We start from the raw sequence: 115343 nt of genomic DNA, 5'->3' as shown, positions 1-115343 counted from the left end.
ACTTGCACAAATGGCAACCAGTCCGCCGACCCATGTCACATTCAGCAAATTTCCCTGATGATAGACGACGCCGCCGAGTGCGGAGCCGAAGGCGATGCCGACATTGCTTGCGACTGGCATCAGTGAAGCCGCCAGCCCCGTAGCCTTTGGCTGATAAATGCCGGCAAGATCTATCAAATAAAGCTGGGTGGAGGTGGTCAAAAGGATGGCCATCAGTGACATCAACCCAATGTTAATCAAGCCAAAGGTAAAGCTATTCGTTGTCCAATATAAACCGATCAGAACGATTGCCTGCAAAAGGAACACGAACCGAAGGCGTCCAATCGCATTATGGCTGGCAATTTTCCCTGCAAGTATGTTGCTGAAAATCGAAATGAATCCGTAGCCGAACAAAATCAAACTGATCGAACTGCTTGGTGCGTCCATCCCTTTCAGGATCGGAACAAGATACGTATAAACGGCATATGTCGCGCCAAAGCCAAGAGATGGAATGAAAAAGGCCATCAAGATTCGCGGGTGCGTCAGCAAGGAAAATTGATCACGCATCGAGCTGCGAACGGAACTGGGCATGACAGGCAGCACGAAGAAGGATGCCAAAAACGCAATGGCTCCGAGAAAAGTCGTTAACAGGAAGGATGCATTCCAGTTATACCACTCGGCGATGACCGTGCCTATCGGTACACCAATCACGTTTGCCAGTGTAAAGCCGCCGAAAACGAATGATATCGCAAGTCCGCGTTTGGCGATTGGCATGGTTTCACTTGCCACGACCATCGCAAGTGAAATCAACACGCCTGTTACAATCGCCGTCAGCATCCGTAGTGTAAGAAGCATGATGTAGCTCGACGAAAGCACGCACAGCGCATTCAGGACGATGAACGAACCAATTAGAAACAACATCCATTTACGCTTCGGCAAATGGCTCGTTGCTGACATCACGAGCGGTGTGGCAACGGCAAACGTAAGCGCAAACGCAGAAACGAGTGTGCCAGCTTTAGCATTGGTGATATGAAGACTCGAGGAAATATCGGTTAAAATCCCGACGATGACAAATTCGCTTGTCCCGAGAACGAAGGTTAATAAAGTAAGTGTTAAGATGAGCAACCAATGTCGCTTCGTTAATTCTGTGGTGTGCATAAAAACCTCTTTTCTTAGCTGAATATAAATGTGTGTCACAGAGCAGATAAACAATTTACCTATCATACCACAAAACATTTTCACGAGGGAAAAACTTGCTTGATTTCCGTTGGTTATTTCTGGATGCGGTTGACCTATTAGGGTAAAAACCTTTTTGAAATCCCCTTCATTTCTTGAATAAATGAAGAAACTCTTCTAAACTATAGATAATCCACAATTTAACAAAAGATGTAAGTCATACATACGAACGAAAGCAAGGTAGTAGAAAAGCAGTTGAAAGGACTTTCCATTATGTCGCTGATATACGAATCTCAAACACTTGTATCTGCCATGCAGAAGCGTGCCGGACAATATAAGGACATGAAAGAACAGCTCACGGAATTGAAAAAAGAATTTGCTGGTATCGTCCATTTGGATGATGAGCTGCAGGGGCAGGGCGCGGAGGCCATCAAAGGCTTTTACCAAGCGCAAATCGATGTCGTCGATGCCTGGCTGCGCCTGATCGAGCGGCAAATTGCCTTCTTTAACGGCATTCAAGGCGATGCAATCGAAGCGAACCTGAATGAAACCTTGGTCACCGTCCCTTTTTTAGAAGGAGAGCTCGAAAACGCCAATCGTAATGCCAAGGAAATGGTCACAGCCCAGAAAAACGACTTGAAAAAAATCTTTGCCGAAATTGATGATATCATTCAGCTGCAGCCCTTCTCCGATGACACGTTCTTTGACAACATCGAAAAAGCCGAAACGACACGGACCGAAACGATCCACAAAGTAAACGAAATCGACCATAAGTGGACAGCTGAATACGCCACATCCGAACAAGAACAAGCAGCATTAACGGGACTTATGGAACAACTGGAAGCATCCAGCACAAGGGGAGGACAAGTATCTCCACTTTATTTTAATGCAGCAGCCTACAAAAATAGCGAAGCCTATAAAAACCTGGACGTAAGGAAAAAAGACACCGCCCAATATCTCAAGGTGAAGCAAGCGGAGGCCGAGAAGCGCCGGATCAAAAACCTCAAGGCCCAACTCGATCGTGTCACAGATCCAGACGAATTCCTCCAAATCGCCAAGCAAATCGGCTACGAAAACCTAGCGCCCACCCAGCAACAGCTGGTCATGCAGCTAGAAAACACCAAGCAAACCACAGACATCGCCAAAGGAATTGGCGTTGGCCTGTTCGACGTCGGAAAAGACTTCGTCACAGGAATTTGGGACCTCGTCACTGACCCAGGGGAAGCGGTCGAAGGCGTAGCAAACTCGATCCTGCACCCGATTCAAACCTATACATACATCTCCAAAGCCATCTCGGATTCATACGAACGAGACATGGTAAACGGCGACGCCTACTCCCGCTCCCACTGGGTCACCTACGCCCTCGGAACCGTCGTCACGACAGTGGTGGGGACAAAAGGCGCAGGAGCCATAACGAAGACAGGGGTAGCGACTACAAAAGCGGCTGCAGTTAAAGGTGCAGCGAAAGTAAAAGAACTAGCCTCGATTCCTAATTTGTTGCCTTATAATCCGAAGAACCAGCTGTCGATGGCAGGTGGAGTACCTTATAATGTGGTTGATGGGGTTGGGTTGAAGGATCGGTTGGTTTCGATGGCGAAAGTGGAGTCGGAGGTTGGTGGTAGGAGTACGGGTAATGCTGTGAAAAATAAATTGAAAGTTAATTATAGTGATGATATTAGAGCTTACCGTGATATTGAAATTGAAAAAATACCAATAGAATACAGGGCTGACCATAGACTCGTCACCGAAATGAATTATAAGGGAAAGAAAAAAAGCGGAACTAACGCAGCAGGATGGGAAAGAAGTGCTTCGAAACACTTTAATGAATTACTAGATAATCATCCTGAATTTTTCAGCGAAGCAAACGTTGAAAGAATTGAGAATGGACTAGTCCCTATAGTAGATGATGATTTTATTAAACATTTTCCTCAGTATAATAATACTAAGGGTGATAAACTAATACATCACCATATCGGTGGCGGAGGTCAAGCAGCTGCAGTTCCACAATCATTGCATAAAGGCTTTGGAGGAATACACAATTTTGAGAAAGAACACAATATTCGGGGGAACGACCCGTTGACTGAAATTGGAGAAGTATTTACTTCAGAAAAGAAACCATAACATTATTACAAACAATCAACTGAAATAAATTATTTATAAATAGTGGAGGTATAAAATATGATTTCGCCACAGGAGTTTTTGAACAAATGGAATAGTGACACTTATGGATTGGTTAATTATGATGAATCTAATATTAATTCATTTTCCTTAACTAATGAAACCAAAAATTTTTTAATTAAAGCAGGATTACCTGAGTCTGCTCCACCTTTTCTAACTTTCGAATCTTCAACCAATGGTGGGGGGATTAGACTAACTGAAAAAAATAATAGTTTAGGAAAAATGTATGATAGGTTTATATATTTAGGGTATACTGGTAGCGGAAATCCAGTATGTATTAATGAATCTAACTCTGAGGTCGTATATATTGATTATGATAATGAAGATAATAGTGTATTAATAAATTCTACAATAGCAAAGTTTGCAGAGTCTTTGCTTTTCTATGTAGAATTTATAAAAAAGGTAAAAGCTGTTAATGGAAGAAGAGCATATCTTGAAAAAAATGCAACTAAAGAATTGTTAGACTGGATTTCCAAGAGCCTTCATCAAATTGACGCTGTTTCTTTAATTCAAGGTGGGTTCTGGGAAGAAGAACTTGTCAGCTTTAGTGAATAAAATATATAAGATGAAATAGTATTACATTTAATATTATAGATACAGAAGAATATTTTCAGATGTACGAAAACCTTGATTGGCTAAACGCTATTCAAGGTTTTTGGTTTAATGTAAAAGTAAAGTTAATGGCGGGAGGGTGAAAAGTTGAACGTTGTTGGCAGGGGGAATACTGAATGAATAAAGAGGAATTAACAAATTTTATTAATGAACATAAGGAATCAGATGACTTTACAGGTGGAGTAGATGAAAGTCAAATTAATATTGTCCAAAATGAGCTAGGAGTGGAATTACCAGAAGGTTATAAGTGGTTTTTAACTACCTATGGTTCTGGTGGATCATTTGGTGTCGATGTTTTAGGAGTAGCTAAGTCAAATAGGGCTCCTGTTGTTGTTAACACGAAGAGTTATAGAGATTTAGGATTGGAAAAGGATTTAGTAGTTATTGAAAATGCTGGAGAATATGTATATTGTTTATATACAAGCATAATGGAGAATAATGAGTGCCCAGTAATAGCATGGAATAGATAAAGGGGACTTGATGACTACAATACAGCAAAGAACTTTTATGAGTTTTTATCACAAAGATTATTGGATGCAAAAGATGCATGGGAAGAAGATTTTTAAAATAAATCACTAGATACAATTTATAGATGGGACTAACGAAAATCAATTAATCATGATGTTGTAGCATCAAGGATTTGTATTACGATAATAAATTTTACGTACCTCGATTGATAAAGTCAGTCGAGGATTTTTTATAACTTATATAGAGTTGTAAAGTTGCCCGAAAGGAATGAAAGAAACAGTATAAATATCATCATCTCAAGGATTTCAAAGTATTAGAGGTGGAGAGCCTTGCAATACAATATCTAAGATTAGAAGGGTGATTTGGTTGAATTATTCTAAGTTACAAGAATTTATAAAGGAATATGGTCAAGGTGATGATTTTACTGGTGGAGTAAGTGAAGACAAAGTAAAAGAAACTGAACTAAAATTACAAGTCTCATTACCGGATAGTTATAAGTGGTTTTTAAGAAATTATGGTTACGGTGGACTTTTTGGAGTGAGAATAATTGGATATGGTTTTACGGGTCAGTAGTAACTGCTACCAAAGATCATCAAAGGTATTATGGTTTAATCGATGGAATTGTGGTAATAGAAGATATTGATGAATTTGCCTATTGCCTCGATACTAATAAAATGAAAAATGGAGAATGTCCAGTTATAATGTGGGATAATCAAGAAGGCTATGGTCGAAAGCTTGCTGATAATTTTTTAGACTATTTTATTGACCGCCTTGAGGAGGCTAAAGATAATTGGGATGAAGATGAGGAAGATTGGTAAAAGCTGAGGTATCATGTTTTGTTATAAAGTAAGAAATATTTTCATATAAAGAAGAAGTGGATATAGCCTTTCGAAAATCAAAGGGCCTATCCATTTTTTTATTCATTTAGACTTATTTGGGCGCCCAATGCCGTAATAGGACAACATAACCTTGTTTGTTTAGAGAACGTAGTGAATTGGTTAAGGACTGTTGAAGCTCTTGAACATTGGGAGACCTAGTTCAAAATAGTAGAAATATAGGAGGTAATGTTATGGATGTAAAAAGTCTAAATAAAACTATAAGAAATGCTATTAAGCTCGGTGATATTAATGAAGTAAAGCGTTTAATAGCCGATAATCCAGATTCTTTACATACAATGACACCATTTGGTACGTGGTTACATGTTGCAGCAAAGAAAGGACATTTTGGAATAGTAGAATATCTGACCCATAAAGGAATCAATATTAATAAAAAAGGTGATATCTTTGATGCTTCTCCTCTAAGATTGGCTGCAGGAGCGGGGCATTTGGAGATAGTACAGTATTTAATAGAGGCAGGCGCAGAATTAGATGAGAGCTTAGCGAAAAGAAACCCATTATTTGGAGCAATTTATGGCGGCCATAAAGAAGTAGTTGAGCTCTTAGTTGAAAACGGTATAGATATTTCAATTAAATACATTGGAGAAAATATTAAGAATATGAATGCTTATGAATATGCTAGAGAATTTGGCCAAACAGAAATTGCTGAATATTTAAAGCAAAAGATGGATGAAAAAGAATAAAGAGATCATACTGTTACTATAAAACTTACAAATTTAATGTTATCTAATAACGGATGAATTTAGATTTATAGAAATGTAGATATAACAACAGGTTTAAAAATTCATAAAGCATCAGGCAGGCATTCATGGTAAAGGATCTCCATCAGATAAATTGTTTTCAAGGAGGTAATTGATATTGGCTAAATTTGATTATATTAAAAATAGTAATCATAAGTTTATTCCATTAAAAGAAAAAGACCTTATTAAAGCGGAGGAAAGACTCAAATTTAAATTTCCCCCTGAATTAAGGGAGTTTTACTTAGAAGTTGGTTATGGTTTTTTAAAAGGCAATAATGAGAATTCAATAAGTAGATTAATGGATCCTGATACTATTACAGATATAACACTAAGGGAAGGTATCTTTGAGTATGACCCTGCCCTAGAGAGGATATATGAAGAAGCAGACAAACTTGTTTTTTATGAAGTAAACGAGGGTGTATATTTAACCCTTGATTTAAATGATACTCAAAGGAACTCTGTACACTTCTTTGACAATAAAATAGCTGATTCATTAGAGAGTTTTATAAAAAAAGTTGATAAAGAAAATGAATACTTTTTTGATATGATGGAGTAATAAAAACTTATCCATGATTGGCAAATTGCCTTTCAAGGTTCCCGTTTTTGTAGTGCTTCCCAGTGAACCGTTTAATATTTTAACTCTACTCCTGAGTATCAATTTCTAACACTTAGGTGGATTGAAACCCTTTCATCCGGTTCTTGATAGAATAACTTATAAAGTCATTGTAAGCATTTAACCCGCAAGTGTTTGCCTGTCGGGACCTTGCTATTTCTTTCTTGGAAGGGGCATTTGCTTGAAAATGCGTTGGCTTTCTTGATTTTAAATTTACTTGTGAATATTTGGATTCTGAGCCAAACCAAAAGTTGGCCAAGGCTATGACAAGCCCAGAGATACGCAAATTTTTAGAAGAGAAATATAGTGAAACGGCCATACAGGCCTTTTAATTTTGATACAAAGAATGGGTAGTCATTCAACAGGAATAGCCCTTTTTTACGTGTTTTTAACTTTGCCAATTTTGTGGCTCCTGGACATCATATCTTTGTTCGATATTACAAAGCTTAAGGAAATACTCTATTATCCTCCTACCTTCTTTATATTAATAAATCCGTTTAGTAAAAAGTACCCTCAATTCTTGAATAAATATAGAAACTCTTCTAAAATATAATCAGTCCATAATTTTACAGTAAATAAAGTTAATACATAAAAAGGAAATCTGGTAACCTCTAAGATTTTATTAGAAAAGCAGTTGAAAGGACTTTCCATTATGTCATTGATTTACGAATCTCAAACACTTTTATCTGCCATGCAAACGCGTGTCGAACAATACAAGCACTTAGAAGAACAGCTCACCGAATTGAAAAAAGGATTTGCGGGTATCGTCCATTTGGATGATGAGCTGCAGGGTCAGGGCGCCGAGGCCATCAAAGGCTTTTACACGGCGCAGATCGATGTCGTCGATGCCTGGCTGCGCCTGATTGAGCGGCATATTGCCTTCTTTAACGTCATTCAAGGCGATGCAATCGAAGCGAACCTGAATGAAACCGTGGTCACGGTCCCTTTTTTAGAAGGAGAGCTCGAAAACGCCAATCGTAATGCCAAGGAAATGGTCACAGCCCAGAAAAACGACTTGAAAAAAATCTTTGCCGAAATTGATGATATCATTCAGCTGCAGCCCTTCTCCGATGACACGTTCTTTGACAACATCGAAAAAGCCGAAAATAAACGGACCGAAACGATCCACAAAGTAAACGAAATCGACCATAAGTGGACCTCTGAATACGCCACATCCGAACAAGACCAAGCCGCATTAACGGCACTCATGGAGCAACTGAAAGCATCCAGCACAAGGGGAGGACAAGTATCCCCGCTCTATTTTAACGCAACAGCCTACAAAAATAGCGAAGCCTATAAAAACCTGGAGGTAAGGAAAAAAGACACCGCCCAATATCTCCAGGTGAAGCAAGCGGAAGCCGAGAAGCGCCGGATCAAAGAACTCAAGGCCCAGCTTGACCAGGTCACAGATCCTGATGAATTCCTCCAAATCGCCAAGCAAATCGGCTACGAAAACCTAGCGCCCGCCCAGCAGCAATATGTGATGCAGCTAGAAAACGCCAGACAAACCGCAGACATCGCCAAAGGAATCGGCGTTGGCCTGTTCGACGTCGGAAAAGACTTCGTCACAGGCATTTATGACCTCGTCACAGATCCAATGCAAGCGGTCGAAGGCGTAGCAAACTCGATCCTGCACCCAATTCAAACCTATACATACATCTCCAAAGCCATCTCGGATTCATACGAACGAGACATGATAAATGGCGACGCCTACTCCCGCTCTCACTGGGTCACATACGCCCTCGGAACCGTCGTCACGACAGTGGTGGGGACAAAAGGAGCGGGTGCTGTAGCGAAGACTGGTGTTGCTACAACAAAGGCAGCTGCAATAAACGGCGTTACGAAGGCAAAAGAACTCTCTATCCCTAACCTCTTGCCCTACAACCCGAAGAACCAGCTGTCGATGGCAGGTGGGGTCCCTTATAATGTGGTTGATGGGGTTGGGTTGAAGGAACGGTTGGTTTCGATGGCTAGGGTGGAGTCGGAGATTAATGATAATGTTAGAAGTAATCCTGACCATAAAATTAGAACTTATCGTAATGCAGATTTAAAAAGATTAGAGAAAAAGTATACCGCAGACCCTAGACTTACCATTGAAATGCCTTATGTTGGAAAGGGGCAAAGAAGTACAAATTCGGAAGGGTGGTTACGAGATAAAGATTACTATTGGAAAGAAGTAATGAATAAAAACCCTGAATATTTAAGCAAAATGAATATCCAAAAAATAGAATTGGGATTTTCTCCAGTTAATGATAAAAAATTTAGAGAACACTTCCCACAATATGATATAAAGGAATTGTACAATGACACACTTATTCACCATCATATTGGTGGAGGAGGTCAAGCTGTAGCAGTACCAGCAAAATTACATCCGGGATCAGGTGGAATTCATAATGCTGAAAAGGCAGCGGAAGTTTGGGGAAGTGATTCTACTTATGCTGAATTGCTTGAAAAATTTTTAAATAAGTAAACGAAAAGGAGGATTTTATGTCTATAAAGAAATCAATTGGTCAATACTTTAAATTGAGACAAGAGCTTGCGGATGAAGGAATGGACTTCTTATTTAAGACTCCAGTGACTGAAGATGTTAATTCAATAATTTATGAAGGTGAAGTTGACGAAGAAGATTATATTACATGGAAACCTGTAGAAAAAACTACTTCACATGACTTAAAACAGTTAGAAGAGAACTTAGAAGTGGTTTTCCATAAATCAATTATTGAATATTTTAATTCATATTGGTTCGCTGATTTAGACGGGTTTATAAATGATTTCTATATCAAATTAGAGGCGGTATTGCCAAACTTTGAATTTGATTCATTCCGGGGGACCTTAGAGGGATATAAAAGCAATCATAATAATAGACTAGAAAATATACCTTTAGGTACTGAAGGTAATGGTTTGTTAGTGGTAATTGATAACGAGAACGGTAAAGTAAAGTTAGAGGATTTCGAAAGGAATTCATTTGAGGTTATTTCAGAAAGTATTGAAGCATTGGTTTCTAAACTAAGGTTAAAAAGATAATCTTATATAGACAGTAGAAGTTGATAAAACCGAGGTAAGTGGTTCTATCAACTTTTTAATTTGAAGAATATATTATATCTTAATGTACGCCCATATTCCCTCCTAAAGGCCGAAAGAAAGGAACAGAGGCAGGTGCTGACTTGGAAAGATTTACTTGAGAAAGAACCAGAAATGTTAACATGGGTAACACCCTTTGGTACATGGTTACATATAGCAGCAGCTCATGGGCATTTAGAAATGATAAAATATCTTATTAATGCCGGGATAGATGCTAATGCACAGGGCGGAACTTTTTCTACAAATGCCCTTGAAAGAGCAGCTACAAAAGGCCATTTAGATATTGTCGAATATCTCATTAACCAGAATGTTGAGATTGATACTAGTGAACCAGATAGGAATCCTCTGTTTGCTGCAATATATGGTGGTCATTTTGAAATTGTTAAATTGCTAGTTAATTATAATATAGATATATCTATAAAATACTCTGGTGACAACATGAGAGATATGGATGCTTATGCATTTGCCATTGAAAGAGGACAAACGGAAATTGCTGATTATTTAAAGGAGAAAACGGATGAAAAAGAATAAAAAAGTGTTACAGGAAATAAGCCTAAAAAATTACGAAATTAACAGGCTCGTTAGTTTAAAGATGTGATTAGTAATAGACTACTTTAAATAGCTAACCATAAAGCACTTGATTGCTTTTTAGGCAACATGTGTTTTTTTCTTTTATGAGATATCTATACTTTTTACTACATGACTGTTTTGGTCTTTCTTTAACTCATTCTGCAAGGTTCGGAAATATAGATGATCGGATTATAGAAGAAAACATAGCTGAATTAAATGAGTAGATAACTTACACTTTTAGTAACCATGTTTTTCAAAAGTTGTATAATTTATGATGAACGAGAGGAAAGGTTGACATATGAAAAAATTACCTGAAGATCTTTATAAAAGTGATTTGAAAATGTATACCCATTTAAAGAAAATAAGAGATAAATTATGGAGTAACGATTCAAAAAGTAGAGTATCGGTTATGGTTGGTGCAGGATTCAGCAGAAATGCATCAAAGATAGAACCGTCATTTGAGGGTATGGCTTTGTGGCGAGATTTAAAAGCTCAACTGATTAAAGATTTGTCACATCATCATAAAATCGAAAAGAAGGACGTGCTAGATATAGCACAAATTTATTCGGATGAATACGGAAGATCTGCACTAGATGAGTTGTTAAAAGCTGCAATTCCAGATGACAATTTTGAACCAGGTTCACTACATACTGATTTATTAAGGTTGCCTTGGACAGATGTTTTTACAACTAATTATGATAGTTTACTTGAAAGAGCCAAAAGAAATGTTTATGAAATCAGCTATCAAGTAGTATACGAGATTAATGATATACCAAGCTCTGTTCAACCACGGATAGTGAAACTTCATGGTAGTTTTCCAGCAAACAGACCGTTTATTTTCACGAAAAATGACTATGATAATTATCCAGCGAAGTTTAGTCCCTTCGTAAATATGGTTCAACAATCAATAATGGAAACAACATTCGTTTTAATAGGTTTCTCTGGCGATGACCCTAATTTTACAAAGTGGACATCTTGGGTTAGAAGTAATCTAAAAGACCAGATGCCCAAAATATACATGATAGGATATAATGAAGAATCACAAAAAGATGAACTACAAGAAAAAGGAATTACATTAATTGATTTTAAAGAGTTATATAAAGGAGATTCCAATCCATACAAATCGATGTTCGAAGATTTATTTGATTTTTTATCGTACAAAAAAAGAATCGAAAAAATTAAATGGCCACATAAACCAGGTGCCAGAATTCTTAGCGACGAGTACGGTTATAATCGGGAAACATATCCTGGATGGGTTGTTATGCCAGATGAAATTAGGAAGAAAAACTCCTTACGATTTGTAAGAAGCTCATCGGATTTTTTAATGAAAATTGATGTAAATAAAGTCGGAAAAGTAGATATAAATAAAATTAACGACTTAATTTGGTATTACGATAAGTTTCTTATTCCTCTAGAAGCTGTTTTATATAAAAGACTCAATGATATAGTGGAAAATTATAAAAATGGAAAAACTGATTTAATTCCAATAGCTCTGAGACTACTAAAAGAGGCTAGATTAAAATATGATTTAGAAATTTTCCGGAAGTATGAAAAAATTCTTAGTAAACTAAACTTAAGTGACGAAGATTCTCATAAGTTAACTTACGAAAAAATTCTTTTCTACTTAGATGTAAATAGCATCAAAGAGGTAATTGATACACTTGAACTATGGGACGTTGGCATACAGGAATTGGATTGGGTAATAAGAAAAGCCTGTATATACACACGGATAAATCAACCAGATAAAGCAGAAGTTTTATTTGAAGAATACCTCCAGACAGTAAGACGCCTATTGGCAATAAAAATGGATGATTATCGTCTACTTTCTTTGGAAAGCATTATACTCCATAAATTAAGTCAGATTAAGGTCGAATTTTATGATGATCGATTACGGGTTCTTAGTATGAAGTACTGTGATTCAGGAAAAGAATTTACAAGTCTATTAAGGTCAATTAAAGAATTAAATTATAGTTATGGTACAAAAAAATCACTTCTTTTTGATCCGGGTAAAGAAATGATTTCTACCAAATTTATAGGTGGCACTTCATTCAACCCGATTTTTAATGAATCTTTTGCTTTAATACAAATTATAGAAGAATTTAATTTATACGTAATTGATGGAGAACAGCACGAAATGGCTTTGAAGAATATTCAAGTACTTTACCCAGAATATTCACTTATAAAGAGAATACAAAAAGCAAACCAAAAAGGTATTAAAAATCTTTTTACCCGAGAATATGTATACAGTATGGGCAATAATGAAAAAGCCGTTTTGATTAAAATTCTTAAGAATTCTTTATTAAACGGAACAAATTCTGCAATACCAAACTCAATAGCATTAGAGATTTATTCAAGAATATACATGATTCTTGATGCCGAAACCAAATTGGAAATTGACGATAAAATTATAAATTATATAGAGGCCATTAAATATTGGGACATACCAACATTAAAGGTTTTAAAAGATACTATTTATCGGATATTCTATGCGAAGAATTCAGATGAAGCGAAAGAATTTGTAGAAAAAGTTATCGCATTAAATTTAAGAAGTCAAAATTATAGAAGTAATGATTTATACGAGCATTCTTTTTTTGAACCAATTTTGGTGATTTACAATTACACCGAAAAAGTTAAAGGAATGAAAGTCTCTGTAGCCCAGTTAGAAAGGTTGTTAGATGTTCTTGAAAATGATAATGATTATTCAATTGTAGAAGCTGCATTTATAAGACTGTCTTTTTTATCTTTAGCCGAGAGTTTAGACGATTCTTATCGCGAAAGATTTAGAGAAATACTAAAAAAAATGGACAAAGATAAACGGGTGGGAATTAGTGATTTTATTATAGTGAAAGATATCGATAACTTTATAGATGGAACTGATGTAATGCCTAATACTGAATTGGATGTGTTTATAAAAGACGAGATTCCGATATTTTATAGAGATAAGTCTATGTCCGATGGTTATGGGGTAATTCAGTATTTTAGATCGATTCAATATCTTTTCAAAGGTCTTACTGAATTAGATGATACAAAGAAACCAGATAAGTCATATTATATTCAGTGGCTTGAAAAATTTTACCTATGGTGGGAAAGCCAAAAAGAGGCCTTATTAAGAGATGTAGAATATGTTCATCCTATGATACCAATTGACGAAATTTTACTAAATCTCATAATCGCTATGAAGAACAATATATGGGGATCAATACCTTTGGATTATTTAAGAGAAGAAGATAAGAGTAGAGCGCTTACCATATTAACTGAAATCTTTGCGAAAGAGCCTGAGAAAGCAATGCTTTTAATTCCTGTATTAGAGAGAATGGGTATCGAGCATCAATACAATCTTAATTACACTATTGAGAGTTTGTCAGATAGAAATATAGAGAAAAGTAAATATTCGGTAATGTCTCTATATGACTATTCAATCTTTATTAATAAAAAAGAAATAGATGGAGATTTCAATCTAATAAAAGAGGAACTTCTTCATATTTTGAAGTATGGATATGGTGAAAATTTAAATGAGGCAATTCAAGTTTTAATAGAAATAGTGGTAATTGATTCAAAACTAATTGACGACGAATTAGTACCGGTGTTAATAAGCAATTTAAATAGATATTTATATACCTTGAAAAATGATGAGTCACTTATTGTCACTCAGCAAGATTTTAAGTTATTAGGTAGTTATGCAAAATTGGTAGCCGTATTGGTGAAATATAAACCAGAGGAGATAGGAGGGTCTTTTGAGGAATGGAGAAGTTTTATCCAAACCCACAAGCTTCCAGAAGTTAGGTCAGCTTCAATGCATTTCGAACAATAACTGAGATAGTTAATGTATAAGAGCTTTGAAGTTTGATAGAGAGTGAGTTGAAGAAAATAAAGCCGGTCGAAACTAATATGGTTTCGACGGCTTTATTTAGACTGTTTATTTAATAGATGCTTTCTAAAATAAGATAAAACTTATTGAACCAAAGCAGCTGAAGTATTGAAAGATACTTTTCGTGTAAAAGATAATATGCTTTGATAAGGATGGGACCGCTAGTAGAAACTAGCGGTTTTTTTGAATTGTAGAATGATATAATTTAAGTAAAGAATTTACTTTTTGGAGGTAAACTATGAATGATTTTGGTAATTCTCAAAAAGAAAAATATAAAGTTTGGGTCACTGAAAATCTTGGCGAAAAAACCGGAATTTGGTATTCTCCCTATCTTGAACAACTTGGTTATCTACTAGATAAGTTTGAACTTGGTACTGGATATAAGAAAAATTTCTTTGATTACCAGTTGTATTCAGAATTTAAAAATGTCTATCAACAGATGACAAAACAAAGTGATGAAGATATAGAAAAATTAGTGACTGGTAAGGGAATACCTCGATATCCAGAAGAGTTTGGAACTAGAAGAATACAATTCAGACAGAAATATGCCGAAGATGAATTTAATCGTGGCAAAAGAAGTAAGCCAGACAATTTAGGGGGGATACCCGACTGGGGTGTTTTACTTAGATCCTATCTAATATTTCTATACTACCATGAAAATCCTTCTTTAATTTATCCTAAAAAGGAAAAGAAAATTGCGAATCAAGAAGGTGAAATTGATAATAGCATCAACTATTGGGTTATTTCGGCGGGGGAACATTCAAGATTATGGGATAATTTTCATTCAGAAAGTGTGATTGGGCTTGGTTGGGATTATCTAGGTGATTTAAATAACTACGATTCTAAGGAAGCCATTGAACGAGAAATATCAGAGCAGAGAGCTGATGGAAAGCGTCCCATCAACGATACAAAAGCCGTGTGGGATTTTTATAGTGAAATTCAGATAGGCGACGTTGTTTATGCTAAAGAAGGAATTAAGAAAATCATCGCTCGTGGAGTCGTTACTGGAGATTATTACTTCGATAGTGAAAAAACTGAGTACAAACATAGAAGAAAAGTGGAGTGGCTGCAAGTTGGTAAGTGGGAACTGCGTCAGACTTTTGCGCAAAAGACTATGACATATCTGAGTCCTTACCCAGATCTGATTCAAGAAATTGAGCAGGTGATAAATGACGACATCATTGATCCAACAATTGCGGAAGTAAATGAATTTCGTACTTGGTTATCAAATCAAGTCACAGACAATGGAACCAGTTTGAACGATAAAACGGTTACTCAAAAGGTGAACGCATTAAAGGATATAGAGAGCTACTTTAATACTTCAATATTTGGAGAAACAGATACTGAGCAATTGAAGCAATTGAAAGATGTAGTTGTATCAGATGAATCCTACAGAAAATATATAGGAGTATCTGGGAGTGCGATTGATTATTACATTCGTTTTATTGAATCTAAACCTACTGTTCAAGAAAATGAACCTTTTACTACTGATGACTTTCTTTGCGATGTTTTTATCGAAAAAAAGGAGCTGACCCGACTAATTTCTGTACTTGAAAATAAGAAGAATCTCATCATGAAGGGTGCCCCCGGAGTAGGAAAAACGTATATTGTAAAACGTCTGGCTTATGTGATGATGGAAGAAAAGGATGAGACTCGTGTCCAAATGGTTCAGTTCCACCAAAGTTACAGTTATGAAGATTTTATTGAAGGTTACCGTCCGAAAGCTGAGGGTGATGGTTTTGAACTTAAACAAGGTCCATTTGTGAAGTTTGCAAGAAAAGCAGCACGTGATCCTGAGCGTGATTATTTCTTCATTATTGATGAAATTAATCGAGGAAATATGAGTAAAATATTTGGAGAATTGATGATGCTTATTGAAACAGATAAGCGAGGGGAACAAATCAATCTCCTATACTCTAACGATAAATTTTCAGTTCCATCCAACTTATATATCATAGGTATGATGAATACAGCCGACAGAAGTTTAGCGCTGTTAGACTATGCACTTAGAAGAAGGTTTTCATTCGTCGAAATTAAACCGGCATTTGAAAATGATACCTTTAAGTCGTATGTTGATAAATTAAATAATCCAGAAGTTTTGATTCGTGTAATAGATGAAATCAAGAGTTTAAATAATCAAATTGTTGAAGAGCTTGGTACGGGATTTCAAATTGGTCATAGTTATTTTGTAGGGAGTGCTTATAAAGTTGATTCTGTAAATCGGGTAGAAGAAGTTGTTGAATATGAAATTATTCCTCAGCTATTCGAGTATTGGTTTGACGATGAACAGAAGGCTAAGGATTGGGCAGAACGACTAAGGGGTTGTTGCGATGGAGAGAAATAGCAATATTCCAATTCGTAATATCTATTATATGCTTTCATATGCATATCAAACCTTGAATCTTTCAGAATATAAACATATTGGAACAGAAAAGTTTGAAAACGTCAAAGACCTTTATGCAGAAATTTTATCTATTGGAATACCTGTATTAATTCGTGGTGGATTAATTAAGGATTACATATGTGTTGAGGAGAGTTCCAGTGTTATCAAGGGGAAAATTGATATTAATTCTTCAATAAAGAAAAATGCGTTGGTAGATAAGAAGCTCGTGGTGATATACGATGAGTTTTCTGAAGATATATTGTTGAATCAAATTATTAAAGCTACTCTTGTTTTCTTATCTCATTCAGCAAAAATAAAACAAAAAACTCGTAGATTATTTTATGGTTTTCTCCCTTATTTTGCTGAGGTATCAGACATAGAGATGAACCTGCAGCTTTGGAATAATGTCCAGTATAATCGGCAAAACATTCGCTATCAATTTATCATTGATGTATGCAGATATCTTTTTGAAGAGCTATTACTTGATGAAAATTCGACATATCAATTTATGAAGCAAATACAGGATGAACAAAGGCTTTCGGCTTTATACGAAAAATTCATCTATTCATTTTTTAAACGTGAAACGGATTATCTTGTATCACGTCCTCAAATTCAGTGGAACGTTGATGATGGATTTATCGAAGCATTGCCAATCATGCAAACTGATATTGTGCTTCAAAAAGGTAATAAAACACTGATTGTGGATACGAAGTTCTATTCAGAGAATATGGTCGCAAGATTTGAGGGAGGGGCGTCAAAACAAAAATCAGGTAATCTCTATCAAATTTTTACTTACGTAAATAATTGGAACAAGAAATCTACTGAAATAGTAGGTGGCATGTTACTTTATGGTAGAACAACAGCATTAAACCAACCAAACCATATGTACAACATTAAGGGAAATGAAATTTTCGTATTATCTCTCGATTTGAATCAAGATTTTAATGGTATTAAAGCAGATTTGTTTGCATACACTATTCAATTCTTCAAATAATTATATAAGAAGTTATGTATATTATATGCATTCAGCGCAAGTTGGATATTTTACTTTTACATAATAAGTAAATGTGAAGTAAATAAAAAAGTGTTGAAATGCAATGCCAATTATTAATGATTTCTGTTAACTAACATTGCAGTCCTTGTCGGTAAACACTGCTACATCAATTTAAGCTAAAGTTTCCGCGACCTATTCACAACACATGTGGAGTGTGTGGCGTTGATAGAGTTGAAATAGCTTTGTGGCAATAGGTTTAAATATGAAGTGTGTTTAAATGTTCTCTCGGACTATGGTTCGGGGGATTTTTGACCTTGTAAACCTCATTTAGATTAGTTAAGGTGAACCGTATCGTAAATGACATTAATTTTATTACTAGTAACATAAGACATTATATGAAATAAATGAAGATTATGCAGCTGCCCCCTCTGGTTAGCTGTTTTTTTATGGTAAATTCCATGCTATCATTATCTAGGTATTAAGGTTCAGGTATTAAACTATGTATTTTTATGTTTGAAGCACTCTCTCATACAACCACAGTCAGGAGCCAACCCCCATGATCATCGAGAAAAAGCTAATTGTCAATTCGGACAAGGGTAATTTATTAAATGAATTAATTTCTTCTATAAATGAGTGTGAAAGGTTTTATTTCAGTGTGGCCTTTATTAATTACAGTGGTCTTCAGCTGTTGTTGGATACTTTCAAGAACGCGGAGAAAAGGGGAGTAATGGGGAAGATTATTACTTCTACTTATCTGAATTTTACTGAAGCGAAGGCTTTAAAGAAGGTAAATGAGTTTAGTAATATTCATTTGAAGATTTTTGAAACGGATAAGGCGATTGGTTTTCATACGAAGGCGTATATTTTTGAATTTAAGGATCGTTACAAGGTGATTATTGGTTCATCAAATATTACGCAAAGTGCTCTTAAGAGTAATATTGAGTGGAATGTCGAGATTATTGCTAAAGAGGATGCTCAATTTTTGAAAGATGTACTAAAGGAATATGATGGCTTGTGGAATAGTAGTGTCGTAGCGGATGACAATTTCATAAGTAAGTATGAAGAGTTTTTGAGTAAATTAAAGGGCTATACGAATACGCAGCAATTTATTTATGAAAGCTCTGAATATATTGTTCCTAATAACATGCAAAAACGTGCGGTTGAAAACCTTGAAAGAATTAGATCGTTTGGGGAAAAGAAGGCCCTAGTTATCGCAGCAACAGGTACGGGTAAAACGTATATGTCTGCTTTTGACGTAAAGGGATTTAAGCCTAAAAGGTTATTGTTCATTGTACATAGAGAAGAAATATTAAAGAAGGCAAAAGATACCTTTGAAAAGCTCCTACCAAATGAAAAACGGACGTTTGGATTACTGACTGGAAATCAAAAGCAAAAACATGCTGATTATATTTTCTCCACCATTCAAACCTTGTCTAAATGCTACGAGGAATTTAAACGAGACGAATTTGATTATATTATTTTTGACGAGGCTCACCATGCGACAAGCCCTAGCTATCAAGCCGTGCTAGAATATGTCATCCCTCAGTTCACATTAGGGATGACAGCTACGCCAGAGAGAAGCGATCAACAAAATGTTTTTAACCTATTTGATAATAATGTTGCCCTGGAGGTTCGTTTACATGAGGCTTTAGAGGATGAACTGGTAATTCCCTTTCATTATTTTGGTATTACTGACATTGAGGGAATTGATTTAAGTGATGTAGATATTGACGATGTAGCGGAGATCACGAAGCGATTAAAGGTTAACGAGAGAGTCGATTTTATTATTAAGAATATGAACTTCTATGGTCATGACGGGGACAAAAGAAAAGGTCTAGGGTTTTGCGTAACCGTTGAACACGCACAATATATGGCACAGGAATTTAATAATAGAGGGATACAAAGTATCTGTTTATCTGGAAATGACTCAGTTGAGCTGAGAGCACATTATATAAGTAGATTAGAAGATGACCATGATGATTTAGAATTTATTTTCACCGTTGATATTTTTAATGAAGGTGTTGATATTCCTTCTGTTAATACTGTTTTAATGCTTAGACCTACTAATTCTCCGATCGTGTTTATTCAACAGCTAGGACGAGGACTTCGTAAGCATAAAGACAAGACTTTCCTAACAGTCCTTGATTTCATTGGGAACCATAGTAAAACGTTCTTAATTGCCATCGCATTAAATGGAAGCCGTTATTATGATAAAGAAAGTTTGAAGGTTGCAATTGCGACTGGCTTTGCCAATATTCCAGGCTGTACACATATCCAAATGGATAAAATCTCGGAAGAACGGATATTAGCTCAAATTGATAAGGAAAACTTTAATTCTTTGAAGTATTTGAAGGAAGAGTACTTTGAATTTAAGAAAATGAATCAAGGTAAAATGCCTTTATTATTAATGGATTATATGAAATTTGATGGTGCTCCGGATCCTATTAAGTTTATTAATCGCGAAAAAACGTATTTGCAATTTGTAGCTAAGGTAGAAAAAAACGATTCCTTGAAAAGGCTATTACTAGACGAAGCTTTTGAAGGTGTATTAAGGGAGTTATCAAGTAAGCTACCTATAAAGCGAGTATATGAGTTTGCGATTGCTAAATATCTATTGGATCATGCTGAGATTTCTTTAGAAACCGCAAAACATGAGATATTGAAGTTAGTTAAAGAGGTAGATGAAGATAGCGTATTGCATGCCTTTCAATGTCTAAATCAGGATTTTTATGATCCTGGTCAGAAAAAGAGGAACTTAAAGTTATTTGCTTTTGAAAATGGTCATTTTTCTAAAACAGCAACTTATGAGAAGGTTCTAGAGAATGATGAATATAGAGCATATATCGAGGATCTGATTTTTTATGGAATCTTTAGATATGAAAAGGAATTCAAAGAAGATTACTATGGTGTGCCACATTTAAAGCTGTATGAACAATACCAAATGGCTGATGCTGCATTATTATCAAATTATCGCAAAAGTCATAGTGCCTTTAGGGGTTCAGGTTTACTTTCGAATGGAAATGACTATTTCTTGTTTATTGATTTACACAAGGAAGAGGATATAAAAGAAAGCATTAATTACCACGATGAATTTATAAACGAGCGGATGTTTCAATGGCAGACTCCGAATAGTACTGCCCCAAGTTCTGAGAGAGGAAAGAATATTGTATTCAACCAGGATAGAGGGATCCATTTACATTTATTTATTAGAAAGTATAAAGAAATAGATGGAAAGACAGAACCTTATATTTATATCGGGAAGGGTAACACCGTAGAATATGAAGGAGAAAAGCCAATTACCGTTAAGATGGAATTAGAGAATGAAATCCCAGCTGGTTTATATACGGAGTTCACGAAAAGAGTATAGTCTTCTCATTTGAGAAGACTATTTTTTTCATTTATTAATTGCTCCACAGCTGGAATATCAGCAGGAGCCCATTTTAGGGAGCTTAAATTTTCTCGCTTTAACCATATCAGTTTAGAATGCTCATTGGCTGTTGGGGTACCTCCAATGATTCTACATTTTATTGACAGTAGGTTAATGATAAAGCCTTCATATTCATGTGTAGTATCATTAAAGACTGAAGTTTCTGTTTCAACCTTGCATTGTAATTCCTCATCTATCTCTCTTTTTAGAGCAGTAAAGAGATCCTCGCCTTTTTCTACTTTCCCACCTGGGAATTCCCACATGTTCGGGATGCTCATATCGGGAGAACGTAACGCACATAGTATTTCTTCTTTTTCATTTTCAATGATGGCTGCAACTACCTTAACTTGCTTTTTCATGTTATCCTCCTATAGGTTTGCTATGATTAGATCATATCATGATTAAGTGATGTTTGTGATAAATACAAAATCTGGGTACGTGATATAATTGTATGAAAACCTTTAAGGAGGCATATGTATGCCAGTCCATAATAAATTAGTTCGTGATCGGATTCCTGAAGTAATTGAAGCTACAGGAAAGAAGTTTACAACACGTGTGTTAGATGATAAAGAATACATAAAAGAATTGAAAAAGAAGAGCTTTGAAGAGCTGCAGGAATATGTAGAGACTGAAAGTAAAGAGGATGCGATTGAAGAGCTGGCCGATGTGTTAGAAATTCTTCATGCGCTTGCTGAATATCATGGGGCTTCTATCGAGGAAGTGGAGGAAGTACGAAAAAGTAAAGCGGATAAACGCGGGGGATTTAAGGAGAAGATCTATCTAATTGAGGTTGAAGATGAGTAAGGTCCAATTAATTACCAGTCAATTAGGATCACATCTATTGAAGCAGATTGATTCTGCTTCTTCTATTTGTATTTTAACCTCTTTTGTAATGAAATCTGGTGTTCAATATTTGAAGGAAGCATTAAAAGCAGCTGCGCAGCGTGGAGCGGAAATTAAAGTGTGTACGGGCGATTATTTGTTTGTGACCCAGCCAGAAGCATTAAGGCTGCTGCTAGAGATTGATGCAAGAATTGAGGTCAGGTTATGGAGGAGTAATGGGGTCTCCTTTCATCCTAAAGCTTATTTATTTCAAAAAGAAAATCAAGATAGCCTGTTCGTTGGATCATCTAATCTTTCGCGTTCAGCCTTAAGTAATGGAGTGGAATGGAGTCTTTCCGTTAGTGAGGATGAAGTGGTCTTTTCGCAAGGGCTGCATCTATTTTTAGAAACGTTTTATAGTGACCAAACGATTCCTTTAAATCAAGAAACGTTGAAAAATTATAAAGAAAGCTATGACAAGTTTCACATCACTAATCCAAATCTGCCAAAAAAATGGACAGAAACAGAGGAAGTGGATTTGATGCTTCCGAGTGAGGGTGATGAGTCTATTCCAACAACGGAGATCATTCATGAACCAACTGTGCCATACGGGAAGATATCTCCTCGATTTGCGCAAATAGAAGCATTAGAGGAATTAAATAAAACGATGGAAGAAGATTATGATAAGGCATTAGTCGTAATGGCGACAGGGTTAGGAAAGACATATTTAGCCGGATTCTTTGCGCGCAGTTTTAAACGAGTGCTGTTTATCGCTCATCTTGAAGAGATTTTATATCAGGCGAAGAAGTCTTTCCAAACGGTTATGCCCGAGGAGCGCTTTTCAATTTATAATGGCAAGGTGAAGGAAAGTGACGGACATACCATCTTTGCTTCGATTTACACGTTAAGCATGCAGCGGCATTTGCAAGTTTTTGATCCTGAAGAATTTGACTTGATTATCGTCGATGAGTTTCATCATGCAGCGGCTGAATCTTATCAACGGGTACTCGATTACTTCAAACCGAAATTTTTGCTTGGAATTACGGCCACACCAGATCGAAATGATAACAAGGACGTATACGCTATCTGTGGTGGAAATGTTGCATTCCGAATCGATTTTCTTGAGGCTATTCAACGGAACTGGTTAGCACCATTTAAGTATTTTGGTGTGTATGATCATACAGATTATAGTCAGATTACTTGGCTAGGAAATCGATATGATGAGCAGGAGTTGTTACAGCTTCAACTAAGAGATGAGATGGCTGAAAAGGTATTGAATGCGTGGAAGGACAAAAGAAAGACTCGTACAATTGGTTTTTGTTCATCCATTAAGCAAGCAGACTTTCTTTCTACCTTTTTTAATCAAAACGGATTTAGCGCAATTAGTCTGCATTCAAAGCAAAAAGACATCAATCGAGATGAAGCAATCAATCAGCTCGCAGATGGAGTTCTTGATGTTATTTTTACGGTCAATTTATTCAATGAGGGAGTCGATATTCCGGCGGTTGATACGCTGTTATTTGTTAGGCCAACAGAATCTTTAACGGTCTTTACCCAGCAGATTGGCAGAGGGCTACGGCTACATGACTCCAAGAATCATTGCGTTATTATTGATTTAATCGGTAATTATCGAAATGCAGATGTTAAATTAAGCTTGTTTGATACAGATCCGAATAGGAAGGCTAAAGCCATTGAACCGGTTGTTCCGGAGTTATGCGAGATACAATTAGATATCCAAGTTATTAATCTCTTAAAGGAAATGGCAAAAAAGAAGCAGCCTAGACGAGATACATTAGTAAATGATTATTTCCTATTAAAGCAGGAGTTAGGAAGAAGGCCATCTTATTTAGAATTACATTTAAAAGGTGCCTCTGAATCTCCGCAGTATCGGCAGGAATTTTCTTCATACTATGGTTTCCTGGAGTATGCTAAAGAGCATTCAGAGCAAGAATCAGACATCTTTCACCGCTATAAGCAATGGCTAGTGGAGGTAGAGAAAACAGGTATGGCGAAGAGCTATAAGATGGTTGTTTTGTTAGCAATGCTAGAGCGAGGAGAGGATAGCTGGTTCAAGCCCATCACTTCTAAGGAAGCAGCACCATTGTTTCATAGCTACTTAACAGAAGTAGAGTATCGAAAACAAATCGACTTTAGTGACAAATCCTCTAAAAAGCTATGGGATTACGATGAAGCAGGAGTTAGTAAGCTAATTTCAACAATGCCTATGTCTAAATGGAGTGGAAGCTCTAAAGGGCTAATTTCTTACGAGGATGATAGTTTTAAACTAAACTTTGATGTCAGATCAGAGGATCAGCGGGTTCTGTATAATATGACTAAGGATATATGTGAGTATCGGCTTCAGTATCACTTTGAGCGGAAGGCGAAGTAAAAAAATCAATACTAAAAAAGAGACATCACCAGATGGGAATGTCTCTTTCCCTCTACACGTTCCTTTTGTTGGGAGAATAGCCGGGTAATTACTTAACAGTTGTCAATGCAATCAACCCCTAGCATACCTAACCAATCACCCCTCCCCAGCAACCCCCACCTTCTTCCCTACACCTGCACCCTTCCCAAAAATAACGGAAAACACCACAATCACAGCGATTACAATTGTAAAATAGGTGATCGATTCTTTTAGGAATAGGGTGGCGAATAGGATCATCAAAAAGGGCTGGAGGTATTGGATTTGGCTGACTTTGGCTATTCCGCCCATGGCCATGCCGCTGTACCAGGCGACGTAGGCGAGGAATTGGCTGACGATGGCGAGATAGATGAAGCTGATCCAGGCTTGGATGGGGGCGTGGAGCATTTCGGTTGTCACGCTTAGGGCGACCGGAATGATGAAGAAGGGGGCGCCGATGATGATTGCCCAGGCGATCACCTGCCAGCTGCCTAGTTCCTTCGCTAATTTTCCTCCTTCCGCGTAGCTAAGGCCGAGGATGATCACGGCTGTCAGCAGGGCTAGGTCGGCATATTGCAGGGAACCGAATCCAAGGTGGAGGGCATAGACGATGACGGCCAAGGAGCCGATGGCGCTTGAGATCCAGAATTTGAGCGAGGGGATTTCGCCGGCCCGAAGCATGGCAAATCCGGCTGTCGCTAATGGCAATAGCGCCACTTCCACTGCGCCATGGGAAACGGGCAGGTCTTCCATGGCCCACGAGGTGAGGAGCGGAAAGCCTAAAACGGCGCCGAGCGCAACGATCAGGAGGCTTTTGAATTGTTTGAGTGAAGGCCGCTTTTCCTTGCGTATGACCAATACGACCGCGACTAACATGGCCGCAACGACCGTTCTGCCTAAGCCGACGACCGTCGTGCCGAAATGCTCGACGGCAATCCTCGTGGCAGGGAGCGTCAGACTAAAGCAAATCACCCCGATCAATCCCACTAATAAACCCATTTTTTCTCTATTTTCTCCTTGCATCCTATCCAGCTCCCATTCTGATAGTTGTTTCAAATCTGTACCATTGATAAAAAATGTTCTGCTATAATTACTATAATATGAGTACACATAAGATAAATAAACCAGTGTTTTATCAATCTGTCCTGGTACAGATCAGGGGGAGGACGATTTGATGAGCTCGAAATATGAAAAAATCATGGCGGACATGAAGCGCCGGCTGGAGGAGGGTTCGCTTACGGCAGGGAGTAAGCTTCCTTCTGTTCGGCAGGTGTCCGAGGATTATCGCTGCAGCAAGAACACGGTCATGAAAGCTTATGATGAGCTTGAAAAAGAGCATGTCATTTATTCGGTCCCGAAAAGCGGATATTATGTGGTCAATGACTTTCAACAAGCGAGGGAGGAGCGGGAGGTAATTGATTTTTTGTCTGCCGGTCCGGATAAAAATATCATGCCTTACGTCGAGTTTCAGCATTGTTTGAATCAAGCGATTGACCAATATAAAGAAGAGCTTTTTGCCTATTCCGATCCACAAGGGCTGTACTCGCTGCGCGTGCAATTGGTGAACTATCTGCAAAATCTGCAGGTGTTCACCGAGCCGGAAAGCTTGGTCGTTGTATCTGGCTCGCAGCAAGCCCTTCATTTATTGGTATCTTTGCCGTTTCCGAATGGGAAAAACAATATTTTGATCGAACAGCCTACGTATTTCGGCTTCATCGAGTCCCTCCATCTGCAGCAGGCGACCGTGTTTGGAATAGAATTAACGATGGAAGGAATTGATCTTGAGCGGCTGGAATATATGTTCCGGAATAATGATATTAAATTCTTCTATATCGTCCCGAGGTTTCACAATCCGCTTGGTCATGGTTATACGAATCGTGAAAAGAAAAAAATCGTCGAGCTGGCGGAAAAATACGATGTCTATATCGTCGAGGATGATATATTAGGAGACCTTGATCCGGATACGAAAGCAGATCCGCTATTTTCCTTTGATCCTTCGGGGCGGGTGATTTATATTAAAAGCCTTTCGAAAATTTTTCTCCCGGGGTTAAGGATCGGTACGGTCGTTCTGCCAGCAATCATGATGCGCGCTTTTTTGCAGGCTAAATTCTGTATGGATTTTACGAGCTCGGCCCTTTCCCAAGGTGCGCTGGAGATCTATTTGAAAAGCGGAATGTTCAATAGTCACCTAAAAAAAGTAAAAGAGGTGTACCGGACCAAGATGCGCATCGTGCAAGAAGCCTGTGAAGCATGGCTGCCGGCTAGCACCAGTTTTTCGAAACCAGCTTCAGGGTTTTATCTTTCGATCAGCTTGCCTGGGAATGTGAAGGCGAAGCAGGTCGTCCAGCGGCTGCACGAGCAGCATGTCTATGTGGATGATGCCTCGAGGATGTTTTTACCTCCATATAAAAAAGAAAACCTGATCCGATTGAGTATCTCCCAGGTGAATGAGAGCCAAATTCTCCCGGGGATCAAGCTGCTGGCTGAGTGCATTGCAATCCTTGACAGCAGGAAACATCATGGAACGCCGACCAACTTTTTGCCAATCTAGGGTAAGTGCGGATAAAAGTAGAAGCCCGCCAAAATGTGAACTTCACCTCCGATTGTTAGCCGTGTCTAACAATGGGGGGCTGTTTACATTGGCAGGTTTTTTTTGTTGTAGCTCCGATCAGTGGGCTGCCATGGAGCCGGGATTATTTTTATTGCGGCTAAAGGTTTTTATCTTAATAAAGAGAGCTGGGGTTCCGATATATAGGATGATTGAATGTTGAACATATATTGCATTTTAGGAGATGTAACGAGTTGAAAATTAAAACGAGATTGATCACTACAGTATCCATTCTTATTGGGACCATTCTAATATTGGGTAGCTTTGCTGTTTCTGTAATAAAGGCATCCTCTGAAAGGAATTCCGTCCTTCAGGATAAGTTGGAAATTCAGAAGAGTGTGATTGGAATTCAATATCGCCTTGCGGGTTTATCAAATGATGAACGGGCATTTATCATAACGGGGGATAAACAATTCACCGAAGGGATGGAAGAAAAAGCAAATGATGTATTTAAGAAAATCGAAACAATTAAGGCGCTTAATAAGGAAAAGGAACACGGGGAGAATATAAATGAGCTGGAAGAGAAGTTTAATGACTTTTGGGAAATGAACCAGCAGGTGATTAGCCTGTATAAAGAAGATCATGAAGGAGCCAAAAACCTGCACTTTGGGGAAGAAAGAACGCTTAGGAAAGAAGAGCTGGATCCTTCAGTGGATGAATTGGTGGAAACTCTTAATACGGATGTTAGCAATATCCAAGCTTTAAATGACCGTTATTCTCAGTTGAGTAGAGATGCCTTTCTCTTCCTCGCTATTGCTTCATCAATAGTTGGAATGACGTTATGTATTTTGCTGTTAAGGTCCATCCTGCAACCACTTGGAAGGTTAAATCGTCAATTAGAAGAAATAGCTACAGGTGATGCTGATTTAACCAAGCATATGGAGGTTACAGGCACTAACGAATTTGGTCAACTTGCTAAATCGTTTAATAGTTTCGTGGACTCGCTTAGACAAATGATTTCTCAAATTGGCATGTCATCTGAACAAGTGGCAGCTGCTTCTGAAGAGCTCTCGGCCAGTACCGAGCAGTCCATCGTAACATCGGATCACATTACGGAAACGATGCAAGAGATAACGGAGAAAAATCGCGAACAAAGCCAGTTGACAGGTAAAAGCTTAAAGTCGGTGAATGATTCACTTAACAGCATCGTTTCGGTTGCTTCGAATACATCAAAGGTAGCGGAAGTATCATCAACTATGAGAGAGCAAGCTGAGAGTGGTTCAAGCTCAGTAAAAGAAATGCTCGAGCAAATGAAAACGATCAATCTGTCAGTTGACATGGCCGATAAGGGAGTCACCTCATTGGTATTCAGCGCGACAAAAATCAAAGAAATCTCCACGCTGATTACCGATATTTCAGGTCAGACGAATCTACTTGCATTAAATGCTGCAATTGAGGCTGCTAGAGCCGGGGAGCATGGAAAAGGATTCGCCGTTGTTGCAGAAGAGGTTAGAAAATTAGCCGATCAAACGAACCAATCTGCTAATGACATCCATCAGCTCGTTTCAACGATCCAAAATGAATCAAACGACACTGTTACCAATATTCAAATTGTAAGAGATAACGTAGACTCTGGAATCAAGCATTCTGAAGAAACGGTAACAAACTTTGAGGAAATATTAATTTTTATTGAGCAGGTGACATCTCAAATTCAAGAAGTGGCAGCTTCTACCCAGTTTATAAAAAATGGCTTTGAAGAACTGCAGCTAACGATAGAAATCATTGCTGAAGGGTCACAGGAAACACTCTCCGGTACTGAAACAGCAGCAGCTGCCAGTGAACAGCAATTGGCCTCAATTGAGGAGGTTTCAAATGCGACCGTTTCGTTGAACAAATTGGCAGAGGAATTACAGGAGATGATTTCTCGCTTCAAGGCGTAACGAAAAATAGATAAAAAAGCCTTCTTAAATAGAGCTGCCCCTCCCATTGTTTGCCACAGCTAACAATGGGAGGGGCAGTTTTAATATGGCTATCGGTGTGTGCAATCGGGGTTTTCACATGAAGCATAAAACGATGCTTCGGTTATTGAATTAAGATGGGAGTAAAGTGTCTGTAGCGTATGAAGAGTGACCTTAAAAGGCATGAGCCCGGTTGGTTTCCGGATTCATGCCCCTTTTGGGTTCACTTCATCATTTATGGCAGTACATTGCCTGCCGCGCGATAGATGCTATACCATTCTTCGCGTGTTAGCTTGATTTCGGTTGCCTGGCAGCAATCCTTTAAGCGGCCTACATTCATCGTTCCGATAACCGGCTGCATATGCGCGGGATGGCGCAGGATCCATGCGATGGCAATCGTCGTGTTGCTGACGTCATATTTGCGAGCGACTTCATCAATCTGTTTGTTCAATTCAGGGAACTTGTCGTTTCCGAGGAAAACGCCTTCAAAGAATCCGTATTGGAAGGGTGACCAAGGCTGAATCGTGATATCGTTCAGTCTGCAAAAATCAAGCACACTGCCGTCGCGGTTCACGGCTTGTTCATTTTCCATATTCACATTGAAGCCATTGGAAATCATGTTGGCGTTGGTGATGCTTAATTGCAGCTGGTTGGCGACGATCGGCTGCTTCACCGATTTTTTCAGCAGCTGGATTTGCATCGGATTTTGGTTGGAAACGCCGAAGTGGCGCACTTTTCCCGAGGTTTCCAGAATATCGAAGGCTTCTGCCACTTCTTCCGGCTCCATTAACGTATCCGGGCGGTGAAGAAGAAACGTATCCAGATAGTCCGTTTTTAAGCGCTTCAGGCTTGCGTCCACCGATTCGAGGATATGTTCTTTGGAAAAGTCGAACATCCCCTTGCGGATGCCGCACTTCGATTGCACGATGATCTTTTCCCGAATGCTTGCGTTCATCCCGATCGCGTCGGCGAATATTTCCTCACACTCGCCGCTGCCATAAATATCGGCATGGTCGAAGAAGTTTGCGCCCAATTCCAGCGCCGTTTGCACAAACTGCTCCGCCTCGGTCTTGTCCAGCGAATTGATGCGCATGCAGCCGACGGAAACGACCGGCACCTCTAATGTACTGCTTCCAAGCTTCATTGTCCTCATGAATGAAATCCCCCTTATTTGTCATGAAGTACAGAGTCACCATGACTCTCTTCACGTCACACGTAAATCTGCGTCTCTCTTTTTGATTGTGACATACACTGCTGGAAGTTTTCAAGATTTAGCATAGGCTTAAGGGAAATTCATGGAATGCTATTTTATATTTCACAAGGATGGGAACTTGCTATTCCTATCATGTTTGTGTGTTTCAGCTTTAATCTCTTTAGCTGAAAATGTTATTTAAGAATGTAAGTATATAAAATATACCTGTAGATAAAACACTCTCTTTCAAGTGTCCTAACTACAGGTACCAGGTTAATTAATCAGCATTTCTTATCTTTTTTTCTAATTGCTCAATTCGTTCCTTTAATTCTGTATCTCTTTCTTTCGATTTATAATTAACGTACCGCAGAAGACTTAATAATCCGCAGAAGCTTGCTAAAATACTCCAAGTACCAGCATCCATGTTTAATTACTCCTTTAGTAAGGTTGTGAGGAATAAAAGTAAGTAGTATAGCTTTTAACAAATCCTGAGCTATAGTTATTATATTGATAATAATTTCTTCTTTCTTTAACATAAGTAGAATCACCTATTTTATTTGATTGCCAGAATTTAATATAGAATGTTTTATAAACTTTATCTCCTATAAAACCAACAATTCCAGTTATTCCACTTATTGTTCCGAGTACAGGATGTTTTAATTTGAAAGAAGCTGCAGCTGTTCCAGCAGAAACAACTGTTAATATTTCAACTAGTGCTTTGTTCGTTTTTTTAAACGGACCTCTTTCTTTACCATAAGCTGCTCTTGCCATTGGTGATTGGGTAATATCCTCGGAATAGGGATTAAAATCTACATATTCTGTAATCAACAAAGGTAATATTTGACCACTTTCTGAATACAAGTTAACATTTTCACCTTCTTCTAGTTTAATTTTAAATGGTATTCCATCTATTATAAAAATTACATCACCAGTTTCTTGATTAGCTTCAATGAATGTATATATATCTTGATTTATATCATGTTGTATAACGCTAATTGATTCTTCTGACTCTTCTTGGTATATTATATCATTATTATCTACATCAACTAGATTTAGTACAGAGAAATCTCCTTTTAAATTATCATTTTGTGTAATAGATAAGCTTCTAGGTTTAATTTTTAATTTACTCTCATTAACTAAATCTTGATATTCAAGAAGTGCATTTTTATCTTTGATTTCATCTAGATAATTAGCAAATTCTATATTTGTATCAAGAACTCTTTCTTGTGCATTTGCTGATTTCACTGGTAAAAGTATGGAAAGGATTAATATTAGCGCTAGAATTAAGTAGGTAATTCTTTTCATTTTTTTCTCTCCTTTTATTTATTTTATAGTTCAATGTTCTCATGTTCTCACTTTTAATAATAGGACTTACTTTTTGAGAAAATATGTGTATAATTGTAATGTTATATAATATTTACTATAGATGGATAATTTTACCAAACTAGTATCCGTGTCAAAGACACTAATAATAAAAGAGGTTAAGCTGCTTGAAGATGATTCCTATATTGAATAGGGTCATCTTTTTTAGATTCCACTGATGACGGTAATTGTTATAGTAAGTAAGAATTGATTTCTCACTGACTTCTTTTTAAGTGCTTTTATCTCCTTAGTTGAAAATGTTATTTTACTCATGATGTCTTCTAGTCCCCGGATTGTGAACACTCTTCTTCAAGTGTCTCAACGAGTTGACCTACTTTTTTAAAACACCCAAATATGTATCATTTCCTATCTCACCAAAGCAAAAAATCCTATCCTATCGGAATCGTGCTGTTCATGAACAGAGAGAAGGTTATGGAATGAATAAAGTACATAATCATCCGTTTCATCCCATATATAAAATGGAGGAATCTATATTTTTAAAAGGAGGTATATCCGATGTTTGTTGAGGTAGAAAAAGATGTAGATATTTATGTGCATGATATTGACCCTGGCCCTGGTAGTAAGCCCGTTTTTTTCGTTCATGGTTGGCCTTTAAATCATAAAATGTTTGAATATCAATTTAACATATTACCAGAATACGGTTTCCGCTGCATCAGTATGGATATTCGAGGAAATGGACATTCTGATAAGCCATGGGGAGGGTATACATATAATCGCTTAGCGGATGATATTGCTAAAGTGTTAGGTGCTCTTCAAATAGAGAATGCGACATTACTTGGTTTTTCTGTAGGCGGCGCTATATCAATTCGGTATATGACCCGATATGGTGGCCGCCATTTTTCAAAATTAGTATTGGTAGATGCTGTTTCACCATCTTTTGTAAAAAACACGCAGTCTCCCTATGGAGTTTCTAAGGAACAAGCGGATGCGCTTACTCATTCAATGTATATAAATAGACCTAAGTTCCTGCAAGATGTGTCGTTAATGTTTTTCAACCGAAACTTAGGACCTGATATGTTGGATTGGTTTGTTGGTCTTGGACTTGAATCCGCTTCATACGCTCTCATTAAAATATTACAAGCAGCAGCAAATGAAGATGTCACAAAAGATTTAGCCCAAATTAATGTTCCAACGGCCATTTTTCATGGCGTTCATGATCAACTAATCCCGTTCCAAAGCGGTCAACTGACCCAAAAACAAATTAAGGGGTCTCAACTATACCCTCTCAATAATAGTGGACACGGAGCCATGATTGAACAAGCAGAAGATTTTAACAAAGCGCTTATCCAGTTTTTACAATCTTAACTTCTTCGGAGCTCTTTGAAGCATTTCATCATACTCCCCTTAGCAGTACACAAATTTTTTCACCATCTTCCAGAATATTGGATGAGGAATCCAAAGAATAAAAAAAGTGTCCAGTTTCCCTGAACACTTACGGATGAATCGTCACCAATGTCCCGATCGGTACGATTTTTGATAATTCCTCGACATCGTGGTTGTGCATGCGGATGCAGCCCTTGGATACGGCTCGCCCGATCGAGCTTGGATCATTCGTTCCATGAATCCCGTAGTGTTCCTTGGATAAACTCATCCACATCGTTCCGAATGGACCGCCGGGGTTGGGGTCTTTATTGACGATGATGAATTGGCCTGTCGGGGTCCCGTACAGTATCCTGCCAACGGCGATCGGGTATTGCTTTTGCACGGCGCCATCCTTCAGCAGCCGCAGTGTGCGGTTGTTGATCGAGACGTCGATTTGATAGGGAAGGGAGTCTGGGGGAGGAAAGCCGGGAATCACGATTGCCTGGCCAGGGTAAATGACGTTCGGGTTCAGGTTCGGGTTGGCTAGGATGATCGCTGCCAGCGGCGTCCGGTAGTCTTTGGAAATCTGCCCCAGCGTTTCCCCCTGCTTGACTGTATGGATCATCTAATCACCTCCATCGGGTATCGTATTCACCCTATATTGTATGTGAAGGCGGTAAAGTGTTTCGTGACGATCACGCAGGCAGGCTGTTATCTGTTTTTAATAAAACGTAGTGTTCCAGTAAATAAGCCGAAAAGAAACCGACATGATTGTTTGATACAATCCATTTTTTATCGAGTCGGATTTTAACGTGAAAGAGGAGGAATGCAGGTGGAGGAGCATGTGAAAAAGGCTTTGGTTGAATGGAATGAGGAAATCAGCGACGTGCTGAACGGGATTGAAAAGGAATATGAGGACGTGAAACGTGAGCTTCAGGTTTATTCCTACAAATTCAATATCACCAAGCAGGTTGTCCAATCGACAATCAATGATGAAATTATCCGCAACATCCGTGAGCTGTATCATAAGCCCTTTGAACAGAAGCTGAACGAGTTGAAGGGATCGATCAAGGAGCTGGAGGAAAAGAGAAAGGTTTTCCACATGTTCGCGGATAAGATTGCGAAGGTCAGTGAAAAAGAGGAAGGAAAGCCGCAGGCCTCTCTTATCTAAGTGGGCGCCCTTATCCCCGCGGCGCTGCTTTGTCTTGTCCTTGTTTACATACGGCATCAACCTGGGTATCATGCTAAAAAAGAGGAAATGAGGGTATATGATGTGGAATGCGGTCTTTTGGGGAGGAGTTTCGGGTTCTGCCGTCCTGCTTGGCGCACTTGCGGCCATTTTCATCCCGATCAAGAAAAACATCATTGGCTATATCATGGCATTCGGTACGGGGGTATTGATCGGGGCAGCTGCCTATGAGCTGCTTGCCGATTCGGTGGAAGATGGCGGACTCTGGTCAACGGCGATCGGATTCATAGCCGGGGCCATCGTGTTTACGGTCCTGGATTTCCTTGTTTCCAAAAAAGGTGCCGATCAACGGAAACGCTCCAATAATAGCTCGTCGAAGGAGGCGGGTCTGGCGATTTTCATCGGAACGGTGATGGATGCCATCCCGGAGTCGATCATGATTGGCGCGAGTCTCTTAAGCGGCGGCTCGGTCAGCTGGCTGTTGGTCATCGCCATCTTCATCAGTAACATTCCAGAAGGGCTCTCAAGTACGACGGGCTTGCTCAATAGTAACTATTCCAAAAAGAAAATCATGCTGCTGTGGTTTTCCGTACTGGTCATTTCATCTCTATCCTCGATGGGCGGTTATCTATTCCTCGACCATGCCCCGGATTATGCGATGGCAGCGATGGCAGCCTTTGCAGGAGGCGGGATCATCGCCATGATTGCGTCCACGATGATGCCGGAAGCCTTTGAGGACGGAGGACCGATCACCGGGATATTCACCGCTGCCGGCCTGCTCATCTCCTTGATTCTTGATTCGATGTGAAGCATGGAAAGTTCCCCTTGGTAAGCTGGGGGCTTTTTTTATGTACCGGATCACCCTAATAAATCTATCAGCGCCGCGAAAAATTGCTGGTGTTAAAATACCATTTCAAAACATATATTCAACTAATGCGATATATTAGATTTTAGACATTGGGGAGATGGAGAGATGAACTTCGAGATGCAAATCGCGAATATGCTGGCAGATCAACTCAAGGGCTTTATTGAATTCGTCCAAAAACACCATCGAGATAAAAACAATATCTTTTGTTTACATAGAGATAAATTGCTTCAATTGAAGCTGCTTGTCGAGGAGTTCAGATTTCAGGTGCTGGCAGATGAGCTGAAACGGATCAATCGATTCACCTGGGATGAAAACTACACTCTTTTATTGATTGATAGATTCAGGAAAGGGTATATCATCATTGATGAATACGTAGGAAACCACTACGAGGATTTATTCATTTTCACCGCCAGGCTGCACACATTGAACAGCCTGAGCTTGTTATTTTGCAAGGAGGAATGAGGCCTTGCAAGGGAAAGAGGCGCATGTGACATCCTGCGCCTCTTTTAGATATAGCTTATTTGCTCGATACCGTGGAGATATATTGCTTGACCACTTCATACACATATCCTTGATTGGCGGCTGCTGTATTCGGGTCATATTTTCCGCCATTCACTTTATTGTTCGACAACACCCGTATTCCCAAGAAGGGAACATCATACGCTTTGGCAATCTGGGCTGCGGCGGCGCCTTCCATCTCTTCTACAGATGAACCGTATTTCGTATGGAACCATTTAATCCGATCGACTTCATTATTCCAAACATCCGCCGAACCGATCGTCCCATCGACAATCTTGCCTTTCGTGTACGTTTCCTTAACGGCATGCGCGGCGGCAAGCAAATCCTTATCACCTTCGTAGAAGCGCGGCTTTTCCGCATTAGGATCTTCCCCTGCACTGCCTTCGGACGCCATCAGGTCCATCGGCTTCCAGCTGGTTGGATCGATGCCTTCGTTTTCAGCTTTATCTGCCGTTTTCAATGACCCTAGGTTTACCGTTTTTTTGCCCAAAACAATATCAAAAACGTTTAAGCTTGGGTCATGTCCGCCGGATGTTCCTTGATTGATGATCGCAATCGGGTTATATCGTTCAATCGCCACGGCTGTTGCGGCAGCGGTATTTTCCATCCCTTTACCCGTTTTGGCGACGATGACCGGGTAATCATCTAACGTTCCGATGTAAAAAACGAAATCCCCTGATTTTTCTTCTTTCACATCCTCCAATTTTTCGGCAAAATGCTCCGCTTCGATTGGCATCGGACCTTGAACCATGATCGGCCTTTGTGCCTTTGTTTCTGTCGCTTCATCGTTGGGAGCCGAACTGCAAGCGGAAGCCATCGTGACGAGCAGTAATATAAGGATTCCTAGTATCGAGTATTTTTTCAACAAGTTGTTTTTCATTTCGATCTCCCCCTCTTGATGCACTCGCAGGTTTATCTGAAAGAAAAAAGCCCCAGAACGGCAGACTGATTCTGCCTCCTGGAGCTGCGAAAGTCAAAGCATTGCGAAGTTCCTGCCCAAATATGTGGTGCAGGAACATACTTTAACTCGTAGTCCAGTTCTTTCAGACGGGAACCAGGTAGAAACGCTCGGACCATATTTCCAAGCTTATACGAGTAATGATATGTACTATTATTCTTTTGCTAATATATCAAAGGATGGAGGGGAAATCAATAAAAAAGTGAACATTTTTTTATTTTGGTTTTATAATGTTCGTGTTTTGTGTATTTTTTTCTAGAGTTTTTTTAAGGATGAGAGAAAAGGAAGGGAAATGATGAGGAATAGAGGAGCAATGATCTTAATGGAAAAAAATGAAGTAGCCTTGATCCGAAGATATAGAGACGGGAATTTCTACTATGTCTTCCCGGGCGGCGGCATTGAAAAAGATGAAACGCCTGCACAAGCGGCAAAAAGGGAAGCATTAGAGGAACTGGGCCTTGTGGTGAAGGTAAAAGAATGCATCGCAGTGATCCCGTATCATGGAATGCAATACTTTTTCTTAGGCGATATCATCGATGGGGTACTCGGAACGGGAAAAGGAGAAGAGTTCACGGAGGAAAACGGAGAAAGAGGAACCTATCAGCCTTTATGGGTAAAAATAGAGGACCTTTCCACGTTGGATGTACGGCCAAAAGAAGTAGCCGCAAAAGTGCAAAGCTTATATAAAGAGTACAAATCCTATCATTAGAAAGGACCATTGTAGTCCTTCCTAATCTAGTTTTGAAAACGTGCTCTGTCACAGTTTGTCATGTTCTATCGTTATCACGACATTTCCCTTTTTATGTCCTTGTTCCACATATCGATGGGCTTCGGGGATTTGCTCGAACGGGTAGCATTTATCGATGACGGGTTTTAGCTTTCCTGTTTCGATGAGCTCTTTAAGATAAAGTAAATCTTCGGGAAGGATCTTGGCTATTCCCTGGCCTTCCACTGACACGTAGCGTCCATGCGGAGTCAAGAGCTTTTTGCAGCTGGTTTTGGAGCTTTTTCCGACGGCATCAAAGATGATATCGTAACGCTCCTGGCGCTTGGTGAAATCCCCTTTTTTATAATCGATAAGTTTATCGGCTCCTAGCGATTTGACCAATTCAAAATTAGCGGCACTGCATACGCCAGTAACTTCAGTGCCTAAGCATTTTGCCAGCTGAACCGCGGAGGTCCCCACAGCCCCGGAAGCGCCGTAGACGAGAACCTTTTGCCCAATCCCGATTTTTCCTTTTCGAAAAAAATGCAGCGCCGTCGTGCCTCCAAATGAGAGGACGGCCGCCTCCTGATAGGAAAGGCTGGCCGGTTTCAAGGCCACGGCTCCATTTTCAGGCAAGCATGTGTATTCGGCATTAGCGCCGAAATTCATGCCTGTCATCGCAAAAACCTCGTCGCCGATGTTGAATTTTTCTACCTTCGCTCCTGTTTCAACCACTTCCCCTGCCAGCTCCACGCCCAGTATGGCTTTGCGCGGTTTGGTAAGGCCCAGGAAGATCCGCATCGGGAGCCAGAGCAAGAAAGGGCTATCGAAACGGCGGACTCTTATGTCTCCTGAGGCAACTGTTGCGGCATGTATCTTTACGAGGATTTCATTGTGCTTGGGTCTTGGTTTTGCCACTTCCTTTAGCTTCAGTACATCGGGTGAACCATATTGGGTGCATACCATTGCCTTCATATGCGAGTCTCCTTCGTAAACGAATCAATCTGTTCATCTTATGATGGGAGTCTTCATACATGCAAAAAAGCCGTGAATATTCCCTGAGGAATTCACGGCTTTCCTTTTCATTTCGGTTGATCGTCGCATTGCACGAAATGAATTCCTTCCTCCAGCATCTTCAATAATTCTTTTAAGGCGTAGGATTGGTAGGCGTCTTTTTTGGTGATGATCCCGAGCTTCCAATAAAGCTCCGAGTGTTTAAGCGGCTTGATCTTCACATTTTCATTGTTTTGCTTACGATAGATCGATCTGGGCAGGAGGGTGATGCCGAGCTTGGATGAGACGAGCTCGATGATCAAATCCCATTGTGAGCTTTGGTATGAGATGTCCGGGGTGAATCCGTCCTTTTCACATGCCTGGATGATGTAGTCATGCAGGGTGAAATCTTCAGAGAAAAGGATGAATTTCTCTTCTTTCAGTTCAGCTAAGGAGACGGCGGTTTGCTGTGCAAGCCTGTGATCTTCGTGAAGGAATAACACGAATTCGTCTTCAATGAAGGGGGTAATATGGAAGGTTGCCTCACTGGCTGGCAACACGACGATGCCGAGATCGATTTCGCCCTCTTCGACAAGCTTGCCGATCAGCTTGGCTCCAAGCTCCACCAATTGAAGCGAAACCTTCGGATAACGTTCCTGGAAGCTGCGGGCAATTTCTGGAAAGAATAGGGTGCCAATCAGCGGCGGAATGCCAATTTTCACCTCGCCTGTCGTAATATCCCTGAGATCATCGAGGAGCACGTTCAATTCCGATAAGGCCGCGAAGGCTTTTTGGCTTTGCTGGTAGACGATTTGCCCGGCATCGGTAAGCCGCAGGTGTCTCGTGGAGCGGTCGAATAGCTCGACGCGCAGTTCTTCCTCGAGTTTTTTGACGGCTTTACTCAACGATGGCTGGGTTAAATAAGAATGGGCCGCAGCATTTGTAAAGCTCTTATGAAGGGCTACCTCCATGAAGGATTTTAAATCTCGAAATTCCATATATCGCTCGCTCCCATTTATTCTCTGTTCGAATTGATTCTATTCTTTTTATTCATTTTACTTATAAATTAAGTGGATGTAAACTATATGAAGATAAAAAAAGCAAGTATATATTACCCTAAATCAAAAAAACATTCTCTTTATCCAAACAAGATCGCACTCAGTGTTAATAGATATATTCCTTACTTATTGCCCGGCTTATTCATGTTTCTCGGAATACGGTCAGGGAATGACTCTAAATTATCTTGGCATAATAAAAGAGATTGTTCTGATTTTCACATTTTTAATGGTTCAAGGGTAGAGGCTGATGTTTCAGCCAAAAGAGATTCACACATCAAGGGGGAACTGGGATGGAAAGCAAAACGATCGATATCACCATGAATAGAGGTGGTTACGCGTGTTAAGTATCATTGTTGGCTTAGTATTGCTGATGGCTTTAGCCTATTTGGGATGGTCCATTATTTGGGTAGCGCCATTGGTTGCTGGGGTAGTCGCTTTAATGAGCGGATTGAATGTATTCGATACGTATACAGGCACGTATATGACCGGCCTGGTCGGCTTCGTACAGAAATGGTTCCCGATTTTCTTGCTCGGAGCGATTTTCGGGAAGCTGATGGAAGAAACGGGGGCAGCGAAATCCGTTGCCAAAAAAGTAACGCAGATCATCGGTAAAAAGAGGGCAATCCTTGGGGTACTGATCGCTTCCGCTTTATTGACATATGGCGGCGTTAGCTTATTTGTCGTCGTGTTTGCCGTGTATCCGATTGCGCTGGCTCTATTTAAAGAGGCCAACGTTACGAGAAGGCTGCTTGTACCGACTTTCGCGCTAGGAGCGTTCACGTTCACGATGACGGCGATACCGGGTACACCGCAAATTCAAAACCTGATCCCGATGGATTATTTTCACACGACCCCTACTTCAGGGATGATCATCGGTATCGTCACTTCATTGATCATGGCAGTTGGCGGGTACTTCTGGTTATCCTACAGGGAAAAATCACTATCGGCCAAGGGAGAAGGGTTCATCGCAACGGACGATTCCGTTTCAGCTTCTGCTGAGGACGAAAAAATCCCGAACTGGATCTTGTCCCTGGTACCGCTGCTGATTGTTGTCCTATTACTTAACGTTGTAAAATTAGAGCCGATTTATGCCTTATTATTAGGGGTCCTGAGCATTATGCTCATTAATATCAAGGATTATAAGAAGTTCATTTTCTCTGTGAACGAAGGAGCCAAAGGATCGGTGATGGCGATCCTGAATACAAGTGCTGCGGTTGGATTCGGTGCGGTCATTGCGGTCATACCGGCATTCGATAACATCACATCCTGGCTGCTCAATATTTCCAGCAATCCGCTCGTTGCCGAATCACTTGCCGTCCAGATCATGGCGATCATTACAGGTTCTGCTTCAGGCGGTATGGGGATTGCGCTTAATGCGCTTGGCGACACGTTCTACAGCTTGTCGCAATCGACGGGCATCAGTCCGGACGTATTCCACAGAATGGCCGCAGTTGCCTCAGGAGCATCCATTTTCCCTAACAACGGCGCGCTTTTGACCCTTTTGGCCGTTACAGGTCTGACACATAAAGAAACATATAAGGATGTATTCATGGTAGCCTTCATCATCCCGACCATTGCGATGATCGTCGGTATCATCATGGGTGCCATCGGTATTGTCTAATCATTATACACTAGGAGGAAATTTATCATGGTTGAAAACAAAGTCGTCATCATTACAGGTTCTGCTCGCGGGATTGGATTTGAAATCGGGAAACATTTCGCTCAAAGCGGTGCGAAAGTGGTTCTTTCCGACATTAATGAAGAAATGGTAAAGGAAGCGGCTGCGTCCCTTAAAGCAGAAGGCTTCGAATCGATCGGTATTAAAGCTGATGTAACGAAAGAAGAAGATATCGTAAACATGGTGAAGGAAGCGAAAGAAACATTCGGTTCGGTAGACATCGTCATCAACAATGCCGGCTTACAGCACGTATCGCCAATCGAGGAATTCCCGACAGAAAAATACGAATTGATGATCAAAATCATGCTGACTGCACCGTTCATGCTAACGAAAGCCGTATTCCCGATCATGAAGGAACAAGGCTTCGGCCGCATCATTAACGTCTCTTCCATTAACGGAGTCATAGGCTTCGCAGGTAAAGCGGCGTACAACAGTGCGAAACACGGAGTCATCGGCCTAACGAAGGTTGCTGCCCTGGAAGGTGCAGAGCACGGAATCACGGTCAACGCTTTATGCCCTGGCTATGTGGATACACCACTTGTTCGCGGACAAATGGCAGACCTCGCGAAAACACGCAATGTTCCGCTTGAGGATGTTTTGGCAGAAGTCCTTCTTCCATTAGTGCCTCAAAAACGTTTGCTGGATGTTAGTGAAATTGCTGACTATGCCTTGTTCTTGGCAAGCGATAAAGCGAAAAGTGTCACAGGGCAAGCTGTTGTCATCGATGGCGGCTACACAGCTCAATAATTTGAAGTAACGTATAACAAAACTGAAGGTGAACCTTTCCGTCAAAAAAAGAATGTGATGGAGAGGTTCACTTTCGGCGTATATATGGATAAGTTGGGGGAATTTTTCAAAGTTGGATTAAAGGGGGATTTACATGGACTTACTGATTATACTGCTGTCGCTGGGACTGCTGATGTTTGCAGCCTATCGCGGGTATTCCGTCATATTATTTGCACCCATCTTTGCACTATTACCGGTCTTTTTCATCGATCCGGGCAACATCCTACCGTTCTATTCGGGTGTATTCATGGAAAAGATGGTCATTTTCATAAAAAACTATTTTCCTGTCTTCTTATTAGGCGCCATCTTTGGGAAAATCATTGAAATGTCGGGAATCGCCGAATCGATTGCGAAGACGATCGTACGCTTGATCGGGGCCAAACAAGCGATGCTGACGATTGTCCTTTTAGGGGCGATCCTAACCTATAGCGGCGTGAGCTTATTCGTTGCGGTATTCGCGATTTATCCTTTTGCCGTTCAATTGTTCAAGCAAGCCGACATCCCGAAAAGGCTGATGCCTGCCACCATCGCACTTGGTGCATTCACCTTCACGATGGATGCTTTGCCAGGTACGCCGCAAATCCAGAATGTCATTCCAACGGCCTTCTTTGGAACGGACATTTATGCCGCGCCGATCCTTGGCATCATCGGGGCCATTGTCGTCCTAGCGGTTGGTTTAACTTATTTGGAAAGCAGTAAAAGGCGCGCCAAGAAAGCCGGAGAAGGCTATTACGGCATGCCAGAGCAAAAGAAGGCAGCCGCTGTATCGGAAAAAGGCGAGCCGTCTGCGGATTTGCAAACGAGCCAATCTGCAATCCGGCAGATTTTAGCTTTCGTCCCGCTTGGTTTAGTAGCGCTCATGAACAATTATCTGACCAAAGCGATACCGGAATGGTACCCGAATGGATTTGATTTTTCGGCCATCGGACTCGACGCCTACTCCGTTGATGTAACCGCCACCGCTGCCATCTGGGCGGTAGAAATCGCCTTGGTCGTCGGCATCATCACCGCCCTTGCCTATGATTGGAAGCGAGTGACGAAAAACATGAAGGAAGGCCTGAACACCAGTATTGGCGGCTCCTTGCTTGCCGTGATGAACACAGGCTCCGAGTACGGCTTCGGCGGAGTCATTGCCGCCCTCCCTGGATTCGCCAAAATCAGCGACGGCATCTCCGGCGTATTCTCCAATCCGCTCGTCAATGGCGCTGTCTCCACCAGCGCACTCGCTGGCATAACCGGATCCGCATCAGGAGGGATGGGAATTGCACTAAGCGCCATGGCCGACAAATACAACCAAGCCATCGCCGCGGCAAACATCTCACCCGAAGTGATGCACCGCGTCGTCGCCATGGCATCAGGCGGCATGGACACCCTTCCGCATAACGGAGCCGTCATCACCCTGCTTGCCGTCACCGGACTAACGCACCGCCAATCATACGGCAGCATCTTCATCATCACCGTCATCAAATCACTCGCTGTCTTCGTCATCATCGCCCTCTACACCTGGTTTGGCCTCGTGTAAGGATGAAACAGCACGAACTCGCGAGTAAAAGTGCCAATTTGGCGAGAAAAACGCCCGAATTGGCGAGTAAAAGTCCCAAATTGGCGAGTAAAGCGCTTAAACTCGCGAGTAAAGCTCCGAAATTCGCGAGTAAAGCGCTTAAACTGGCGAGAAAAACGCCCGAAATGGCTAGTAAAGCGCCGAAACTCGCGAGAAAAACACTCAAACTGGCGTGTAATGCACTTAAACTCGCGATTAAAGGACCCAAATTAGCGATAAAACGCTTAAATGCCCAGTAAAAACGTAGGAACGGAAGAGAAAAACGCCCTAATTAGACTAAAACATGAATTGGCGAGTAAAGGTGCGAAATTGGCGAGTAAAGCGCTTGAACTCGCGAGTAAAGCATCCAAACAGAGGAGTAAAACGCAGAATTTGCCCCTGCAAAGTAAGGCAACGAATGCTTCCACACAAAATGGGGGAAGGTAAATATAAGCTTTACATTTAAACGGCGGAGAGGGATGGTAGTATGGATCGTACGCTTGGATACTTACGTGAGATTTTGTCTAACTATACGGACCAATATCCTGCAGCGCAGGGAATATATAATAAAATCAAAGATGGACATCTTCATTCCGAAGAAGGTCTCATCAATGAGCTTACCGGTAAAGAAGCCAGCTTCCTGAATCATATTCTGCCTCAGGAAATCAAGCATGCCAAAGATTGTAGTGATTCGGAGCGGGTCACTCAATTATCGGAGGTATATGAATTGATTTTGATGTAATAAAACCTTGTCCATGGTATGCATGGACAAGGTTATTTTTTATTCCATTTCGCTTAGTTTATCCATGTGGCTTGCGATCATGGCGATAATGGTGCTTGCTTCTTCCTTGCTGAAGATAAAGTTGGTTTCATCTTTTAACAAATCATCATCCACGGTTCGAATTCGATTGATTCGCTTTAGGACGCCATCACCGGTTTCCTGAACGATTCCGAATTGATAGGTGACCTCCACTTCATTTTCCTTGATATAAGCGGTCACTTCTGGAGTTTCCCAATCGACATCAATTTCGTAAATTTCGGCATCTTCATTTTCCAATACATCAGCTTCATCCCCCAAATAGAGATGGAGGCTTTCGTGGACAGCATCCACGATATCTTCGATGTCCGCTAAAACCAACTTGCTGACCTGTCCTAATTCCTGATCGAAGGATTCAAGATAAAATTCTTCATTATGAGGATCGAAAAACACCGAAGCAAAATAATCCCGTTCATGATCATCCAGCTCCGAATAAAATTCGATGCGTGGATGCTTGGATCCCCGCTCCACGACCATGCTGCCATTGCGGCCGTATTCCTCGCAAATTGAAGTAAGATGATCCTGCAATTCCCCGCTTATTCTATCGAACCATTCTAATGACATGACTGATCCACTTCCTTTCTCGATTATTATTTCCCATTAAAAGGAGAACATATCGTTCCAGTTAAAGCCAAATCCCAACTTTTTGATCAGCTCATGCTACTTTCAGCCCGGAAAAGTTTATATAGAGTGCGAAAGGGGGTGAGAGACATGGCCAAACAAATTCCAGTATCCAGTACGCTCCGGATGGATTTTGAAACAGGGCTAAATGAAAAAGGGACCATTGCCTTCAAACGCAGATCCTTCACGAACATCAAGACCGAAGCAACCGCTGATCAGCTATTTTCAGCAGCTGCCGCGATCGCAAGCGTGCAGAATTTTCCATTGGGCGAAGTGACGAGGGTCGATACCTTTTCATTGATTGGCTGATTGCTTGAAATGGTTTAAAAGGAGGTGATGTCAAATGGCTAAAATGCTGGAGATGATATTCGAGACGGAAGAAGGAAAAGCGGCGACGATTGCCGTAGAGAATCCGAAGAATCCGGTTCAGGTAAATACGGTCAAACAGGCTATGGAACAAGTGATTGCCGGCAATGTCTTTCTTTCCGCCTCAGGTGGTTTCGTTGGCGTGAAGGGAGCACGGCTTGTAGAGCGGAATGTCGAGGATTTGGAGCTTGACTGACTCAATTGACCGTTCACCCTGAAGGAGAGGTGAAGAAGAAAGTGGATCAAATCCTGCCATTTGTCAGTGAAATTGGGTTTCCGATCATTGTTACCCTTTATTTGCTTCATCGAATTGAAACAAAACTGGATACCTTGAACGAAACGCTTGTTGAACTGCCGATTCGCCTGCGAGAAGGGATTCCCAAATCGGATTAAGGAGAAGGCCGGAGCACCATGGATGATAGCATTCATGGTGCTCTTGCAAGTGTAATACCGTTGAAAAATAACCGTTTTAATAGATTCTAGTTTTAACTCAAAACGATCGGGTATACATAAAACTGTAGCTAGTCCATGGAAAATCCACATAATAAGGAGGAATTTTTAATGACTAACAACAATGAAAAAATGAGCCGTGAAGAAGCAGGACGTAAAGGCGGAGAAGCAACAGCGAAGAATCATGATAAGGCATTCTATCAGGAAATCGGCCAAAAGGGCGGAGAAGCGACATCCGACAGCCATGGCAAGGAATTCTATCAGGAAATCGGCGAAAAAGGCGGAGAGGCACGGGCCCATCAACGAGATGGCAACGGCAGCTCTGACGGATCCAGTAATGGGAAGATGAGCCGTGAAGAAGCAGGACGCAAGGGCGGGGAGAAAAGCCGCCGTTAAATATAGCAGAAAATATCAGTGAAACGCATAAATGACCGAGGGGAAATCGATTCCCTCGGTTTTTTCATGTCAGCAGTTCCCACCTGCCAGCACATCGTAAAGTGTGTTCGATGTTCAAAATGGGTAAAGTAAAAAAAAAAGATACACCTATCAAAGGAAGAGGTGTTGAAAATGTTGATGACTCATTTTTCTTTTCCGTGCTTAAAACAGCTTGGAGGTAAAATCAGGACCAGGCAATCACTGCTTGCACTCGGTATTGCAGGCATCGCTTATCTTGCTTCACATAAGAGGCTGCATCGGGCGAAAATCGAGACGACGTCGTTGATGTGCAGGATTGAAAGGAAAATGGATGCCATAAAGCTTGTCTGGCCAGATGAAGGGCAGTCCTACCGGGTGTTTAGAGGTCCGCAGCTCATCTACAGCGGAACCGACCCTTATGTAGCGGACCAAAGGCTGGATGCAGGAACCATTTATTCGTATATGATTGAAAGCCTGACCGAGGAAAAGCAGGTCAAAAACAGGATGAAGGTACAGACATCGACGACGCCCGAGAACAAGAAAGAAGATAATATCCTTTTGGATCTTGTCTTTACGACGATAGTCGCGAAGGGTCAAACCAGTCTTGAATGGGAGCCCATCAAAGGGATAAAAGCCTATAAAATTTACCGGAACAACGTGCTGGTCGGAATGGTGAATGGCTGCTCCTTCAGTGATCGGAGTATTCGTGAAGACCAAGAATATACGTACACCATCAAGGCAAGGCGGCCCCTCCCGCGTTCGGAGCAGGAAACATATGCCGTTAAATCATTCTTGGCGAGTATGGTCGGAGTCTTTAAAAAAGGCTCTTCCCAAGCACAGGCGGCGATTGAGGAGATAACGAATACGAAGAAGGTAGCACCCGTGAAGCAGCTATTGCAGTCGGGGAAAGAAAATAAGGCGGGTGGCCAAAAACTAAGGCATTGGCAGCTTCGCTATTCCACCTTTTTACCGGAGGAGTGGCTGAAGAACCCCAACGTTGCTTCCAAGGTTCCATATTTTAAAGGAGACAACCGGGATTTCGATCCCGATTCACTCCGCTATAGAACCAGGGTCGATGTGGCGATTCATGAGAAGGAGAAGGATGCAGAAATCGAGTTTTCCAAAGCGGTGGGGAAAAGTGAGGCGTACGACAAGAATCGTGTTTTCATGGAAGAAGGTGTGGCATCTGACGAAGACATCCAAGTGAAGCACCTTTTAGCCAATCAGGAAAAAACGACGATTCAGCTGACACACTCTGTAGGCAATCCGATCATCCTTTCTCCTGCCGTGGATTATAAAGTGATCGGGACCTTTTACAGAAATGGGGAAATCAATATTGCCGGCTATCATGATCAGGCCCCCCATCATGAAGTGTACCTAAAAGAAACGGATGAGCCACAATGGGAGCCCCTGCATCAAGCGAAGAGCAAAGGCCTTGAAATGATGGCCCGCCCGACGGCCAATCACCTATGGAGATATTCCACTTTTACACAATGAAAAGGACGGGGAGCCGAAAATGGTTCCCCGTCCTTCTTCATTTCTTATAAAAAGCGCTTCCGAACACTAGGCGATGGCAGCATACAGCTTTCTTCCTTCTTCCCAAACCATTTGTACCGGTTTTTGGCAATGAAGTCATAAACCATATTCCGGATGAAGCTTGGAACGACGATGAAACCGTAACACAGCTTCCATGCCCCTTGTAACCTGCGGGAAATCCTCAAGGCTGCAGACGATTGATAATAGGCCCGATCCTTCTCGATCAGCACCATGCTATCAATGTCCACAGGAACATCGTACTTTTTCAGCAGCTCCTGCCCTGCCTCGCTTTGAAGCGAAGCAAAATGAAAAAGCCCCTTCGGATCCCGCTTTATAATGAACTGCACGCTCGCATCACAAAAGTTGCAATCCCCATCAAACAATATCACCGGATTCATGAACATTCCTCCTAAAGAGAGACGTTTATTCCTTTCCTGCCTATATCATACACTACCCGTTTTGGGAAAGCGAAAACGTATGGGGGTTGATGAAAACTTTAAGTATCATACCTGAAGTACAGCAAGTTCATCCATTTTTATCGGACTTTACAACAAATTCTATACGTAATAAAAATACGAAAACTTGCTACTCTGTATAAAATAATGATATACAAAATTTAAATAAATAAGTAATATTACCCTGTTTTAGGAGATTTTTAGTTGTTTTTAATCAAAAGTCTGATAATATAGTACTTTGATTCATGTATTATAGTAAATATTGGGAAGAAGTTAAGATAATGGAAATTAAAATCAAAAGGAAAAGTAAATTATTTAAAATCACCGCGACTTGTGTTTTCGCTGCAGCTGTATTATGTACAGTTCCGAATTCATCGTTTGCCGCAGAGGGTGGCTGGACAGAAGGGGAAGGCAGTTGGATTTCAACGAATTCCCAACAAGTTTCAACGTTCGCAGCAGCTTCTAAGCCGCAAAGTCACAAAGCCACCATCGAGACGCAAACGAAAAGTACATACGTAGCTAAGCGTGTTGTCGCGCGTACGAGCTGGAAAGGAGTTAAGCATTATTCAAGAGCGAGATTTGAGGGAATGTTTGGAGTTCAAGGAGATAGTTATAGAGTATACGGCACAGGTTCAACGGTAGCTAAAAGTAAATATATTGATCCAGTCGGAGCAGTTGCGAAGACTTACTGGGGGAAATAAATGATATAGAGTAGGAGATGGTCTTTTTACCATTTCTTACTCTATATCCAATATTATATATTATGAAAAAACATCATTTTTTTACTCCCGAGTATATGATTTATTTGCTTCTATTACATTTGTGCTGTATGGCTATCGGTTACTTCTTATCTTATATTGATAAAGTCAATATGGTTAACAATGGTTATGTGAATAGCAAGTCCATATCGTTTACAACGCAAAAGCCGCTATTTCCTATTGTAGTGGATCAAGATAATTATTTGTTATATCAATCACATCCTGAATCTCCTAATCTGAAACATGTTGTATTGAGTGGAAACGTTCCTTTACCTCCCATTCATTATTCTGAGAAATATGATGTATTTTCTGCTAAAAAGAAGGTAGCGATTATCGGAGAAAATGTGTCAATGAAGAATGTGCCAAGTGATTATCAGGTTATTGGAAACTTTGCTTATTCAAATTCCTACAAACTGAACCATGATATTTGGCTAATATCCAATGTTAATCATATAGATACGAAAAACGGCGGATTTTTTACGTTCAGCAGTCCCGAAAAGGATGTTGATAAAATTTTAAAACGGAATGTAATGATAAGTTCTTTTCGAGAAATAAATCTTGATGATTACGGAACATATTCCGTAAGTTCAAATAAAACGATCATTCTTGCGTTACAAATAGCACTGATCTTTCTAACGGTTATCTTTATTTTTGTTGGTTCTAATTGGGTGATGAAAGATCAATCTATTTTCAGGGTCCTGTATCTATCAGGTAAAGATTTTTCTGTGTTTTTTACTGTTTTACAATATAAATTAGCGCCATACATTTGTTTAACAGTAGCATTTGTTACGTTAGATTATTTATTTAACAAATATGTTCATGTCTTTTGGTCTGATATGTGGTTAATCTCTATAAGGTACCTCTTAATTGGCTGTATGCTCTACTTAATTGGTCTTAGCTTGTTTGTAATCATTTACTCTACACAAAGAAAAGGTGGAAACAGGTTTTGACGGTGTTTTGGATATTATTTAAACAAAATCGTTTTTTTAATGTATTAATACTGCTGATCGCTATCTTGTTTTTTTTCTTAGTTTTAATGTTAGTCGTAAATTTGAATCAGGCTAGCATTGAAACACGGACTGTTTCAAACTTTGAAGGCAAGAATGTCTATCAGCTATCTGATGATTTAATTGAGAGCAAGGAAACACAATTTTTTTCTAGTGTCGATGGTTATGACACCTTAAGTAAGTTCAACAATGAACTAACAACTTCTTCAAAGTTTATTATCTACACAGACAACTGGCAGCCGATCGAATTGGCGGATTTTAAGGGAGATCGTTCATTTGATCCTTATTATCAGGATGGAGATGAACAGACCCCCCCTATCAAGCAAAATGGCCATGTCTATACGAGTGTTCTCTCCTTACAGATTAATGATTCTGTATTCGATCTTAACGCCCTGCAAGTATTGAAAGGAAGAAAGTTCACCAAGAAAGAGTACATATATAACAGCGATACAAAAACAATACCAGTCATTCTTGGTCATGATTATTCCCGTATGTATAAGCTCGGTGACGATTTGAATATTTTAATTTATGGAGAAGAATTTAAAGGCCATATCATAGGTTTCTTTGGATCTTCACAAAAAATAATGACCGCAAACGAGCCTGAAGTGATATTAGATAAATATATAATATTGCCAGCGTTAACTTTCAAAACAGAGGTTTCGAATTATTTACCGAAAGATCCTGATGCGCAAATGTTCTTTAGTGCTACATTATATGCTACAGCTAATAGTCTATTAATTACAGAAGCTTCACCTTTAGAAATTAGAAAAGATATGGAATATATCGCTAAATCTTCAGGGTTCAAAGAGTTTCAGATCATTGGTGCAAGTGGTATCGCTATCGACACTTTATTCAGTATGACAAAAGCAAATCTTACACTTATTTATCTGGCCATTGCGATCACTTTTTTTATAGCGCTTTGTGCATATACGTATATTCATTATTTGAAAGTAAAGAGCAATATAGATACTTATTCTGTTTTACTCATTAGCGGTGCCGATATGGATTCTATAAGAAATTCCATAATAGCAGAATTTTTGTTGAGTAGTATGATTGGCATCATCTTTCCAGTAATCCCGTTTGCTTTATTGCTAAGTGGGTCATTCTCATTTTTAATTAATTATCTTTTTGTTAGCGTAATCTTTTTAATCATCATGTTGATAATCATTCGAATAGCCGTTAAAAAAGTATATGCTAAAGTTGATATCGTTCAACAGTTAAAGAGGTGAGTCAATGTCTAAAATCATGTTAAATAACCTATCAAAATCGTATAAAAACAAAGCTATATTTCATAATGTGAATGTAATGGTAGAACCAGGAAACATGATTGCAATTAAGGGGAAAAGTGGAGTGGGAAAAAGCACGCTGCTTAATATTATTGCAGGGCTGGAGACAGCTACCTCTGGATCATATCGATTGGATGACATGGATATGGAAAAAAAGAATTTAAATCAACTAGCTAAAGTAAGAGGAGATCGCATAGGTTATATTTCGCAATTCAGTCCGATGATAGCTAAGTTAACGGCTTACGAAAATATTTGTATTCCACTAATCTTTAAAAAGAAAAATGGGAAATTAGAAGTAGCGAACATGAAGAAGATTGTGGAGTTAAGTAAGTTGTTTCAAGTCCATCATTTATTAAATGAAAAAATCAAAAAATTATCTGGGGGAGAGATCCAGAGAGTGGGAATTATTCGTTCAATAATAAGCAATCCTGCGTTAATCGTAGCTGATGAACCAACGGGTTCGCTGGATGACGAAACAACTTCAATCATATTGAACTTCTTCCAAGAGGCAAAATCGAATGGAACAACGATTATATTGGCAACGCATAGTCAATTGGTAGCTGATCAAAGTGATGTTGTCTATAATTTGACGAGTGGTGGACTTCATTTAGAATAGTAAATAATACAATACTTTCAATTATAGGTTTCCTCGGCTGCATCCAGGGAACCTTTTTGGGAGCTTTGAGATAGGGGTATCAACACTGTACAGTGGACCTAGTTCACAGGGGGTAACTCTCTTAAAGAACAATCAGGTGCTTAGCTGGAGATCGAAGCTGTTTTTATCACAGCACCCTTGTTGTCAGCAATTGGCTCGGCTCAGCGGTACAACCTTGTTTTAGGCCCGCGGATACAACCGACCTTTGATTATCGTTACGATCGAATCGCTTGGCATCAATCCGATCTTTTATTATTTGATCTAAGAATAACACAATCAGAACAAATGTTCCAGTGTTTAGGAAAAAATATTACATTTTTTTGAAAAAATATTCAATGTTAAGTGAACGGCAGGATAAAAGAAAATTTCTTTTATCCTTTTCATTTTGTCACCCTGCAAATTGGCAGGATGGCAGAAGTCAGGTAGCTGGCAAATATGCAGTCCAAAACCAAAATGAATCACCGATGAGCAATAAAAGCATGATGGAGAATACAAGAATATAAGAGTTCCCTTTTATCATGGATACCTTGAACCTTTTTAGCTTCATTTTACACGAAGCCGAAATTTGCAGGAATGGGAATTACAATGATCGACCCCGAAGCCAGGAACGTCAAGTGGGCTCGCCTGAAAGGAGGTTCCCAAAAAGTTTCAATTTATTATTGTGTCATTATCTTGATTAGAACATAAGGTGAAGTAACCCTTTTAATTATTTTACTTTTAAAACATGAAGGAGATGTTTCTATTGTCTAATTGTGGTCATGATTCAAATTGCGGTTGCGATAACGGTGTTGGAGGTTTTGGTGGCGGTTTCGCTTTTATAGTCGTATTGTTCATCTTATTAATCATTGTCGGGGCGGCTTGCTTCGGCGGCGGTGGAGATAACGGTGGCGGTTATGGCAACGTTCAGGGGTATGGCGGGTACTGCTAAAGAATGAAGAAAAGCCGACCTTTTACGGGTCGGCTTCTTTTATGTTTTACCTCTATCGTGACGTGAGCGTTACAACGGAATCGATCATTTCATCCCAGTCTTCACGGTGAATTTCATGCCCTGACCCTTCAAGAGTCACCAATTGAGCTTGCGGGATGGCTTTTGCAAGCGCAAGTCCATGTTCGTATGGCAAGGCTGGATCTTCTGTGCCGTGGATGATGAGGACAGGCGCTGTGATCTCACCCATCCTATCGTAATATTCGTCCCCGCCGGCAAGCATGGCATGATTGAATCTGCTCGGCAGCTGTTTGGCGCGTTCCGCTTCTCTTTTAGCCAGTTTATACATTCGTTCCTGCTCATAAGATTTGGAGCCGGCCAGCGTTTTCCATCCATCCGCAAGAAAGGTGATGGCCGACTCCTTGTTTGCCCAATCAACGGAAGCGCTTTTCGCGTGGTGATCCAATATGCGTTGGTCCATTGGCGGCAGTTCTTCCATTACAGTCCCGAACACGCTTGATGCGATCAGCGTAAGCGTAGTGACGCGTTCCGGATATCTCAAAGCAAGGATTTGGCCGATCAGTCCGCCTAAGGACATGCCGACGATATGAGCTTGCTCGATGGAATAAGCGTCCAGGACACCCGCGGCATCGTCAGCCATGTCCGTTATCGTATAGTTGGAAGTACCGGGTTCATAAACGGTCGATCGTCCCAAATCCCGATGATCGTACCGAATGACAAACCTCCCCTGGTCGGCGAGGCGAATGCAAAAGTCCTCATCCCACCAATCTAAAGAAGACATCGCTCCCATGATCAAAAGCACGGCTGGGTCTTTGGCGTTTCCGAAACTTTCCGTACATATATCGACTTTATTTATTTTCAGGATCTGTTCACTCATATTTTTACCCCCGTATGAAAGATTCTATTGCGCAAATCAATACATTCTGTCCGGAGCATGATGGGCCTGCCCTTTAATCATTTCAGTCCAACCCACTTAATCATCATGACGAGGCCTCCTTTTTTTGTAGAAGGGATGCTTCCCATATTACTGTAACATGGGAGAGTTCTTGGTGCCACTAAAATTTTCCACATATTACCTCGTTTATGAGGAGCCTGGATAGAGAAAGGCCCGTCTGAAGACACCAATGGTGCCATTCATACGGGCCTTTTGCAGAGGTATTTTTCTGTTATTGAGCTGTATATCCGCCGTCCAATACGACTGCCTGCCCAGTGACACCCCGTGCTTTGTCGCTGGCGAGGAAGATGGCATAGTCGGCTATTTCACTTACATCCAAAAGGCGTTTTTGAGGCACTAACGGAAGAAGGACTTCTGCCAATACATCCTCGAGCGGCACGTTGCGTGTTTTCGCCAAGTCTGCCATCTGACCGCGGACGAGAGGGGTGTCGACGTAACCAGGGCAGAGGGCATTGACGGTTATGCCGAATGAGGCGCTTTCCAAGGCAGCGACCTTCGTTAATCCAATCACCCCGTGTTTTGCGCTATTGTACGCCGCTTTGTTGGCAAAGCCAATGAGACCGTTGATGGACGAGATGTTGATGATTCGGCCGAAGCCTTGTTCTTTCATGATGGGCAAGACATTCTTGATTGCGATGAATGGGGCGGTCAGCATGATTTTGATCATCAGCTCGAACTTTTCGGTTGGAAACTCTTCAATCGGTGCAACATGCTGAAGGCCCGCGTTATTAATGAAAATATCAATTCGTCCATATTTATCTTTAGTTTGCTTGATCAGCTGGATGATATCCTCCTCGACCGTTACATCCGCTTTCAAGCCGGTAACGTCCAAGCCTTTGTTCCTTAAATCCGCAGCAGCCTTTTCAACGGTGCTTTGATCAAGATCGGACAAAACGACCTTTGCGCCATTTTCGGCAAAAATCTTACCGATCTCAAACCCGATACCTCTGGCAGCTCCGGTAATGACCGCCACTTTATTGTTAACCATTTTACATTCCTCCAAAAAAAATGTAATGGTTCAATCTGTCGATTTAATTTCTCTAAGTACTGCTGGAAATGAATAGGGAAGGTATAAAAATATGGTTTAGGTTAATGAGTAAGAGTCTATCATGGTTTGCCCCAGAACAAAAGAATTTTGTTTTCTTTTTAGAGGTGGCACGAATGTTGCATGTATAAAAGGGGAGGACATAAACGGAAGGGGAATAAAGATGATAAAAAAAATAGCGATCATCGGGTCGGGTGTCATGGGAAGTAGCATCGCTCAGTCTTTTGCCGTCAGCGGATACGCGGTCACGATTAACGATATAAAGGAAGAGCTGTTATCACATGCCGAAAATCGAATGGCTGACAATCTATCACTGCTGATGGAGGAAGGTGTGCTGACCGATCAGGATAAGCAACGCGCCATGGGTAACATCACATATCAGGTAGATTTGGAAACGGCCATAAGGGACGCCGATTTTATCATCGAGGCGATTCCGGAAGTCATCGAGTTGAAGTGGAATTTATATCAGGAAATGGAGACCATCATCAAACCGGATGCCATTGTAGCTTCCAATACATCGACGTTTCCGATATCCCAATTGATGGAGAAGGCGACGTTTGCCGACCGGATGGTCATCACCCATTTCTTCAATCCCGGGCACTTGGTTCCATTGGTGGAAATTGTGCAGCATGGAGAAACAAAGCCGGAAATCGTCCAGGTCACCCTTGATTTGATGCGCAAAATCGGCAAGTCTCCGATTCTCTTGAACAAAGAAATACCAGGCTTCATTGCCAATCGCCTCCAGACTGCCTTGATGCGCGAAGCGTTTTACCTATTAAAAGAAGGGGTTGCCAGTGCTGCGGATATCGATACGGCGATAACGGCGGGACCAGGCTTTCGATGGGCATTTACCGGGCCGATCGAGATTGCAGATTTTGGCGGGTTGGATACATGGCAGCGGGTGTTTGATAACGTTTCTCCCGTGCTGGACCAAAGTAAGCAAGCGCCTGTATTGATCCGTGAGTTGGTGGAGGAAGGGAAGCTTGGGGCGAAGTCTGGAGAAGGGATCTTTACGTATGAAGCAAGTTCCGCTTCCGAGAAAATCAATCAGCGGGATCGTAATTTCATTAAACTAGGAAAATTAAAACGGGAAAAGGAGGAAGTAAGATGAGAGAAGTAGTGATAGTAGGGGCAGCGAGGACACCGGTCGGTACGTTTGGAGGAAGCCTTGCCAATGTTTCGGCTGTTGAATTGGGGGTTGTGGCAGCGAAGGAAGCGATCAAGCGGGCGAAAATCCCGGCTGATTTGATCGATGAGGTATTGGTCGGGAATATCCTATCTGCCGGATTAGGGCAAAACGTGGCACGTCAGGTTGCGATTCATGCAGGCATTCCGGAAACGACGCCGGCAATGGCCGTTAATAAACTTTGCGGGTCTGGACTCCGGACGGTCATCATGGGCGCACAATTCATTGCCCTCGGTGATGCGGATGTGATCCTTGCAGGAGGGATAGAGAGTATGAGCAATGCCCCATACTTGCTTCCAAATTATCGTTTTGGCCAGAAAATGGGGAATGCCGAAGCGGTGGATTCCATGACGTATGACGCCTTAACGGATGTTTTCAATCAGTATCATATGGGCGTGACTGCGGAAAATATTGCCGAGCAGTGGGAAATCAGCCGGGAAAAGCAGGACGAATTCGCGTTAAATAGCCAAATGAAGGCTGAAAAGGCCCAGCTTGAAGGCCGGTTTGCAGATGAAATCGCCCCTGTTGAATATAAACGCCGCGGAAAGACGATCTTGGTGGATCAGGATGAACATCCACGGCATGGGCTGACAATCGATCAGCTAACGAAGCTGCGCCCTGCCTTTAAGGAAAATGGAACGGTGACGGCCGGCAATGCATCGGGAATCAATGATGGGGGAGCGATGCTGGTCCTGATGTCCAAAGAAAAAGCAGACGAGCTTGGCCTGGAAACACTGGCAACCATCAAATCCTATGCAAACGCCGCGCTCGATCCGAAAATCATGGGCTACGGTCCAGTTCCTGCGACAAAAAAAGCTCTAGCGAAAGCGGGAATGACAATCGATGATCTTGATTTGCTGGAAGTGAATGAAGCCTTTGCGGCGCAGTCACTCGCCGTCCTTAATGACCTTGACCTGAATTCGGAGAAAGTGAATGTGAATGGCGGGGCAATTGCCTTGGGTCATCCGGTAGGTGCATCTGGTGCCCGCATCTTAGTGACTTTAATGTATGAAATGAAGCGCAGGGAAGCAAAAACGGGCCTTGCCACCTTATGTATCGGCGGCGGACAAGGAACGGCACTGATTGTGGAGCGATAATGCCTTGGCCTCATTTTCCTATGATATAATGAGGGAAAATTCAGACTGGTTAAGGAGAATACGTATGGCGAGCGATCATGAAACGGTTCAAATGGATTTAGTGAAAGCGATATTGGAAGAATTGCCTGTTGGCGTTTTGGTTACGAAAAACGAAAAAGAAATCGTTTTATCCAATCGCGTATTATCAGAGGCATTTGCCGATAATCAATTCGACGTGCAAATCAATAAGCTGATCGAAAAAAACCTTTTGCCGGCTGTCAATACGCCAATCCGTTTGAACGAACATAATGGGATTGTCAGGAAAACCATCATTCAAATGGGTGATGTGAAGTATCAAATATATCTCCTGCTGTTTACCAATAATAAAAGTGATTTTCTTACTATCGATAATCACGAAGAGGTTCTTTTCAAGGATATCATCGAATTTGCCTATGACGGATTAGTGATGGTCGATACGGAAGGCTATGTCCAAATGCTGAGCCACGCGTATGCGGATTTTCTTGGGGTCGATCAGGAAAGCTCCATAGGGAAACATGTCACGGAGGTCATTGAAAATACGCGTATGCATGTGGTCTCGAAAACGGGCAAGCAAGAGGTCGCTGAATTACAGAAAATAAAAGATAATTATATCATTGCAACACGCTCCCCCATACGCAAGCAGGGTAAATTGATAGGAGCGGTCGGGAAGATATTGTTTAAGAATGTCGGGCAGTTCACGGCCCTCTCCAAACGGATAAACTCGCTTGAGGTGGAGCTGAAAAAGTATAAAGGCGATTTTCGCGAGAGAAATAAAGCCTCCTATACCTTTGATCATTTGATGGGGAGAAGTCCTGCTTTCATGGAAGTGAAGGGCCAGGCCAAAATTGCCGCAAAAAGCGATTCGAATGTATTGATCTTGGGCGAAAGCGGAACGGGTAAGGAGCTGTTTGCCCACTCCATCCACAATGATAGCAGACGGGCGATGGGTGTGTTCGTCAAGGTGAACTGTGCCGCCATTCCGGCAGAGCTGCTGGAATCCGAGCTGTTCGGCTATGAAGAAGGTTCCTTCACGGGTGCCAAAAAAGGCGGAAAAGCAGGGAAGTTCGAAGCGGCTGAAGGGGGAACGATCTTTCTTGATGAGATCGGCGAGCTGCCGCTGCATATGCAGGTGAAGCTGCTTCGTGTGCTGCAGGAAAAAGAGATCGAGAGGGTCGGTTCGACAGGAAGCATTCCGATTGATGTGCGCGTGATCGCTGCAACGAACCGCAATCTGGAGGATATGGTGTCTAAAGGGGAATTCCGGCTTGATATGTATTACCGGCTGAAGGTGATGCAATTCCAGGTCCCTTCCTTAAGGGAACGTCCAGAGGACATGGAAATATTGGCGAAACATTTTGTCGAAAAATACCAGAGCCTCATGAAAAAACATGTACTTGGGTTGAGTGACCAAGCATTACGGCTGCTTCGCCACTATGAGTGGCCAGGCAATATTCGTGAGCTGGAGAATATCATTGAACGGGCCATGAATATGGTTGAAGCAGGGGAAATGATCCGTTCCAAGCATCTCCCGAAGGAAATCACGGGTCAGAAGGAAACCATCACGATCCGCACCCTGGCCGAACTGATGGATGAGACCGAACGGACTGCCATCCTTTCATGCCTGGAGATGACTTCCGGCAATAAATCAGAAACGGCAAAGAAACTCGGAGTCAGCCGAACAACGCTTTACGAAAAAATGAATAAATATGGTTTATGAAAATAGGAAACGATCTTTTTGCCAAACTATTGGGAGGCGCCTAGGGCGGACTGTCCGCCCGAAAGCGAATCTTACACGTGGACGTTCATGCTGTTATGTCAGGATATCCGTACATAAATCGAAGGTGGTTGTAATGATTGTAAGGGAATCCGCACACTTTTTAACGGAATCTGATCATGTGTAAGGAAAACCTGACAGTTTTAAAGGGTTCCAGCTGGCTAATTTTATGAAAACGCAGCATTATAACCATGTATGTAAGTTGGCACGATAATTGCATAATTACTTTAACGAATGGTCAATCTGTCATTTTATATGGTGTGTGCACGTAAACTAAAAAATGAATTCCGTCATTCACCAAAATGTTGAAAGCGTTCTCAATGAATGAGAAGCACTTAGGGAATCATTCAGCTTGACTTGGGGAAGGCAGGCTTGGATGGTACAAGGGAAAAAATATTGGAATTTAGGGAGATTGATAGTTTCCGCTAAGAGCTTATGGGGACAAGGGGAGAAAAAAAGAAAAGGGGGAATTGGATTGGTGATACAAATTTTAGCCATCGTTGTGGCGCTGGGACTTTTAATCTTTTTAGCCTACCGGGGCTATCCGGTCATTATCATAGCGCCGCTCGTTACTTTGTTGGCGGTCATTTTATCCGGCGGTCACTTGCTGCCGAGTTATACAGAGACATACATGACGTTCGCCGCTAACTATATTAAAGCGTTTTTTCCGATATTCCTATTAGGGGCCGTATTCGGAAAGGTCATGGAGATGAGCGGTGCAGCCGCATCCATCGCCAAAACCATTGTAAAATCACTGGGCTCGAAGCAGGCTATCCTGGCAGTGGTGCTTGCCTGTTCGGCACTGACATATGGCGGGGTTTCCCTGTTCGTCGTGGCATTCGCCGTATATCCATTTGCAGCAGCCATCTTTAAAGAAGCGGACATTCCGAAGAGGTTATTGCCGGGAACAATTGCTTTAGGTGCTTTCACTTATACGATGGATGCTCTTCCTGGAACACCTCAGATCCAAAATATCATTCCGACAAATTATTTCGGAACAGATACTTATGCCGCTCCAATCATGGGGATCATCGGGGCAATCATTGTATTCACAGGAGGAATGCTTTGGCTGGAACGCCGTCGTAAACAAGCGATGGCAAATGGCGAAGGGTACGGGGAAGGCCATATTAATGAGCCGGAGAGTGCAGAACAGCAAAACCTGCCTAACTTTTGGCTGTCTCTCGTACCGCTCATCCTTGTTGTCGCGTTCAACTTCGCATTCAGCCGCAGTGCGATTTCAGTCAAGCACTGGTATGACGGATCGATGTTGAAGGAAACGTTCAACATTGCCGATGTAAGCACGGTTACATCATCATGGTCCCTGATCGTAGCCTTGTCAATCGGTATCATAGCCGCCATGCTCCTCAATGTTGGACGGATAAAGGTCAAATTGGCAACAGGATTGACAGCCGCTGCCATGGGATCTTTGCTTGCCATATTCAATACCGCATCTGAAGTCGGTTTTGGGAATGTCGTCAAAACGCTTCCTGGATTTTCGGTCATCCAAAGCTGGGTGTTCAACGCAAGCGGCAATCCACTTGTATCCGAGGCTGTTGCCGTCAATGTCCTGGCAGGGATCACCGGATCTGCATCAGGCGGACTTTCGATTGCGTTGGAAGTGATGGGAGGTCACTATTTGCAGGTGGCACAAAATGTCGGGATCACCCCGGAGATGCTTCATCGAATTGCATCCATGGCATCCGGCGGGATGGATACGCTGCCGCATAATGGCGCCGTCATCACCTTACTTGCCATTACGGGACTGACACATCGCCAATCATACAAGGATATTTTTGCGATTACGGTTTTGAAAACAGTGACCGTCTTCATCATCGCTTTTGGCACATCATTGTTTATTTAAAAGAATAGATTAGGAATGGAGATGGAAAAATGAGTAAATTGTTATCATCTTTTGACAGCGCTATTGAACAAATCGAGGATGGAGCTACCATTATCGTTGGCGGGTTCGGATTAAGCGGTATTCCGGAAAAACTAATCATTGCTTTGCGTAACAAGGGTGTAAAGGATTTGACGGTAGTCAGCAACAATTGCGGAGTCGACGATTGGGGTCTGGGGCTTTTACTGGAAAATAAACAAATCAAAAAAATGATAGCTTCATATGTAGGGGAAAATAAGTTGTTCGAGCAGCAATTCCTAAGCGGCGAGCTGGAGGTCGAGCTAGTTCCCCAAGGAACGCTTGCAGAGCGTTTAAGAGCGGGCGGGGCGGGCATTCCTGCCTTTTATACGGCTACCGGGGTTGGCACGGAAGTCGCCAAAGGGAAGGAACATAAAGAGTTCGACGGCCGCACATACATCATGGAAAAAGGGATTATCGGGGACTTTGCCTTTGTCAAAGCTTGGAAAGCGGATCATTTCGGAAATCTCGTATACCGGAAAACAGCAAGGAATTTCAATCCTGTCGTTGCCACAGCGGGGAAAGTCACGATTGTCGAAGTGGAAGAGGTTGTGGGCATAGGGGAGCTTGATCCGGATGAAATTCATACTTCAGGAGTTTATGTACAAAAAGTGCTTGTAGGAACGGACTATGTAAAAAGAATTGAAAAACTTACAACTGCTAACGCATAAAAGGAGGAGAATTCACATGACAAGACAACTGATTTTAGAACGGGCCGTTAAAGAAATCCAAGATGGTATGTGCGTGAATTTAGGGATCGGAATGCCGACCTTGATCGCCAACATGATTCCCGATGACTTTAATGTCATGCTTCAGTCGGAGAATGGCTTACTGGGAATCGGCCCTTACCCGCAAAAGGACGAAGTCGATCCAGATTTGATCAATGCAGGGAAAGAAACGGTAACGGCAAAGGCGGGAGCATCCTTTTTTGATAGCGCCGAATCATTCGCGATGATCCGCGGCGGCCATATCGACCTAGCGATATTAGGCGGGATGGAGGTTTCCGAAACAGGGGATTTGGCCAACTGGATGATTCCAGGCAAGATGGTGAAAGGAATGGGAGGCGCGATGGACCTTGTCCAAGGAGCGAAACGGATCGTTGTCATCATGGACCATGTGAACAAGCATGGAGAATCCAAAGTGAAAAAGTCCTGTACACTGCCATTGACTGGAGAAAAAGTCGTCCATTGCCTGATTACCGAATTGGCTGTTTTTCACTTTACCGATGCTGGCATGGAATTGATAGAATTGCAAAATGGCGTAACACTTGATGAAGTGAAAAGCAAAACCGAGGCTGACTTCACCATAAGCCCCTCTATTGAAATTCGGGCATAAGCTATAGAGATTGATAAGATAAGCTCCCAGTAGACTATTTCCATTCGTAAACAAGCGAATGGAAGTGGTCTATTTTTTTTTTGGGGTTTCATGATTCAGGTGCTACTTTTTCGTTGAAAAGCCTTATATAAAGGGTGCTAGGGATGTAAAAGGAGGGACTGCATTGAAAGTGGAATTACGAACATTAGTGGAGCGATCAGTGAAGAAGATGGGCAAAGGGATGGAGGCTGTGGTGCAGGCATCAGCATTGGAGCTGATCGAACGGGCTTATACAGAAGGGATCGCTGTACAGATAAGCGCAGGTTATCGCTCTTTGGAAGAACAAGCCGCGCTATATGGTCAAGGACGAATCTACAGCTACAATGGAAAAAATTATAGTGATCCGGGTAAGCCTGTTGTGACGAACGCTAAGCCAGGCCAATCTTATCATAATTTTGGACTGGCCATCGATTTCTTCATTGTAAGTGATGATGGCAGGAAAGCAATCTGGACGGTGGATTCAAGGTGGCGGCGTGTAGCTGCGATAGGAAAAAAGTTGGGATTCGATTGGGGCGGAAATTGGCGCACATTCAAGGATTATCCCCATTTGGAAATGACGGGCGGATTAACCTATACACAGTTACAAGCAGGGAAGAAACCGCACCTTACCAACCTATTCAAAAAAACGGGAACACCAAAGACCGAAGGAAATCGCCAAATCATGTTCATCCAAAAAACAGTCAACAGCCGATATAAAACGAATCTGGCGGTCGATGGTTTTTCCGGTCCCAAAACGCGATCAGCCCTTTTAACGGGGTTACAAACGGAGCTTAATAAGCAATATAATCATAGACTTGCAGTCGATGGAAAATGGGGGCCAAGAACCAAGGCGGCGATGGTCACCTTAAGAAAAGGAGCTGCTGGCCCCATCACATGGATTCTGCAAGCCGCCCTTTATATGAAAGGATTCGATCCCGGGCCGCTTGATGCACGATTCGGCAGCAAAACCATAGCGGCATTATCCAAATTTCAAAAAGCAAGCAGCCTTTCTGCAGATAAGCAGGCCGGCAAAGAAACCTGGCATACATTGCTTGCTTGATAGAGGATGTTCTTGGCGGAAAGGATATTCACCCTTTCTGCCCGCCGGAAGGCTAATTCGTCCCTCTTAAGGAATACTTGGGGATAATTCGACTTTCCCGGGAAATAAATTTCCTGAATCCAACATCATTCGACTTTTCCCACTTAAAAACAGCCGCTATCGATTCAATCAAGCTTCATGCACCAATCATTGCATAACATGAAGCTCCCTGGCGGATATTCGAATTCACATTCGCCGAGGAGCTTGAAGTCCAGCTTCCGGCAAATGGCATTGGATGCGGCGTTATGGACGGATGGAAAGGCATGGATGGAGCTATATTTGCGTTCGTCCTTAATGATTGCGATGAGGGCCCTAACGGCTTGTGAGGCAAGACCTCTTCCCTGAAAGGAGGAGAGGACACTCCAGCCGATTTCATAGACTTCATCGTTGCGGACGGTTTGCCAGTAGCCGACGGAGCCGACAGCTCCTGCTTCCGGAAGGACCATGCTGAACATGCATCCCTTGTTGCCGATCTCAAGGTATCGTTTGTGGCGTCTTTCGATTTGTTCCGCACTCTCGGGACCGCCAAGGTGCTTCATCATTTCGGGTTCATTGAGTTGAAAAAGTAAAGCAAGGTCCTTTTCCACCCAAGTCTTAATTTCCAATATGGTTTCATCCCTTCGTTTTGAAATCACAATCACCCCTCTCCTATACATTTCCCTGCAGAAAGGGAAACTCCTTTTTTATCTCCGGAAGCTTTGTCGGTCCTATCAAACTATTCCCATTAAATGATATAATTTACAGGTGTTCTATCAAATGCGAGAACGGAGAGGAAGAAATGAAATCTTCAGTCAATCAGTTTTCCACTCAATTTGAATGGATATTGAATGTAATCAATGTGGGTGTTCATATCGTGAATAAAGATGGAGATACGGTTTTTTATAATGAAATGATGGCACATATCGATGGGCTGGCTCGTGAACAGGTGCTTGGGGAGAATATCTTTCAGCTATACCCTTCCTTGACGGATGAATCAAGTACGCTGCAGGCGGCCTTGGACAAAGGAATTGAAACGAATGAGTCGATCCAGACCTATGTCAATGTTAAGGAGAAAAAGATAACGTCGATCAATAGCACATATCCTTTATATGAAGATGGCGAAATCATCGGGGCAGTGGAGATTGCCAAGGACATTACCAAGGTCATGAATATGTATGACCAAATTGTTGATTTACGTTCCCAGCTTGCGAAAACCTATAAGAAAAATAAATTTTTGGAAGGGACGGCGACGTATCATTTCAGCGATCTGATCGGGAGCAGTCCCGCTTTTCAAGAAGCGATATCGTTGGCAAAGAAAGCGGCCCGAACGCATTCCCCGGTCATGATTTATGGACCGACGGGAACAGGGAAGGAATTGGTTGCCCAAAGTATACATAATGTAAGTGCCCATCGCCATCAGCCGTTCATTGCGCAAAATTGTGCGGCGGTTCCAAGGGAATTGATGGAGGGTCTGCTTTTTGGCACGACGAAGGGGGCCTTCACCGGGGCGGTGGATCGGCTGGGGATTTTTGAACAGGCCAATGGCGGTACGCTGTTTCTTGATGAATTGAATAGCCTCGACCTTGGATTGCAGGCGAAATTGCTGCGGGTGCTGCAAGAGGGCGAGGTGCGTCGCGTGGGAGGGGCAAAGGAGCAAAAAATTAACGTGAAGATCATTGCGGCGATGAACATTTCTCCCGATGAGGCGTTGGAAAGGGGGATCATTCGCTCCGATTTATTTTTTCGCCTGAATGTCGTGACGATTCAAATGCCGTCCCTGCTGGAGCGCAAAGCGGATATACCGTTCATTGCCGATCACTTTATTCAGAAGTTCAACAATTCATTTTTTTCGGACGTTCGCGGCATCACTCAAAAGGCGATGAATCGGCTTCTTCAGTATCCATGGCCAGGAAACATTCGTGAACTGGGTCATGCCATCGAATTGGCCTTTAACGTCATGGATGCAGGGGAGGATATGATTGATGAACATCACCTTCCGGCCTATCTTTTCCCGTCAGGCAAATACACTCCCTCCAATGCCCAGACCCTGCCTCCCACATTAACGGACACGATTGATTTACCTGTCGTCCTTGAGGAACTGGAAAAGGAAATGATCATCAAGATGTTCGAGAAATATAACGGGAATATCAGTAAGACGGCCGAGGCCCTCACTATTACGAGGCAAGGATTACAATATAAGTTAAGCAAGTACAAAATTGAAAAGGTGTATACCGCGGAAACGAGAGATTCATGAAAAAAGGAAACTCCTGTTTTTTTTAGGAGTTTCCTTTTTTACTACGTGCACGTTACGTCCATTCTTCAGCCAAGAGCCCATAGATAACATGGTCTACAAAATGGTCATATAACCACTCTGCATTCCTTACTTCACCTTCTTTTCTAAACCCCAATCGTTCAGGAAGGGCACGGCTTTTTTTATTTTCAACAGCCACTCTCACTTCAATCCTGCCTAAGCCGAGGTCGTTAAACCCGTAATCGATTAAGCTTTTGAAAGCCTTGGTCATGATTCCCTTCCCTTGAAATTCTTCTCCCAGCCAATACCCGACAACCCCGATTTTATTCGATTTATTAATTTCATTAAATCCGATTGTCCCTGCCATTTCCCCTTTATATATAATCGCAAATGATTTGGGATATCCTCCATTATCCACTACTTCCAACAGTCTTGCTTTAATATATTCGGCCGTATCCTGTACCCTTTCGACGTAATCGAGCCAGCCGAGCCATTCTTTCAAATAGGCCTTAGAACGCATGGTTAACGTATAAAATTCTTCAGCATCATCCTTATTGAACAGCCTTAAAGATACTTCTTCATCAATTATATGTACCAACAAATCTTACTCCCTCTTGCCATTATTTAGAATATACAGATAATTTCAGTGTATCATAGGTCCCCGCCTGCAAAGAATCTGGCTGCAAAATATTGGGCGATTAGAAAGGATTTTTGCGGCCGTCAAGAACAGATTCCTCACAGCCCCTTATTTATCCTCGTCAAGGGTGTTGGCATCATTCTTGCGAGAGTATATCAATAAGTTCTTAGAATAAGGGGAGGGAAATTTTTAATGAACATGATGGGAATGGAAATAAAACATAAAGAATACCTTGGCGGACGCAGGCACTATAATGAGATCGAGCTTTGGAAGGACGTCAAGGAAGAGCAGTGGAACGATTGGATTTGGCAATTGACCAATACGATCAAAACCTTGGATGATTTGAAAAAGGTCGTCAACCTGACACCGGAGGAAGAGGAAGGCGTCCGGATCTCGACACAAACGATTCCTTTGAACATAACGCCCTATTATGCCTCTTTAATGAATCCTGATGATCCTCGCTGCCCGATTCGTTTACAATCGGTGCCGCTCTCGGCCGAAATGAACAAGACGAGGTATGATTTAGAGGATCCGCTCCATGAGGATGAGGATTCACCGGTTCCAGGCTTGACGCATCGATACCCAGACAGAGTTCTGTTCCTTGTTACGAACCAGTGCTCGATGTACTGCCGATATTGCACGCGCCGCCGTTTTTCAGGCCAGGTCGGCATGGGCGTTCCAAAGAAACAATTGGACGGGGCGATCGAATATATAAGAAATACACCGGAAGTGAGGGACGTGCTGATTTCCGGCGGGGACGGCTTGCTGATCAATGATAAGATCCTCGAATACGTATTGAGCAACTTACGCGCCATCCCGCATGTGGAAATCATCCGGATCGGCACACGGGCACCAGTCGTTTTCCCGCAGCGGATTACGGAAAATTTATGTAATATTCTGAAAAAATACCATCCAATTTGGTTAAACACCCATTTCAATCATTCACTTGAACTGACCGACGAAGCGAAGAAGGCTTGCGACATGCTGTCGATGGCAGGCGTCCCGCTTGGTAATCAGGCGGTCATACTCGCTGGCATCAACGATAGTGTCCATATCATGAAAAAACTGATGCATGACTGTGTCATGGCGAGGGTAAGGCCTTATTACATTTATCAATGCGATTTATCCGAAGGGATTGGCCATTTCCGGGCGCCGGTTTCAAAAGGATTGGAAATCATTGAAGCACTGCGCGGCCATACATCGGGATATGCGGTGCCGACCTTTGTTGTCGATGCCCCAGGCGGCGGCGGAAAAATCGCCTTGACCCCGAATTACCTGCTATCCCAAAGTCCGGATAAGGTCGTATTGCGGAACTTTGAAGGAGTCATCACAAGCTATCCGGAGCCGAAGAATTATGTTTCCGGCAGTGCGGACGCGTACTTTGATGAAGTGTATGGCACGGAAGAACGAAAAGCGGCCGTGGGGATATCCGCACTCATGACGGACGAAAAATTCAACTTGGTACCAGAAGGGTTGCGCCGCCTTGATAAGAGAAAGGCATATGAAAATGCCGCAGAGCATGCCTCATTAAAGGACCGCCGCGATAAACGCGATGAAATGAAGGAAAAACTGAGGAAGGCCCAAGAAAAAAAACAGGCCATATCCAAAGGTGAACCGGTGAAACCGGAAGGCAAGGAGGGATGACGATGGATTGCTTGTGGTGCAATGCCCCAAACGTTGAAGAAAGTGAAAAGAAGGATTGCTACTGGATCATGCCGGATGGAAAACGATCGATAAAGCTCCTGCAGGTTCCAGCCATTAACTGTCCTGAATGCGGAATTTATGTGTCTGACCATATGAACCAAAAGGTGGATGAGGCCTTATCCATTTACGACCTGAGTGAATATCCTGACGAGTTCACCTATGCTCAGCTTCTTGCGGCGCCAGTCAAGCAACTATTCAATTGGAAATGAAATCACGGGAGAAGCGGATGATCGTCATCCCTTCTCCCGCAACGTGTAAGGAGAAGCATGATCCAGAAAATAGAACAAAACCACGGAAACTGCAAAAATATCTCCGAAAAAAGAAACATATCGACGAAACCGGCGAAGATATCTCCGAAAAAAGAAACATATCGACGAAACCAGCGAAGATATCTCCGAAAAAAGAAATATATCGACGAAACCGGCGAAGATATCTCCGAAAAAAGAAACATATCGGCGAAACCGGCGAAAATATCTCCGAAAAAAGAAACATATCGACGAAACCAGCGAAGATATCTCCGAAAAAAGAAATATATCGACGAAACCGGCGAATATATCTCCGAAAAAAGAAACATATCGACGAAACCGGCGAATATATCTCCGAAAAAAGAAATATATCGACGAAACCGGCAATTTTATCTCCGAAAAGGAGAATCGAATCGTTCATGAATAATGGGTGACCATCCGCAGTATGATGGAGTATGGAAGATATCACTGAAGATGAAAGGATATGGATGATGCAAACGAGAGAAGCATATCGCGGTACTGGAATCGGTGTCATATTCATGGCATTCTTCGGTACGCTCTGGGCAGGGATCGGTGTCATGGGATTGCAGGAATGGGGGTTTCCATACGTGGAACTCGCTGCCATTTTAGTTGGATTGATGCTGCTTATTGGAGGCATTTCACTATTGCATGCGGCACATGAAATGCCGCAGCAAATTACAGGGAACCTGAAGCGAATCCGATTCTGGTTCAACATCGTCTTCATCGCCGAAGGTTTACTGATCGGGGCTGCCATTGCCATCTGTAACGCGGCCAATCAAACCGAGCTTATACCTGGTGTCATCGCCATTATCGTGGGCATCCATTTCTTACCCCTGGCATCGCTTTTTCAAATCAAACTATATTATTTTACTGGAGTGATCCTCTGCTTTCTGGCACTTATGACTTTACTTGTCGCTCCAAGCACCATCATGCTTGGTGATCACGAAATTACGGCAAAATTATCACTGTTAGGATTTGGCTGCGCACTAACCCTTTGGACCACTGGACTTACCTTATGGCTCCGTGTGAAGAATGCTAAGCGAGCGGTTGTCCACTCTAAAGACCATCCAAGCTGAATAACTTCACAGGACCTTCTCCAAGCGTGTACCATTTTGAAAGCAATAAATAGCCTTAACCACTTTAGAGGGTTCGCCGTTCTTAGTGAAAAGGGCACTTCCATCTGGAAGGGCATAGATCTTTCGTTCACTTGAAAGGGGAAGCAATTCTGCATCTATCTGATTCTCGTAATGGACCTCGACGCTAAACGTAACCAATGCCAAGCCATCGACCACAATCGTTTCTGGATAGTCTTTATCTTTCGTTATGATGCAATCGGTGCAGAAGGCTAGTGAGCCAGCACTATATCCGATCAGTAAGCCCTTGAAGCTTTTCAAGATCGGTGTAAGTCTTTTTTTCTCCATTAAAGTGATCAATCTTTCTGGACTGCCGCCAATAAAATAAAGAACATCATGTTCGTTTATAGCTTGCTTCATTTCCTCTTCTGTAAGGTTTTCATTCAATATGTCAACACGTGCATGTTCCATTTCTGAAAAAGCCGCTTTGATGGTTGAAAGCCAGCCTTCGTACCTGGAAGCGTCGGTGGCAAAAGGAATTATCAAGATCTTTGCATCACGATTCATCCTGCTTGAAAGTTCGAGGTACACCTCATCTAAGTCGTTATTCGCGTGACTGCCGCTGCCAATGAAACAAATATCCATCTCTGTATCGCCTCCCAGTCGCTAAAGCACATGTTAATTCCTCATCCACGTTAAAAACCTGATGATTTGAAGGGGTTCATTCCAAACGAGGATGAAGCTTAATAGAAAGAACGCCCCGACAGCCAAGAATTTCTCCTTGCCTTTTTCATTTTTGAACAAGGCCCCGAAGCTTACTAGCATACCGAGCAATAATGCCCCGAATCCGAAAACCATTAAAAGATCGAAGGCTTCTTTGCTGGCAAAAGAAAGGCCAACTGCTGCGGCACCCATCATCGCGAATCCGATTGACCACCTGCTTAAATTTTTCATAGAAACCGCCCTTTTTTTACTGATTATACCAATTAAAGGATTGGAAGGATAGGATTTGTTTATTTGTAAAAATAAATTTTTTTTGGAATAAATTGTTGTAACTTTCGGGGATTAATTGTAATATGTATAACAATCAATAAATCAGAAGCCATGATGAGGACAACAATCATTTTTACGGTCTCAAGAGAGGGAAGGGCAGCTGCGAACTTCCTGGCTTAGGAAAATGATTTACCGCCTTTGAGCTTTTATCGGTGAATGATAGTAACCGATAGCGCCTAAGCTGCGTTACAGCTCCAGAGCCATAAGTGAAAGTGTTATGGGAAATTGGGTGGAATCACGGGTAAACGCGCTCGTCCCTTATAGAGGGATGGGTGCGTTTTTTGTTTATAAAAAAATCGCGATGAAAAGGACAACAATCATTTTTACGGTCTTAAGAGAGGGAAGGGCAGCTGCGAACTTCCTGGCTTAGGAAAATGATTTACCGCCTTTGAGTTATATCAGTGAACCTTTAGTAGCTGATATCGCCTAAGCTGCGTTACAAGCTCCAGAGCCATGAGTGTTGCTTGCTTATGGGAAATTGGGTGGAACCACGGGTAAACGCACTCGTCCCTTGCTTAGGGATGAATGCGTTTTTTTATTATACAAAAGGGGTGTTCATGTGATGGAGGGAAAAATGATCAACATTCGTTTCCCGGATGGGAAGCAAAAGCAATATCTGATGGGTACGACAGTGGAAAGCGTGGCAGGCTCCATCAGTTCAAGCTTAAGGAAAAAGGCAGTTGCAGGAAAGTTCGATAAGCAACTGGTTGATCTAAGTTACCAGTTGAATGAAGCGGGGGAACTTTCGATTATAACGCTTGATTCGGAAGAAGGACTGCACGTTTTGCGGCACACTTCGGCGCATATTTTGGCACAGGCGGTGAAGAGACTTCATGGTACGGCGCAATTGGGCATGGGTCCGGTCATCGAGGATGGTTTTTATTATGATTTTAAGCTGGAGCATCCCTTGAGCTCAGAGAGTCTGCAAGCCATTGAAAAAGAGATGGAAAAAATCATAAACGAAAATCTGGAAATAAAAAGGATCGAGGTTAGTTATGAAGAAGCGGTGCAGCTTTTTGAAAAACAAGGGGAGCCATTCAAGCTCGATATTGTGAACAACATTCCGAACGGTGAAAAACTTACGCTTTACCAACAAGGGGAATTTATCGACCTTTGCCGCGGACCGCACCTTCCTGCGACAGCTTTTGTAAAAGCATTCAAGCTCACACGTGTTTCAGGTGCTTATTGGCGGGGAGATAAACGGTATGAAGTGCTTCAACGGGTGTCCGGCGTGGCCTTCGCAAGTAAAAAGGATTTGCAGGAACACTTCCGTTTCATGGAAGAAGCAGCCAAGCGCGATCACCGGAAATTAGGGAAGCAGCTCGAGCTATTCATGTTTTCCGAGGAAGCTCCTGGAATGCCGTTTTATTTACCGAAAGGACAAATCATCAGGAATGAATTGGAGAAGTTCTCGCGTGAGCTTCAGGCTGAAGCGGATTACGACGAGGTTCGTACGCCGTTCATGATGAATCAGCGCTTATGGGAACGATCGGGCCATTGGGATCATTATCATGAGAATATGTACTTTACGGAGGTCGATGATACGAAATTCGCGATGAAGCCAATGAACTGTCCGGGCCATATGCTTCTCTTCAAAAATAATCGTTATTCCTACAGGGACTTACCCATCAGGATGGCTGAATTCGGTCAAGTCCATCGCCATGAATATAGTGGAGCATTGAACGGAATGCTTCGGGTCCGCACATTTTGCCAGGATGATGCCCACCTATTCGTACGGCAGGAGCAAATCGAGGAGGAGATCAAGCAGGTGTTTCAACTGATTGACCAAGTGTATCGGACATTCGGATTCGAGTACGCCGTGGAGCTCTCGACTCGGCCCAAGGATTCATTGGGAGATGACTCCCTTTGGGATGCGTCTGAAGCAGCCTTGAAAAATGTGCTGGAACGCATCGGCGTCGCTTATCAACTCAATGAGGGGGACGGAGCCTTTTACGGACCGAAAATTGATTTTCATATTAAGGATGCATTAAAGCGCAGCCATCAATGTGCAACGATTCAACTTGATTTTCAAATGCCGGAAAAATTCGAATTGACTTACATGGATGAACAAAATCAAAAAGTCCGCCCCGTCGTCATCCATCGTGCGATTTATGGCTCGGTCGATCGTTTTTTGGGGATCCTGATTGAGCATTATGCAGGGGCTTTTCCGGTATGGCTTGCCCCAATCCAGGTACAAATCATCCCTGTCTCGAACGTCCATATTCCGTACAGCCAAAAACTCCAAAAACAACTGAAAAAGCTTGGCATAAGGGTGACTATGGACGAACGCAACGAAAAGCTCGGATATAAAATCAGGGATGCCCAAATGAAGAAGATCCCATATATGCTTGTCCTTGGCGATAAAGAAGAGCGAAAAAAGGAAGTCAACGTCCGCAAATACGGCGAGCAAACGAATGAATCTCATCCAATAGATGCTTTCATCAACAACCTGCTCCACCAAATAAAAGCACGCAGCAACTAACCCAACCGCGAGTAAATCGCCTGAATTGGCGAGTAAAGCATCGAAATTGGCGAGTAAATCGCTGAAATTGGCGAGTAAAGCATCGAAATTGGCGAGTAAATCGCTGAAATTGGCGAGTAAACCGCCGGAATTGGCGAGTAAATCGCTGAAATTGGCGAGTAAACCGCCTGAATTCGCGAGTAAAGCATCGAAATTGGCGAGTAAACCGCCAAACTCCCGTGCAAACCAACCAAACTCGCGAGATAAGGCATCAACTTCATGAGAAGATGGCCAGGACTTGCCAGGAAAAGCTCCAAATCGTTTGTATACGCAGCAAAAGCCTCTGCTTGAGGCTTTTTTTGTCGTGAGAGTGGTTCGGTTATGTAAATAGAACCTTTGCGGCCTGGATGGCAAAATATATGCCAATTCCTATTAGGGATAGTCCGGAGATGATGGATATGCCCATAAGAATGGGTCTGGATAAAAAGCGCCTGAAGCTGCTGGAGATGATGGCCATTGTGGTATCCCAGGCCAAGAGGCCGAGAAGGATGCCTGAGCTGTAGAGAAGGATGTGATGAAAATCGTATTTGGATGTGGTGTTAGCAAGGATCGATCCGTAGATGCCGAGCCAGAATAAAATCGATAAAGGGTTCGAGATGGCCATGATGAATCCTGATGCAAAAGAAGAGAAGTGTGATTCTTTTGCATTCCGTGCATTCACTTCTATCTTACCTGCACTAAAAAGGCTTTCGAAGCCGGTATAGGTTAGGACGAAAAAGCCAAAAAGCCATAAAAAGGTTTGCATGAAGGAGTTTTCCAAAAAGTGGCTGACCCCGTAATAAACGAGGACTAAATAAACAGCATCCGCCAATATGGCACCCCAGCCAAAAATCCAGGCGTGCCAAAAACCTTTCTTGATTCCTTTGTCCAATTGACCGGCGTTAATGGGTCCGATCGGAGCCGCAAGGGATAATCCGAGTAAAACATAGCTAAAAAAAACGCCCAATACATCATCACCTCATCATGGAATACATCTGCTTAATTGAATGTATTCATAAACGGGGACTTGTACCACTTTTTTTACCTTGGAAGCCGAGCCATTCAATTTCATACGTGCCGTTGAATAAATCCATCTGCCCTACTGCATATTAAATAAAGACATCAAAATTCAATGAAGGACGAATGAGCGATCGATTTTTTTGGCCTTTGTATGCTTGAAGTCGTGTTTATCATGGATGAGGAGTGTAGGTATGGAAGGTCATGAGAAAAATAAAGTCAGCATATGGTGCCTGATCAGCATGGCATCGATTCCAATGGTTATGACACTTGGAAATTCAATGCTTATTCCGGTACTGCCTATTTTTGAGGAGAAGGTGGGGATATCTTCATTTCAATCAAGCATGGTGATAACAAGCTATTCGGTAGCTTCCATTTTTTTAATTCCCATAGCTGGTTATTTATCAGATCGATTTGGACGAAAAATGGTTATTTTGCCAAGCTTGATCCTAGCCCTTATCGGAGGCTTGATCGCAGGATATGCATCATGGAAGATGGAAAACCCTTATACGTGGATCATCATTGGTAGGGTTTTACAGGGGATTGGTGCGGCCGGAGCTTCGCCAATCATCTTGCCATTAGTGGGGGACTTATACAAGGATGACGATGAAAAAACGAGTTCATGCTTGGGCATCATCGAAACATCGAATACCTTTGGAAAAGTGCTGAGCCCCATATTGGGTTCCCTTTTTGCCGCATTTATCTGGTTTTTACCATTCTTCTCGATTTCATTCTTCAGTTTAATATCAATTGTCTTGGTTTTTTTCTTTATTAAGGTACCAAAGGAAAAGGACGAGCCGAAGAAATTAAAGGAATTTTGGCATGATACGAAACAAATTTTCAAGAAGGAGGGGAAATGGCTGTATACCGTTTTCCTGATTGGTGTATTTGTCATGCTTGTTTTATTCGGTGTTCTTTTCTTTTTGTCTGACAATCTGGAAAAAATCCATGATTTTCATGGGGTCAAAAAAGGTTTAGTGATAGCGATCCCGCTGTTTTTCCTTTGTGTATCGTCCTATATTACGGGAAAGAAAATCAAAGGCGAATTGCCGATCATGAAGAGGATCATCATCATCAGCTTGGCGATCCTTTCGCTCAGCTTGGTTTTTGTAGGATACACCAAGGATCGGGTAATCCTGCTTCTGCTCGTCACGAGCCTTGCTGGCATCGCAATCGGTGCCTTATTGCCGACGCTTGATGCCATCATTACGCAAAATATCGAAAAGGAACAGAGGGGGACGATTACCTCCTTTTATATGTCCTCAAGGTTCATCGGAGTCGCGGCGGGCCCTCCGGTCATGTCGCTTGTCATGAGGGATTACATCAATATGAGCTACATCATCTCGGGCATCATGGGCATCTGCCTCGTATTGATCGTGTTGAAATTCATTAGTTCGGATAAAAAAGAAGCGGCCCATTAACCATAAAAATGATTGAACAATGAAAAGCATGTCGCATGATATCCAAGGCTTTTCTTTAAAATGGCATCTTGCTATATCAACATGAAGAATGATGAAAGAGGGAGTGGCATGGTAAAAGCCAATTGTACTGCAGCTAAAGGGAAGAAAGGCATGGATGCTTCTGATTCAGGCGAACAAAGTGGCCATATGAAGTGGTGGCAGCTGTCATTGGTCGGTGTAGGATGTACGATCGGGACGGGATATTTTCTGGGATCGACGATCGGGATTATCACAACGGGTCCATCCATCGTGTTTTCATTTGTTTTGGCGGCCCTTGGTACGTATATCGTGTATAATCTGCTTGCCAAGATGACGGCTGAAGATCCGCAGGAAGGATCATTTTGTTATTATGCCGATAAAGCATTCGGACGGTGGGCGGGGTTTAGCTGCGGCTGGAATTATTGGTCCTCGAATATTTTGATCATGGGCAGCCAGCTGACCGCACTGTCGCTTTTATCGCAATTTTGGTTCCCGCGTGTACCGCTATGGCTGTTTTCCGCCGGTTTCGCTTTTGTTTCAATCGTTGTGGTATTACTGGGGACGAAGGGGTTCGATAGGATTGAAAACCTGCTTGCCATCATAAAAACGGCTGCAATCGTCATGTTCATCATCCTTGCAGTATGTGCCGTTCTTGGCTGGTTTGGTCTTGATGGAGATAAGCCTCCTTCATTTCCCAACACCTATAACGAGTTATTTCCAAAAGGGCTGAAAGGATTTTGGACATCGCTCATCTATGCTTTTTATGCATTTGGCGGCATTGAAGTGATCGGGCTGATGGCCATGCAGCTTAAAAAGAAAGAAGATGCGCCTAAGGCAGGGACGATCATGCTGCTCGGACTGACGATCATTTATGTAGCCTCACTGGGTTTAGCGGTCACAATGGTTTCGCTCGGGGCATTCAGTGAGAAGGAAAGCCCTTTTGTTACGGCTTTGGATAGTTATCACCTTACTTTTTTTCCGCATGTTTTTAACGGGGCCATTATCGTTGCTGGATTTTCGACGATGACGGCATCATTATTCGGTGTGACCAATTTATTGGTTACGATTGCCGATGATGGGAATGCGCCTTCAATATTCATGCAAAAAATCAAAAAACTGAAAGATCTGCCACTGCCTTCACTCATTCTTGGGGTGCTGGGGCTTTTAGGGTCAATCATCACGGCCCTGCTTTTGCCAGGCAAGATCTATGAATACATCACTACAGCTGCCGGTATCCTGCTTTTATATAACTGGGCCTTCATCATTCTTTCTTCTTTCAAAATCCTGGAAAGTAAAGCGTGGAGCAAGGCAACGGGAGTCTTTGGCATGCTGTTGATTGTAGCTGCTGTCAGCGGCACCTTGCTCGAAAAGGAGATCCGACCCGGGTTTTTCATAAGCCTCTTATTCGTGGTGATGATAGGACTTGCGGCCATTTTCATGAAGTTCAAGGTTTGGAACAAGAACAAGGCGATGACGGCTAAAATGAGGAAATCGGAATTGGATTGATGGACGGGACCCCGGGTGCAACAGCAGTCGGGGTCCATTCTTTCATACAAACCCTTTGGCGCAAGGAACGTAAGTATAGGGGCCCTAAAATAGTAACAAGAGAGATAGCGATTGAAAAAACTTACGATGTTCGCGGTGGGACTGATGGGATGTGCACCCGTGAGTCAGGTTGAGACGGACAAGCTTCCTGAAAAAGAAACATGCGAAGGCGACAAGGTTGAACCGTGAAAGAAACGGCTCACTCTACTTATATAGCCGAGGTGAATTCGAATCTGGAATTGCAATCCGAAGCCTTGATCCACAACCATCAGAAAGTGCATACATACACACCTTTTATTCAGAGGTGGAATTATTGGATGTCGTCTCCTTTCCAGAATTCTCTGAGCTGTCCATTACCATGTTCTCGATGGATCGAATGAAGTGTTTTATGACGGGAAAGATCCTGCCTTATTCGGGGGGAGTGTGAGCATCTGGGAATTATGGGGAACGCTTTGGCGGCCAATCGGATGAGTTCTGGGGATTTTACGATGCGAATCGTGAAGAAATCGAGGAAGAAGAGAAGCGGGCATTTGCAAATTGGTTCGCAGCTTGCTGGGAAAAAGCACAAGGGAAATCGGTGCCGCTGCCCGCTTGCTTTTCCGTCCAGGATGATACTGAATCGTTCGATTTAAAGAAAAATGCTTGGGTCATGGATGAAGAAAAATGGTCTTACTGACACCTGGAAAAGGCAGCCGAATTGGCTGCCTGCTTTTTTTATTGGACGAGACAAGCGTTAATGCTTTCTTCAAAGTTCTCCATATACGTTTGAACCTGCTCCGAATAGTGGTTCTTTAGGGAAAGCAGCAAGCTTTCGATCAAAAATCTTCTCGGAGTGTCGGACTGCATCAGCTCATCTTGGATGAAGTCGACAAGCTCAATGGCCCTTGTCCGATGTTCACCGCAGGGAAAAGTTGTATGGATCGCCGTTTTCAACTCCGCGGTCGCCTTCAATAAATTGTTATGGCACGGGTAAAGATTGTTTTCGAACTGGGGAAACCACGTATGGATTAGTTCTGGATCAAGAATTTGTTCCTTGCTTTTTGCCACCTCATCAACTGTCTGGATGATTCGATTCATGCAGTAGCGAATGATTTCAATTTCCGGCTTTGTGACCGCATTGGCGCGATGATTGAAGTGGTTCATATGTGTCATCATCGAGTGGAAAATGATGACGCAATCCAAAAGATAGGGTTTGTTGCCTTCCCCGAATATATCGAGGAAACGGCCATGCATCCAGCGTATGCTCAACAAAAGGATCTGGTTGATGAATTGTTTTAATTCCTCATCATTGGAAACGCGGACTTCTTCGATCAGGATCAGCAATTTACTTTGTTTGTTGCCCATCATTTGCAGTTCGAGCTGCTTAATGAAAATTTCAATATCGGCTGAATCCTGACCTTCCAGCAATTTTTCCCGATCATGGCGAATCCTTTTGTAAAAGGATCGGAAAATGGCGATAAATAATTCACCCTTCGAAGGGAAATAATTATAAAATGTACCTTTTGAAATGCCGCTGCCGTCCAAAATATCTTGTATGGACGTGGCTTGATAGCCTTTTTCAATAAATAGCTTATGAGCCGTATCGATGACATTCTGCCTTCGATTCTTCATCGTATCACCTTATTTTCATTATACTGCTTGTATAAATGTAATCGTACTCCATTTTTCATTACAGCACAAACCCTTATTTAAAGCATGAAAATTTTTATTGCAAAAAATAGACCAGAGGTATATTATAGATTTTATGAGATTGGGGTGTACCCCTCGTATAATTAAATGAACCAATAGTTTGAATGGAGGAATAGATAAAAAGTGAGTACTGCACAAACAGAAAAAAAGGGCTCTTATGGCATTTTGATCATCCTTATGGTCGGTGCGTTCATAGCGATACTTAATTCGACCCTTTTAAATATTGCACTGCCTTCGATAAAAACGGACTTGGGAATCGAGACTTCCACAGTCCAATGGCTGACAACGGGCTATATGCTCGTGAATGGAATCATGATTCCGACTACAGCCTTCTTGATAAGGAAATATTCGGTACGTAATCTCTTCCTGACCGCGATGCTGCTTTTCTCCATCGGGACGATCGTTGCCGGTGTAGCGGAAGTCTTCCCGTTATTATTAGGGGCACGTATGGTTCAGGCTGCAGGGTCGGCAATCATGATGCCGCTATTGATGAACGTGCTGTTAACTTCTTTCCCTGTCGAAAAACGGGGATCGGCCATGGGATTATTCGGCTTGGTCATGATGTTTGCCCCAGCAATCGGGCCGACGCTATCAGGCTGGATCATTGAACATTATGATTGGAGAATGCTGTTCCATTTCATTACTCCGCTTGCGTTACTTGTGCTCGTTTTTGGTTTCTTTAAACTAAAAGATCATAAGGAAAAAGTCGATATTTACATTGATAAAATATCGGTCATCCTTTCAAGCTTAGGGTTCGGCGGCTTGCTTTACGGATTCAGTTCCGCAGGCAGCAAGGGCTGGGATAGCCCATGGGTCTATGGAACGCTCATAGTCGGTGCGATTTCCCTTGTTCTTTTCATTACACGCCAGCTTAAAATGGAAACGCCAATGCTTGAATTCAGGATCTTCAGGCATCCGATGTTCGCCCTTTCTGCAACGATTTCAATCGTGCTGAATATGGCGATGTTCTCGGGAATGATCTTAATTCCGATGTATACTCAAACCGTACGTGGCATTTCACCATTTGATTCGGGGCTGCTGATGCTTCCAGGTGCCTTATTAATGGCCTTGATGTCACCTGTTACCGGTAAACTCTTCGATAAATTCGGCGCAAGGATCCTTGCTTCAATCGGATTGTTAATCACTGTAGGTACTACGTATTTCTTAAGTAAGTTATCCATGGAAACAACTTATACGGAAATTGTGATCCTGTTTTCCATTCGTTCCTTCGGGATGTCGATGTCCATGATGCCGATCATGACAAATGGATTGAACTCGCTGCCAGCCCGTATGAACCCTCACGGTACGGCGATGAACAACACCCTGAACCAAATTTCCGGCGCGATCGGTACCGCATTGCTTGTAACGGTCATGTCCAACCGTGCCGCTTCAACGGGTGAGGAACTAATGACGAAAGCAATGAGCAAATTAACAAGCCAGCCCTCTGCTGAGGTGATGGCACAAATGAAAGCCCAAATCGGCATGCAGGCGATGCTGGATGGAATTAACTTTTCCTTCCTTGTCTCTACCTTCATTGCAGGCGTGGCGCTGATTTTAGCCCTATTCATCAAGCGTGCCTGGCCGGCTGAAGAAAAACCAGCAGCGAAAAAAGAGCAAAGCGCTTAATGTGAAAGAGCCCCGATATGACCTGCTCCGGCAGCCATATCGGGGCTTTTTCCATGATTGAAAAAAATTACGTGTCCCTCATCCCCAGCCATTTTTCCGCCCGGAATCGAACTGTTCCTTGATGGAATGGCGAAGGCTTTCCGATAACGCCTTGACCGCTAACACCTTGTTCACTTTATCATGATTAAAGCGGTCATGGAATTTGACGTCATTGACTAACGCGACTGAAACCCGCTGTGGATGGGGCTCGATCAATCTCATCGGGTCATGCGGGGAAATCATCCCTTCCTTCAGCACCCTTAACAGGAATCCTGTGTAGCCCGTATTCCTGACTTGGACGATCAAGCTGGGCACCTCATATTTGGCCGCAAGTTTATAGCAGGGATTCCGCGGCTCGGAGATTTGGATGATGGCATCGCCCATCGAAAAAATATCCCCGATATGGGCTTTATCCTCCGTCAGGCCCCCGACCGTGAGATTTTCGCCAAAAAGGGCGGTATCGACCATATTCTGAAAAGCGGGTCTCCAGTGTTCATAATGGTCGAACGGATATAAACATAAGGCTTTATTTTCCCCGCCGTGATGTTCATACGCCTGTTCATCGCCAGCCAAACCGACTTTGCTTAAAAATACTGGCCCGTCCACCGGCTCCTTTTTAATCGCGGATCGATATACTTTTTTTCCGAATTGGTATGTTTCCGTTTTCCCCATATTCAATGATTTCACTTCATATTGCGGTACAAGCATCTCCATTTGCCCTCCATCCTGACTTTATTGCCATTATACAAAAAAGCGAAGAGCCGTGCCATTTCAATGACACGGCTCCTTTCATTATGAGATCGCTTTGTCGGAAGCCACTTTTGCATGCTGGATATGACTGGTTATCCAGCCGATGATGGCCGCAGCAACAAGATAGGCAAGCAAGATCGCGATCTGTGTTTGCAGGTTTTCCCAGCCTCCTAATGAAATGACTTCTTGAAGCTCCTGCAGGGAGTGGGCCATCGGTAAAAATTGACCGATTGTCGACAACACGGACATTCCCAGCTCACCCGGAAATGTCCCGCCGCAGGTAGCCAATTGGAAGACAAGGAGGGTGACGGCCGCGAATTTCCCGACCACTCCGAATACGGTGACCAGCATGAGAATGAACGTCATGAAGGTAAAGGACACGATGATGCTTGATAAAATGAATACAGGGACACTTGCGACTTGCAAGTGGAAGCCAAGCAGGACGACTGCATCCAGCAGCAATGCCTGAACCAGGCCGATTAGATAGACAAGCCCCAGCTTATTCGTGAAATGGACCGTTCCGGTAACCTGGAGATTTTGTCTGCGGCCAAGCGGCAGGATATTGGAAGCCATGATGCCGCCTACATAAAAGGCTAAAGACAGGAAGTAGGGGGCAATCCCCGTTCCATAGTTAGGAACCTCGGAAAGATTCGATTGGACCAATTCCACCGGCTCAGAGAACATCGACGTGGTCGAATCATCATACTGAAGACTGGATGTTTTGTCTGCAGCATCATTAAGCTTCATGGCTAACTGATTCGAGCCTGTTTCCAATGAAGTTAGTCCGTTTTGAAGGTCCTTCGAGCCGCTTGCCAGGCTGCTGCTGCCGCTGGCAAGTGAGTCGATGCCGCCCTGCAAGCTGGAGAAGCCGTTTGACCAGGTGGATAATCCATGGGCCAAATCAACGGACCCGTCGTTTAATTGCTTGGCGCCGGATAAGGCCAGCGTCATTTTATCGCCAAAGGTTTTCATCCCTGCCTGCACGGCATCTTGACCATCCGCCACTTTGGCAGCACCCTCGCCCAATTGCTTTTGACCGGCCTGCATCGTGGCGGCTCCTTTGGATAATCCTTCCGATAGGGCAAGAATCTGCTTGAAGTTTTGATCCTTCATGGCTTCGGGATGACTCTTGCTATAATCATCCAATTGTGATTTTAGCGCATTCGCCGTTTCGGCTGCCTGCTCCTGGCCTTTGCTTACTGTTGCCTGTGCGGCTGACCAGTTCTTGACCCCTTGGTTAAGATCGTTCATGCCATGTTCCAATGATTGATGTCCATCCGAAAGCTGCTTCATTCCGGAATACAAGTGTTGCGAGCCATCAGTTATGGCGGCGGCCCCATCGGTTAAGGCTTCTTGGCCATCCTCAAGCTTGGTGCTTCCTGATTTCAGCTTCTGTGCACCATCATTCAAACCTTGTATGCCCTCCGCCAGCTTGACACTTCCGCGTTTGGCATCCGCGGTTCCCTGGTGAAGCTTTTCCGCCCCGTTCCCGGCGTCCGCCAAGCCTTTTGAAACATCTTTGAACTTCGAGAGAATGCCCTCTGAATACACTTTCGTTATGCTTGCATTGATTTTTGCCGTCATCTTTTCAACGGCTGTCGTGCTGATCTGTGAGGCAACGAAGTTCTTGCCAGGATTGACTGTATATAAAAGCTTGGCCGTTTTTGGTTTTTCATCCATCAATGTCGTGACGTTTTTGGAAAAATCCTTCGGAATCGTTACGACCATATAATAGGTCCCTGCTTTAATCCCGGTATCCGCCGCCTTTTGCGAGATGAAATGGAAGTCCAACTCTTTTTGCTTTTTCAATTCCTTAACGAAATCATCGCCCGCTTCAATTGGTTTATCGTCCATTGTCGCGCCTTTGTCCTGGTTGACCACAGCTACGGGAAGCTGATCGAGTTGACCATAAGGATTCCAATAGCCTGCGAGGAAGAAGCCTGCGTAAATCAAAGGAACGACCAATAGGAAAATCAATGCGATTCTCCCGTGTTTGTGCATCCACATTGCTTTAATATCATGTAATACAAGTTGTATACCTTTCATTATTGAGCCTGCCCTTTCCAACTAAATGAGATTATTTCATCATAAGGGCTTTTTTAGATGCTGTATAATACATAATTAGTTATGTAATAATAGATTTTAAACTATATGAAAAGAGTGGGAAGAGTGGAATTATTGCAGCTTCAGTATTTTCAAACCGTAGCGCGTCTAGAACATATGACGAAGGCCGCCGAAAAGCTTCAAATAGCCCAGCCCTCCCTCAGTAAAACGATATCGCGACTGGAAGAGGATTTGGGAATCGCCTTATTCGACAGGGAGCACCGGAGAATCAGGCTCAATGCTGCCGGGAGACAATTCCTGAACCGGGTCGAACGGGCTTTTGCCGAGCTGAATGAAGGAAGGCGGGAAATCGAGGCATTGACTGCTCGAGACCAAAGGAACGTTACGCTTGCCGTCACCATTCCCAGGGTCCTCCCGGATTTATTGAGCACCTTCTTAACCCAATACCCGGATGTCCGCTTTCAGCAGTTCCTGAAATCGATAGAATCCATGAAGCAGCTGCTCATCGAAAGCGAAATCGATTATTGCATCTCTTCCGTCCCGATTGAAGGACCCGACATCAAGTGGGAGCCGCTGATCACCGAAGAAATATATTTGATCGTGCCGCCGAATCACCGCCTGGCAGGCAGGGAAAGCATCGAATTGAAAGAAGTGAAGGATGAACCGTTCATCAGCATGAATACAGGCTTCGGCTTCCGCAGCCTAACCGACCAATTTTGCCTCGAGGCCGGCTTTGTCCAGCACATCGCGTTTGAAGGTGACGAACCAGCTGTCATCTCCGATCTTGTCAGAAAAGGACTGGGCGTCGCCTTCGTATCCGAATTGACATGGCTGCACCAAACGGACTCATCATCACATAAAATCCGGATTTCCGAGCCGATGTGCCAAAGGACGATTGGACTGGGCTGGTCGGAGAAACGCTACTTCACACCAGCAGCCCAGCAATTCCGCCTATTTGTCATCGACTACTTCTCTGCGGTCAACACCGCCAGGCTGAAGCAGACCGAAATGAACCGTAGGACGTAGCTTGTCAAGCAAAGGGGCTGCAGTATGAAGGAGGGGGAAGAAGATTGCCGGAAGTAGAAAAAAATCAATTTGGAAAGCTGTTGCCTTATCTATATGACAGGAAGGAGCCGTGCCCGACATTTGCTTTCTCGGTCCTGGAACGGTTCATTCCGGGATTCGTTTTTGCAGATGATTTCAATTCGCCCAAAACGATTTTTGTGGGAACGGATTCAGGTTTATCTTTCGTTGGCGGTGCGAATTCAAACGATGCATTCAATGGGCTCTTTCTGAAGGTTTGCAGAACCAACCTAATAGAAGGGAAGAGATTCACGTTATTTTCGGGAAATGGCGGTTGGGATGAGCTGATCTCTGATTGCTTCAGGAAAGAACTGAAACAAAGCAGCCGCTATTCCTTCACCTTTCAGCCTGAAAGATATGATGGCGCAGACATCCATCTGCAAAATTCCTTCACTGTACGGAGGCTGGATGGAGCCGCGATAAAAAGAAGCCAGGAGTTCGATCATGAATACTATGAGCGATTTTGGCAGTCGGCAGGACATTTTTTGGATAAAGGTTTTGGCTATTCCGTGATGAAAGGAGAAACGGAAGTGGCGAGCGAGTGTACGGCGATTTTTAGGGGCAAGGTATACGCCGAAATCGATATTTACACCAATGCTGAATACAGGGGAATGGGGGTAGCCAAAAAGGCGGCACAAGCCTTCATTGATCATTGCTTGAGGAATGGAATGCTTCCTCGCTGGGATTGCGATGTTGAAAACCTTGCATCGATGAAGCTGGCAGATCGGTTGGGATTCGGGGAGCCTGTTATGTACTCCATCTTCGTGAAAAACCACCACTAAATGCGGATATGAGTGGTTGGCTCCAATCGGCTATTGATGGTTGTTTGCTGGTAAAATGTGCTAAAATAAGAGAAAGGGGTGGATAGGATGATGATGTTCGTGCCGTTGCTGCTGGCCCTCATACCCGGGATGATCATATTGACCCTTACTTCGTGGCTTTGTAAAAGAGGCGTATCTCCCTTCTTGAAAAAGCTGCCAGGGATCCTGACGATGATGGCTGCTTTCACCTTATTTTATATCGGATATGTTCACATTAGGGGATTCGAAGGGGCAGCGTATGGGTTCCTATCCTTTTTTCTCATCATCTTCGCTTTTATATCGTTCATGATCGGGAAAAAGGTGCGCGTCTAGTTTTGGTCGGAATAAGAGGGGTGCTCGTTGCTCGTTGCATGCCTCTTATTCCTGTGGGCCCGCTTTACATGTTTTGCTTATTTTATAAACAGCATTAACAGGCTTGTTCGTGATGATTTCAAGTAATTGCTCCGCCATATATTCTGCGCTATATTTAAAATCCGTGTTGACCCATTCGATGATCATGCCCAAAATGGCATAAGCCTGATAGCTGGAGGCAAGTTCTTTATTGATCTTAGGGTTCGGCCGGTAATCCTCCAGATCCTCCAATGGGAGCTTCTTCAATTCCTCACAAATCCGATCATGTAATGTCGGCAAGGCATTCGACTTTAGTACGAGTGTGTAGATGTCGGCAAAGTTAGCGACATGTTCAAAGATTTTGATCACGGAAACCGAGAGCTCATTGATGGTGAATACATCGACATGTTTATAAGGCTCCCGGTAGGAGATGATCAAATCGGCGATGACATCCTCCATCACCTCTTCAAGCAGCTCTTCTTTGTATTGGTAGTGTTTATAGAAGGTACCGCGATTCAGGTCTGCGAGCTCCACGATGTCAGTGATTGTTATTTCCCTGAAATCCTTACTCTTCATCAGCGCGATGAGGGAATCCTTTAAAGTCTTTTTGGATTTCCTGATCCTTCTATCAATTCCCGAGTTAGACGTAGCCATTTTCCTCACCCCTTGCTGCGATAATGAGCAAAATGCCGCTTTCGTGTTGATTGTTCAACATCATGGGCTGCATTTGCTGATTGTATAACCTTATTGAAACTAATTATACTATATAGGTAAGAAGTTAATGAACATCTGTACACTAAATTTCGTATTTGGAAATTGACTGAATGGGGGAGATTGGATGAAACTACAGGACAAGGTTGCCGTCGTGACTGGTGCGGCTTCAGGCATGGGTAAACAAATTGCAATCCTTTATGCTGGAGAAGGTGCCAAAGTCGTCGTATCGGATGTGAATCTGGATGGTGCGAATGAAACGGCTGAAGAAATAAAAGCGGCAGGCGGGGTTGCTTTTGCAATTAAGACGAATGTCGCATTGGAAGAAGATATTCAGCATTTGATCGATACGGCGGTTGCTAAGTACGGCACGGTGGATATTCTTGTGAATAACGCAGGCATCATGGATGGCATGGAACCGGCAGGGGATATTGAAGATGCTAAATGGGAGCGGATTTTTGCCATCAATACGACAAGCGTGATGCGTTCGACTCGAAAAGTGCTGCCGATCTTTTTGGAAAAGCAAGCAGGCGTCATCATCAATATCGCTTCCGCCGGCGGTCTGCATGGCGCACGTGCCGGCGGGGCTTACACGGCATCGAAGCACGCAGTCGTGGGCTTCACGAAAAACACGGGCTTCATGTATGCGGACAAGGGCATACGCTGCAATGCGATAGCGCCGGGCGGAGTTGAAACCAATATCGGCTCAAGCATGACGAATATCAATGGCTTCGGTGCATCTCGTCAGCAATTGGGAATGGCCATCAACCCCCGCAATGGAAAACCTGAGGAAATCGCGAAAATCGCTTTATTCCTGGCTTCGGAGGATGCAAGCTTCGTCAATGGCACCGTCATCACGGCGGATGCAGGATGGAGCGCCTATTAAAAGAGTAAGACATCTGCAAATGGCTGTTTGCAGATGTCTTTTTTTATGGAAGCTTAACAGAAAAAGAGGGAACGGCGAAGGATTAGGAGAAGTTATAACGGAACGGAGGGATCATATGGTCACATTCAGGAATGCAGAAGCGAAGGACTTAAACGAAATCGTGCAGCTGCTTGCGGACGATGTATTGGGCAGGGAGCGGGAGCGATATGAGCACCCGCTTCCGGATAGCTATCTCGAAGCCTTTCGATCCATCGATTCCGACAAAAACAATGAATTGATCGTGGCCTGCCTCGATGGGCGAATCGTTGGGGTGCAACAGATCACCTTCACCCCTCATCTTACGCATCAAGGCGGCTGGCGGGCTACGATCGAAGGCGTTCGGACGGCAGCTTCCGAGCGGGGGAAGGGGATTGGAAGCAAGCTGATCCAATATGCAATCGAGCGTGCCAAAGAGCGCGGATGCCACATCATCCAGCTGACGACAGATAAAAAGCGCGCGAATACGCTGCGTTTTTATGAACGCTTAGGATTCACGGCCACTCATGAAGGGCTGAAGCTGAAGCTGAAGCTTTAAGGAGGAGGTGTTTGCATGATAAAAGGATTATATGAAGCCCATTTACCCGTGCGTGATTTGAATCGTTCGATAGCATTTTATGAAGCACTTGGCTTGCAGCTGGATCACAAGGTGGAAGACAATTTGGCCTTTTTATGGATTGAAAAAGATAAAAGCTGGCTCGGTCTTTGGGAAACGGAAAAAGCGGAGGTGGAGTATCATCCTTCGTTGCGTCACATTGCTTTTCAAGTTTCCTTGGAAGATTTGAAGCGGTCTGTCGCATGGCTGGAAGGCAAGGGCTATCAGCCAAGGGAGGCTTTTGGATTTGAGCCGGTCGAGCCCTTCGTGATGCCACATGGGGACTATGCACATGCAAAAATCCACTTCAATGACCCGGACGGCAATAGCTTGGAGCTCATTTGCAAGCTGGAAAACCGCAAAAAGATCATGACACGGATGTATTTAAGTGAATGGGAACGAATGCAGGAAGGATAAGCTGCACGAGGAGGGAATCATCACATGAATTCGCAAGCGAAACGATATTGGCATGAATTTTGGGAAGGGAAAGGCACGGAAATGCCAAAATCAGTCAGTGCGTGGCCATTCGGCGCTGATCCCGATCAGCTGGCACAATTGGTGATCGATGGGATAAAAACGGCCACGTGCTCCGGTCATGTTTTTTATGAAGAAGAAAATGAACCATTGCCGTCCGCAGGCGATTACAGCATTATTTTAAGCAGCGAGGACATTCCTTTAGCGATCATACGAACAGTGAATGTCGAAGTAGTACCGATGAATGAAGTGAGCGAGGAGTTCGCGATTGCAGAAGGCGAAGGCGATGGTACGTATACCTACTGGTGGAATGCACATGAACAATTTTTTAAAGAAGAACTGCACAAAATCGGCCACACCTTTAAAGAAGATATGCTCCTTGTTTGTGAGCGGTTTGAATTGATACATGTGAAGAGTAACGACTCTAGATAATCTCTGACTTCATATGTAAAAGAGCGGGTACACGAATGTGTCTTGGGGACGCTGGCCATGGAGTCGGACCCTGTAGACCCTAGATTGTAATGGATGGACACGGGCTGCTGCGGGAGCCCGTGTTCTTTTTGAAGCAGCAAGGAGTTTTTCGGCGAGCGTGCGAAATCTTACAGAATAGTACAAAATGGTGGCGGCATATTATTTCTTAACGGAATGCTGCTGTTGGCCTTCTTGTAAATAAAGCGCGTAAATTGGGGCTGGTTATGTTGTATCGGAATAAAAACACCGCTCTGGTCATTATTTTGTGCATCCTGTTATTTCTATACCTTGTTGTGATGGCCTTTCGCCATATTACGGTATACTTCGTGTACAGTTCAGGCATCGGGCCTTTATTATTTATCGGGTTGATCATCTCGGTCATCATTTTGCTTTTCTTCAGAGGATTCAGGTGAGAGACGAAAAGGTGAGGGCTGCTGCGGCAGCCTTTTTTTCTGTGGAGTAAAATACCCAACAACAACCATAAGAAAAAGGCATGGGCAGCCATACCGAATATCTTCCATTAGTAATCGATCGGTTTATCATTGATGGTGATCGTTATTCCATCCCCTTTTCCATGCGGCCATTCCCAGTTTGCTGGTTCGATACGGTTCGGATCGTGCGGAGCATGGTTTTTCGTATCGGTTCCAGGTGGCCCGATGACGACAGACTCATTAATGGGTGCCAATGTATCGGCGATTTTCTCTGCATCGACGCCATAGGAAAGCTGGAAAACCTCTGGCGGCGTCAGACGTAACATGTCGGAACCTTCAGCCGTTTCGAATTGATCATTGTTAAAAAAGAGATGGAGATGCAGCTCTTGTGAAACGGGTCTGATCCAATGCCACCAAGCCATCGGAATGAAGACGACCTGACCAGGCTTGGCTACATAGTTATGCAATTTCTTCGTATCTGAATCAACGATGGAGACAAGGGCCTCGCCGGATACCACCACATCCAGCTCCCAGGCATTCGGATGCCAATGAGGCTCCCGTATGTGTCCCTTGGTCAGATACAGGTCCACAAATGCCCCGCCGACCATTGCCGGTAACTGGGTCGAGGTGACTTCATAAGCGATATTATCACGATCGCGCTCGAAGAAAACATTAGCTCTAGAGTCAAAAAAGAGATTCGGGGTACCGCTTGATTTCTTTAGGTTTTTGTTATCGGGCACAAAGCCAGGATTCATGTTCGATCTCCTCCTTAACACACGGTGATTATATTTTATATGTGAAAATCCTGGGCGATGTGATTGATCAAATGTCTCCCTTCAATTCTTGAGATTGTGAGATATGCGAGTCACAAATCAGGTGTAAAGTAGGCATGCTTTTATTAGGGAATATTAAATTTTAGGTAAAATGTTATAAAATACCTTATTTGATATTAGTAATATATGGTAATATTTAAACGGAAAATATGTAGTTGATTATGATGTCAGGGGAGATGGGAACGTGGAGTTTTTTACAAAATGGTCGTTCAAGAACAAGTCTGCCGTTTCATTGGTCACCATTTTTATTTTGATGATCGGCATCATCAGTTATTTTAAACTGCCGATGGAATTTTTACCGTCTGCCGATAATCCACAAGTTACGATTATCACGATGGGGCAGGGCACGGATTCAAAAACGATGGAAACACAGGTTACGGAACCGATTGAACGGGCGGTTACGGGAGTAAAGGGAAAGAGCTCCATATACTCAACCACCGGTGATGGATTTTCAAAGATTGATTTATTTTTTGAATCAGGCTCGGATATGAAACAGGCAAAACTGGATGTTCAGGAGGCCTTGAGCAAAGTGGCATTGCCGCAGAGTATGGCGAAGCCTGCCATTGCGCAATTGAATACATCGATGATCCCGATTTCTTTCATAGCCGTGACGTTCAAGGATGGGTTATCAGCTGAAAACATCGATTTCACAAAGAAGGAACTGGAGCCTTTATATAAAGATATTAAAGGAGTCGCGGATGTACAGACCTTTGGAATCTCCCAATCTATTCTTTCTGTCAAGGTCGATAATGAACGGTTGGCTGAAAAGAAAGTATCGGTTCAAGATATCATGGGCGTCCTGAAAGGCCAGGATGCAGCTCTAGCCGTTGGTGAAAGGGTGATTGATGGGAAGACAAGTAATATTAAGGTCATCGGTGATCTAACGAGCATCGAAAAAGTAAAAGCGCTGAAGGTCGCGTCAGATGTCACGCTTGGCGACGTAGCAAAAGTTACTGCAGCGAAGGATGGCAACCTCATCAGCCGTTTCAACGGAAAGGAAAGCATTGATATCAGCATCATCAAGGACAGTCAATCCAATGCTGTCACAATCAGTAAAGAAGTGGAAAAGGTAGCAAAAGAAATCAACAAAAAGTACGGTGACCAGAAATCGACCATTTATTTATCGACAGCGGATATGGTGGAGACTTCCGTCCATTCGATGGTGAAAGAAGTGCTGCTTGGTGCTTTGTTCGCCACCATCGTCATCATGGTCTTTTTACGAAATGTGCGTTCTACATTCATTACGATCGTATCGATCCCGTTATCAATTGGCTTTACCCTGTTTTTGCTTTCATTGTCAGGGGTGACGCTGAACATCTTGACGCTGGGCGGTGTTGCGGTAGCGATCGGGCGCTTGGTGGACGACAGCATTGTCGTGATTGAAAATATTTTCCGGAAAATGCAGCAGGAAAAGATTTCGGTTTCATTGGTAATGGATGCGACAAAAGAGGTCGGAGTGGCGATCACGGCTTCAACGCTTACGACGGTAGCCGTTTTCCTGCCGGTCGCTTTATTGAATGGCGGGCTTCAGGAATTCCTGCTTCCCTTCGCTTTAACCGTCACGTATTCTTTGCTGGCGTCATTAATCGTCGCATTGACGGTCGTCCCATTGATGAGTGCGGGATTGCTGAAACGGGCGCAGCTGCCGAAACATCGTCCGGCGCAGCGGTTTACCAAGCTTGTCACATGGTCATTAAACCATAAATGGGTGGTCTTGAGCATTGCGCTGCTCTTGTTCGTCGGTTCGATTGGTACATATTTTGCGATGCCAAAAGGGGCGATTGATCATTCTTCAGCTGATTATGTCTCCGTGACGCTCACTTATCCAAATGATGCGCCTTTTGCTCATGTAAAAGAGAAGGCGATCGAGCTCGAAGAAAAATTGCAGGATTTGGATGAAGCCGAAAATGTGTTCATGCAATTAGGAAACTCTGCCGAATCGGCGCAGTATGGCGCCGTCACCTCGCCAACCGAAGCGACTTTCGGCATTTTAGTGAAAGATGAAGCGAATATTGATGGAATGCTGGCGGAAATCGATAAGGAAAAAGAAAACTATCCTGGTGCGTCGATTGCGACCAGCGCTTCTTCCTTCATGATGGGGGCTTCCAAGACGAACATCACGATTGATGTGATTGGCAAGAATGTCGGCGATTTGGAGCGGACAGCCGATAAGATCAAAGGAAGCATTCAAGATATCAAAGGGATTGAAGAGGTTACGACGAATCAGGACGAAAAGAAAACGATTTATTCATTCAAGGTCGATCCGGCTAAAGGAAACGCAGAACAAATCGCTCAACAGCTTGGGGTCATGCTCAACCGGACCCCAATCGGCAATATGACGCTTGCTGATAAGCAGACTCCGGTCGTCCTTGAACCTATCCTAGATCCGAAACAACCCAATGATTTAAAGAATATCCCCATCATGACTGATGGCGGTCCAGTCCCTGTGTCGCAAGTCGCTTCCTTAACGAGCGAAGAGAGCGCCACGACACAGTTCCATAAAGATGGAGAAGCCTATCTCCGATTGACGGCAACGGTAGATCCGGCTAAGCTGTCTGAAATTTCAAGCAAAGTGAATGCAGCGATATTTGGCGACAAACAAACCAAAGCCCTCAAGATTCCGAAGGATGTAGATATATTTGTCGGGGGTGCAAGTGCCCAGCAGACGGATGATTTTTCCGATTTGTTCCTGACGATGCTACTATCGATAGGAATTGTTTTTCTGATCATGGTGATTACATTCAAGTCGATGAAGGCCCCGATCGCGATTCTTTTTTCCTTGCCGTTTGCTGCCATCGGCGCAGTGCTGGGATTGGTCATCAGCCGGATTCCGGTGGATATTACAGCGTTGCTTGGTGCGCTCATGCTGATTGGCATCGTCGTGACTAACGCCATCGTGCTCCTCGATCGAGTCAGGCAAAATGAAGAAAAAATGATTATTCGGGATGCGATCATTGAAGCGACAGCGACACGATTCCGCCCGATCATCATGACGGCCGTCGCCACGATTTGTGCCATGCTGCCGCTTTTATATAAAAAGGCGGAAACGGGAAGCCTCGTTTCCCAAAGCTTGGCCATCGTCGTCATCGGCGGGCTGGCGGTTTCGACACTGCTTACACTCATCGTCATTCCATGTATCTATGAATTGCTGTACTTCAAAAAATCCAAGAAACAAAGAAAGAAATTGGATGAACCCGTTAGCGAGAGCGCCGAGATGTAAAAACGAAAGGCTTGCAGGAAAAGAGACTCTTTTTCTGCAAGCTTTTTTTGTATCAGAGGTATAAAACGCCTTTCCTCGAATTCACTTCTGGCAGCCGACGATCGTCGTATCAAACTGATTGTGCATGGTTATACTCATATGGAGGTGGCTAATTGTGGTAAAAATGGATCTTTTAATGAGTGCTTTTCGCGGAAACGATGATATTAAATATAAAGAAATCGTTATAAATGAAAAATCATTATATTTATTCTATATGAACTCTCTGACAGAAGAACATACATTGGAGGAATTGGTAATTCGCCCCCTCTACTTTCAGACTGATGGGGAATGGAAGGGTTTGCGGCATGTCTATATCGGTGGAGAACCGGTTGAATCGATAAACGATGCAGTTCAAGCTGTATTGGAAGGATTCACTCTGGTTACTGATCGTGAAGAGTTGATTAAACTTAAAACGTACACGGTTTCTCAGCGCGCTGTTGAAGGGTCGGCTATCGAATCGTCTATCCTCGGGCCCCATGATTCTTTTAATGAATCATTACAAACGAATTTATCATTAATTAAAAGGAAAATAAAAAGTATCGCCCTAAAGACCATTATGGGCAGTATCGGTGAAGAGACACAAACACAGTATGCCATTTTATATATGGACAATAAAGTATCTAATTACAACCTGGAGTGTTTGTTGCGCGCATTGGAACGGATCGACGTACCAGGGATAACCACGGCATCCGTTTTGCAGCAAATGATTGAAGAGGTACCTTGGTCACCCTTTCCACAGCTGCTTAATACGGTAAGAGTCGATGCATCGATGAGTTCCTTACTGGAAGGGAAGATAGTGGTATTGCTCGACGGAGCACCTCAGGCCCTGATCGGTCCCATTAACTTCATGGATTTGGTGAACGCCGCAGATGATGAATACAATCGTTCATTGACAGCGACATTACTACGCCATTTATCCCTTTTTGGCTTCTTCATTACACTTTTCATTACGTCATCATATGTTTCATTTTTAACCTTCCATCCGGAGATGCTTCCGCCGCAGCTTTTTAGTTTAATTGCTACATCTCGGGCAAAGGTTCCCTTCCCTCCCGTACTGGAAGTGCTGATATTGGAAATCATGATTGAAATATTGAGAGAAGCTGCTGCACGCATGTCCTTAAAAGTGGGACAAACGATTGGGGTAGTAGGAGGAATTGTCATCGGGACAGCAGCTGTGGAAGCCGGGTTAGTTAGCAATATCATTATTATCCTGGTCGCTGTCTCAACACTCCTCTCTTATTTACCAACCAATGTCTTATTAAGAAATGGCTTTCAGGTCATTAAATATGCATTCATCCTTTTAGCTGGGTTGATGGGTTTGTTTGGACAGATGGTTGCGTTTGCTTTTTTATTATCACATCTAGTCAAATTAAAATCATTGGGAGCACCCCTTCTTTCTATAGGCTTCAAAAAAGGGAGAGGCTATTCAAACAAAGGGGTACTCAGAGTCCCAGAGCGGGGATTCATCAAAAAGTAGCTTTGGGATCATAGGAGAAACTGGACATGCAAAATCTAAAACGATTAAATCCTCTTCATGTTATTTTTTTACTCATTAATACCGCCACAGGGGTCGGAATGATTACGTTTCCTCATGATGTAAGCCAAATGGGCTATGGGATGTGGGTCATGCCGCTTGTTTATGGAATCGTGATGCAGCTCCTTTTTTTCTTATTTTTCAAGCTGCTCAAATACTATCCAAAAAACACTTTATTTGAGATCAATCATTTGTTACTGGGAAGAGTGCTTGGTAATCTCGTCAATTTCCTGATCTTTATCTATGCAGTTCTTGTTGTATACCGGGTAATCGTTTCTTACGCCCAAATTGTGAACCTCCTGTCTTTTCAATCTAACCATACATTTTGGATCATCACCGCTCTGCTTTTTGTCACATTCTTCATCATTAACAGAGGGAATCTGATTTCACTTGCTCAATATCATTTCCTTTCATTCTTTTTATCCATTTGGATCATCCTTTTTCTAAGTATGGGGTTTAACAAAGGAGATATCACACATTTGTTGCCGCTACTGAATTTCAAGGCTTCTGATTTGCTTCCTGCATTCCCTGAAGGGTACTTTTCATTTATTGGATTTGAGTTCATCCTTTTCTTTTATCCATTCATGGACAACCAAAAAAGTGCATGTAAACAGGCCAGTATCGCTTTATGGATTGTGGTTTTCATGTATAGCTTTGTAACGATTGCATCTGTCGTTCAATTCTCTGAGTGGCAGTTACAGCATATTGAATACCCGGTAGTCAATTTGATGCAGGAGGTACAATTATCTTTTGTCGCCCGAATTGACAATTTCTTTGTAAACCTTTGGCTGCTTCTTGTGATAGGAACGGCTGCCACGTATATTTGGATTGCAAAAAATGCCTTAAATCAAATAAGCGGAAATGAAAAGAATGAAACCACTAAAGTGCTAGCTGCTTTAGGTTTGGTTTTTATCCTTTTTTTTCTCCCTGGAATTTTGAGTGTTGTATTGGAGAAAATAGCAAATTTGATCATCTATTTTAATTTTGTCTTGGTTATTTTTCCGCTACTATTACTTGCAATAAGGAGGCTCAAGACTTGAAATATACACTGGTTATCCCCGTCTTGATGATATGTCTTGTTCAATTATCAGGCTGCACACAATTTCAGCAGCCGGCTATTGAAGACTATGCCTTGGTCCAAATTGTTTCTTTTGACTATATTGAATCAACAAAGGAAACGAAAGTCTCCGTGCTGACCCCCCAAGTGATTACAAGAGATAAAGAATCGAATAAAGTCTATGAAGTTACGGATGCTTCGATCGCAGGTGCCATCAATAAACTATCGATGAAAATGGATAAGATGATCGTTCCTTCCCAATTACAAGTTGGCTTAGTCAGCCAAAAGTATGCAAAAGAAAAAGGATTAAAGGAATTAGCCGAATACTTTAGGTATAATCCACGTTTATCCATGAATATGAAGATGGCAGTTACTGAAGAAGATGCAGTAAATATCATTAAAGGAAAATATATGGATGAGCCTAAAACCAACGTTTATATCATTAGTTTACTGACACCAAGGTTCAATAAATCATTCGCTGCTTTCGCAAATCTCCATGAAGTGGATTATAGAGCGTCCAGCGGTGCCTCAGACCCGACACTTCCTTTACTTAGAAAAGAAAATCAGAAATTGTCCTTTAAAGGGAATGTGTTATTCCGGGATTTTAAAATGCACCAAACCCTAAGTGCAAATCAAAGCAATATCCTACAGTTGCTTAAGGAAAGAAAAGGGAAATTATTCAGTATGAAAATGGATTTAAGAGAACACAAACCAGTGTACACACGAACCATGAAAAGTAAGGTGAGGTATATCAGTAATGGAGACTTAAGTCATCCGCAGGTTACGATTAGGCTTGATATTCAAGTGGATGGTTTATCCGTCAATCTCGGGCCGCCCGGTACATCGGAAAAACGAATTAGCCAATACTTTAAAGATGAAGTGAATCAGTTGATTGCCGGCCTGCAAAAAGAAGAAGTCGATGCCATAGGAATGGGCGAAGCCTTTCGTAAAGCACATAAAGGGACATGGTCAGGGGAAGTGTGGAGACAAACATTTCCAAAAGTAATATATCAAACAGAAGTAACGACGGAAATAACAGAAGGGGGTATGAGTCAATAGCTCCAATCCCTCCTTTATCGTCATGTTTAAAAGTCATGATGACTATATATTAAATTAGTGGCGTTATATAATTGACAATGAGAATCATTTTCATTTATAGTGGAGGTATAATGAAAGTTATTCTCAATTAGGAGGGTGGCAGGGATGAGGGTATTCATTGGTTACGTCAGTTTATCCGGTAATACCGAGAAAATGGCTGTAAACATAAAGAATCGGATGATGGCTGTCGGCTGTGAAGTATATATGGAAAGATTGGATACGGTAGAAGTGGATACCTTGAAGGATTTTGATTTGTCCTTTATCGGTTTATATACATGGGATCAAGAAGAGTTGCCATATGAGGCCAATGAATTTTATGAAGAGCTCGTTCAAGCGGATCCCCAAGGAGTGAAGGTCGCATTATTCGGGGCAGGTGACTGGAGCCAGCCCAGGCCTTGCGGTGCAATCGATATCGTCTCCAACAAGATGAAGTCATGTGGGTTTGCCGTTTATGATCGCGTCTTGAAAATTGATCAGGAAGCACCTGCCCCTGATCGAATCCGTCAATGTGAAGACTTTGCGGATCGGGCTCTTAGTTGGGGAAGCAAAAGGAAAAAGTGGCGGTTTTTCATATGGAATCGGATGCAAAATAACCCTAAATATCAAAGGACTGCCTATTTATTAAGGAGGGCCCTCGATGATTACCCCATTAAATAAAAAGGGAGAAGCGAAGAAAGAGGAACTAATCCAAGAACTACTGAAATTCGGGATCTTCAAGAAATATAATAAACAGCTTTACGAGCTCCCGATTGTGGTCCTGCAGAGAGAATTCAATCACATGAGAGGTGAATGAAAGAATGTCTAGGAGAAGAAAATCTTATAAAGAACTGCTAAATGAAAACCGCGAGCATCTGTTGCACGATAAAAGGGAGGTCGAGCGCATTTATACAAAAATCGATCAGAAAGCCGTCGTTGAAATCAAGAAAACGAAGCAAGTGCATTCATGAATTTATGTTGAAACCGGAATCAAGCGTTGATTTCGGTTTTTTTATATTTAATTATGTTATAATTTTCCATAATTAGTACGATTGAATCGATGAAAGCGAAGGGGGCCATGTAATTTTGATCACCCAAAAAAGCCTGGTTTTATTCGCATTATGTTTAATGTGTGGAAGCGGCTGTACCGCAGTCAATAATCAAGAGTCCCTGCCATCGCCCAAGCAAAATCCTGTCTATGATCCTCCCGCGTTTGTAACGGAGGAGGATGTGGAAGAGGTTGATTGGGACCGGCAGGCTGCTGCGTTTCAAACAGATACAAGCAGCGGCTGGACAGGAAATGAGAAAAAAGTCGCCATAATTGGACCCGAATTAAAGACAAACCAAATCGAAAAATGGCTGTGGCACTTTTGGGGGATCGATAAGGGGCAATTATCACTTGCCGGCTATCATGAACGATCAAAAGAAATCAGTCCTGTTTTCAGTGAAGGGGTTTGGTCAAGTAACGGTATTGGCGGCGGTAAAATCAATGGAGCGGATGCAAGCCTGCCCGCTCATGTTACATTGCCGAAGGCAGGTAAATGGACGAAATTGGTCTATATCGATGGCCAGTTATTCGATACATTGGTAGTCGAGGTCAATGCTTGATTATCGGTCAGAAGACCTTCATCACTCGTGAACAATTTTTACCATTTTGCAAAAGTGAAGGGTTCAAAAGCCAATCATTCAATCACATACGTTATAATGAATGTGCTCCATAGAAAGATAGTCAGAAACACAGGATGATTATATGAATGGAGGTAATAGGTCAATGAAGAAGATATTATTGGTCATGATTCCCGCGGTTGCATTAGTGGCGGCGCCGCTTGGTACGGGGGCAGATTCCGTAACCCACGCAGCTTCAAAGGATAGTCAAGTCCAGAAAATCGAAACGAAGGCGGAAACGCGTCCGACCCTCCGCAAAGGCTCGCGCTCAAGCTATGTAACAGATTTACAGCAAAGCCTGAAGGATGTTAAATATAATGTGGGCGTTGATGGCATGTTTGGTACGCAAACACAAAATGTCGTAAGGGAATTTCAAGTGGAGCACAATCTGAGCTCCGACGGTATCGTCGGACCGAAGACATGGGCAGCTTTAGATGAAAATAAAGTGGAAAGAAAACAGTTTCCGGAGAAGGATGCGATTGCGCTAGGCAAAAAAAAGCTAGGGAGCAAAATCGTATTCAGCGGTGACGGCAGATTGCTGAAAGATGGCAAAGGAAAAGCCCATTACCTTTATAAAGCCGCCAACCAGGATTGGATCGATCAAGGCGGTACAGGTACGATCGGCTGGTTCAACATCTATAAAGATGGCCGTGTCGTGGAGCAATAAAAAAAGTAACCCCCTACACCACCATCCGGCAAGATGTTTGTAGGAAATGGGTCACCGTTCTGATCGAATAGCAAAGGCGCTGGTGAAACCAGTGTCTTTTTTTGGCATGCTTTGTTGCTCACCATTGTTTCACTTTACATATATGGGTTTTATCCCGGTATATAAACGCGGAACAAAACTAGATTTTCGTCGTTGCATTCCGGTCGATTTCCAGTTTGTATCGTTTCATCCCTTTATAAGAAGCGACCGCAGGAATCAAGCAGCATAGCGCCATCGGCAAACAATAAAGCAGGTAGTAGTGCCCGCCGTTTTCCATTATCGGCAGATAAGCTAAAAAGGCGAAAAGCAACGCGGCAAAAATGATCGTAAAAATCCCGAAGGACTGATGATGAAATGCATGAATTTCCCTTCTTCGTTCTTCTTGATTGGATAAGGCCTTTGCCGCTTTATTCGTCCGAAGGAATAGGTATACGGAGATCAGCAGGAACAGGGCAGAAAACGGCAAAGCCAGCGCAAATAAAGAAACGTCAAGAATGGAAAGATAAAAGCTGGATAAGAAGAACACCTCTGACACACCCAATGGGAAGCAATAATTGAAGATGCTTATTTTGTCCACTTGTTTATTCATAAAATCCCTCCTTCTATATAATAGTATGCAACCGCTTCCGTGTTCACGACTTTGTCACATTTAAAAGAAAAAAATAAATATCCTAAGTTCCCAGCCTTTCAGCCGTCAAGACCGGTTATTCAGTTTAACTGAATAGCCGCCTTGCTAATGACGAATAGTAGTAACATATCGGGTTAGGGGGGGATGGGCTTATGGCTGGCAAAACGGCATCGAAGGGGCTTTTACTCATTTTGTGTGTATATTTTCTTTATGTAGCGGTCACGGCAGTGGTCATTTTCTGCTTCCCGAAGGAAAAAGAAGCGGGCAGGATGACGAATCACATTGATACGTATATGGGAGCGAAGGAATCCACCGTCGATCGTGTCCTGCTTCTTGAAGACGGGTATGAATCGGGATTGGCACGCATGCAAATGATTCAGGAAGCGAAGCAGTCCATTGATGTTGCCTATTACTCCATCGCAAAAGGCGAAACAAGCGAACTCCTTTTAGGTGCATTGATCGAGGCTGCCGATCGCGGTGTCAAGGTCCGTATAAATCTGGACGGAATTTGCCATGGCCTGAGGGGGGAATTGAGGAATGCCCGCTTTGCATTGGCATCACATGAGAATATCGAATTAAGGTACTATGAAACGTTCAAGCCATTCAAGCCATGGACCTGGCACAATCGGCTCCATGACAAAATCATGACCGTGGATGGCAAGTTAGCGATCATCGGGGGCAGGAACATTGCCGATAAGTATTTGGCCAGCCAGCCGCCCAAGGACTTCGTCTACGACCGCGATGTCGTGATTTTCAATGCGAAGCAAGAAAAAGATAGCGTTATCGTTGAAATGAAGCGTTATTTGAATGAATTATGGAATCATCCGTACACGAGCGAGGCTTTTTCCGATCTTTCAAAGAAACAAACGGAAAAAGGGAAAAGGATGCGGGCCAAGTTATCCAATCAATATAGCGATGCCCAGTTTGCGAAAGCCGAATTCGTTCATCCATCCATCGATTGGACCACATCAACAGCCGCGACGCATAAGGTTTCTTTTCTTCATAACCCGATCGAGCGTTTCTTCAAATACCCGTTTGTGTGGAAATCGTTAGTGGACATTGCAGCGGATGCCCAACAATCGGTTTACATTCAGAGCCCTTATATCGTTCCTGCCGATATGTTGGAGGAATATGTGCCAAAGCGGCTGGATGATAAGGCCGAATGGACAATCCTGACCAATTCGGTAACATCGACTCCGAATGTGATCGCTTTTTCCGGTTATTTGGGGCTCAGGGATCGTATCGTTGAGACAGGGGCAAAGCTTTATGAATATTCGAAGCTGTATTCATTGCATGGAAAATCCGTTGTATATGATGAACGATTAAGTGCAGTCGGTTCCTTCAATTTGGATTCGCGGTCTGCGTTTTTAAACACGGAGTCGATGGTGATCATTGATAGTGAAGCCTTCGCCTCACAGCTAATCGGGGCCATCGATTCGAAAATTGCGGATAGTACACTCGTGGCAGATGAGAAAAAATATATCCAGCCGCCTGAAGATAAACAAAAGGACCAATCCTTTTTCAAAGCGACCTTTTTAAACGTCCTCTCGAAAATAACCGTCTATTGCAACCGGTTCATCTGATAAGAGCGGTAAGATAACGACCGCGAAGGTGAATATATTTGTTATACTTAAAGCCATAAACCATCCGAAGGAGAAAGACACATGCAAACTTTACAGCACCTTTCGAAACATATTGTCTACCTGACACCAGTCCAAGAAACGGACCGGCCCATTCTTGGCGCCGTCATCGGGAACAAGAAAACGCTCATCATCGATGCCGGAAACTCCGTCCAGCATGCGCGGCTTTTTCAGGCCGAATTACATAAACATGACATTACCGGCGATCTCCTGGCCTTGACCCATTCCCACTGGGACCATGTATTCGGGCTGGAGCATATCGGAATTCCGGTCATTTGTCACGAAAAAACCTATCACCATATCAAAGCCATGCAGCCGCTCTCATGGGAAGATCCTGCCCTTGATCAGCGGGTTGAAGAAGGAACGGAGATACCATTCTGTGCAGACGCAATCAAGCTGGAACTAGGAAAGAATCGGGAAATCACCCTGCCGCTGCCCGACATCCTGTTTGATGAAAAACTGACGATCGACCTTGGCGATATCACCTGCGTCATCGAGCACATCGGCGGTGACCATGCAAAGGATTCCTGCATCATTTATGTTCCGGAGGAAAAAACATTATTTCTCGGAGACTGCTTTTATGCCAATCTATATGCGGAAAAGTGGAACTACACGGCTGAACAGGCATCACTGCTCGTCAAGAAACTTGAAGCCTATGATGCCGATACCTATATCCTTTCCCATCATGATAAGCCGTGCACGAAGCAGGAAATGGAAGCCGAATTCACCTTAATGAAGCAATGTGCCAATGCCGTCGTCGAACATCGTGGAAATAAAGCCAAAATCGAGCAGGAATTGGCGAAAGAGGCAAACCGGGAATTAACGGAACATGAACTCGAAACGATCGGATTTTTTGTGAATGGATACTGAGTAAGAAGAGGAAGAGCGGAGCAAAAAAAATAGTGTGAATGAAACTGCACACCGATTGACTAAAAGGTGTGCAGTTTCATTTAATTATGAGCTTTTTCCAGGGCCAGCTTTATTCCAAAGCCAATCAGCACGGTCCCGGTCAACCCCTCAAAAATCGCTTGTGTCCTAGGTTTTTTCATGAAAGCACTAATCTGGTTCAACAGATAAATATAAAAAATGAACCACAACGCCGTCAAAACGGTATACGTGACCCCCATGATCAGGAACGGCAAAAATGTCTGATTGCCCGGATCGACGAACTGAGGCAAAAACGTCAAGAAGAACACGGCCACTTTAGGATTGAGTAAATTGGTCAGAAACCCCTGCTTGAAGCATGAATGACTCTCATACCTGCTTTCCCCCGTTGCCACCGTGTCACTGGCGCCTTTAGTATGCTTTAATCCCCATAATGTTTTTATGCCCAGATAGACCAGATAGACGGCACCGACGTATTTGAAGACGGAAAATACTAAAGCCGACTTCACGATGATCGCCGAAAGCCCGAACACGGCTGCTGAAGTATGAATAAGCAGGGCGCAGCAAGTCCCGAGCATCGTCTTGAAACCGCCCTTCGTCCCATCGGTCACCGTATTCCTAGTGGCTATTGCCGTATCCGGTCCAGGCAAAAGGATGAGAAGAACGCACATAAGCACGAAAAAATAAAAGTTATCCATATACGGACCTCCATTCTGGATGCTGAATTCAGAAGATTATAACATAAACATCCGCAGTTGCGGAATGAAATTACGCCCGAAAATCGTGAATGATTCAACAGGATGATGCCGGAACTCGCGCATGTCTGCGTTATTACTCGCGAGTTCGGCGTTACCCCCGCATGTTAATCAGTGCTTGGGCAGTCGCTTATCGTTTAATCGGGCGTTCGAGGGTCAATATTTCATCCTCAAGGGAAGAGTATTGCTGTTCGACGACATGTTTAACATCATGGACGGCAGCGTTATAGAAATGGGGGGCGAGTGATTCCTTGACGAAGTCCAATACTCGTTCGGCTGCGAATTCTGTTATTTCCTCATCTCTTTCTTGTGAAAAGAAATATTGGATGTCGGATATCATTAATGCTTGTTGTTCTTTTGTTAGCTTTATAAACATTCGATACACTCCTTAAAATATTTTAGTAGTTTAACTATACACGCGAAGACGAGATAATCACAGGCTGGATTTTCAAAAGAATGTATGTACATGATCCCCTCGCTAAAAAGAACGGCTCCCTTAATCCGGGAGCCGTTCTCGTTTTTTTAGGCTGACCCCATTTAGGGGATTTTTTTCAAAACGGCCCGTACCGGACTTCCATCGGCATGAGCCAATGGAAGGGGAAGGGCAGCCAATTCATAATTCCCGGGAACTATACTGTCCAATACAAGACCCTCGAGAATGTGAATTCCATGGCTGGCCAGTTCATGATGGGCAGGGAGTCCCTTACTATCCAATGGATCGACCGAAGGCAAATCAAGACCAAGGAGCCGAATGCCAAGACTTGACAGGTAAGCGGCCAATTCCGGCTGGATAGGGGGAATGCTTTGCGGAAATGCGCGTCTATCCTGCCAAGCATCCGTCCGGATCAACAGCCGCGTCATGCCTTGTAAGTCGTGATTGGCCAAATCAGCGACCCCGATGCTCGTCTTGTTTGGCAAGTGGATGACACGGGAACATCCGATATATAAATCGAGATCCAATTCAATCACTCGTTTTCCCTCGTTATCAAAATGAAACGGTGCATCAATATGCGTGCCGGTATGGACACTCATGCTGATTTTTCCTACATTGACCGAGCCGCTTTCTTCCTTGCTCCAATTGACTTTGTAGGAGAAGGGAGCATCACCCGGCCAGGTTGGAACCGATTCATCGAGACGCTGTGAAACATCAATCCATGTACTCATGCGTTACCTCCAGCCCTTTTCTTCTTATAGCTTCGTTCTTAAGCTCCAGAGCTCTGGGAAAAAGTGTTGATCCAGAGCCCTTTTTAAATACATCACGCCTGATGATCCACCGGTACCGGTTTTGTTGCCGATGATCCTTTCCACCGTACTCATATGATTGAAGCGCCATAATTGCTGCTGGTGGCCGATATCCACTAACTTCTCAGCTAGCTCATATAAGTCCCAATATTGCTCGACATCGCGGTAAACGGTCAGCCACGCAGCCTCGACACTGGCATTCGGTTCATACTTTTGCGACCAATCGCGGCTGAGGGCATCTTGATTAACGGGCAATCCGCGCGCGACAAGAGCGGTGATTGCCTCGTCATAGATGCTCGGCTCGTGAAGTGCCTGCTTCATTTGCTCATATAAGCCGGCATCGTGCTGATAGACTGATAACGTATGGACATTTTTGTTGCCCAGCGCAAATTCAATCAGACGGTTTTGATAGGATTGGAATCCTGATGATTGTCCCAGCTTATCCCTGAATTCCAAGTACTCCGCCGGGGTCAAGGTGGCCAGGACATTCCATGACTGAATCAGCTGCTGCTGGATCCTTGAAACCCGTGACAGCATTTTAAATGAGGGTTCCAAATTGTTTTGGCGGATGCACGTTGCGGCCGCTTTCAATTCATGTAAAATGAGCTTCATCCATAACTCGCTCGTTTGATGGATGATGATAAAAAGCATTTCATCATGATGATCAGAGCATCTATGCTGACTGGATAAAATTTGATCAAGGTGGAGGTAATCTCCGTAAGACATCGACTTTTGGAAATCGGTTTGGATATTCTTCTCCAGATCAGACCCAATTTGTTCCTTGCCATTCGTATTCTTCATTTCGCCATTCCCCTCACTTTTCATTCACAAAGATGTTCATACCAATCTAATCTATTTTCTTGTTTGGATATTCCTTTTCGGAATGCTGAATCGAATTTCTCTTCTTCGAAACGAGATATGCAACAGATAAAAATAACAGCCAAGGAACCCCGAATTGGAGCATGATTCTGAAATCCGTGAACCAAGTCGTAATCATCAAGCTGAATAGAAGAACGGCTCCTAATAACGTTAAATAAGGAAAACCGATCATTCTTACTGGTAACTTCCGGCCGCCTGCCTTCTCCCATTCCACCCTGAAAAACAAGTGGGATATAAAGACCATCAGCCAAGTGAAAATGGCACCGAACATGGAAATGCCCATCATGAATGCGTAGGAGGAGCCTGGAAGCAACGCATGAACGGCTGCAGCAATGAATATTCCAGCTGTCGAAACAGCCAGTGCATTTGCCGGAATGTTCCTTTTATTTAGTTTTCCCAGAATGCTAGGTGCATTTTCCCGTCGTGCCAACGAAAACATCATCCGTGTTGAAGCATAGAGCTGCGCATTCATTGCAGACAAAGCAGCGATTAAGATGATGAAGTTCATGATTCCGGAGGCACCGGGTATATTCAAGATATCCATCACCTTTACGAAGGGGCTTTCCTCGATTCCAGCTGTTTTCCACGGAACGATCATCAACATGATCCCAATGGTCAGCACATAGAAAGTGGATAAACGAAAAACGGTCGCTTTTAATGCTTTGGGCACAGCGACATCCGGGTCTTTTGCTTCCCCTGATGTAACCGCTATCATTTCGGTCCCGATGAAGCTGAATAAAGAAATGAATACAGCGACCCACATTCCCCACCAACCAAATGGGAAAAAACCGCCTTCGTTGACCAAGTTTTCCGTCCCGCTGCCTGAAGGGGTTGACGAACCGATCAGTACATACGACCCAAGCAGGATAAACCCGACGATGGCACTTATTTTTATGAAGGAGAACCAATACTCGAAGGTAGCGAATGTGTTGACGCTAGTGGCGTTGACATAAATAAGTGCCCCGGCAAACAACAAAATCCATATGATCCCCGGCACGGTCGGAAACCAATATTTCATATACACGCTGATTGCACTTACTTCAACGCCGACCGCCAGCACATTCCCGATCCAATAAGAATAGCGAACAAGGTAGCCTGCCATGGGAGACATATACTTTTCGGCAATCGCCCCAAAAGAACCTGAAGTGGGATGCGCCACTGTCATTTCAGCCAAGCAGCCCATCAATAGCAGCACAATGAAAGCCCCGAGTGCATAACTGAGCAAAACGCTCGGGCCTGCGGCTTGAATGGCAAGTCCGCTTCCGAGGAATAAACCCGTCCCGATGGCACAGCCCATCGCAATCATCGAAAGCTGACTCGTTTTTAATGATCGCTTCAATCCTTTTTCTGGATCATCTTTCCTATTCAATTGTATATCGTTGTTCTCCATATTTCATCCCCTTTCTTTCTGTAAAGACTTGAATCAATTAAACTGCTGGGGGATGGTGTCCCCCAGGGCAGTATGATCATGCAACGACTTCACGTTCATTCTTATATTGCTCATATTGTTTTTCAGTCATGATCTTCTTGAGGATCTGGACGACTTCCCAAACTTCAGCATAGGAGGTATAGAGCGCAACCGGAGCAAGGCGAATGATGTTAGGAGCCCGGAAATCCGGTATCACGCCGTTATCCTTCAAGGCCTTGCAAATGCGGGCAGCCTCTTTATGCTCTAAGCTGACATGGCCGCCGCGCCGGGCGTCTTCTCTCGGTGTCCCGATGAAAAAACCCATGTCCTTCAACTCATGTTCGACCAAGTCGATTAAATATTGATTGATCTTAAGCGACTTTCCCCGGATGTTCTCAATTCCGGCCTCGATAAAAATATCCAAAGATCCGATTAAAGGCGCACAGCTTAAAACATTTGGCGTTCCGATTTGGTAGGCCCCAGCGGAATCAGCTTGTGTTAACGTATGTTCCATATCGAATTGTTTTTCCTTGCTTGAACCGAACCATCCCGCCAATCCAGGCATCGTCCCAAAGTGTTTCCGGTTTACATATAAGCCGCCAACGGCACCAGGACCGCCATTCAGATGCTTATAATTGCACCAATAAGCAAAATCAACATCCCATTCACTGAACGAATGCGGGATGGCACCAACCGAATGGCACCCATCGAATCCGATCTTGATCCCCCTTTTATGAGCTTCCTCGGTCAAGCGCTTCATATCCAGGATTTGGCCGCTGCGGTACAAAACCGTCGGCAACATGATTAAAGCGATATCATCAGTCATGGCCTCGATGATATCATCTTCTTCAAGAAAGCGGCCGTCCCGACTCTTCACACGGATGAGATGGGTTTGCGGATCGAGCCCATGATTGTACAGCTGGCTTTGCAGTGCATAAATATCCGACGGAAAGGTAAGCTCATCCGCCAGGATTTTTGTGCGGGTGCCTTCAGGCTTATAAAAGGTAGCCGCGAGCTGATGCAGATTCACAGTGGTGGAGCCGGTTACGATCACCTCATCGGAGGACGCCCCGACCAAATGGGCCATTTTCGCCCCCAGTTCCTCAGCCATGAAAAACCATGGATGTGTTCCTTGTGTCCATCCGTCGATCCCATGCTCCTTCCAATCCGCCAATGATTCCAAAAGAGTGCGCTCTGCCCTTTTTGAAAGCAGTCCCAAGGAGTTCCCGTCCATATAAATGGAATCAGGCTTTAAATAAAACTCATCACGAAAACCATGAAGCGTATCTTGTTCATCCTGCTGCTTCGCGTAATCCAACGTGTATGTTGAAACCATAATGACCTCCTCTATTCGAATTATAGTACTTCTAGGAAAATCGTATCAAAGAATATGACATCATGTCAATAACACATTTCAGAAAATTTAAAATACTTCTCGTTTTGCGACAAATGTTTTTATATGAAAGGAAATCCTTTATGCTAGACATAAGGGGGGATGAGGCATGATTGATGGCCAAGCAGGGGATAAACGACATTTACGTTCGATTATGACACGGCAAAAGCTAATGGAAGCTGCAAAGGAAATCTTTCTTGAAGAAGGTTATCAGGCTGCAGTTATTTCCCAAATAATCAAAAGGGCAAATATCGGATATGGAACTGCCTATGTTCACTTTAAAGGAAAAGAGGATCTATTGATTGTATTGATGGAAAATGTGATGGAGCAATTCTATGAAATTGCCGAAACCTCTTTCTTTCCAAACTCCAAAAATGAAGCAAGGCAAATCATAAACAACCAAGCCAAGTCATTTTTATTAATGGCGGAAGCTGAACGCAACATGCTCCAGGTTTTCGAACAGGCTATCGGCATATCGACCGTCATCTCGGATAAATGGAAAGCTATCCGCCTGAAATTCACCCAGCGCATATCAAAGGACATCGCCTATGCACAGCAAAAAGGCCTGGCAAGAGCTGACCTAAACCATGAGCTCGTAGCAAAAGGCTGGTTCTTCACAAATGAAATGTACCTATGGGAAATCGTCAGGAACGAACACCAAAGCACGGTCGAAGAAATCGCCCAAACCATCACCTCCGTATATGTCGAAGGCCTATACCTATAATTGATATACCAAGAAATCTTCCGGTTTAATACAACTCGGAAGATTTTTTGTCTTTAATGCCGAATGAAAATCAATAGCTCAGCAGAAGTGGATCGAATCCAATTGGCGAGTAAAGCGCCCGAATTGGCGAGTAAACTGTCCAAATTGGCGAGTAAAGCGCCTAAATTGGCGAGAAAAGTGCCCAAATTGGCGAGTAAAGCGCCTAAATTGGCGAGTAAAGTGCTCAATTTGGCGAGTAAAGCGCCTAAATTGAGTAAAGTGCCCGAATTAGCGAGTAAACCGTCCAAATTAGCGAGTAAACCGTCCAAATTGGCGAGTAAACTGCTCAAATTGGCGAGTAAACTGCTCAAATTAGCGAGTAAACCGTCCAAATTGGCGAGTACCGCACTCAACCTCCATCGCAAAAGGCTGAAAAAAGAGGCGCATGCCCGAATTAGCGAGTAAATCAGCCAAATTGGCGAGTAAAGTGCCCAAATTGGCGAGTAAAGTGCCCAAATTGGCGAGTAAAGTGCCCAAATTGGCGAGTAAAGTGCCCAAATTGTCGATTACCGCACTCAACCTCCATCGCAAAAGGCTGAAAAAAGAGGCGCATGCCCAATTGTCGAGTAAAGCGCCTAAATTGGCGAGTAAAGCGCCCGAATTGGCGAGTAAACCGTCCAAATTGGCGAGTAAATCAGCTCAATTGGCGAGTAAACTGCTCAAAATGGCGAGTAAACCGTCCAAACTCGCGAGTAACCAAGCTTAATTTTGCTTCTCAAGGTTGGGGGACTTATATCGGCTAAGCCTTAGGTCTTACTTGAAAATATAGCTAAGGCTCATTATACGATTTTGGAAAAGTAGATAAGATAGAAACATGGAAAGGAGGACGAAAACAATGAAGAAATTTGGTTTGTTTATTGTAGGTTTGATTGCCTTGTTCGTGCTGCTGGCGAATGTGGGTCCATTGATCGGTTTGGCGATTTGTTTGGCGATTTTATACTTTGGGTTCAAGCAGTTCATGAAGTCGGAGTCGACAGGAGCCAAGATTGCTTGGGGAGCACTATGCGTTATCGTTCTGATCATTGCTGTTTCCCATATCCCGGCGATATTGGGATTGGTGGCCGCTTATGTGCTTTACCTCGTTTATAAAAAATGGAATGACAATGGAGAACACACATCAGCTGACAACGATCCATTCTCCAATTTTGAAAGAGAGTGGAAAGAGTTGAATAAGAACTAATAGAAGGGATGGAAATGTAATGGGTAATTTATTTACTAGGATGAAACAAACGATTTCAGCGGACTTTCATGATTTGCTTGATAAGAAGGAGCAAAAGAATCCAATCGGCATGTTGAATCAATATTTGCGTCAATGTGAGCAGGAGACGGAGAAGGTGGGCAAGCTGCTTGAGCGTCAATATCTTCTGAAAGAAGAGTTTACGCGTGAGTATAATCAAGCGCAAAATCTAGCTGAAAAGCGCAAACATCAAGCGGAGGTTGCGAAGCAGTCCGGTGAAACGGATTTAATGGAGTTCGCCCTTAAGGAAAGCCTGCATTATGAAGATCGTGCGCAAAGCTTGAAGGAGGCGCATAAGAGTGCGGAGGATCAGTTGGCTGAGCTTGAGCGTAAATATGAAGAAATGAAGCATAAGCTCAAGGATATGCACTTAAAACGGATGGAATTGATGGGCAGGGAGAATATTGCCCGGGCAAACCACCGGATCAATCGAGTGCTGGATGCCGGCCGCACCGAGGCCAAGCCGGTTGCGATGTTCGAAGAGATGGAGCACTATATCGACCGGATCGAGCATAATGTCGATTCCGATTATAACCGTCATACCATCGATGCAAGAATCGCTCAGCTTGAAAAGGAATTGGAACAGAAAGAAGCGTAAACATCATTCATGCATGGCTTTGATCCCTCATCCGCGGGAAAGTGATGGATGGGGGAAAACGCCCTGTTAGAACGTGTTGGTTTCGTGGTATTCTTAACAGGCGCGGATCACTGCGCCTGTTAAGAATATCATGAGCATATGCAAAGGAGGCGGGCCGATGTTGAGCAAAATGAAAACGGATTATATGGGTTGGATCTTCCTCATCGGAATCGTCCTGCTTTTTTTAGAAATTTCGTTCAAAGGTGGAGGTTTGCTGTTTGCCCTTGCTTTTTCGATTGTCTTAATCTATTTGGGCAGGAAATTCACGAAGCGGACAATTGGGACGATTTTCTTTTTTTCTGGACTGATCTTTCTTATCATCACGGTTTTGAATATGTTCGTTTTTAAATTTTTCCTGATCGCCATACTCATATATTTCTTGGTTCTGTATTATCAGTCGAAAAAGAATCCTGATTGGATCAATCCGATCATCACCAATGAAGGGCTCGACGAAGAGCGGGTCCATAAAGAGGCGTTGTTGAAAACTGGGCATCTTTTTCACAATAAGCTGTTCGGCCACCAACAGACGGGTGAGCAGGTATACGAATGGCATTCCGTGAATGTTCAAAGCGGGGTCGGTGATACGGTCATTGATTTGAGCCGGACGATTCTGCCGAAAGGGGATGCCGTCATTTCCCTTAGGAATATTGTCGGCAATATCACGGTCCTCATCCCGTATGGCATCGAAATAAGGGTTCATCATTCCGTCGTGGCAGGGAGAGCGCGGATCTTTGAAAATAAGCCGGAGGAATCAAGGGTCTTCAATCAAATCCATTCGTTTCAAACGGAGGGCTTCGATGAAGCGGATCATAAGGTTCATATCATCACGTCCATCCTGGTCGGGGATTTAGAGGTGAAGCGGATATGAGCATCATGACACGGCAGATCTTGAATGCCCTTGGTGTTTCCTTCGTTCTTTCGCTGCTTTTGCCGGCGGTGGTTTTCTTCATTTTCCCGCTGCCCGACTGGAGCGTCCTATGGGAGAAAGTGGTCATGGGGCTGCCCTTCGTCATTTTCCTGCCAAGTCTGGTCATTACGGCAGGGCTGATTTATGGAGCCATCTCGGGGATGTTTCTCAAAAGGCAGCTGCAAAGGGTGGATGAAGGCCTTTACTTGCTTGAACAGGGCCGTTTGCCTTCACGGCAGGAACCCTATCCGATTGCCGAGCTGGCGGCCATGGCTGAACGGATGAACCACATTCATAAGCAAATCAATGAACAAACAAAATTATCGCAAAAGATGGCCAATGAAAAGGCCATCGATCAGGAGAAGCAGATTCAGGAAATCGTTTCCCAGGAGCGGAACCGCCTGGCGCGGGAGCTGCATGATTCGGTGAGCCAGCAATTGTTCGCGGCTTCGATGTTCATGTCGGCCATTACAGAGTCACAAGCTGATATGGATACAACCGAAATGAAACAATTCAAGGTCGTGGAAGAGATGATCCATCAATCTCAGCTCGAGATGAGGGCGCTCCTGCTTCACTTAAGACCCGTTGCGTTGAAGGGAAAATCATTACAAGCGGGAATGAAGGAGCTCCTCGAAGAATTGGCGCAAAAAGTGACGATGGACATACATTGGAAGGCGGAGCCGGTCATCCTCGATAAAGGGATTGAAGACCATCTGTTCCGCATTTTACAGGAATCTGTTTCCAATACGCTCAGGCATGCCAAGGCAAGCTCGCTTGAAGTGCTATTGATCGTCCGTGATGGCTTGATCATTTTCCGGATAACGGATGATGGCATCGGCTTTAACGCCGAGGATGCAAAAGCCGGATCTTACGGACTGCAAAACATGCATGAACGGGCTGTTGAATTAGGCGGAACGATGCAGCTTGTAAGCGTACCGAATAAAGGAACGAAGCTCGAGGTGAAAATTCCATTGATACATACAGGAGGTGATCATGATGATTAAAGTATTATTTGTCGATGACCATGAAATGGTAAGGATCGGGGTATCGGCCTATTTAACGGCGCAGGCGGACATCGAAGTGATCGGGGAAGCGGACAATGGTGTGAAGGCAGTCGAACTTGCCCTCCAATTGCGTCCGGATATCATTTTGATGGATTTGGTCATGCCTGAAATGGATGGCATAGAAGCGACGAAGCGAATTATCGAAAAATGGCCCGAAGCCAAGATCATCATCGTGACAAGCTTCCTGGATGATGAAAAAGTGTATCCGGCATTGGAGGCTGGGGCGACGAGCTATATGCTGAAAACCTCGAAAGCAAGCGAGATCGCCAGAGCCGTCCGGTCCACCTATCAAGGACAAAGCGTGCTTGAACCTGAGGTGACTGGAAAAATGATGGCAAAGCTGCGCCATCCAAAGGTGACACAGCTTCACGATCAGTTGACAAATCGGGAAATGGAAATTCTGCTTTTAATGACACAAGGGAAAACGAATCAGGAAATAGCTGATGAGCTCTACATTGCCCTGAAAACGGCCAAGGTGCATGTTAGCAACATATTAAGTAAGCTTGACGTGCAGGACCGCACCCAAGCGGTGATTTACGCATTTAAACATTCACTTGTCGATGATGAACGATGAGGCAGGAAAAGGGACTGTCCCAAAAGGAGAAAATCAGCCAAAAAGAAGCAAATAAAAAAATCAAGAATGCTGTTAAATCAGCATCTTGATTTTAATGATGGGGTGTCAATAAGTCTAAATTGGACTTATGAGACAGCCCCCTTTTTTTATGCTTCCGGGCAGTACTAGAGAAGGCGGGAAATCTCCGTACAACGTCTGTGACCGGGAGATGATGTTGAAGTCTTGTAGCCCCAGTCCTTATGTTTCACTCTTTTTGTTCAACTTATGATTAACCAATATTAAACCTATGCCAACGATCCCAACAATAATGGTCACTATGAAGCCTTCGGGTGTTCTGGTGTAGACACTATATAGAAAGCATCCTAAGAACATGACAACGATAAGAGTGTGGTATAAACGATATTTCGACATTAAAACACCTCTTTTAGTAAAAGGGACTTAATTCATCCCTTTATAGTAATACAAAGTAAGAGGAATGAAATTCCAGTTTTGAAATGGGGCGTTTCAGTTTTGAGGTGCTAACTTATTTGTTGGATGAGTTGAATCGTCTACACTTATCTTCAGTTAGTGTAGACGATTCAGTGTTTTTTACAATGACTCTATTCCATATTTAGGAGATACCGCAGAATGCTTTTCAGTTCTATCAACCTTCCTCTGCCGTATCGAGCCTTGTGCCATATATGCGATAAAGCACCAAGGCGAAAACCATACCGATAAAGGATATCGAGGAGATGAACAAGTATAGCGTCTTGCCACCGAAGGTTTGATAGATGGCTCCGCCAACATAAGAAGCGATGATTCCCGACACCCCGAAGAATAAGAGGGCCAGGACAGTTTGGCCTGTGGCGCGCCATTCCACCGGGACGATGCGGTATAGGTACTGAATCGCCGCGGAATAGAAAATCGGGAACGTCAATAGCTGCAAGACCTGCAAATATGCCAGCAGATGCGGATCGGTAATCCAGGCTGAGACGAAATAGCGGATAAAGAAAAACGCCGCTGCAAACGAGATGATGATGATTTCCTTGCCTTTGCGCAGCCACCAGAAGCTTAGGGCGAATACGACGATTTCGCTTCCTGCGGCCAGGAACCAGGTCAAGCCGACAAGCTTGGCGCTTCCGCCAAGCTCGCGGATATACACACCTAGGAACGTATCATTCATCCTTGCAGGAACAGCACAGATAAACACCAATAATAGGAAAAGCAGCGTCTCCTTATTGCTGAAAAAATGCTTCAGGCTCTTTAAGGTGACAGGCTTCCCCGACACCGGTGCATCCGGCATCATCCAGCTAATGATGAAGCTGATCAGCCCGATCCCGGCGAACAGGAAGGCCAGACTGTTTGCCCCGAAGTAGGACATCACATAGCCGGTGACCAGCGATATCACCGCATACCCCAAGGCGCCATATGTCCGGATCGAGCCGTAGCTGATCCCTGATTTCTCCGCAATCGTAAAATTGAGGCTTTCCGTCAGGGGATCGATCGGCATCAAAAAGAAATAAAGCAGCATGGCAAACAGGATCAGCTGAAGATAGCTGCTTGAGTCATATAGAAAATAACCGATTACACTTGAGAAAAAAATGAGTAACAGCAAGACTTTGCGGATTGTCCGCGTTTTGTCGCTGATCATCCCCCATAATGGCTGGGTAATCAGGGTAACAAATCCTCCTGTACCAATGATGAAGCCGATTTGGGCTGGACGCAAACCTTGATCAGCCAGATAAACTGGCAGAAATGGAATGAAAATGGCAAGCAGTCCAAAATATAAAAAGTTAAAACTTTTTAATAATCGTAAAGCTTTCATATAAAAAATGATACCTCGCCTGTTCTATAGATTCGATTGGTTCAACCTTGCTATTGTAACATTGTTGACAGATTTTGAAAAAAAGGTTTTGATGGTCCTGACAGCTAAAATTGGATTTCTTCTGGATAATGGTTCCTTTACCTTTTTAAATCTGGATGAAGATGATAAAATTAACACTAAATGTTAGCGCGGGAGGATGTTTGGGCGTGACAGATCAGGACACAAAAGTGGTTCAAGAGTTGCAGGAGCTGAAGCAAAAAGTCAGTCATCTGGAAGACTTATTGACGGCTCAGTCGAATAAAATGGAAAAGCCGGGAGTCGTTCGAACTTTCTTGGACGCAGTGGTTTCTTTGCTATTTGGCCTATTTATTGTGGGTCCCGTGGCAGTCGTCGCGATCGGGGGGCTGATGCTTATGGCATCATGGTTGGGTCTGGATATTTAATAGGTGACGAGAGTCCCGGAAATAGAATAGCCGAGGGGGATTTGAGAGATGGATTTATCTATCTTTTTAGCATTTAGTGCAGGAATACTATCGTTTATATCTCCATGTTGTTTACCGTTATATCCTGCTTTTTTATCTTATATTACAGGCTTATCGGTTAGTGAACTAAAAGAAGGGAGCACCGCCTTCAATCGAAAGGCACTGCTTCATACCTTTTTCTTTTTGGTCGGGTTTTCCATCATATTTGTAGTACTCGGGCTTTCGACCACGCTTTTTTACGAGCTTTTTTATGATTATATTGATTTGATCAGGCAAGCAGGGGCTGTGTTGATTGTCATGTTCGGTCTGATCCTCGTCGGATTTTTCCAGCCGAAATTCCTGATGAAGGATCGGAAAGTCACCTTTAAAAACCGTCCATCGGGCTATATCGGGTCGATTTTGATCGGGATTGGCTATGCCGCTGGCTGGACTCCATGTGTCGGTCCGATTTTGGGTGCTGTCATGGCTCTCGGTTTATATACCGGACAAGGTCTGCTTTATATGATTGCTTATATTCTTGGATTTTCAATCCCTTTCTTCATCATGTCCTTTTTTATCGGCAAATCAAGCTGGATCAGGAAGTATAGTCATAGATTAACTAAAATTGGGGGATATCTCACGATCGTTATGGGGATTTTCTTGTTTTTTGATTGGATGACGAACATTACGTCTTTCCTGACAAACCGAGTATTCGGCGGTTTTACGGGTTTTTGAGAACAGAGGTGCTACATAAACAACCAAAAGGGGATTGCCGCGTAAAGCTTCACGGTATATCCTCTTTTTTTTTTGATGAATCGTTTAATTC

Annotated in this window: 114 protein-coding genes, 3 pseudogenes, 1 riboswitch and 2 other annotated features (1 of these 120 running past the window's edge); of the genes and pseudogenes, 85 read left to right on the top strand and 32 right to left on the bottom strand. The window is 43.0% G+C overall.

Annotated features, from left to right (window positions below):
- Positions 1-1137 carry the 5' portion of an MFS transporter gene (locus QNI08_RS09830; protein WP_285767249.1) on the bottom strand. 63 nt of this gene lie to the left of the window's left edge, so the window shows 1137 of its 1200 coding nt (coding positions 1-1137); it begins with the start codon at positions 1135-1137; the stop codon falls past the left edge of the window.
- A 291-nt stretch (positions 1138-1428) separates the two neighbouring features.
- Here QNI08_RS09830 and QNI08_RS09825 point away from each other — a divergent pair, with 291 nt between their 5' ends.
- From QNI08_RS09825 to QNI08_RS09755, 14 genes and pseudogenes are all read left to right on the top strand, one after another.
- A complete protein-coding gene (locus QNI08_RS09825; RefSeq protein WP_285767248.1) occupies positions 1429-3276 on the top strand; it encodes a T7SS effector LXG polymorphic toxin in 1848 nt (615 codons plus the stop codon).
- Between the two features lie 57 nt (positions 3277-3333).
- Positions 3334-3888: an SUKH-4 family immunity protein gene (locus tag QNI08_RS09820; RefSeq protein WP_285767247.1), complete on the top strand. Its 555-nt coding sequence runs from the start codon at positions 3334-3336 to the stop codon at positions 3886-3888.
- Positions 3889-4061: 173 nt separating this feature from the next.
- Positions 4062-4511, top strand: a pseudogene (locus QNI08_RS09815) (SMI1/KNR4 family protein).
- Positions 4512-4779: 268 nt separating this feature from the next.
- Positions 4780-5231: pseudogene (locus tag QNI08_RS09810) on the top strand (SMI1/KNR4 family protein).
- 251 nt (positions 5232-5482) lie between these two features.
- Positions 5483-5992 carry an ankyrin repeat domain-containing protein gene (locus QNI08_RS09805; protein WP_285767246.1) on the top strand — a complete coding sequence of 170 codons (510 nt, stop codon included), beginning with the start codon at positions 5483-5485 and terminating at the stop codon, positions 5990-5992.
- Between the two features lie 175 nt (positions 5993-6167).
- The gene (locus tag QNI08_RS09800; RefSeq protein WP_285767245.1) at positions 6168-6605 is read left to right on the top strand and encodes an SMI1/KNR4 family protein; all 438 of its coding nucleotides are present in this window, start codon (positions 6168-6170) and stop codon (positions 6603-6605) included.
- Positions 6606-6892: 287 nt separating this feature from the next.
- A pseudogene (locus QNI08_RS09790) lies at positions 6893-6994 on the top strand (MetQ/NlpA family ABC transporter substrate-binding protein); the annotation flags it as partial.
- A gap of 320 nt (positions 6995-7314) precedes the next feature.
- Positions 7315-9132 (top strand): T7SS effector LXG polymorphic toxin, encoded by a 1818-nt coding sequence (locus QNI08_RS09785; RefSeq protein WP_285767244.1) that lies wholly within the window; start codon positions 7315-7317, stop codon positions 9130-9132.
- A 17-nt stretch (positions 9133-9149) separates the two neighbouring features.
- On the top strand, positions 9150-9686 hold the full coding sequence (locus tag QNI08_RS09780; RefSeq protein ID WP_285767243.1) for a SecY-interacting protein Syd: 537 nt from the start codon (positions 9150-9152) through the stop codon (positions 9684-9686).
- Between the two features lie 132 nt (positions 9687-9818).
- Positions 9819-10274: an ankyrin repeat domain-containing protein gene (locus QNI08_RS09775; protein ID WP_285767242.1), complete on the top strand. Its 456-nt coding sequence runs from the start codon at positions 9819-9821 to the stop codon at positions 10272-10274.
- Between the two features lie 337 nt (positions 10275-10611).
- Positions 10612-14124 carry an SIR2 family NAD-dependent protein deacylase gene (locus QNI08_RS09770; RefSeq protein ID WP_285767241.1) on the top strand — a complete coding sequence of 1171 codons (3513 nt, stop codon included), beginning with the start codon at positions 10612-10614 and terminating at the stop codon, positions 14122-14124.
- A gap of 295 nt (positions 14125-14419) precedes the next feature.
- Complete coding sequence (locus QNI08_RS09765) at positions 14420-16525, top strand: AAA family ATPase (RefSeq protein ID WP_285767240.1); 2106 nt, start codon at positions 14420-14422, stop codon at positions 16523-16525.
- Positions 16512-17558 carry a 5-methylcytosine restriction system specificity protein McrC gene (locus QNI08_RS09760; RefSeq protein ID WP_285767239.1) on the top strand — a complete coding sequence of 349 codons (1047 nt, stop codon included), beginning with the start codon at positions 16512-16514 and terminating at the stop codon, positions 17556-17558. Before QNI08_RS09765 ends, QNI08_RS09760 begins: the two co-directional genes overlap by 14 nt.
- Positions 17559-18114: 556 nt before the next feature.
- Positions 18115-20925: a DEAD/DEAH box helicase gene (locus QNI08_RS09755; protein ID WP_285767238.1), complete on the top strand. Its 2811-nt coding sequence runs from the start codon at positions 18115-18117 to the stop codon at positions 20923-20925.
- Positions 20926-20930: 5 nt separating this feature from the next.
- Here the strand turns inward: QNI08_RS09755 and QNI08_RS09750 are convergent, their stop codons facing one another.
- Positions 20931-21344 carry a (deoxy)nucleoside triphosphate pyrophosphohydrolase gene (locus tag QNI08_RS09750; RefSeq protein ID WP_285767237.1) on the bottom strand — a complete coding sequence of 138 codons (414 nt, stop codon included), beginning with the start codon at positions 21342-21344 and terminating at the stop codon, positions 20931-20933.
- 118 nt (positions 21345-21462) lie between these two features.
- On the opposite strand from QNI08_RS09750, the gene QNI08_RS09745 reads away from it, so the two are divergent.
- Positions 21463-21789: a nucleoside triphosphate pyrophosphohydrolase gene (locus tag QNI08_RS09745; protein ID WP_285767236.1), complete on the top strand. Its 327-nt coding sequence runs from the start codon at positions 21463-21465 to the stop codon at positions 21787-21789.
- Positions 21782-24196 (top strand): DEAD/DEAH box helicase family protein, encoded by a 2415-nt coding sequence (locus QNI08_RS09740; RefSeq protein WP_285767235.1) that lies wholly within the window; start codon positions 21782-21784, stop codon positions 24194-24196. The genes QNI08_RS09745 and QNI08_RS09740 overlap by 8 nt, the downstream gene beginning before the upstream one ends.
- A gap of 135 nt (positions 24197-24331) precedes the next feature.
- Here the strand turns inward: QNI08_RS09740 and QNI08_RS09735 are convergent, their stop codons facing one another.
- A complete protein-coding gene (locus QNI08_RS09735; RefSeq protein WP_285767234.1) occupies positions 24332-25234 on the bottom strand; it encodes a DMT family transporter in 903 nt (300 codons plus the stop codon).
- A 151-nt stretch (positions 25235-25385) separates the two neighbouring features.
- Between QNI08_RS09735 and QNI08_RS09730 the strand changes: the two genes are divergently transcribed.
- Together QNI08_RS09730 and QNI08_RS09725 are read left to right on the top strand one after the other, a co-directional pair.
- Positions 25386-26762 carry an aminotransferase-like domain-containing protein gene (locus tag QNI08_RS09730; RefSeq protein WP_285767233.1) on the top strand — a complete coding sequence of 459 codons (1377 nt, stop codon included), beginning with the start codon at positions 25386-25388 and terminating at the stop codon, positions 26760-26762.
- A gap of 251 nt (positions 26763-27013) precedes the next feature.
- Entirely contained in the window at positions 27014-28699 is a 1686-nt protein-coding gene (locus QNI08_RS09725; protein ID WP_285767232.1) for a methyl-accepting chemotaxis protein, read from the top strand.
- A gap of 253 nt (positions 28700-28952) precedes the next feature.
- Here the strand turns inward: QNI08_RS09725 and QNI08_RS09720 are convergent, their stop codons facing one another.
- From QNI08_RS09720 to QNI08_RS09710, 3 genes are all read right to left on the bottom strand, one after another.
- A complete protein-coding gene (locus QNI08_RS09720; RefSeq protein ID WP_285767231.1) occupies positions 28953-29870 on the bottom strand; it encodes an aldo/keto reductase in 918 nt (305 codons plus the stop codon).
- A 316-nt stretch (positions 29871-30186) separates the two neighbouring features.
- Positions 30187-30333, bottom strand: a complete 147-nt coding sequence (locus QNI08_RS09715) for a hypothetical protein (RefSeq protein ID WP_285767230.1) — start codon at positions 30331-30333, stop codon at positions 30187-30189.
- A gap of 14 nt (positions 30334-30347) precedes the next feature.
- A complete protein-coding gene (locus QNI08_RS09710; protein ID WP_285767229.1) occupies positions 30348-31214 on the bottom strand; it encodes a hypothetical protein in 867 nt (288 codons plus the stop codon).
- Positions 31215-31787: 573 nt separating this feature from the next.
- Between QNI08_RS09710 and QNI08_RS09705 the strand changes: the two genes are divergently transcribed.
- The gene (locus tag QNI08_RS09705; protein ID WP_285767228.1) at positions 31788-32597 is read left to right on the top strand and encodes an alpha/beta fold hydrolase; all 810 of its coding nucleotides are present in this window, start codon (positions 31788-31790) and stop codon (positions 32595-32597) included.
- A gap of 127 nt (positions 32598-32724) precedes the next feature.
- Here the strand turns inward: QNI08_RS09705 and QNI08_RS09700 are convergent, their stop codons facing one another.
- Positions 32725-33219 (bottom strand): L,D-transpeptidase family protein, encoded by a 495-nt coding sequence (locus QNI08_RS09700; protein WP_285767227.1) that lies wholly within the window; start codon positions 33217-33219, stop codon positions 32725-32727.
- 201 nt (positions 33220-33420) lie between these two features.
- Between QNI08_RS09700 and QNI08_RS09695 the strand changes: the two genes are divergently transcribed.
- From QNI08_RS09695 to QNI08_RS09685, 3 genes are all read left to right on the top strand, one after another.
- Positions 33421-33765: a hypothetical protein gene (locus tag QNI08_RS09695; protein ID WP_483313767.1), complete on the top strand. Its 345-nt coding sequence runs from the start codon at positions 33421-33423 to the stop codon at positions 33763-33765.
- Positions 33766-33865: 100 nt separating this feature from the next.
- Entirely contained in the window at positions 33866-34591 is a 726-nt protein-coding gene (locus tag QNI08_RS09690; RefSeq protein ID WP_285767494.1) for a ZIP family metal transporter, read from the top strand.
- 165 nt (positions 34592-34756) lie between these two features.
- Complete coding sequence (locus QNI08_RS09685) at positions 34757-35113, top strand: hypothetical protein (RefSeq protein WP_285767225.1); 357 nt, start codon at positions 34757-34759, stop codon at positions 35111-35113.
- Positions 35114-35168: 55 nt separating this feature from the next.
- Here QNI08_RS09685 and QNI08_RS09680 read toward each other — a convergent pair whose 3' ends face one another.
- Entirely contained in the window at positions 35169-36050 is an 882-nt protein-coding gene (locus tag QNI08_RS09680; protein WP_285767224.1) for a 5'-methylthioadenosine/S-adenosylhomocysteine nucleosidase, read from the bottom strand.
- Positions 36051-36180: 130 nt separating this feature from the next.
- Positions 36181-36285, bottom strand: a riboswitch (purine riboswitch).
- Between the two features lie 135 nt (positions 36286-36420).
- On the opposite strand from QNI08_RS09680, the gene QNI08_RS09675 reads away from it, so the two are divergent.
- A complete protein-coding gene (locus tag QNI08_RS09675) occupies positions 36421-36837 on the top strand; it encodes an NUDIX hydrolase (RefSeq protein ID WP_352231212.1) in 417 nt (138 codons plus the stop codon).
- A 48-nt stretch (positions 36838-36885) separates the two neighbouring features.
- Here QNI08_RS09675 and QNI08_RS09670 read toward each other — a convergent pair whose 3' ends face one another.
- Both QNI08_RS09670 and QNI08_RS09665 read right to left on the bottom strand, forming a co-directional pair.
- A complete protein-coding gene (locus tag QNI08_RS09670) occupies positions 36886-37809 on the bottom strand; it encodes an NAD(P)-dependent alcohol dehydrogenase (protein ID WP_285767223.1) in 924 nt (307 codons plus the stop codon).
- 107 nt (positions 37810-37916) lie between these two features.
- Positions 37917-38825, bottom strand: a complete 909-nt coding sequence (locus QNI08_RS09665; RefSeq protein ID WP_285767222.1) for a LysR family transcriptional regulator — start codon at positions 38823-38825, stop codon at positions 37917-37919.
- Between the two features lie 397 nt (positions 38826-39222).
- On the opposite strand from QNI08_RS09665, the gene QNI08_RS09660 reads away from it, so the two are divergent.
- The 6 genes from QNI08_RS09660 (at position 39223) to QNI08_RS09635 (ending at position 43631) form a co-directional block, all read left to right on the top strand.
- Positions 39223-40506: a GntP family permease gene (locus QNI08_RS09660; protein ID WP_285767221.1), complete on the top strand. Its 1284-nt coding sequence runs from the start codon at positions 39223-39225 to the stop codon at positions 40504-40506.
- 27 nt (positions 40507-40533) lie between these two features.
- Complete coding sequence (locus QNI08_RS09655; RefSeq protein WP_285767220.1) at positions 40534-41310, top strand: 3-hydroxybutyrate dehydrogenase; 777 nt, start codon at positions 40534-40536, stop codon at positions 41308-41310.
- 133 nt (positions 41311-41443) lie between these two features.
- Entirely contained in the window at positions 41444-42871 is a 1428-nt protein-coding gene (locus QNI08_RS09650; RefSeq protein WP_285767219.1) for a GntP family permease, read from the top strand.
- A 2-nt stretch (positions 42872-42873) separates the two neighbouring features.
- Complete coding sequence (locus QNI08_RS09645) at positions 42874-43149, top strand: hypothetical protein (protein ID WP_285767218.1); 276 nt, start codon at positions 42874-42876, stop codon at positions 43147-43149.
- Positions 43139-43336, top strand: coding sequence for a hypothetical protein (locus tag QNI08_RS09640; protein WP_285767217.1), 198 nt, complete (start codon positions 43139-43141; stop codon positions 43334-43336). The genes QNI08_RS09645 and QNI08_RS09640 overlap by 11 nt, the downstream gene beginning before the upstream one ends.
- Positions 43337-43376: 40 nt before the next feature.
- A complete protein-coding gene (locus QNI08_RS09635; RefSeq protein WP_285767216.1) occupies positions 43377-43631 on the top strand; it encodes a sigma-G-dependent sporulation-specific acid-soluble spore protein CsgA in 255 nt (84 codons plus the stop codon).
- Positions 43632-43670: 39 nt separating this feature from the next.
- Here the strand turns inward: QNI08_RS09635 and QNI08_RS09630 are convergent, their stop codons facing one another.
- On the bottom strand, positions 43671-44270 hold the full coding sequence (locus QNI08_RS09630) for a hypothetical protein (protein WP_285767215.1): 600 nt from the start codon (positions 44268-44270) through the stop codon (positions 43671-43673).
- 147 nt (positions 44271-44417) lie between these two features.
- Between QNI08_RS09630 and QNI08_RS09625 the strand changes: the two genes are divergently transcribed.
- The 5 genes from QNI08_RS09625 to QNI08_RS09605 all read left to right on the top strand — a co-directional run bounded on the left by QNI08_RS09625 (position 44418) and on the right by QNI08_RS09605 (position 47054).
- Positions 44418-44636, top strand: coding sequence for a DUF1659 domain-containing protein (locus QNI08_RS09625; RefSeq protein ID WP_285767214.1), 219 nt, complete (start codon positions 44418-44420; stop codon positions 44634-44636).
- Between the two features lie 34 nt (positions 44637-44670).
- Positions 44671-44889, top strand: coding sequence for a DUF2922 domain-containing protein (locus QNI08_RS09620; RefSeq protein ID WP_285767213.1), 219 nt, complete (start codon positions 44671-44673; stop codon positions 44887-44889).
- Between the two features lie 29 nt (positions 44890-44918).
- Positions 44919-45086: a YvrJ family protein gene (locus tag QNI08_RS09615; RefSeq protein ID WP_285767212.1), complete on the top strand. Its 168-nt coding sequence runs from the start codon at positions 44919-44921 to the stop codon at positions 45084-45086.
- A gap of 168 nt (positions 45087-45254) precedes the next feature.
- Positions 45255-45539 carry a KGG domain-containing protein gene (locus QNI08_RS09610; RefSeq protein WP_285767211.1) on the top strand — a complete coding sequence of 95 codons (285 nt, stop codon included), beginning with the start codon at positions 45255-45257 and terminating at the stop codon, positions 45537-45539.
- A 171-nt stretch (positions 45540-45710) separates the two neighbouring features.
- Positions 45711-47054, top strand: coding sequence for a DUF3238 domain-containing protein (locus QNI08_RS09605; RefSeq protein WP_285767210.1), 1344 nt, complete (start codon positions 45711-45713; stop codon positions 47052-47054).
- A gap of 44 nt (positions 47055-47098) precedes the next feature.
- Here QNI08_RS09605 and QNI08_RS09600 read toward each other — a convergent pair whose 3' ends face one another.
- A complete protein-coding gene (locus QNI08_RS09600; protein ID WP_285767209.1) occupies positions 47099-47491 on the bottom strand; it encodes a thiol-disulfide oxidoreductase DCC family protein in 393 nt (130 codons plus the stop codon).
- Between the two features lie 338 nt (positions 47492-47829).
- On the opposite strand from QNI08_RS09600, the gene QNI08_RS09595 reads away from it, so the two are divergent.
- The 5 genes from QNI08_RS09595 to QNI08_RS09575 all read left to right on the top strand — a co-directional run bounded on the left by QNI08_RS09595 (position 47830) and on the right by QNI08_RS09575 (position 52182).
- Positions 47830-48249: a hypothetical protein gene (locus QNI08_RS09595; protein WP_285767208.1), complete on the top strand. Its 420-nt coding sequence runs from the start codon at positions 47830-47832 to the stop codon at positions 48247-48249.
- A 128-nt stretch (positions 48250-48377) separates the two neighbouring features.
- Entirely contained in the window at positions 48378-49256 is an 879-nt protein-coding gene (locus tag QNI08_RS09590) for a hypothetical protein (RefSeq protein ID WP_285767207.1), read from the top strand.
- A complete protein-coding gene (locus tag QNI08_RS09585) occupies positions 49253-50542 on the top strand; it encodes a hypothetical protein (RefSeq protein ID WP_285767206.1) in 1290 nt (429 codons plus the stop codon). Before QNI08_RS09590 ends, QNI08_RS09585 begins: the two co-directional genes overlap by 4 nt.
- A 4-nt stretch (positions 50543-50546) precedes the next feature.
- On the top strand, positions 50547-51215 hold the full coding sequence (locus QNI08_RS09580) for an ABC transporter ATP-binding protein (RefSeq protein ID WP_285767205.1): 669 nt from the start codon (positions 50547-50549) through the stop codon (positions 51213-51215).
- 781 nt (positions 51216-51996) lie between these two features.
- Positions 51997-52182: a YjcZ family sporulation protein gene (locus tag QNI08_RS09575; RefSeq protein ID WP_285767204.1), complete on the top strand. Its 186-nt coding sequence runs from the start codon at positions 51997-51999 to the stop codon at positions 52180-52182.
- A 52-nt stretch (positions 52183-52234) separates the two neighbouring features.
- On the opposite strand, the gene mleCBF is transcribed toward QNI08_RS09575, so the two are convergent.
- Together mleCBF and QNI08_RS09565 are read right to left on the bottom strand one after the other, a co-directional pair.
- Entirely contained in the window at positions 52235-53077 is an 843-nt protein-coding gene (mleCBF, locus tag QNI08_RS09570; RefSeq protein ID WP_285767203.1) for a CBF family alpha/beta fold macrolide esterase, read from the bottom strand.
- Positions 53078-53366: 289 nt separating this feature from the next.
- A complete protein-coding gene (locus QNI08_RS09565) occupies positions 53367-54143 on the bottom strand; it encodes a 3-hydroxybutyrate dehydrogenase (protein WP_285767202.1) in 777 nt (258 codons plus the stop codon).
- A 220-nt stretch (positions 54144-54363) separates the two neighbouring features.
- Here QNI08_RS09565 and QNI08_RS09560 point away from each other — a divergent pair, with 220 nt between their 5' ends.
- The 7 genes from QNI08_RS09560 to QNI08_RS09530 all read left to right on the top strand — a co-directional run bounded on the left by QNI08_RS09560 (position 54364) and on the right by QNI08_RS09530 (position 62603).
- Positions 54364-55311 (top strand): 3-hydroxyacyl-CoA dehydrogenase family protein, encoded by a 948-nt coding sequence (locus tag QNI08_RS09560; protein ID WP_285767201.1) that lies wholly within the window; start codon positions 54364-54366, stop codon positions 55309-55311.
- Complete coding sequence (locus tag QNI08_RS09555; protein ID WP_285767200.1) at positions 55308-56483, top strand: acetyl-CoA C-acetyltransferase; 1176 nt, start codon at positions 55308-55310, stop codon at positions 56481-56483. Before QNI08_RS09560 ends, QNI08_RS09555 begins: the two co-directional genes overlap by 4 nt.
- Positions 56484-56547: 64 nt before the next feature.
- Positions 56548-58218 (top strand): sigma-54 interaction domain-containing protein, encoded by a 1671-nt coding sequence (locus QNI08_RS09550; RefSeq protein WP_285767199.1) that lies wholly within the window; start codon positions 56548-56550, stop codon positions 58216-58218.
- Between the two features lie 532 nt (positions 58219-58750).
- Complete coding sequence (locus tag QNI08_RS09545) at positions 58751-60136, top strand: GntP family permease (protein ID WP_285767198.1); 1386 nt, start codon at positions 58751-58753, stop codon at positions 60134-60136.
- Between the two features lie 29 nt (positions 60137-60165).
- Positions 60166-60861 carry a CoA transferase subunit A gene (locus QNI08_RS09540; protein WP_285767197.1) on the top strand — a complete coding sequence of 232 codons (696 nt, stop codon included), beginning with the start codon at positions 60166-60168 and terminating at the stop codon, positions 60859-60861.
- 16 nt (positions 60862-60877) lie between these two features.
- Entirely contained in the window at positions 60878-61525 is a 648-nt protein-coding gene (locus QNI08_RS09535) for a 3-oxoacid CoA-transferase subunit B (RefSeq protein WP_483313766.1), read from the top strand.
- A gap of 169 nt (positions 61526-61694) precedes the next feature.
- The gene (locus QNI08_RS09530; RefSeq protein WP_285767491.1) at positions 61695-62603 is read left to right on the top strand and encodes a peptidoglycan-binding protein; all 909 of its coding nucleotides are present in this window, start codon (positions 61695-61697) and stop codon (positions 62601-62603) included.
- Between the two features lie 164 nt (positions 62604-62767).
- Here QNI08_RS09530 and QNI08_RS09525 read toward each other — a convergent pair whose 3' ends face one another.
- A complete protein-coding gene (locus QNI08_RS09525) occupies positions 62768-63274 on the bottom strand; it encodes a GNAT family N-acetyltransferase (protein WP_483313771.1) in 507 nt (168 codons plus the stop codon).
- Between the two features lie 146 nt (positions 63275-63420).
- Between QNI08_RS09525 and QNI08_RS09520 the strand changes: the two genes are divergently transcribed.
- Positions 63421-64875, top strand: a complete 1455-nt coding sequence (locus QNI08_RS09520) for a sigma-54 interaction domain-containing protein (RefSeq protein ID WP_285767195.1) — start codon at positions 63421-63423, stop codon at positions 64873-64875.
- A gap of 52 nt (positions 64876-64927) precedes the next feature.
- Here the strand turns inward: QNI08_RS09520 and QNI08_RS09515 are convergent, their stop codons facing one another.
- Positions 64928-65470: a GNAT family N-acetyltransferase gene (locus QNI08_RS09515; RefSeq protein ID WP_352231211.1), complete on the bottom strand. Its 543-nt coding sequence runs from the start codon at positions 65468-65470 to the stop codon at positions 64928-64930.
- A gap of 246 nt (positions 65471-65716) precedes the next feature.
- Between QNI08_RS09515 and kamA the strand changes: the two genes are divergently transcribed.
- The 3 genes from kamA (at position 65717) to QNI08_RS09500 (ending at position 68555) form a co-directional block, all read left to right on the top strand.
- The gene (gene kamA, locus QNI08_RS09510; protein WP_285767490.1) at positions 65717-67153 is read left to right on the top strand and encodes a lysine 2,3-aminomutase; all 1437 of its coding nucleotides are present in this window, start codon (positions 65717-65719) and stop codon (positions 67151-67153) included.
- A gap of 2 nt (positions 67154-67155) precedes the next feature.
- Positions 67156-67422 carry a YokU family protein gene (locus QNI08_RS09505; protein WP_285767193.1) on the top strand — a complete coding sequence of 89 codons (267 nt, stop codon included), beginning with the start codon at positions 67156-67158 and terminating at the stop codon, positions 67420-67422.
- 491 nt (positions 67423-67913) lie between these two features.
- On the top strand, positions 67914-68555 hold the full coding sequence (locus QNI08_RS09500) for a DUF7010 family protein (protein WP_285767192.1): 642 nt from the start codon (positions 67914-67916) through the stop codon (positions 68553-68555).
- Between the two features lie 6 nt (positions 68556-68561).
- Here the strand turns inward: QNI08_RS09500 and QNI08_RS09495 are convergent, their stop codons facing one another.
- On the bottom strand, positions 68562-69197 hold the full coding sequence (locus QNI08_RS09495; RefSeq protein WP_285767191.1) for a Type 1 glutamine amidotransferase-like domain-containing protein: 636 nt from the start codon (positions 69195-69197) through the stop codon (positions 68562-68564).
- Between the two features lie 33 nt (positions 69198-69230).
- On the bottom strand, positions 69231-69506 hold the full coding sequence (locus QNI08_RS09490; RefSeq protein WP_285767190.1) for a hypothetical protein: 276 nt from the start codon (positions 69504-69506) through the stop codon (positions 69231-69233).
- A 141-nt stretch (positions 69507-69647) separates the two neighbouring features.
- Positions 69648-69867: a binding site (T-box leader), on the top strand.
- Between the two features lie 30 nt (positions 69868-69897).
- Positions 69898-70120 (top strand) — a binding site (T-box leader).
- A gap of 59 nt (positions 70121-70179) precedes the next feature.
- On the opposite strand from QNI08_RS09490, the gene thrS reads away from it, so the two are divergent.
- Both thrS and QNI08_RS09480 read left to right on the top strand, forming a co-directional pair.
- Positions 70180-72087: a threonine--tRNA ligase gene (thrS, locus tag QNI08_RS09485; protein WP_483313765.1), complete on the top strand. Its 1908-nt coding sequence runs from the start codon at positions 70180-70182 to the stop codon at positions 72085-72087.
- A gap of 25 nt (positions 72088-72112) precedes the next feature.
- Entirely contained in the window at positions 72113-72349 is a 237-nt protein-coding gene (locus tag QNI08_RS09480) for a hypothetical protein (RefSeq protein ID WP_285767188.1), read from the top strand.
- A 96-nt stretch (positions 72350-72445) separates the two neighbouring features.
- On the opposite strand, the gene QNI08_RS09475 is transcribed toward QNI08_RS09480, so the two are convergent.
- Positions 72446-73072, bottom strand: a complete 627-nt coding sequence (locus tag QNI08_RS09475) for a LysE family transporter (protein ID WP_285767187.1) — start codon at positions 73070-73072, stop codon at positions 72446-72448.
- Between the two features lie 244 nt (positions 73073-73316).
- Between QNI08_RS09475 and QNI08_RS09470 the strand changes: the two genes are divergently transcribed.
- The 3 genes from QNI08_RS09470 (at position 73317) to QNI08_RS09460 (ending at position 76738) form a co-directional block, all read left to right on the top strand.
- Positions 73317-74543 (top strand): MFS transporter, encoded by a 1227-nt coding sequence (locus QNI08_RS09470; RefSeq protein ID WP_285767186.1) that lies wholly within the window; start codon positions 73317-73319, stop codon positions 74541-74543.
- Between the two features lie 150 nt (positions 74544-74693).
- Complete coding sequence (locus tag QNI08_RS09465) at positions 74694-76067, top strand: amino acid permease (protein WP_285767489.1); 1374 nt, start codon at positions 74694-74696, stop codon at positions 76065-76067.
- 506 nt (positions 76068-76573) lie between these two features.
- Entirely contained in the window at positions 76574-76738 is a 165-nt protein-coding gene (locus QNI08_RS09460; RefSeq protein ID WP_285767185.1) for a hypothetical protein, read from the top strand.
- 82 nt (positions 76739-76820) lie between these two features.
- On the opposite strand, the gene QNI08_RS09455 is transcribed toward QNI08_RS09460, so the two are convergent.
- Positions 76821-77717: a TetR/AcrR family transcriptional regulator gene (locus QNI08_RS09455; protein WP_285767184.1), complete on the bottom strand. Its 897-nt coding sequence runs from the start codon at positions 77715-77717 to the stop codon at positions 76821-76823.
- 255 nt (positions 77718-77972) lie between these two features.
- Here QNI08_RS09455 and QNI08_RS09450 point away from each other — a divergent pair, with 255 nt between their 5' ends.
- Positions 77973-79421 carry a DHA2 family efflux MFS transporter permease subunit gene (locus QNI08_RS09450; RefSeq protein WP_285767488.1) on the top strand — a complete coding sequence of 483 codons (1449 nt, stop codon included), beginning with the start codon at positions 77973-77975 and terminating at the stop codon, positions 79419-79421.
- Positions 79422-79499: 78 nt separating this feature from the next.
- Here QNI08_RS09450 and QNI08_RS09445 read toward each other — a convergent pair whose 3' ends face one another.
- Both QNI08_RS09445 and QNI08_RS09440 read right to left on the bottom strand, forming a co-directional pair.
- Entirely contained in the window at positions 79500-80174 is a 675-nt protein-coding gene (locus QNI08_RS09445) for an MOSC domain-containing protein (protein WP_285767183.1), read from the bottom strand.
- A 78-nt stretch (positions 80175-80252) separates the two neighbouring features.
- Positions 80253-82256 carry a YhgE/Pip family protein gene (locus QNI08_RS09440; RefSeq protein ID WP_285767182.1) on the bottom strand — a complete coding sequence of 668 codons (2004 nt, stop codon included), beginning with the start codon at positions 82254-82256 and terminating at the stop codon, positions 80253-80255.
- A gap of 123 nt (positions 82257-82379) precedes the next feature.
- Here QNI08_RS09440 and QNI08_RS09435 point away from each other — a divergent pair, with 123 nt between their 5' ends.
- From QNI08_RS09435 to QNI08_RS09425, 3 genes are all read left to right on the top strand, one after another.
- Positions 82380-83300 carry a LysR family transcriptional regulator gene (locus QNI08_RS09435; RefSeq protein WP_285767181.1) on the top strand — a complete coding sequence of 307 codons (921 nt, stop codon included), beginning with the start codon at positions 82380-82382 and terminating at the stop codon, positions 83298-83300.
- Between the two features lie 44 nt (positions 83301-83344).
- Positions 83345-84139 carry a GNAT family N-acetyltransferase gene (locus QNI08_RS09430; protein WP_285767180.1) on the top strand — a complete coding sequence of 265 codons (795 nt, stop codon included), beginning with the start codon at positions 83345-83347 and terminating at the stop codon, positions 84137-84139.
- Between the two features lie 87 nt (positions 84140-84226).
- A complete protein-coding gene (locus QNI08_RS09425; protein ID WP_285767179.1) occupies positions 84227-84490 on the top strand; it encodes a YesK family protein in 264 nt (87 codons plus the stop codon).
- Positions 84491-84535: 45 nt separating this feature from the next.
- On the opposite strand, the gene QNI08_RS09420 is transcribed toward QNI08_RS09425, so the two are convergent.
- Positions 84536-85162, bottom strand: a complete 627-nt coding sequence (locus tag QNI08_RS09420; RefSeq protein ID WP_285767178.1) for a TetR/AcrR family transcriptional regulator — start codon at positions 85160-85162, stop codon at positions 84536-84538.
- 184 nt (positions 85163-85346) lie between these two features.
- On the opposite strand from QNI08_RS09420, the gene QNI08_RS09415 reads away from it, so the two are divergent.
- The 5 genes from QNI08_RS09415 to QNI08_RS09395 all read left to right on the top strand — a co-directional run bounded on the left by QNI08_RS09415 (position 85347) and on the right by QNI08_RS09395 (position 88094).
- A complete protein-coding gene (locus QNI08_RS09415; RefSeq protein WP_285767177.1) occupies positions 85347-86105 on the top strand; it encodes an SDR family oxidoreductase in 759 nt (252 codons plus the stop codon).
- A 115-nt stretch (positions 86106-86220) separates the two neighbouring features.
- Positions 86221-86679 carry a GNAT family N-acetyltransferase gene (locus tag QNI08_RS09410; protein WP_285767176.1) on the top strand — a complete coding sequence of 153 codons (459 nt, stop codon included), beginning with the start codon at positions 86221-86223 and terminating at the stop codon, positions 86677-86679.
- 15 nt (positions 86680-86694) lie between these two features.
- Entirely contained in the window at positions 86695-87153 is a 459-nt protein-coding gene (locus QNI08_RS09405; RefSeq protein WP_285767175.1) for a VOC family protein, read from the top strand.
- Between the two features lie 24 nt (positions 87154-87177).
- The gene (locus tag QNI08_RS09400; protein WP_285767174.1) at positions 87178-87642 is read left to right on the top strand and encodes an ASCH domain-containing protein; all 465 of its coding nucleotides are present in this window, start codon (positions 87178-87180) and stop codon (positions 87640-87642) included.
- A gap of 263 nt (positions 87643-87905) precedes the next feature.
- Complete coding sequence (locus QNI08_RS09395) at positions 87906-88094, top strand: hypothetical protein (RefSeq protein WP_285767173.1); 189 nt, start codon at positions 87906-87908, stop codon at positions 88092-88094.
- A gap of 107 nt (positions 88095-88201) precedes the next feature.
- Here QNI08_RS09395 and QNI08_RS09390 read toward each other — a convergent pair whose 3' ends face one another.
- The gene (locus QNI08_RS09390) at positions 88202-88867 is read right to left on the bottom strand and encodes a cupin domain-containing protein (RefSeq protein WP_285767172.1); all 666 of its coding nucleotides are present in this window, start codon (positions 88865-88867) and stop codon (positions 88202-88204) included.
- Between the two features lie 262 nt (positions 88868-89129).
- On the opposite strand from QNI08_RS09390, the gene QNI08_RS09385 reads away from it, so the two are divergent.
- The 9 genes from QNI08_RS09385 (at position 89130) to QNI08_RS09345 (ending at position 98201) form a co-directional block, all read left to right on the top strand.
- Positions 89130-92165 carry an efflux RND transporter permease subunit gene (locus QNI08_RS09385; protein WP_285767171.1) on the top strand — a complete coding sequence of 1012 codons (3036 nt, stop codon included), beginning with the start codon at positions 89130-89132 and terminating at the stop codon, positions 92163-92165.
- 163 nt (positions 92166-92328) lie between these two features.
- Positions 92329-93681, top strand: coding sequence for a spore germination protein (locus tag QNI08_RS09380; RefSeq protein ID WP_285767487.1), 1353 nt, complete (start codon positions 92329-92331; stop codon positions 93679-93681).
- Positions 93682-93707: 26 nt separating this feature from the next.
- Positions 93708-94778, top strand: coding sequence for a GerAB/ArcD/ProY family transporter (locus QNI08_RS09375; RefSeq protein ID WP_285767170.1), 1071 nt, complete (start codon positions 93708-93710; stop codon positions 94776-94778).
- A complete protein-coding gene (locus QNI08_RS09370; RefSeq protein WP_285767169.1) occupies positions 94775-95854 on the top strand; it encodes a Ger(x)C family spore germination protein in 1080 nt (359 codons plus the stop codon). The genes QNI08_RS09375 and QNI08_RS09370 overlap by 4 nt, the downstream gene beginning before the upstream one ends.
- Before the next feature lie 144 nt (positions 95855-95998).
- A complete protein-coding gene (locus QNI08_RS09365) occupies positions 95999-96550 on the top strand; it encodes a flavodoxin domain-containing protein (RefSeq protein ID WP_285767168.1) in 552 nt (183 codons plus the stop codon).
- Positions 96531-96686, top strand: a complete 156-nt coding sequence (locus QNI08_RS09360) for a Fur-regulated basic protein FbpA (RefSeq protein WP_285767167.1) — start codon at positions 96531-96533, stop codon at positions 96684-96686. Before QNI08_RS09365 ends, QNI08_RS09360 begins: the two co-directional genes overlap by 20 nt.
- Before the next feature lie 4 nt (positions 96687-96690).
- Entirely contained in the window at positions 96691-96840 is a 150-nt protein-coding gene (locus QNI08_RS09355) for an FbpB family small basic protein (RefSeq protein WP_285767166.1), read from the top strand.
- A 115-nt stretch (positions 96841-96955) separates the two neighbouring features.
- Complete coding sequence (locus tag QNI08_RS09350; protein WP_285767165.1) at positions 96956-97477, top strand: hypothetical protein; 522 nt, start codon at positions 96956-96958, stop codon at positions 97475-97477.
- A gap of 163 nt (positions 97478-97640) precedes the next feature.
- Positions 97641-98201, top strand: a complete 561-nt coding sequence (locus QNI08_RS09345) for a peptidoglycan-binding domain-containing protein (RefSeq protein WP_285767164.1) — start codon at positions 97641-97643, stop codon at positions 98199-98201.
- Positions 98202-98379: 178 nt separating this feature from the next.
- On the opposite strand, the gene QNI08_RS09340 is transcribed toward QNI08_RS09345, so the two are convergent.
- A complete protein-coding gene (locus tag QNI08_RS09340) occupies positions 98380-98829 on the bottom strand; it encodes a hypothetical protein (RefSeq protein ID WP_285767163.1) in 450 nt (149 codons plus the stop codon).
- Positions 98830-99020: 191 nt separating this feature from the next.
- On the opposite strand from QNI08_RS09340, the gene QNI08_RS09335 reads away from it, so the two are divergent.
- Positions 99021-100451, top strand: coding sequence for a phospholipase D-like domain-containing protein (locus tag QNI08_RS09335; RefSeq protein WP_285767162.1), 1431 nt, complete (start codon positions 99021-99023; stop codon positions 100449-100451).
- An 81-nt stretch (positions 100452-100532) separates the two neighbouring features.
- On the top strand, positions 100533-101378 hold the full coding sequence (locus QNI08_RS09330; RefSeq protein WP_285767161.1) for an MBL fold metallo-hydrolase: 846 nt from the start codon (positions 100533-100535) through the stop codon (positions 101376-101378).
- 80 nt (positions 101379-101458) lie between these two features.
- Here QNI08_RS09330 and QNI08_RS09325 read toward each other — a convergent pair whose 3' ends face one another.
- The 6 genes from QNI08_RS09325 to kynU all read right to left on the bottom strand — a co-directional run bounded on the left by QNI08_RS09325 (position 101459) and on the right by kynU (position 107013).
- The gene (locus tag QNI08_RS09325) at positions 101459-102091 is read right to left on the bottom strand and encodes a LysE family translocator (RefSeq protein ID WP_285767160.1); all 633 of its coding nucleotides are present in this window, start codon (positions 102089-102091) and stop codon (positions 101459-101461) included.
- Between the two features lie 187 nt (positions 102092-102278).
- Complete coding sequence (locus tag QNI08_RS09320; RefSeq protein WP_285767159.1) at positions 102279-102524, bottom strand: DUF2164 domain-containing protein; 246 nt, start codon at positions 102522-102524, stop codon at positions 102279-102281.
- A gap of 161 nt (positions 102525-102685) precedes the next feature.
- Complete coding sequence (gene kynB, locus QNI08_RS09315) at positions 102686-103312, bottom strand: arylformamidase (RefSeq protein WP_285767158.1); 627 nt, start codon at positions 103310-103312, stop codon at positions 102686-102688.
- Between the two features lie 24 nt (positions 103313-103336).
- The gene (kynA, locus tag QNI08_RS09310; RefSeq protein WP_285767157.1) at positions 103337-104191 is read right to left on the bottom strand and encodes a tryptophan 2,3-dioxygenase; all 855 of its coding nucleotides are present in this window, start codon (positions 104189-104191) and stop codon (positions 103337-103339) included.
- Positions 104192-104237: 46 nt separating this feature from the next.
- Positions 104238-105659, bottom strand: a complete 1422-nt coding sequence (locus tag QNI08_RS09305) for an amino acid permease (RefSeq protein WP_285767156.1) — start codon at positions 105657-105659, stop codon at positions 104238-104240.
- 76 nt (positions 105660-105735) lie between these two features.
- A complete protein-coding gene (gene kynU / locus QNI08_RS09300; RefSeq protein ID WP_285767155.1) occupies positions 105736-107013 on the bottom strand; it encodes a kynureninase in 1278 nt (425 codons plus the stop codon).
- A gap of 166 nt (positions 107014-107179) precedes the next feature.
- On the opposite strand from kynU, the gene QNI08_RS09295 reads away from it, so the two are divergent.
- From QNI08_RS09295 to QNI08_RS09260, 8 genes are all read left to right on the top strand, one after another.
- Complete coding sequence (locus tag QNI08_RS09295) at positions 107180-107794, top strand: TetR/AcrR family transcriptional regulator (RefSeq protein WP_285767154.1); 615 nt, start codon at positions 107180-107182, stop codon at positions 107792-107794.
- Between the two features lie 87 nt (positions 107795-107881).
- The gene (locus QNI08_RS09290) at positions 107882-108238 is read left to right on the top strand and encodes a hypothetical protein (protein WP_285767153.1); all 357 of its coding nucleotides are present in this window, start codon (positions 107882-107884) and stop codon (positions 108236-108238) included.
- Positions 108219-108539 (top strand): hypothetical protein, encoded by a 321-nt coding sequence (locus QNI08_RS09285; protein ID WP_285767152.1) that lies wholly within the window; start codon positions 108219-108221, stop codon positions 108537-108539. Before QNI08_RS09290 ends, QNI08_RS09285 begins: the two co-directional genes overlap by 20 nt.
- 129 nt (positions 108540-108668) lie before the next feature.
- Entirely contained in the window at positions 108669-109013 is a 345-nt protein-coding gene (locus tag QNI08_RS09280; RefSeq protein ID WP_285767151.1) for a lmo0954 family membrane protein, read from the top strand.
- A gap of 19 nt (positions 109014-109032) precedes the next feature.
- Positions 109033-109668: a PspA/IM30 family protein gene (locus QNI08_RS09275; RefSeq protein WP_285767150.1), complete on the top strand. Its 636-nt coding sequence runs from the start codon at positions 109033-109035 to the stop codon at positions 109666-109668.
- A gap of 157 nt (positions 109669-109825) precedes the next feature.
- Positions 109826-110575 carry a cell wall-active antibiotics response protein LiaF gene (gene liaF, locus QNI08_RS09270; protein ID WP_285767149.1) on the top strand — a complete coding sequence of 250 codons (750 nt, stop codon included), beginning with the start codon at positions 109826-109828 and terminating at the stop codon, positions 110573-110575.
- A complete protein-coding gene (locus tag QNI08_RS09265) occupies positions 110572-111618 on the top strand; it encodes a sensor histidine kinase (protein ID WP_285767148.1) in 1047 nt (348 codons plus the stop codon). The genes liaF and QNI08_RS09265 overlap by 4 nt, the downstream gene beginning before the upstream one ends.
- A complete protein-coding gene (locus QNI08_RS09260; protein WP_285767486.1) occupies positions 111611-112252 on the top strand; it encodes a response regulator in 642 nt (213 codons plus the stop codon). The genes QNI08_RS09265 and QNI08_RS09260 overlap by 8 nt, the downstream gene beginning before the upstream one ends.
- A 643-nt stretch (positions 112253-112895) precedes the next feature.
- Here the strand turns inward: QNI08_RS09260 and QNI08_RS09255 are convergent.
- The gene (locus QNI08_RS09255) at positions 112896-114056 is read right to left on the bottom strand and encodes an MFS transporter (RefSeq protein ID WP_285767147.1); all 1161 of its coding nucleotides are present in this window, start codon (positions 114054-114056) and stop codon (positions 112896-112898) included.
- A 206-nt stretch (positions 114057-114262) separates the two neighbouring features.
- Between QNI08_RS09255 and QNI08_RS09250 the strand changes: the two genes are divergently transcribed.
- Both QNI08_RS09250 and QNI08_RS09245 read left to right on the top strand, forming a co-directional pair.
- Entirely contained in the window at positions 114263-114499 is a 237-nt protein-coding gene (locus QNI08_RS09250) for a hypothetical protein (protein ID WP_285767146.1), read from the top strand.
- A 48-nt stretch (positions 114500-114547) separates the two neighbouring features.
- A complete protein-coding gene (locus QNI08_RS09245; RefSeq protein ID WP_285767145.1) occupies positions 114548-115252 on the top strand; it encodes a cytochrome c biogenesis CcdA family protein in 705 nt (234 codons plus the stop codon).
- The last annotated feature ends 91 nt before the right edge of the window (positions 115253-115343 follow it).

The sequence above is a fragment of the Peribacillus folii genome (assembly GCF_030271255.1).
In the GTDB taxonomy this organism is placed as follows: Bacteria; Bacillota; Bacilli; order Bacillales; family DSM-1321; genus Peribacillus.
This window is presented reverse-complemented; position numbering and strand designations above follow the sequence as displayed.

What these genes read in the sequence shown, in the direction of transcription:
- QNI08_RS09825 (WP_285767248.1), top strand. Translation starts at nt 1,429, where the DNA reads ATGTCGCTGATATACGAATCTCAAACACTTGTATCTGCCATGCAGAAG.
- QNI08_RS09820 (WP_285767247.1), top strand. Translation starts at nt 3,334, where the DNA reads ATGATTTCGCCACAGGAGTTTTTGAACAAATGGAATAGTGACACTTAT.
- QNI08_RS09805 (WP_285767246.1), top strand. Translation starts at nt 5,483, where the DNA reads ATGGATGTAAAAAGTCTAAATAAAACTATAAGAAATGCTATTAAGCTC.
- QNI08_RS09785 (WP_285767244.1), top strand. Translation starts at nt 7,315, where the DNA reads ATGTCATTGATTTACGAATCTCAAACACTTTTATCTGCCATGCAAACG.
- QNI08_RS09780 (WP_285767243.1), top strand. Translation starts at nt 9,150, where the DNA reads ATGTCTATAAAGAAATCAATTGGTCAATACTTTAAATTGAGACAAGAG.
- QNI08_RS09770 (WP_285767241.1), top strand. Translation starts at nt 10,612, where the DNA reads ATGAAAAAATTACCTGAAGATCTTTATAAAAGTGATTTGAAAATGTAT.
- QNI08_RS09765 (WP_285767240.1), top strand. Translation starts at nt 14,420, where the DNA reads ATGAATGATTTTGGTAATTCTCAAAAAGAAAAATATAAAGTTTGGGTC.
- QNI08_RS09760 (WP_285767239.1), top strand. Translation starts at nt 16,512, where the DNA reads ATGGAGAGAAATAGCAATATTCCAATTCGTAATATCTATTATATGCTT.
- QNI08_RS09755 (WP_285767238.1), top strand. Translation starts at nt 18,115, where the DNA reads ATGATCATCGAGAAAAAGCTAATTGTCAATTCGGACAAGGGTAATTTA.
- QNI08_RS09750 (WP_285767237.1), bottom strand. Translation starts at nt 21,344, where the DNA reads ATGAAAAAGCAAGTTAAGGTAGTTGCAGCCATCATTGAAAATGAAAAA.
- QNI08_RS09745 (WP_285767236.1), top strand. Translation starts at nt 21,463, where the DNA reads ATGCCAGTCCATAATAAATTAGTTCGTGATCGGATTCCTGAAGTAATT.
- QNI08_RS09740 (WP_285767235.1), top strand. Translation starts at nt 21,782, where the DNA reads ATGAGTAAGGTCCAATTAATTACCAGTCAATTAGGATCACATCTATTG.
- QNI08_RS09735 (WP_285767234.1), bottom strand. Translation starts at nt 25,234, where the DNA reads ATGCAAGGAGAAAATAGAGAAAAAATGGGTTTATTAGTGGGATTGATC.
- QNI08_RS09730 (WP_285767233.1), top strand. Translation starts at nt 25,386, where the DNA reads ATGAGCTCGAAATATGAAAAAATCATGGCGGACATGAAGCGCCGGCTG.
- QNI08_RS09720 (WP_285767231.1), bottom strand. Translation starts at nt 29,870, where the DNA reads ATGAGGACAATGAAGCTTGGAAGCAGTACATTAGAGGTGCCGGTCGTT.
- QNI08_RS09715 (WP_285767230.1), bottom strand. Translation starts at nt 30,333, where the DNA reads ATGGATGCTGGTACTTGGAGTATTTTAGCAAGCTTCTGCGGATTATTA.
- QNI08_RS09710 (WP_285767229.1), bottom strand. Translation starts at nt 31,214, where the DNA reads ATGAAAAGAATTACCTACTTAATTCTAGCGCTAATATTAATCCTTTCC.
- QNI08_RS09705 (WP_285767228.1), top strand. Translation starts at nt 31,788, where the DNA reads ATGTTTGTTGAGGTAGAAAAAGATGTAGATATTTATGTGCATGATATT.
- QNI08_RS09700 (WP_285767227.1), bottom strand. Translation starts at nt 33,219, where the DNA reads ATGATCCATACAGTCAAGCAGGGGGAAACGCTGGGGCAGATTTCCAAA.
- QNI08_RS09695 (WP_483313767.1), top strand. Translation starts at nt 33,421, where the DNA reads ATGCAGGTGGAGGAGCATGTGAAAAAGGCTTTGGTTGAATGGAATGAG.
- QNI08_RS09690 (WP_285767494.1), top strand. Translation starts at nt 33,866, where the DNA reads ATGTGGAATGCGGTCTTTTGGGGAGGAGTTTCGGGTTCTGCCGTCCTG.
- QNI08_RS09685 (WP_285767225.1), top strand. Translation starts at nt 34,757, where the DNA reads ATGAACTTCGAGATGCAAATCGCGAATATGCTGGCAGATCAACTCAAG.
- QNI08_RS09680 (WP_285767224.1), bottom strand. Translation starts at nt 36,050, where the DNA reads ATGAAAAACAACTTGTTGAAAAAATACTCGATACTAGGAATCCTTATA.
- QNI08_RS09675 (WP_352231212.1), top strand. Translation starts at nt 36,421, where the DNA reads ATGATGAGGAATAGAGGAGCAATGATCTTAATGGAAAAAAATGAAGTA.
- QNI08_RS09670 (WP_285767223.1), bottom strand. Translation starts at nt 37,809, where the DNA reads ATGAAGGCAATGGTATGCACCCAATATGGTTCACCCGATGTACTGAAG.
- QNI08_RS09665 (WP_285767222.1), bottom strand. Translation starts at nt 38,825, where the DNA reads ATGGAATTTCGAGATTTAAAATCCTTCATGGAGGTAGCCCTTCATAAG.
- QNI08_RS09655 (WP_285767220.1), top strand. Translation starts at nt 40,534, where the DNA reads ATGGTTGAAAACAAAGTCGTCATCATTACAGGTTCTGCTCGCGGGATT.
- QNI08_RS09650 (WP_285767219.1), top strand. Translation starts at nt 41,444, where the DNA reads ATGGACTTACTGATTATACTGCTGTCGCTGGGACTGCTGATGTTTGCA.
- QNI08_RS09645 (WP_285767218.1), top strand. Translation starts at nt 42,874, where the DNA reads ATGAAACAGCACGAACTCGCGAGTAAAAGTGCCAATTTGGCGAGAAAA.
- QNI08_RS09640 (WP_285767217.1), top strand. Translation starts at nt 43,139, where the DNA reads ATGCCCAGTAAAAACGTAGGAACGGAAGAGAAAAACGCCCTAATTAGA.
- QNI08_RS09635 (WP_285767216.1), top strand. Translation starts at nt 43,377, where the DNA reads ATGGATCGTACGCTTGGATACTTACGTGAGATTTTGTCTAACTATACG.
- QNI08_RS09630 (WP_285767215.1), bottom strand. Translation starts at nt 44,270, where the DNA reads ATGTCATTAGAATGGTTCGATAGAATAAGCGGGGAATTGCAGGATCAT.
- QNI08_RS09625 (WP_285767214.1), top strand. Translation starts at nt 44,418, where the DNA reads ATGGCCAAACAAATTCCAGTATCCAGTACGCTCCGGATGGATTTTGAA.
- QNI08_RS09620 (WP_285767213.1), top strand. Translation starts at nt 44,671, where the DNA reads ATGGCTAAAATGCTGGAGATGATATTCGAGACGGAAGAAGGAAAAGCG.
- QNI08_RS09610 (WP_285767211.1), top strand. Translation starts at nt 45,255, where the DNA reads ATGACTAACAACAATGAAAAAATGAGCCGTGAAGAAGCAGGACGTAAA.
- QNI08_RS09605 (WP_285767210.1), top strand. Translation starts at nt 45,711, where the DNA reads ATGTTGATGACTCATTTTTCTTTTCCGTGCTTAAAACAGCTTGGAGGT.
- QNI08_RS09600 (WP_285767209.1), bottom strand. Translation starts at nt 47,491, where the DNA reads ATGAATCCGGTGATATTGTTTGATGGGGATTGCAACTTTTGTGATGCG.
- QNI08_RS09595 (WP_285767208.1), top strand. Translation starts at nt 47,830, where the DNA reads ATGGAAATTAAAATCAAAAGGAAAAGTAAATTATTTAAAATCACCGCG.
- QNI08_RS09590 (WP_285767207.1), top strand. Translation starts at nt 48,378, where the DNA reads ATGGCTATCGGTTACTTCTTATCTTATATTGATAAAGTCAATATGGTT.
- QNI08_RS09580 (WP_285767205.1), top strand. Translation starts at nt 50,547, where the DNA reads ATGTCTAAAATCATGTTAAATAACCTATCAAAATCGTATAAAAACAAA.
- mleCBF (WP_285767203.1), bottom strand. Translation starts at nt 53,077, where the DNA reads ATGAGTGAACAGATCCTGAAAATAAATAAAGTCGATATATGTACGGAA.
- QNI08_RS09565 (WP_285767202.1), bottom strand. Translation starts at nt 54,143, where the DNA reads ATGGTTAACAATAAAGTGGCGGTCATTACCGGAGCTGCCAGAGGTATC.
- QNI08_RS09560 (WP_285767201.1), top strand. Translation starts at nt 54,364, where the DNA reads ATGATAAAAAAAATAGCGATCATCGGGTCGGGTGTCATGGGAAGTAGC.
- QNI08_RS09555 (WP_285767200.1), top strand. Translation starts at nt 55,308, where the DNA reads ATGAGAGAAGTAGTGATAGTAGGGGCAGCGAGGACACCGGTCGGTACG.
- QNI08_RS09550 (WP_285767199.1), top strand. Translation starts at nt 56,548, where the DNA reads ATGGCGAGCGATCATGAAACGGTTCAAATGGATTTAGTGAAAGCGATA.
- QNI08_RS09540 (WP_285767197.1), top strand. Translation starts at nt 60,166, where the DNA reads ATGAGTAAATTGTTATCATCTTTTGACAGCGCTATTGAACAAATCGAG.
- QNI08_RS09535 (WP_483313766.1), top strand. Translation starts at nt 60,878, where the DNA reads ATGACAAGACAACTGATTTTAGAACGGGCCGTTAAAGAAATCCAAGAT.
- QNI08_RS09520 (WP_285767195.1), top strand. Translation starts at nt 63,421, where the DNA reads ATGAAATCTTCAGTCAATCAGTTTTCCACTCAATTTGAATGGATATTG.
- kamA (WP_285767490.1), top strand. Translation starts at nt 65,717, where the DNA reads ATGGAAATAAAACATAAAGAATACCTTGGCGGACGCAGGCACTATAAT.
- QNI08_RS09505 (WP_285767193.1), top strand. Translation starts at nt 67,156, where the DNA reads ATGGATTGCTTGTGGTGCAATGCCCCAAACGTTGAAGAAAGTGAAAAG.
- QNI08_RS09500 (WP_285767192.1), top strand. Translation starts at nt 67,914, where the DNA reads ATGGAAGATATCACTGAAGATGAAAGGATATGGATGATGCAAACGAGA.
- QNI08_RS09495 (WP_285767191.1), bottom strand. Translation starts at nt 69,197, where the DNA reads ATGGATATTTGTTTCATTGGCAGCGGCAGTCACGCGAATAACGACTTA.
- QNI08_RS09490 (WP_285767190.1), bottom strand. Translation starts at nt 69,506, where the DNA reads ATGAAAAATTTAAGCAGGTGGTCAATCGGATTCGCGATGATGGGTGCC.
- thrS (WP_483313765.1), top strand. Translation starts at nt 70,180, where the DNA reads ATGATCAACATTCGTTTCCCGGATGGGAAGCAAAAGCAATATCTGATG.
- QNI08_RS09470 (WP_285767186.1), top strand. Translation starts at nt 73,317, where the DNA reads ATGGAAGGTCATGAGAAAAATAAAGTCAGCATATGGTGCCTGATCAGC.
- QNI08_RS09465 (WP_285767489.1), top strand. Translation starts at nt 74,694, where the DNA reads ATGGATGCTTCTGATTCAGGCGAACAAAGTGGCCATATGAAGTGGTGG.
- QNI08_RS09460 (WP_285767185.1), top strand. Translation starts at nt 76,574, where the DNA reads ATGAGTTCTGGGGATTTTACGATGCGAATCGTGAAGAAATCGAGGAAG.
- QNI08_RS09455 (WP_285767184.1), bottom strand. Translation starts at nt 77,717, where the DNA reads ATGAAGAATCGAAGGCAGAATGTCATCGATACGGCTCATAAGCTATTT.
- QNI08_RS09450 (WP_285767488.1), top strand. Translation starts at nt 77,973, where the DNA reads ATGGTCGGTGCGTTCATAGCGATACTTAATTCGACCCTTTTAAATATT.
- QNI08_RS09445 (WP_285767183.1), bottom strand. Translation starts at nt 80,174, where the DNA reads ATGGAGATGCTTGTACCGCAATATGAAGTGAAATCATTGAATATGGGG.
- QNI08_RS09440 (WP_285767182.1), bottom strand. Translation starts at nt 82,256, where the DNA reads ATGAAAGGTATACAACTTGTATTACATGATATTAAAGCAATGTGGATG.
- QNI08_RS09425 (WP_285767179.1), top strand. Translation starts at nt 84,227, where the DNA reads ATGATGATGTTCGTGCCGTTGCTGCTGGCCCTCATACCCGGGATGATC.
- QNI08_RS09420 (WP_285767178.1), bottom strand. Translation starts at nt 85,162, where the DNA reads ATGGCTACGTCTAACTCGGGAATTGATAGAAGGATCAGGAAATCCAAA.
- QNI08_RS09415 (WP_285767177.1), top strand. Translation starts at nt 85,347, where the DNA reads ATGAAACTACAGGACAAGGTTGCCGTCGTGACTGGTGCGGCTTCAGGC.
- QNI08_RS09410 (WP_285767176.1), top strand. Translation starts at nt 86,221, where the DNA reads ATGGTCACATTCAGGAATGCAGAAGCGAAGGACTTAAACGAAATCGTG.
- QNI08_RS09405 (WP_285767175.1), top strand. Translation starts at nt 86,695, where the DNA reads ATGATAAAAGGATTATATGAAGCCCATTTACCCGTGCGTGATTTGAAT.
- QNI08_RS09400 (WP_285767174.1), top strand. Translation starts at nt 87,178, where the DNA reads ATGAATTCGCAAGCGAAACGATATTGGCATGAATTTTGGGAAGGGAAA.
- QNI08_RS09395 (WP_285767173.1), top strand. Translation starts at nt 87,906, where the DNA reads ATGTTGTATCGGAATAAAAACACCGCTCTGGTCATTATTTTGTGCATC.
- QNI08_RS09390 (WP_285767172.1), bottom strand. Translation starts at nt 88,867, where the DNA reads ATGAATCCTGGCTTTGTGCCCGATAACAAAAACCTAAAGAAATCAAGC.
- QNI08_RS09380 (WP_285767487.1), top strand. Translation starts at nt 92,329, where the DNA reads ATGGATCTTTTAATGAGTGCTTTTCGCGGAAACGATGATATTAAATAT.
- QNI08_RS09375 (WP_285767170.1), top strand. Translation starts at nt 93,708, where the DNA reads ATGCAAAATCTAAAACGATTAAATCCTCTTCATGTTATTTTTTTACTC.
- QNI08_RS09365 (WP_285767168.1), top strand. Translation starts at nt 95,999, where the DNA reads ATGAGGGTATTCATTGGTTACGTCAGTTTATCCGGTAATACCGAGAAA.
- QNI08_RS09360 (WP_285767167.1), top strand. Translation starts at nt 96,531, where the DNA reads ATGATTACCCCATTAAATAAAAAGGGAGAAGCGAAGAAAGAGGAACTA.
- QNI08_RS09355 (WP_285767166.1), top strand. Translation starts at nt 96,691, where the DNA reads ATGTCTAGGAGAAGAAAATCTTATAAAGAACTGCTAAATGAAAACCGC.
- QNI08_RS09345 (WP_285767164.1), top strand. Translation starts at nt 97,641, where the DNA reads ATGAAGAAGATATTATTGGTCATGATTCCCGCGGTTGCATTAGTGGCG.
- QNI08_RS09340 (WP_285767163.1), bottom strand. Translation starts at nt 98,829, where the DNA reads ATGAATAAACAAGTGGACAAAATAAGCATCTTCAATTATTGCTTCCCA.
- QNI08_RS09335 (WP_285767162.1), top strand. Translation starts at nt 99,021, where the DNA reads ATGGCTGGCAAAACGGCATCGAAGGGGCTTTTACTCATTTTGTGTGTA.
- QNI08_RS09330 (WP_285767161.1), top strand. Translation starts at nt 100,533, where the DNA reads ATGCAAACTTTACAGCACCTTTCGAAACATATTGTCTACCTGACACCA.
- QNI08_RS09325 (WP_285767160.1), bottom strand. Translation starts at nt 102,091, where the DNA reads ATGGATAACTTTTATTTTTTCGTGCTTATGTGCGTTCTTCTCATCCTT.
- QNI08_RS09320 (WP_285767159.1), bottom strand. Translation starts at nt 102,524, where the DNA reads ATGTTTATAAAGCTAACAAAAGAACAACAAGCATTAATGATATCCGAC.
- kynB (WP_285767158.1), bottom strand. Translation starts at nt 103,312, where the DNA reads ATGAGTACATGGATTGATGTTTCACAGCGTCTCGATGAATCGGTTCCA.
- kynA (WP_285767157.1), bottom strand. Translation starts at nt 104,191, where the DNA reads ATGAAGAATACGAATGGCAAGGAACAAATTGGGTCTGATCTGGAGAAG.
- QNI08_RS09305 (WP_285767156.1), bottom strand. Translation starts at nt 105,659, where the DNA reads ATGGAGAACAACGATATACAATTGAATAGGAAAGATGATCCAGAAAAA.
- kynU (WP_285767155.1), bottom strand. Translation starts at nt 107,013, where the DNA reads ATGGTTTCAACATACACGTTGGATTACGCGAAGCAGCAGGATGAACAA.
- QNI08_RS09295 (WP_285767154.1), top strand. Translation starts at nt 107,180, where the DNA reads ATGATTGATGGCCAAGCAGGGGATAAACGACATTTACGTTCGATTATG.
- QNI08_RS09285 (WP_285767152.1), top strand. Translation starts at nt 108,219, where the DNA reads ATGCCCGAATTAGCGAGTAAATCAGCCAAATTGGCGAGTAAAGTGCCC.
- QNI08_RS09280 (WP_285767151.1), top strand. Translation starts at nt 108,669, where the DNA reads ATGAAGAAATTTGGTTTGTTTATTGTAGGTTTGATTGCCTTGTTCGTG.
- QNI08_RS09275 (WP_285767150.1), top strand. Translation starts at nt 109,033, where the DNA reads ATGGGTAATTTATTTACTAGGATGAAACAAACGATTTCAGCGGACTTT.
- liaF (WP_285767149.1), top strand. Translation starts at nt 109,826, where the DNA reads ATGTTGAGCAAAATGAAAACGGATTATATGGGTTGGATCTTCCTCATC.
- QNI08_RS09265 (WP_285767148.1), top strand. Translation starts at nt 110,572, where the DNA reads ATGAGCATCATGACACGGCAGATCTTGAATGCCCTTGGTGTTTCCTTC.
- QNI08_RS09260 (WP_285767486.1), top strand. Translation starts at nt 111,611, where the DNA reads ATGATTAAAGTATTATTTGTCGATGACCATGAAATGGTAAGGATCGGG.
- QNI08_RS09255 (WP_285767147.1), bottom strand. Translation starts at nt 114,056, where the DNA reads ATGAAAGCTTTACGATTATTAAAAAGTTTTAACTTTTTATATTTTGGA.
- QNI08_RS09245 (WP_285767145.1), top strand. Translation starts at nt 114,548, where the DNA reads ATGGATTTATCTATCTTTTTAGCATTTAGTGCAGGAATACTATCGTTT.